Source organism: Nocardioides ultimimeridianus (assembly GCF_054777895.1).
The window spans coordinates 1012-105480 of sequence record NZ_BAAHAB010000026.1; the positions used below are offsets into that span (position 1 = coordinate 1012).

Here is a 104469-nt window from a genome sequence, read left to right on the forward strand (position 1 = left end):
GCGCGCCAGCACCGCCGCCGCCAAGGCGGAGGAGCACGGCGCGGCCCGCGCCGCCGCGGACGAGTCCGCGGCCAACCAGGCCCGCCTCGCCGAGGAGGCCCACGAGGCACGGCGGCTGGCCGAGGTCGCCGCCCGCGAGCAGCTCGACCTGGCCCGCGAAGCGCAGGCGGCCGCCGCTGCCGCGCACCAGTCCGCCGCTGCCCTCGCCGAGGAGCAGAAGGCGACGACGGCAGCGCTGGTCGCTGCCGAGGAGATCGCCACCGAGGCCAACCAGGCCCGTGCCGACGCCGAGCGCCGCGCCGTCGAGGCGCTGGGCCAGCTCGAGCAGTCCGCCGCCGCGCACCAGTCGGCCCTGTCCGCACTGCAGACCGAGCTGCTCGAGGCACAGCAGCAGCTGCTCGAGGCCTCGCGGGGCCGTGTCGAGGCAGAGCAGGCCGCCGCCGCTCAGGCGCAGGCCCGCGCCGAGGCCGAGGCCCGCGCCGCCGAGCTCGTCATCGCCCACCAGCGGGGTCTCGAGGAGGCGCAGGCGCAGGCCGCGGCCCGCGCCGAGGCCGAGGCCCGCGCCGAGCAGAGCGCCGAGGAGGCCGCCGCCGCGAAGGCGGAGGCCGAACGGATCACCAGCGAGCACGCCCGGGCCCGCGCGGACGCCGAGGCGCTCGCGGCGCAGCTCGCGCAGGAGGCCTACGACGCCAAGCAGGCCGCCGAGGCCACCACGGCCGAGCACTCGCAGGCCCGCGCCGAGGCCGAGGCCCGCGCCGAGCAGCTCGCCGCCGAGGCCACCGCAGCCAAGCAGGCCGCGGAGGCCACCACCGCCGAACACGCCCAGGCCCGCGCGGAAGCCGAGGCCCGCGCCGAGCAGCTCGCCGCCGAGGCCACCGCAGCCAAGCAGGCCGCAGAGGCCACCACCGCCGAACACGCCCAGGCCCGCGCCGAGGCCGAGGCCCGCGCCGAGCAGCTCGCCGCCGAGGCAACCGCAGCCAAGCAGGCCGCAGAGGCCACCACCGCCGAACACGCCCAGGCCCGGGCCGAAGCCGAGGCCCGCGCCGAGCAGCTCGCCGCCGAGGCAGAAGCCGCCCGCACCTCCGCCGAGGCCACCACCGCCGAGCACGCCCAAGCCCGCGCCGAGGCCGAGGCCCGCGCCGAGCAACTCGCCGCCGAGGCTGCCGCCGCCAAGGCGGCCGCCGAGCAGGCCGCCACCGACCAGCAGGAGGCCACCCGGATCGCCAACGCGCGCACCGCCGACCTCTCCGACGCCCACCTGCGCAGCCTGGCGGACCTGAAGTCGCAGACCAGCGCCCGCGAGGACGCCGAGGCCCGCGCGGCAGCACTCGCCGAAGAGGCCACCCGGGCCCGCGAGGAGGCCGAGGCCCGCGCCGCTGAGCAGGCCCGCGCCCGCGCCGAGGCGGAGGCCCGTGCCGAGGCACTCGCCGCCGAGGTCGCGCTCGCCCGGGAGGAGCTCGCCAGCCGCACCGCGAGCGCTCCGGCCGTGAGCGAGGAGCCCGAGGTCTCCACCGAGCCCGAGGTAGCCGAGCCCGAGGTAGCAGCGGTCGAGGAGCCGGTCGCCGAAGCGCCGGTCGCCGAAGCGCCGGCCGCCGAGGAGCACGCAGAGGAGCCGCAGGCCGAGGAGCCGCCCGCTGCGGCGCCCACCGACGAGGGTCTTCCGATCGAGGACGTCTTCACCAAGTGGCAGGCGTCGCGGTCCGAGGCTCCGGCCCCGCTCGAGCCCGACGTACCGCCCGCTGCGGTGGAGGAGGGCTCGGTCGTCGACCGCTGGCGCAACCTCGCCGCGCTGCGCAACGACGCCGACGCCGAGCAGGAGATCGAGGACACCGAGCCCGTCGCCGAGGAGGAGGCCGCCGCCCCCACCGCGGCGGAGGCCGACCGGCCGGAGGCGTCCGAGTCGCCCGAGTCGGCGAAGCCCGCCGGCGCGGCGGAGGACCTCTTCGGCCGTTGGCAGGCCGCCCGTACCGCACCGGTCGCGCCGGCGACCGGCGAGGGTTCCGTGATCGACCGCTGGCGCGCGCTCGCCGGAGGCGCGGAGGTCGCGGCGGCAGCCGAGGCCGAGCAGCCCGCGGAGCCCGCCGAGCAGCCGGCCGCCGAGGCCGCGCCCGAGCCTCTCGAGACCGAGGTCGCCGCCACCGAGGTCCCCGAGCAGCTGGCCGCGCCGGAGCCCGAGCCCGAGGCGGAGACCGACCAGGTCGAGGCGGAGGTCGCCGACACCGAGGAAGCCCCCGAGGAGCCGGTCGCCGAGGCGGTGGCGGAGCCCGAGGCGCTGCCCGTCGTCGACCAGGACGCCCCGGAGGTCGCCGACGAGGAGGACGAGGACCTGTCCGCGTCCCTCGCACCCACGACCAGCCTGCTCGAGCGCTGGCGCGCCCGGTCGGCCGCGGCCGCCCAGGAGCTCGAGGACGAGGACCTGGCCGACGAGCCGGTTCAGGACGAGCAGGCCCAGCAGGCCGAGGAGCAGGACGTCGCGCTCCACCCCGCGACCACCGAGCTGCCCGTCGTCGAGGCTCCCGCCGAGCCGGCCGCCGCCGCGCCGGTCGAGACCGAGACCGAGCCCGACGTCGAGCCCGAGCCGGAGCCCGAGCCCGAGCCCGAGCCGGAGCAGGAGCCGGAGCCTGAGACCGACCACGAGGCCGAGCCGGAGTCGGAGCCCGAGCCGGCACCCCGGGTCGCCGCCGCGGTCGTGGCCGGCGGCGCGCGCCAGCCGTTCCACGCCAAGCGGGGCACCTCCAGCCTGGCCCCCGTCGCGATCATCGTGGCCCTCGGCTGTGCCGCGGTCGTCGCGCGGATGGCCTTCACGCACACGCTGCGCACCGACATCCCGCTGGCGGCCACGCTGTCCGCGGTGACCGCGGTACTGCTCGCCTACGCCCTGCGCGCGAACAACTCCTCGCGCAGCGTGGACATCGACGAGGCCGGCATGCTCAAGGTCACCGTCGGCGAGATGAACAGCCGCTTCGACCTCACCAGCCCGAACACCCAGATCGAGCAGGAGGGCTCTCCCGGCGACCGCGGATGGAAGATCAAGGTCCTGCGCAAGAGCATGGCCCCGGTGACCATCGACGCGAAGGTCGTCGACCCGACCACGTTCATGGAGGCGCTGCGCCAATGGCGACCGGACCTGTAGACGCGCAGCCGGACGCGCTGCGCAACGAGTACGACGCTCTCGTACGACGCCACGCCCAGACCCAGGCCGAGCTCGAGCAGGCCCAGGCCGAGCTCGCCGACGCCCGGCTGCGGATCGCCGCCCTCGAGGCGCGTGCCGCCGCGGCCGAGGGCCCGCTGTCCATCTTCGAGGGCGGCTCCGACCCGGGCGGACGGCTGACCGGGGACGGCAGCGACCCGCGCGTGCTGTCCTTCGTGCTCGGCGCCACGGCGGTGGTCTCCGGGATGGTCGCGGTGCTGGCGCTGCTCAACGGCACGCTGATGACCCCGTTCGGCCTGCTGATCGCGGCGCTGACCGCCGTACTGGCGTGGGCGGCCCTGCGCACCAAGGTCGAGCCGATCGAGGTGAGCATCGTGCGCGGGCTGGTGTACGTGAAGAAGGGCGAGACCAGCTACCGCTTCGACGTGCGCAGCGCGTCGACCGAGGTCGAGCAGCACGGCACGCCCGGTGAGCCCGGCTGGGAGCTGCGCTTCGCGCGCAAGGGCATGGACCCGTTCGTGATCGACGCGAGCATGGTCGAGCCGGTCTCGTTCATGGCCGAGCTGCGCCAGTGGCGCTCCACGCTCTGACCCTCAGCTGAGCGCGTCGCGCAGCCGCTGCGCGATGACGGTCACGGCGGCACCGCAGCTCGGCACCACGAGCATGTTGAGGAAGCCGTGGATCTGGTCGGGGAACCGCTGCAGCTCCACCGGGTGGCCGGCGTCGGCCAGCAGCCGCGCGTAGGCCTCGCCCTCGTCGCGCAGCGGGTCGAAGCCCGCCGTGACGACGTACGCCGGCGCGAGCCCGGCCGGGAGCTCGGCCCGCACCAGGCTGATCCGCTCGTCGAGCAGGTCCGCGCGATCCGGCGTGTAGCAGGCGTCGGCGCGGTCCATGAACTCCTGGGTGAGGTAGAAGCCCTCGTTGAAGGTGCGCGCGCTCGCGCCCGGGTGCGGCCCGTCGGCCACCGGGTAGACCAGCAGCTGGAACGCCACCGGCAGCCCGTCGCGTGCGGCCGCGATGGCGATCCACCCGGCGAGGTTGCCCCCCGCCGAGTCACCGCCGACGGCGATCCGCGCGGGGTCGGCGCCGAGCTCGGCGGCGCGGGCGTGCACGTCGCGGAAGGCGGCGTACGCATCGTCGTGGGCCGCGGGGAAGGGGTGCTCGGGCGCCAGTCGGTAGCTCACCGACAGCACCGGTACGCCGGACCGCTCGGCCAACGCGCGGCACGGCGCGTCGTGGGTGTCGACGTCGCCCTCGATGAACCCGCCACCGTGGACGAACACCAGCAGCGGACCCGGCTCCCCGTTCGCCGTGAGGGGCACGGTGGGCCGGTAGTGCCGCGCGGGGCGGCCCGCGATCTCCAGGTCGCGCACGGCCCCGATCGGCTGTCGGCCGCCGGCGATCGCGGAGTCGCGCCGGGTGCCTGCCCGAACCTCCTCGATCGGCGCCTCCTCGCCGCGCCGCCGCAGCACCTTCTGCGCGGCCAGCATCAGCTGCAGATCGGCAGCCAGGGTCTGGCCGTCGATCACGGTGCGGCCACCGCTGACGGCCCGCTGCAGGGGCGCGGGCAGGGAGGTCAGGACCCGCAGCGCGGTCCCCTCGACGGTCGATCGCAGGTTCACGCCGGGCAGCCTACGCAGGCCACCACGCGGATCACCCGCCGTTCACCGTGCAGTGGGAGGATCGACGCATGACGACCGAAGCCCAGTCCGCCGTCGCCGCCCCGGACTCCGACGACCTCGGCAGCCCCGCCGACCAGCCGCTCGACAAGGGCGCGCCGGACCCGGCGGCGTACGTCCCTGACCCGGCGCTGGTGGACTCGATCGCCGCCGTCGGCAACCGCTTCCTGGACCGCGAGCTGTCCTGGCTGCGGTTCAACGAGCGGGTCCTGGAGATGGCCGAGGACGACTCGCTGCCGCTGCTGGAGCGCGCGCGGTTCCTCGCGATCTTCACCAGCAACCTCGACGAGTTCTTCATGGTGCGCGTGGCCGGCCTGAAGCGGCGGATCGCGACCGGCCTGGCCGTCCGCGCGGCGAGCGGCTTCCTGCCGCGCGAGGTGCTGGAGATGATCTGGCGGCGTACCGGCGAGCTGAGCCAGCGGCAGGCCGCGGTGTTCCGCGACCAGATCATCCCCGCGCTCGAGGCCGCCGACATCCAACTGGTGCGCTGGGCCGACCTGGACCGCGACGAGCAGAAGACCTGCAAGAAGCTGTTCAAGGACCGCATCTTCCCGGTGCTGACCCCGCTCGCCGTCGACCCGGCCCACCCCTTCCCCTACATCTCCGGGCTGTCGCTCAACCTCGCGGTCGTGCTGCGCAACCCGAAGACCGGCAAGGAGCTGTTCGCTCGGGTGAAGGTGCCCAGCAACTTCGAGCGGTTCGTCCCCGTGGGCAACTCGCGGTTCGTGCCGCTCGAGGACGTCATCGGCGCCCACCTGCGCCGTCTCTTCCCCGGGATGGAGGTCCTGGAGGCCCACACCTTCCGCGTCACCCGCAACGAGGACCTCGAGGTCGAGGAGGACGACGCGGAGAACCTGCTGGCCGCCCTGGAGAAGGAGCTGCTCCGCCGGCGCTTCGGGCCCCCGGTCCGCCTCGAGGTCGAGGAGTCCATCGCGCCGACGGTGCTCGACCTCCTCGTCTCCGAGCTCGACATCTCCGAGCAGGAGGTCTTCAAGGTCCCCGGCCCGCTGGACCTGCGCGGCCTGCACGGCCTCGCGGACCTGCCCCGCGAGGAGCTGAAGTTCCCCTCGTTCCTGCCCTCCACGAACCCGCTGCTCGCCGACTTCGAGTCCTCGGCACCGGTCGACATCTTCAAGGCGGTACGCCGCCACGACGTACTGCTGCACCACCCCTACGACTCCTTCGCCACCTCGGTGCAGCGCTTCATCGAGCAGGCGGCGGCCGACCCGCACGTGCTGGCGATCAAGCAGACGCTCTACCGCACCTCCGGCGACTCCCCCATCATCGATGCCCTCATCGACGCCGCCGAGGCCGGCAAGGAGGTGCTGGTCCTGGTCGAGATCAAGGCCCGCTTCGACGAGCAGGCCAACATCCGCTGGGCCCGCAAGCTCGAGCAGGCCGGCTGCCACGTCGTCTACGGGCTGGTCGGCCTCAAGACCCACTGCAAGCTCGCCATGGTGGTCCGCAACGAGCCCGACGGCATCCGTCGCTACACCCACATCGGCACGGGCAACTACAACCCCAAGACCTCCCGCATGTACGAGGACCTCGGCCTGCTGACCACCAACGAGGCCATCGGCGAGGACGTCGCCCACCTGTTCAACAACCTGTCCGGGTGGTCGCGCAACGCCCAGTACGAGGAGCTCCTGGTGGCTCCCGACTCGGTGCGCTCGGGCCTGATCGACCAGATCTACAACGAGATCGGCCTGCACCGGGCCGGGCTGCCGGCCGGGATCCGGATCAAGGCCAACTCCGTGGTCGACGAGGAGATCGTCGACGCGCTCTACCTGGCCTCCCGCGAGGGTGTCTCGGTGGAGCTCCTGGTGCGCGGGATCTGCGCGCTCCGGCCCGGCGTCGAGGGCCTGAGCGAGAACATCAGGGTCCGGTCCGTCCTGGGCCGGTTCCTCGAGCACAGCCGCGTGTTCGCGTTCCAGAACGGCGGGGACCCGACCTATTGGCTGGGCTCGGCGGACATGATGCACCGCAACCTGGACCGCCGGGTGGAGGTGCTGGTGCGGGTGCCGGACCAGGAGTGCAAGAACGAGGTCGCGTCCCTGCTGGACCTCGCCTTCGCGCCCACCACGCAGGCCTGGGAGCTCGGGGTGGACGGCCAGTGGACGCTCAACGACGGCACCGTGCACCTGCAGGAGACCCTGATCGGCCAGCAGCGAAAGCGTTTCCGCGCTTAATTGCGCGAGCGCGTCTCCGGCGCCGTCGGCGGTCAATACAGATCCGCTGTCAACTGCGGCGAGGATTCCGCCGACGGCGCCTCCCGCCGCGCTGCCGCGCGTCGCGGGTTGCGCGCCGAGATCGTTCACCCCCTAGCATGTTCGCGTTCGCCTCCCCCTCTACAGGAGTCCACGTGGGATTGCGCCTACGACCGGTCGATACGTCCTTCTTCGACCTGTTCACCCAGTCCGCCCAGCACCTCGTCGTCGGGGCGGGCCTGCTCGCCGAGATGCTGTCCGAGAACGCCGGGACCGCGGACCGCGAGGCCGTCGCCGAGCGCATGCGGGCGGCCGAGCACATGGCCGATGAGACCACGCACTCGATCGTCAAGAAGGTCAACAGCACCTTCGTGACGCCCTTCGACCGCGAGGACCTCTACTCGTTGGGCTCCGGGCTCGACGACGTCATGGACATGATGGACGAGGCCGTCGACCTGATCCTGCTCTACGAGGTCGTCACCTTCCCGGCCGAGCTGTCGGCCCAGGTCGACGTCCTCCAGCGTTGCGCCGAGCTCACCGCGGCCGCGATGCCGCGACTGAAGGGCATGAAGGACCTCGAGGACTACTGGATCGAGGTCAACCGGCTGGAGAACGAGGGCGACCGCAACCACCGGCGTACCCTCGCCAAGCTGTTCAACGGCGACTACAAGACCATCGAGGTCCTCAAGCTCAAGGACATCGTGGAGTCGCTCGAGGCAGCCATCGACGCCTTCGAGCGGGTCGCCAACATCGTCGAGCAGATCGCGGTCAAGGAGGGCTGAGGGCTCCCGCCCCGGCTCACCCAGGCAGGCATTCAGTGACCCTCACCCTCGCGATCGTCATCGCGGTCGTCGTCATCGCGCTCGCGTTCGACTACACCAACGGGTTCCACGACGCGGCGAACGCGATCGCCACGTCGGTCTCCACCCGCGCCCTCACTCCCCGCATCGCGCTGACCCTCGCGGCGGTCATGAACTTCGTCGGCGCGCTGCTCGGCCAGAAGGTCGCGCACACCGTCAGCGACGTGATCGTGCCGCCTAAGGACAACCACGGGCTCATCATCGTGATGGCGGCACTGCTCGGCGCGATCACCTGGAACCTGATCACCTGGTACTTCGGGCTCCCGTCGTCCTCCAGCCACGCGCTGATCGGCGGCCTGGTCGGCGCCGGTGCGGCCGGCGGAGCGACCGTGCACTGGTCGATCATCTGGGACAAGGTCGTCACCCCGATGGTGCTCTCGCCGCTGGTCGGCCTGGTGGGCGCCTTCCTCGTGATGACGGCGATCCTGTGGATCTTCCGCAAGCGCAACCAGCACCGGGTGCACCGCGGGTTCCGCGGGATGCAGACCATCTCGGCCGCGGCGCTGGCCCTGGGGCACGGCCTGCAGGACGCGCAGAAGACGATGGGCGTGATCCTGCTGGTCCTGGTCACCGCCTATCCCGCGCACTACGACCCCAAGCACCTGCCGCTGTGGGTGGTCATCGGCGCCGCGGGCGCGATCTCGCTGGGCACCTACTCCGGCGGCTGGCGGATCATGCGCACCCTGGGCCGCAAGATCATCCACCTCGACCCGGCACGCGGGTTCGCGGCCGAGTCGGTCGGCGCGACGGTGCTCTACACCACGGCGTACGCCTTCCAGGCCCCGATCTCGACCACCCACGTGATCACCTCCGCGGTGATGGGTGCGGGCGCCACCAAGCGCTTCTCGGCCGTGCGGTGGGGCATGGCCAAGACGATCCTGGTCGCCTGGGTGGTCACCCTGCCGGCCGCCGCGGCTGTCGCGTTCGTGGCCTACGGGGTCGTGCACCTGCTCGTCCCGGCCTGATTCCCCGCGAGTTCAGGCCTCGGGTCGACCGAGACCCTTGTTTCGGTCGACCCGAAGCCTGAACTCGCGCTAGACGGTGAGGGAGTAGCCCCGCCCGCGGATCCGGCGTACGTCGGCGGCACCGCCGAGCCGGCCGCGCAGCCGGGTCACGTGCATGGCGATCGTGTTGCCGCTGGCCCTGCCGGTCCCCCACAGGGCGGTGCGCAGCTCGTCGTCGCTGACGACCCCGGGCGCGCGCAGCATCAGCTCGCGCAGCAGCTCGAACTCCTTGAGCGGCAGGTCCGGGATCCGCTCGCCGTCGATGCGGACCGCGTAGGCGCCGGCATCCAGCTCGATCGGCCCGACCGCGAGGCGCGCGCACCCCTCCAACGGCTCCGGTGAGGCGCGCAGGGCCTCCCACAGCTCGGCCGCCGTGTACGCCGTCGGAACGATCGCGCTCGCACCGGCCTGCAGCAGCTCGCCCGCGCGGTCGGGGGCGGCTCGCTCCAGGACGGCGATGACGTACGTCGCACCGTGCCGACGGATCGCGCTGACGAACTCGGCTGCCGGGATGCCCGGGGTGCGCGGGTCGACGACGACGGCGGTGGGATGCACGCGGCCGAACTCCACGAGACCGTCGACGGTCGAGTCGGCCCACACGACGTGGACGCCGTGGCCGGCGAGCGCGTCGGTCAGCGGCTCCTGCGCGGGGAGCGGGTCGATGACGAGCAGCTGGGTGCCCGCCGTCTCCGCCCACCGGTGCAGGTAGGCGCGTGCGGAATCACCGCGCGCCGATCGACGGACACCGCCGGCCGCCGCGGCAGCTGGTGTGTCCATGGGAGTCTCGGGCTTATCCGAAGCGACCCGAGATGTAGGCCTCGGTCGCCTCGTTGTCGGGGTTGGCGAACACCTTCTTGGTCGGGTTGAACTCGACCAGGTGCCCGGGCTCGCCGGTCGCCTTGAGGTTGAAGAACCCGGTGTCGTCCGAGACCCGCGCCGCCTGCTGCATGTTGTGGGTCACGATGACGATCGTGTAGTCGTTCTTCAGCTGGTGGATGAGGTCCTCGACGGCGGCCGTGGAGATCGGGTCCAGCGCCGAGCAGGGCTCGTCCATGAGCAGGATCTCGGGCTGGACGGCGATGGCCCGCGCGATGCAGAGCCGCTGCTGCTGTCCGCCGGACAGGCCCATGCCGGGCTTGCCGAGGCGGTCCTTGACCTCCTGCCAGAGGTTCGCGCCGCGCAGGGAGCGCTCCACGATGGCGTCGGCGTCGTCCTTCTTGATCTTCTTGTTGTTCAGCCGGCTGCCCGCGAGGACGTTGTCGTAGATCGACATCGTCGGGAACGGGTTGGGGCGCTGGAAGACCATGCCGATGGTGCGACGGACGGCGACCGGGTCGACGTCGGCGCCGTACAGGTCCTGGCCGCCGATCGCGATCTTGCCCTCGACCCGCGCGCCGGGGATGACCTCGTGCATCCGGTTGAGCGACCGGAGGAAGGTCGACTTGCCGCATCCGGACGGGCCGATGAACGCGGTGACGGCGCCGGGGCGGATGGACATGTTCACACCCTCGACGGCGAGGAAGTCGCCGTAGTAGATGTTGACGTCGCTGACGTCGATGCCTGTAGCCATGTCAGTTCTCTCCTGCTCAGCGCCCGGTCTTGGGGGCGAAGATCTTGCCGATGATCCGGGCGACGAGGTTGAGCACCATCACGATGATGATGAGCACCAGCGCGGCCGCCCAGTAGCGCGGCTCGCTGAAGTTGGTCGCCAGGCAGTTCTGCCCGGCCTGCCGCTGCGCCAGCGTGCACGCCACGATGTCGGGGCTGTTGTACTGGTTGATGATGTACGTCGGCAGCGTCGACATCGGCTCCGAGGGCGAGAACAGCTTCCACTGCACGCTGGCGGTGTAGCCGACCGCGACCAGCAGCGGCGCCGTCTCACCGATGACACGGGCGACCGCGAGCATCACGCCGGTGACGATGCCACCGATCGAGGTCGGGATGACCACCTTCACGATGGTGCGCCACCGCGGCACGCCCAGCGCCCACGACGCCTCGCGCAGGTCGTTGGGGACCAGGCGCAGCATCTCCTCGGTGGACCGCACGACGGTCGGCGTCATCAGCAGCGCCAGCGCGATGGCGGCGGTGAAGCCCATCTGCACGGTCGGGCCGAAGATGATCCGGAACAGCGTGATCGCGAAGAGGCCCGCGACGATCGAGGGGATGCCCGTCATCACGTCGACGAACAGCGTGGTCGCCCGCGCCAACCGCGTGCCCTTGCCGTACTCGATCAGGTAGACGGCGGCCATCAGCCCCAGCGGTACGGCGATGACGGCGGCGAGCGCGGTGATCAGGCCGGTGCCGATGAGGGCCTGCGCGATCCCGCCCTTGGCGGCATCGGCGGCCGTCAGCACGGAGTGGTTCTTCATCGACGTGGTCAGGAAGGTCCACGTCAGGTGCGATCCGCCCTTGCGGATGACCAGCTCGATGATCCAGATCAGCGGCACGCAGACGACCGCGAACATCGACCAGATCACGCCGGTCACGAGCCGGTCCTTGGCGGCGCGGCCGCCCTCCAGCGCCTGCGACCAGCCGACGACGACGCCGATGCCGACGATGTCGGCCAGGATCACGACCGGCGTCCAGGAGGTGCCCCGGGCGAACACCAGCTTGAAGAGCACGGCGACCACGGCCACGACGGCGAAGACCGTCAGCGGGGCGAACCGCGGCAGCCGGGCCCGGGTCAGGGCGGGGCGGGAGATGTCGAGGGTGGTCATCGGGCGAACTTCCGCTCTCCGCGGGCAATGACCCAGCGCGCGAAGAAGTTCACGGCGAAGGTCAGTGCGAACAGGATCAGGCCGAGTGCGATGAGGGCCGACTTGCCGTTGTCGCTCGCCTCGGCCCAGTGGCCGGCGACGTACGACGCGATGGTCTGCCCCTCGTTGGAGCCGGTCAGGTTGAAGGTCAGGTTCGGGTTGAGCGCCTTGGAGACCATCAGGACGGCCATCGTCTCGCCGAGCGCGCGGCCCAGGCCGAGCATGATGCCCGCGACGATGCCGGACTTGGCGTGCGGCAGCACCGCCAGTCGGATCATCTCCCAGCGGGTGGCGCCGAGCCCGACGGCCGCCTCCTGGACCAGCGGAGGGGTCTGCTTGAAGACCTCGCGCGAGATCGCCACGATGATCGGCAGGATCATCACCGCGAGGACGAGGACGGCGGTGATGCCGACCTGCCCGGTCCCGGCGTACGGGCCCTTGAAGATGGGGATCCAGCTGGCGTGCACGCTCAGCCACTCGATCGTCGGCTTGAGGGCGGCGGCCAGGACGGTGCCACCCCACAGGCCGTAGATGATGGAGGGGACGGCGGCCAGCAGGTCGATCACGTACGCGACGGGCGTCGCGATGCGCGCCGGTGCGTAGTAGGTGATGAACAGCGCGATGGCGATCGCGAACGGCACGGCGATGAGCAGCGCGATCGCGGCGAAGAGCACGGTGCCGAAGACCAGCGGTCCGGCGAGGGCCCAGAAGCTGGACTTGCCGCCGAAGGTCTTCACCGGCTGGTTCAGGGCGGGGTCCGCGCCCACACCGGGGATGCCCTTGACGAGCAGGAACACGAAGACGGCCGCGAGGGCGACCAGGATCGTGATGCCGGCCGCGACGGCCAGACCCTTGAAGATCGCGTCGCCCTTGCCCTGCGAGCCCTGCCGGAGCAGGTTGCTGCCGGCCGGCACGGGCGGAGATTGCGTGGACACCTGGACTCCCCGGAGGTGATGGTCGGGGCGGCCCGCTGTCGAGCGGGCCGCCCCTCGGATCAGATGAGCTGGATCAGCCGATCACTTGATGGTCGCGACGATGGCCTGGGCCTTCTTCGCAACGTTCGTGGGCAGCGGGGCCGAGCCCGCGGCCGTGGCACCGGAGGTCTGGCCGGCGTCCGAGACGACGTAGCCCAGGTAGTCCTTCACCAGCGCCCCGACCTTGGCGTCCTTGTACGTCGGGCACGCGATCAGGTACGACACCAGCAGCAGCGGGTAGTCGTTCGGGTCGGTGGTGGTCCGGTTGACCTTGTAGGTCAGCTGGCCCGCCTTGGCGGCCGGGTCGAGCTTGGAGATCGACAGGTCGTGCGCGGCGCCGTCAGCGGTGGGCATGACGTACTTGCTGCCGACCTTGACCGAGACGATGCCGAACGTGCCGGCCTTCGACGCGTCGACGTAGCCGATGGAGCCGTCGGTGCCGGTGAGGGTCGTGACGACGCCCGAGGTGCCGTCGCCCGACAGGCCCGACGTGGTCGGCCAGGTCTGCGACGCCTCGTCCTTCCAGGCACCCTGGGAGGCCTGCGCGAGGTAGTCGGTGAAGTTGGCGGTGGTGCCGGAGTCGTCCGAGCGGTGGACCGGCTGGATGGTGGTGCTCGGCAGGGTCACGCCGGGGTTCTGGTCGGCGATCGCCTTGTCGTTCCAGGTGGTGATCGAGCCGTTGAAGATGTCGGCGATGGTCTTGCCGTCGAGGTTGAGCGACGAGACGCCGGAGAGGTTGAAGACCACGGCGATCGGGCTGACGTAGTCGGGGACCTCGATCGGGTCGGCGCCGCACTGCTTCTTCGCGGCGGCGTACTCGGTCGGGTCGGACAGGTAGGAGTCCGAGCCGGCGAAGGTGTAGGTGCCCTGCTCGAAGCTGGACCGACCGGTGCCGGAGCCGACCTGGTTGTAGTTGATCGTGACGCCGGAGTTCGCCTTGCCGTAGTCGGAGGCCCACTGGACCTGCGCGCTGCCCTGGGCGGTCGAACCGCCGCCGGTCAGCGACGAGGCGTTGTTGACGGCCGCCGCGGTGGTCGCGTCGGACGAGGTGGACGAGCCGGCGTCGGTGCTGTTCGAGCCACAGGCCGCCAGGGAACCAGCGAGCGCGACGGCCGCGACGCTGGGCACCAGCGTGCGACGGATCTGGGTGAGGTTCAAGACAAGGCCTCTCAGGTGGAGGGGCAGACCGCCCCCCTGCTTTCGGTCTGGACGTTGCGAAGTTAGGGAGGTCCGGTAACGCAACTGTCCGGTGTACCTGAACGGACGGTGAACAATGCACGAGCAGGGGACGCTCGACCGTGGGCCACGTCACCCCGTCGGTGAGCGGTACGCCGTGCGCGGGCGCTCCGCTCGTCAGCGACGAGTCAGACGCCGTGCCGCTCGAAGGCCACGACCTTGCCCTTGCGGGTGTGCAGGACGAGGGCCTCGGCCGGCTCCAACGGTGTGCTCAGGGTCGAGGCGCGGACCCGGCTGCTCAGCCCGAGGGCGTCGTACACCAGGGGGAGGACGGGCCGGTGGGTGCACAGCACCGCACCCTGGTCGTCGGCGAGCAGCTCCTCGACGATCCGGTCGACCCCCTTCGCCGAGGCGTCCTCCTCGCTCAGCCGGCGGCGCAGGTCGAGGTCGAAGCCGGTCGTGGCGACGTACGGCTCGACGGTCTGGACGCAGCGCGTGCTGGGCGAGCTGACCACGTGGGTGGCGTCGTACGCGGCGATGAGCGGGACGAGGCGGTCGGCCTGGACCGCGCCGGTGCGCAGCAGCGGGCGCAGCCGGTCGTCGGCGGCCCAGTGCGACCGGGCGCGTGCCGAGGCGTGCCGGAGCACCACCAGCGCGCGGGTCTTGCGCCGCACGGCCAGCGCCGCGGTGAGGGTCTCGCGGTCGTAGGCGTAGCTGAGCAGGTCCGGGGCGCGGTCGACCGGCACCCACCGGACCTGGTCGATCTCGGCGTTGGGGCGATAGCCGGACACGTCGTCGTCGCCGACCACCCGGCCGGTCCAGTAGTGGACGATCTTGGTGCGACCGCTCACCGGGTACTCCTGGTCGGGCAGCGGCGGCCCCAGCCGCACGTGCAGCCCGGTCTCCTCGGCGACCTCGCGCACCGCCGCGGCGATGCGGTGCTCGCCGCGCTCGAGCTTGCCCTTGGGGAACGACCAGTCGTCGTACTTGGGGCGGTGCACGAGCAGGACCTGACGGCCGGGCCGGAACGCGACGACGCCGGCGGCCACGACCGGGGGGCGCTGCGACGTACCGGCTGCGGGCGGGGTGCTGGCCACGGGGCTAGTCTCACCTATCGCTGTCCCTGCGAACGAGAGGCCTGCCCTGTGGAACGGCCGCGCCCTACCCGTCGGTGGATCGTCGTCGGCGTGGTCGTGGCCCTCGTCGTCGTGGCACTCGGCGTCGTGGGCTGGGTGCGGTCGCGCTCGGGCTCGGAGACCCGGCTGTCGGCGGCGATGGCGCTGGCACCCCGGACGGCGGTCCGGTTCAGCTGGACCGACTGGTCCGCCGTACGGGCCGAGGTGGGGGTCTCGGAGGCCGAGGCGTCCGACCACGTGGGGGCGTTCCTGACCAAGGCGTTCGACCACGACCTCAGCTCGACCTCGGCGCTGGACGACTCGGCCCGCGTGCTGGATGCGCGGTTCGGGGTCTCGCCGGCGAACCTGTCGTGGGAGCTGTACGCGCAGGGCACCGACGGGGCGGTCATCGTGATGGGGCTGCCCGACGACGTCACGCCGGCCGAGCTGCGGGTCACCCTGCGCGGGCTCGGCTACACCGACCCCGGCAGCGACGACGGCGTGTGGACCGCGGGCTCCGGCGGGCTCAACGCGATCGGCGACCTGACGCCCGAGCTTACGAACCTCACCGTCGACTCCGAGCATGACGTGCTGGCCGCGAGCGACTCCGCGGCGTTCCTGCGCGACTGGCGCGGCGGCCAGCGCGGATCGAAGGACGACAGCGCGGTCGCCGGCGTGGCCGCCTCGCTCGGCGCCACCCCCTCCGCCGCGGTGTACGACGGCGACTACGCCTGCCAGGCGCTCGCGATGAACCAGGCCGACCCCACCGACCAGGCCGAGGGCGCCCGACTCATCTCCGAGGCCGGCAAGATCAACCCGCTCGATGCCTTCGCGATGGCCTACGCGCCCGACGGCACCGTCGAGGTGCGGATGGCGTTCGAGAACCCCGACCAGGCCCGCACCAACGCCACCACCCGCGCCACCCTGGCCGTCGGCCCGGCGCCCGGGCAGGGCGGGTCGTTCACCGACCGCTACCGGCTGCTCCGCACGACCGCGGAGAAGAGCCTGGTCTCGATGACCCTGCAGCCGCTGCCCGACACCTACGTGCTGTCGGACCTGGACAGCGGGCCGCTGCTGTTCGCCAGCTGCTGAGCTGGGGCTGGGGGCGGTAGTCCCCGAGGCCGCCCCCGGCTCAGCCCTTCTTGGGGAGCACGCCGAGGATCCGGTCGATCTCGGCCTGGGACAGGCGGGAGTCCGACGCGGTCGCGGCGATGATCAGGCTGGTGGTGAGCTCGACCTCGGCGAGCAGGTCGTCGTCGTTCAGCTCGACCTCGAATTGGTCGTCCAAGTGCCTGCTCCTCCCGAGTCCATCGCGCGCTCCCGTCCCCATCATCGCGCAAAAAGCGGTTTCGGGCCCCGCTGCGACAGCAACGGGGCCCGAAACAGGTTCGGCCGTGATCAGAGGGGCCGGACGTTCTCCGCCTGCGGGCCCTTGGGGCCCTGGGTGACGTCGAACTCGACGCGCTGGGCGTCCTCCAGCGACTTGTAGCCATTGGTCTGGATGGCGGAGTAGTGGACGAACACGTCGTCGCCGCCACCCTCCTGCTCGATGAAGCCGAAGCCCTTCTCGGCGCTGAACCACTTGACGGTGCCCTGAGCCATGCGCTCGCTACTCCTTGTGTCTGGCGAAGTCGCCCGGTCGACGACCCCGCAAGGGACACTATCAATCTGCGACGACACCCAAACCTCGGGATTTGGTAGGCCCTGTGGGACTCGAACCCACAACCCGCGGATTAAAAGTCCGATGCTCTGCCAATTGAGCTAAGGGCCCGCGGCGCCAGTATCGCAGCGCCCGCCGCCGGCCACCGAGCCGGTCAGGACAGGTCCTCCTCGACGGGTTCGGGCAGGGTCCACCGCTCGCCACGGCGCGGATGGATGAAGCCGTAGTAGTACAGGACGCCGACGACCATCGTCACGGCACTGATCGCGACCTGCGAGGGCGTGTCCCGCGTGGTCTGCACGCAGACGTAGGCCATCGCGGCGATCAGCAGCACCGGCGGCAGGGGCCACCAGGGCATCCGGTAGCCACGCGACGGGGTGACGCTGGGGCGGCGCAGCCGGAGCGCGCAGGCCGCGACGACGAGGTAGACGACCGCGACCGACGCGCCGGTGGCGGTGATCAGCCAGTCCAGCGGGATGAAGATCCCCGCCAGCACCGCGAGTACGCCGACCAGGAGAGTCGCGTTGGCCGGCGACTTGAACCGCGGGTGGACCTTGCCGAGCACGTCGTCGACAGGACCGGGCCAGGACCGGTCGCGGGCGGACGCGTAGACCAGGCGCGCGATCTGGATGATGATCGCGATGACGGCGTTCACGATCGCGACCGCGATCCCCACGCTGATCAACGTGTTGAGCACGTGGCCACCGCGAGCGAGCAGGAAGTAGTTCATCGGCGCATCGCTGCCCAGCAGGTCGGTCATGCTCGGCGCACCGATGACGACGGCGGCGAGCGGCACGATCTCCACGAGCGCGGTGACGACCAGGGACATCAGGATGACCCGGCCGATCGTGCGGTTGGCGTCCTTGGTCTCCTCGACGTAGTAGACGGCGGCGCCGTACCCGTTGAAGGCGAAGAGCGCGACGGGCAGCAGCGCGATCACCGCCGAGGCACCGACGCCCTGCAGGCCGTGCTCTCCGAGGGTCTGCGCGGAGAAGAACGAGCCGAGGCCGCGGACCGGGTGGAGCACGCCGAGCAGAGCGAGGGTGAGCACGGCGAGCAGCTCGATGGCGAGGAAGACGCCGGTCACCCAGGCGTTGGTGCGGATGTCGAGGACGGCGACCAGGGTCGTCACCACGATCACGGCGATCCCGACCCAGGTGCCGGACAGGCCCGACCACGCTGCGCCGAGGTACTCCCCGGTCCCGAGGGCGATCACCGCGATGATCAGCACGCCGCTGACCAGGGTGAGCAGGAAGGTGGCGAAGCCGAGCGGCCGGCCGAGCAGCCGGGCGGCCCAGGTGTACTCCCCTCCGGTGACCGGGTACGTCGCCGACAGCTCGGCGTAGCACGCTCCGACCAGGACCGCGGCGACCGCCGCCAGCACCATCGTCAGCACCGAGGCGCCACCGACGCCGAACAGGATCGCCGGCACGATGATGAAGACGCTGGAGGCCGGCGTGACCGACGACAGCGTGATCAGGATGTTCTCGCGCATGGTCAACGCACGCGCCAGCTCCTGCTCGTAGCGGACGCCGCCTCCCGCCCGGACGGGTGGATCGACGACCTGCGCGTCCAGCGGTGTGCCTTGCGGATCGAGCTCAGACATGGGGTCACCTTTCTTTGATGCTGAATCAAAGAACTGTTCTCGTGCGCTTGTCAAGGGCCAGTTATTCGGCTTTGATCTGTTGACGCACCATCAACGAAAGTCATCGAGAGGGAGGTCATGGCTCGCTTCAAGGACCAGGAGCGGCGCCGCGAGGCGCTGCTCACCGCAGCGATGCAGGTGATCCGCGACTCCGGCGCTGCCGGCCTGCGAATCCGCGACGTCGCCGAGCGGGCGGGCGTCTCGACCGGCACCGTGCACTACTACTTCGACGACGTGCAGGGCCTCGTGCAGGAGGTGCACGCCCGCGCCCGCCAGCGCTTCTACGACGGCCGGCTGCAGATGCTCACCCAGGTCGCCGATGCCCGCGACAAGCTGGTTGCCGCGATCCGCCACGGCCTTCCGGTCTCCCGCGACGACGACCTGGTCGCGGCGCTGTACAAGCTCGACGGCCACATGCGCTTCCGCGAGTCGAACGCCGACCTGTTCACCGCGCTGTACGACACGCAGGTCGCGATCTACGTCGGCATCCTCGAGGTCGGCGTCGCCCAGGGCCACTTCCAGCTCGCCGCCGACGCGACCGAGCTCGCCCAGAACCTCGTGGCGCTCGAGGACGCCTACGGCGAGCACATCGTGGTCGGCGTGCGCTCCCTGACCTTCGACCGGGCGGTCGAGCTGCTCTGCGGCTACGCCCGCCTCGCCACCTCCTGCCCGGACATCGTCCCCGACCGAAAGGTGACCAGCCACCATGACGAGTGAGCGCCCCCGCGCCCGCGACCTGCTCGACCTTCCCGGCACGCCCGGTCCGCACAACGCGATCACCGACGTCCCCGGGGTCATGGTCGGTGTCGAGACGCTGATCAGCGGCAACGACGTACGCACCGGCGTGACGGCGATCCTGCCGCGCGGTCGCGACGGGCTGGGCGAGCCGTGCGCCGCGGGGTGGTACTCCCTCAACGGCAACGGCGAGCTCACGGGCACGACCTGGATCGAGGAGTCCGGGGCGCTGACGATGCCCGTCGTCCTCTCCAACACGCACGCCGTCGGCGCCTGCCACACCGGCGTCGTCGAGTGGGTCAACGAGGTCGCCCCGAGCCTCGCTGCCCAGTGGCTGCTGCCGGTGTGCGGCGAGACCTGGGACGGGTACCTCAACGACATCAACGGCGCCCACGTCCGCCCCGAGCACGCCCGGGCCGCCCTCGACGCGGCTACCGGCGGACCGGTGCCCGAGGGCTCCGTCGGCGGGGGCACCGGCATGAACTGCTACGCGTTCAAGGGCGGCACCGGGACCGCGTCCCGCGAGGTCGGGTTCGCCGGTACGACGTACACGGTCGGGGTGCTGGTGCAGGCCAATTTCGGCGACCGGGCGGAGCTGGTCGTCGCGGGGTCGCCGATCGGCCGCGACCTCGCCGCGGACAACCCGATGGAGGACGCCGACTGGTTCGCGCGCGATCTCGGGGCGGCCGCCGGGCCCGGCACGCTGCCCGGTGGTGCCGGATCGGTGATCGTGGTCGTGGCGACCGACGTGCCGCTGCTCCCCCACCAGTGCAAGGCGCTGGCACGCCGCGTGCCGCTGGGCCTGGCCCGGACCGGCACGGCCGGCGGGCACTTCTCCGGCGACATCTTCCTGGCCTTCTCCACCGCGCCGGCGCCCGGCCTGCGCAGCCGGATGTACCCGGCGCCCACCGAGCTCGCGAGCCAGGAGGTGCTGCCCTGGGGCGCCATCGACCCCTTCCACACCGCCGTCGTCGAGGCGGTGGAGGAAGCGGTGCTGAACGCCCTGGTCGTCAACGAGGAGATGGTCGGCCGCGCCGGCCACCGCACGCCCGCGCTGCCGCACGACGTCCTGCGCAAGCTGCCCGCCGCGCGCTGACCCGCTCGGCCGGACCGGCGATACTCAGCAGGCGTTGGCCAGGAACCCGAGCGGCACCAGGTCCGAGGGACGACCGGCCTCGGCGCGGGCCAGGAGACCGCCGATGACCGGACCGATCGGGGCGGAGTACGTCGTGGCACCGCACCCGCCCTGCTCCCGGCCGCCGATCACGCCCACCACGCGGCCCGACTGCAGCCACGGCCCACCGCTGACGCCGTCGGTGAGGCCGGTGCAGTCCATGCTCGGGTAGCCGTCGGTGAGGACGAGGGTGTTGCTGCAGCCGACCGGCCGCCCGCCGATGCCGAGCGGGTAGCCGACGACCCGGACGGTCCGGCCCGGGGCCGGCGTACCGACCGGGTGGGCGCCGACGACGTCCTCGATCCGCCGGCCCGCGCGGGGCGCCACCTCGAGGACCGCGACGTCGTCGGCCGGGTCCTGGTGGGCTCGCCAGGAGGCGGTGACGTAGGCGCGCCGTACGCTCCAGACGCCGTACGGCGCCACGCCGTCATGGAAGCCGGGCGCGAACTCCATGGTCAGGCCGGTGCCGTAGACGCAGTGCGCGGCCGTGATCAGCAAGTCGCGACTGGTGGAGTGCACGACGCTCGCCGAGCAGAAGTGCGGCAGGTGCAGGGGCACCGACAATCCTGCCAGGCTGGGGAAGAACAGCGCCCCGACCGTCGGCTCGGGCGCCACCGGCTGCGCGGCGGGCACCGCGGCGGTGCCGCCGGCGAGCATGGTCAGGACGGCGAGGAGCGATCGCACCCCGCCATGATGGCGCGCTCAGCGCGCGCCGGTCGAGGCTCCCGAGGCCATCGAGGCGCGGCAGGAGGAGCAGACGCCGAGCAGCTCGACGGTGTGGCTGACCTCGGCGAAGTCGTGCTCGGCGGCGACGGCGCGCGCCCAGGCCTCCACCGTCGGCGCCACGATCTCCACGGTCCGCCCGCACACCCTGCACACCAGGTGGTGGTGGTGGTCGGGGCTGCAGCGCCGGTACGTCGTCTCCCCGGCCGCACCGTGCAGGACGTCGACCTCGCCGGCGTCGGCCATCGACTGGAGCGTCCGGTAGACGGTCGCGAGACCGACCTTGTCGCCGGCGTGGCGCAGCAGGTCGTGGATGTCCTGGGCGCTGTGGAAGTCGTCGGCGCGCTCGAGCGCCTCCGCGATGGCGCGACGCTGCCGCGTGACCCGCAGGCCCGCGCCCTGCTCGGCGGTCTCCACCACGGCACCTCCTCGTCCCACCGTTGCCCCCACCGTTCCAGTGGACCGTTCTAGCCTAGGACATCGGTGGTGCTCGGCGACCGCCTAGACTCGGCCGCCAGAAGAAGGGGGAGCTCGCCGTGGGGAGCGATGACGAGTTCGGTCCGGACACGCTGACGATCCGCGCGTGGCTGGACAAGCGGGCGACGTACGCCGCCGACCGCGAGGTCCCGCTGCCGCCCATCAACCTGCCCTCCCCCGCCGCCGCGAGCCCCGTTGTCGACGAGGCCGAGCCTCCGGCGCCACCGGCACCTCGGATGCCGGACACCCGCGAGGTGGGCCGGTCGGTCCTCGACATGCTCGGGCCGATCTCCACCGAGCCCGCTCCTGAACCGGAGGCGGAGGCCGAGCCGGAGCCCGAGGTCGAGCCGGCGCGTGAGGACCCCCGGCTCTCCTGGCCGCCCTCCACCCCGACCCGCCCCGCACCGGCCCCGGTCCCGGTCGCGCCGCAGCCGACGTACACGACCGGACCGGCGGAGGAGGACCTCCCGCCAGCGGTGATCGAGTTCAAGCCGCGCACGCGGGTACGCCGCGCGCTGAGCCTCGTCCTGCTGGCAGCCACGCTCGGCACGATCGCGGCGGCCGTCCTCGCCCTGCGCGAGCACACCACCGGCCTGTACGCCGTGGCCGCCAGCCTCGGCGTGCTCATGCTCGTGGTGTGGGCGGTGCGCGCCAGCACCATCCCGGCCAGGCTGACGATCCGGCGCAACCAGCTCGAGGTGGTCCGCAGCGGGCGCCGTACGACGATCGACCTGGCCAGCCCGTTCACGCCGGTAGCGATCCTGGGCACCCCCGGCCGCCGCGGCTGGCAGGTGCTGATCGAGCAGCTCGAGGCGCCGGTGCTGACCCTGACCGCGAGCGACGTCGATCCGGAGCCGTTCATGCGGGTGCTGCTGCGGATCCGGCCCGACCTGCGGCCCGGGGCCGAGCAGACTCCTGACACAGATGAGAACGTGTTCTAGTCTCGACGCATGAGCAGGTTCCTGGCCGAGGACGCGTCCCCCGAGGAGATCGAGCGTCAGGCGGCCCTCTACGGCCCGCTCACCGCGGCGGTGCGCGACCTCGTCGACGCCTCGCTGCGCACCCAGGTCGACGCGGCGGAGATCGAGGCGGCCCGCGACGAGATCGAGGCGATCACCGCACGGCTGCGCAAGGACCAGATCGACGGCGCCTTCGGGGTGCGCTACGGCCCCGACGGCAAGGGGCGCGCGTGGGGCAACGCCGTGATCGGGCTGCGCAACGCGATCGCGCCGCCGCTCACGATCACCACCGAGGACGGCCTGACGTCCGCGGACTTCCACCTGGGCGCGTCGTACGAGGGACCGCCGGGGCTGGTCCACGGCGGCGTCGTCGCGCTGCTGCTCGACCAGCTCCTGGGCCAGGCGGCCGGTGCCGGCGGCCGGCCCGGGATGACCGGCACCCTGACCATCGTCTACCGGCAGGGCACGCCGCTGGGGGACCTGCGGGCCGAGGCCTGGATCGACCGCACCGAGGGCATCAAGACCTGGGCCAAGGGCAGGATCATCGGCCCCGACGGCGTCACCGCCGAGGCCGAGGGCGTCTTCATCCTGCCGAAGTGGGCGCGCGAGCTGCTCGCCTCGGATCGCCCCGACTACTTCGAGTGACGCCGCAGCGTCAGGCCTTCACACCTCGCAGGTTGTCGTCGGTGAGGTGGACCTCCTCAGCCGCCTGCGCCTCGAGCTCGGCGCGGCGCAGGCGCTCGGCCGCCTCGGCGTCGTACTCCCCCGGCTCGGAGACCAGGTCGGTGGCGCCGCGCTCGAGCCGCTGCAGGGCGACCCGGGCGAAGATCTGCTGCAGCGTGGTCGTGCGCTCGGAGCGCCCGCGGCCCAGGAAGGCCACGAACCACGCCATCACGGCGGTGACGCGGTTCTTGAAGCCGGTGATGTAGAAGAGGTGGACCACCAGCCACATCAGCCAGGCGGTGACGCCGGTCAGGCGCAGCTTGCCGACCATCGCGACCGCGCGGAAGCGGCTGACGATCGCCATCGAGCCCTTGTCGAAGTACTTGAACGGCGCCTGGGCGGGCTTGCCCTTGAGCCGGCCGTCGATCTCCTTGGCGGCGTACTTGGCGCCCTGGATCGCGACCTGCGCGACTCCGGGGAGGTGGTCCAGCGAGATCATGTCGCCGACCACGAACACCTCCGGGTGGCCGGGCAGGGTGAGGTCGGGGTTGACGCCGATCCGGCCCGCGCGGTCCAGCGGGGCACCGGTCTGCTCGGCGAGCGTGCGCGACAGCGAGCTGGCCTGCACGCCGGCGGCCCACACCTTGGTGACCGAGTTGATCCGCTGCTCGGTGCCGTCCTTGTGCTTGAGCACCAGGCCACGCTCGTCGACGTCGGTGACCATCGCGCCGAGCATGACCTCGACGCCGAGCTTCTCCAGCTTCTCCTTGGTCCAGGCGCCGAGCTTGGCACCGAACGGCGGCAGCACCTGCGGCGCCGCGTCGACCAGGATCACCCGCGCCTGGTGGGTGCTGATCGCGCGGAAGTCGCGGGTCAGGGTGCGGTGGGCGAGCTCGGCGATCTGGCCGGCCATCTCCACGCCGGTCGGGCCGGCACCGACGACCACGAAGGTCAGCAGGTGGTCGACGTTCTCACCGCGGGCGGCGCCCAGCTCGGCCATCTCGAAGGCGCCGAAGATCCGTCCGCGCAGCTCGAGGGCGTCGTCGACGGTCTTCATGCCGGGGGCGAACTCGGCGAACTGGTCGTTGCCGAAGTAGGACTGGCCCGCCCCGGCGGCCACGATCAGCGAGTCGTACGACGTGACCAGCTCGCGGCCGAGCACCTGCGAGGTGACCTGCCGGCGCTCCAGGTCGATGGCCGTGACCTCGCCGAGCAGCACCTGGGCGTTGTCCTGGTGCGCGAGCACCTCGCGCGTCGGCGGCGCGATCTCGCCCTCGGACAGGATGCCGGTCGCCACCTGGTACAGCAGCGGCTGGAACAGGTGGTGGGTGGTCTTGGCGATCATCGTGACGTCCACGTCGGCGCGCGAGAGCGCCTTGGTGCCGAAGAGTCCGCCGAAGCCGGAGCCGATCACGACGACCTGGTGCCGCTTCGATCGGGGGGTCATCTCACGGTCCGTCGCCGGTGCGTCGGGCAGTGCCATCTGGTGTCTCCTCCAAGCGTCCGTCAGGGGGTGTCGGACGTCGTTGTGCCGCGTTCAGATTCTCTCAGGCGCCGGTGGCGCGACGCACACCGGCGGCCAGCCTCGCGTCGACGGCCGCCGGACTCAGTACCCGGTCCAGGGCCATCGCAGCACAGCCGACCAGGCCGGCGCGGTCGCCGAAGGTCGACGGCAGCACCTGCAGCTCGCGCGTGGCCAGCGCCGTGGCGCGGGCGTAGAGCGTCTCGCGCACCCCGGCGGCGTACACGTCGAAGGCCGCGGCCATGTCGCCGCCGATCACGACGGCCTGCGGGTTGAGCAGGTTCACCGCGACGGCGAGCACCTCGCCGAGCTGGCGGCCGCTCTCGCGCAGCAGCTGCCGCGCCTCGGCGTCGCCGCGGTTGGCGAGCGCGACCAGCTCGCGCACGTGGTGCACGTCGTCGCGCTCGGCACCGAGGGCGCCGACAAGTGCCCAGCCACCGGCGATGGTCTCCAGGCAGCCGGAGTCCCCGCAGCGGCAGGGGCGCCCGGCCGCGGCATCGACCTTGGTGTGCCCGATCTCCCCGGCGCCGCCGCGCGACCCGGTGACCATCCGCCCGCCGGCGAGGATGCCGAGCCCCAGGCCGGTCGAGGCCTTGACCACCAGCAGGTCGTCGTACGTCGCCGCGTGACCGAGGAGCTCGGAGCGGGCGAGGGTGTCGGCGTCGTTGGCGAGCAGCAGGGGCCCGGCCGCCACCGAGGAGAGGTACGGCGCCAGCGCGACCCCGTCCCAGCCGGACATCACCGCGGTGTCGACGCTCAGCCCGTGCACCGGGTCGACGGTGCCGGGGAGGCTGACGCCGACGCCGAGGACGGGCGGCTTGCCGCGCAGCAGCCCGCGCAGCTGGGTCGCCACGATCGGCATGACCACGTCGGGGCCGGCCCCGATCTCGTGGTCGACCGAGGACGACCCGAGCTCGGTGCCGGCGAGGTCGAAGACGCCGACCTGGGAGCGCGAGCGGCCGATGGCCGCGGCGAGCACCACGCCGGCGGAGGCGTTGAAGACCAGGCTGCCGGGCGGGCGGCCGCCGGTGGAGGCGAGCTCGGCGCCGGGCGCGAGCAGGCCCGCGTCGGTGAGCTGGCCCAGGCGGCTGACCAGTGCGGTGCGGGACATGCCCGTGACGCGGCGCAGGTCGGCGCGGGTGGTCGCGCGGCCGCGGCGTACCAGCTCGAGAAGGTCGCCGGCCGTCGCCGTCTCGCGCGGTGCCGCCACCTCCTCCATACGGAGGAAGATAGAGCAGCGGCCCTTATGTTCACAAAAAAACCTAAGAGGGGTTTTCAGAGAGCACACTTGTGCCCTACGGTTTTCACGTGTCCGAGACCACATCCGACGTGCTCCTGCCGTCCTGCGACTTCGTCGTCGTCGGCGGCACGGGCGACCTGGCACTGCGGAAGCTGTTCCCCGGCCTCTACCACCGCGAGATCGAGGGCCAGCTGCCCGGCGACACCCGGCTGATCGGCGTCTCGCGCAGCCCCATCGACGACGACGGCTACCGCGAGCTGATCCGCGGCGCGCTCACCGAGCACGTCCCGGGCGGCGACGCGGCGGCCCTGGAGCGCCTGCTCGCCCGCGTCCACCACCTCACCCTCGACGCCGCCGAGCCCGACGACTGGCACCTGCTGGCCGGGATGCTCAAGCGCCGCGAGGACCCCGAGGCCGTGCGCGTCTACTACCTCGCCGTCGCACCGCAGGTCATCGACCCGATCTGCCAGCGGCTCGACGAGCTCGGCCTGGTGACCGAGCACTGCCGCGTGGTGGTCGAGAAGCCCATCGGCACCGACCTCGCCTCGTCGCGCCGCATCAACGACGCCGTCGGCCGGGTCTTCGAGGAGCGGCAGATCTACCGGATCGATCACTACCTCGGCAAGGAGAGCGTGCAGAACCTCCTCGTCACGCGCTTCGCCAACACCTTCCTCGAGCCGCTGTGGACCTCGCGCTGGGTCGACCACGTGCAGATCACCGCCTCCGAGACCCTCGGCGTCGAGGGCCGCGCCGACTACTACGACCACTCCGGCGCGCTGCGCGACATGGTCCAGAACCACCTGCTGCAGCTGCTCTGCCTGGTGGCCATGGAGCCGCCGACCTACATCGCCCCGGACTCGGTGCGCGACGAGAAGCTCAAGGTGCTGCAGGCGCTCAAGCCGATGACCGCCGAGGACGTGGACCGGTTCACCGTGCGGGGTCAGTACGCCGCCGGAGCCGTCAGCGGCCGGCCCGCGTCGTCGTACGAGAGCGACCTCGGCCGGCCCAGCGACACCGAGACCTTCGTGGCGCTGCGGGCCGAGGTGCAGAACTGGCGCTGGGCCGGGGTGCCGTTCTACCTCCGCACCGGCAAGCGGCTGGCCTCGCGGCACTCGACCATCGACGTGGTGTTCAAGGAGCCGCCGCACGCGATGTTCCCCGACAGCCCGGCCGCGGGCGCGCCGAACCGGCTCACCATCAACGTCCAGCCCGACGAGGGCATGCGGATCCACCTGACCGCCAAGGTGCCCGGCCCCGGCGGCATCCGGCTGCGCCCGGTGTCGCTGGACCTCAGCTACGCCACGACCTTCCAGGAGCGCTGCCCCGAGCCGTACGAGCGGCTGCTCATGGACGTCATCCGCGGCATCCCGACCCTGTTCATGCGCCGCGACGAGGTCGAGGCCGCGTGGCAGTGGGTCGAGCCCGTGCTGCAGCGCTGGTCGGAGAACGACCAGCGCCCCGCGACCTACCCGGCCGGATCCCACGGCCCCATCGAGGCCGCCGCGCTGCTCGAGCGCGACGGCCGCAACTGGCAGGAGCCCCACTGATGGACATCCTCACCACCCCGATCGCCGCCCCGCCGCACCCGGTCCTCGCAGCCGTCACCGACCGGATCGTCGCCCGCAGCGAGGGCACCCGCTCGGCGTACCTGAAGCGGATCCGGGCGGCCGCCGAGACCGGGCCGGCCCGCGGCCGGCTCGGCTGCGCGAACCTGGCCCACGGCTTCGCGGCCTCCGCCCCCGCCGAGAAGCGCGACCTGCGCGCCAACCGCAAGCCGAACCTCGGCATCGTCACCAGCTACAACGACATGCTGTCGGCGCACCAGCCCTTCGAGTCCTACCCGCCGGTGCTCAAGCAGGCGGTCGTCCGCGCCGGCGGTCTCGCGCAGGTCGCCGGCGGCGTGCCGGCCATGTGCGATGGCATCACCCAGGGCCGCGCCGGCATGGAGCTGTCCCTCTACAGCCGCGACGTCATCGCGATGTCGGCCGCGATCGCGCTCTCCCACGACATGTTCGACGGCGCGCTGATGCTCGGCGTCTGCGACAAGATCGTGCCCGGCCTGCTGATCGGCGCGCTGTCCTTCGGGCACCTGCCCACCGTCTTCGTGCCCGCCGGCCCGATGGCGTCGGGCCTGCCCAACAAGGAGAAGGCCCGGATCCGCCAGCTGTACGCCGAGGGCCGGATCGGCCGCGAGGAGCTGCTCGAGGCCGAGGCGGCGTCGTACCACTCGCGCGGGACGTGCACCTTCTACGGCACCGCCAACTCCAACCAGCTGCTGATGGAGGTGCTCGGCCTGCACCTGCCGGGCGCGTCCTTCGTCAACCCCGAGACCACGCTGCGCGAGGCCCTGACCCGCACCGCCGCCGCCCGCGCGGTCGAGATCACCCAGGGCGACCCGATCGCGATCGGCGAGGTCGTCGACGAGAAGGCCATCGTCAACGCCTGCGTCGCGCTGCTGGCGAGCGGCGGATCGACCAACCACACGATGCACCTGGTCGCGATCGCGCGCGCAGCCGGCATCCAGCTGACCTGGCAGGACCTCTCGGAGCTGTCCGCCGTCGTACCGCTGCTGGCGCGGATCTACCCCAACGGCTCGGCCGACGTGAACCACTTCCACGCCGCCGGCGGGATCGGCTTCCTGATCCGCACCCTGCTCGAGGCGGGCCTGCTGCACGACGACGTCCTGACCATCGCGGGCCGCGGTCTGTCGCGCTACACCCGCGAGCCGGTGCTGGCCGACGTCGGCTACGGCACGGTCGTGTGGCGCGAGGGCACCCACCGCAGCCTCGACCTCGACGTGCTGCGCCCGGCGACCGACCCGTTCGACAACGACGGCGGCCTCAAGGTCCTCACCGGCGACCTCGGCACGGCCGTCATCAAGACCTCGGCCGTCGCCCCGCAGCACCGCGTGGTCCGCGCGCCCGCCGTGGTCTTCGACGACCAGGCCGACTTCCTCTCCGCCTTCGACCGCGGCGAGCTCGATGGCCGCGACCTGGTCGCCGTCGTGCGCTACCAGGGACCGGCCGCCAACGGCATGCCCGAGCTGCACAAGCTCACGCCCGCGCTCGGGGTGCTCCAGGACCGCGGGCACCGGGTCGCGATCGTCACCGACGGCCGGATGTCCGGCGCCTCCGGCAAGGTCCCGGCCGCGATCCACGTGACGCCCGAGGCCGCGGCGGGAGGACCGCTGAGCCGGGTCCGGGACGGCGACGTGATCACGGTCGACGCCTACAGCGGCGTGCTCGCCGTCGAGGCCGACGGCTTCTCGACCCGCTCCCCCAGTGGTCGACCTCAGCTGGACCACGAGTGGGTCGGCACCGGGCGCGAGCTCTTCGGGGCGTTCCGCGCCGCCGTCGGCCCCGCCGACGAGGGAGCCAGCATGTTCGGCCGCGCGTTCGCGGCACTCCAGCACCAGACCGAGGAGGACCTCGTTGTTCCCGCCTGAGTACGTCGCCCGCCCGGTGCCGGTGCCCGCCCCCTCCGTCCTCGACGCGGTCCCGGTCATGCCGGTCGTCGTCATCGACGACCTCACCACCGCGGTGCCGCTGGCCCGCGCGCTGGTCGCCGGCGGCCTGCCCGCCATCGAACTGACCCTGCGCACCCCGGTGGCCCTGGACGCGATGCGTGCCATCGCGGCCGAGGTCCCCGAGATCCTGCTCGGCGCCGGCACCGTCACGACCCCGGCGCAGGCGGCCGCCGCCGCTGCGGCCGGCGCGCGCTTCCTGGTCTCCCCCGGCGCCACGCCCGCGCTGCTCGGCGCGATGGCCGACACCGGCCTGCCGTTCCTCGCCGGCACGTCCACCATCTCCGAGGTGCTCGCGGTGTTGGAGACCGGTGTCACCGAGATGAAGTTCTTCCCGGCGGAGGCCTCCGGCGGAGCGGCGTACCTGAAGGCGGTCGGGGGGCCGCTGCCGCAGGCGCGCTTCTGCCCCACCGGCGGCATCACGCCCGCCTCCGCACCGGCGTACCTCGCGCTGGCGAACGTGGGCTGTGTCGGCGGCAGCTGGATCACGCCCGCCGATGCCCTCGCGACGGGTGACTGGGAGCGGGTCAGCAAGCTCGCCGCCGAGGCGGCTGCGCTGCGATGACACACGCGATCGGCGTCGACTTCGGCGCGACGGGGATCAAGGCCGCGCTGGTCGACTGCGCCAGCGGCGAGCTGCTGTCCGAGCGGCTCCGGGTCGACACCCCCAGCCCGGCCACGCCCGCTGCCGTGCGCGACGCGATCACCGGGCTGGTCGCCCGGTTCGAGCCGACCCCGGTCGGGGTCGCCGTACCCGCGGTCGTGCAGCACGGCGTCGTCCGGACAGCCGCCAACATCCACGACTCCTGGATCGGTACGTCGCTCCCCGCGCTGCTCGACGACGCGCTCGGAGTGCCGACGGCGTACCTCAACGACGCGGATGCCGCCGGCCTGGCCGAGGCCTCCTTCGGCAGTGCCCGCGACCACCGCGGCCTGGTCGTCGTCGTGACGATCGGCACCGGCATCGGCTCGGCGCTGCTGCACGACGGCCGGCTGGTCCCGAACGCCGAGCTCGGCCACCTCGAGCTCGACGGCGTCGAGGCCGAGCTGATCGGCAGCGGGCGCGCCCTGGAGCGCGGCGGCTGCGACTGGGACGCGTGGACGGGTGTGGTCTCCCGCTACCTGCAGCACCTCGAGGCCCTGCTCTGGCCCGACCTGATCGTCGTCGGCGGCGGCGTCGCGAGCACGCCGGAGCACTGGTTCCCCCATCTTCGGGCGCGCACCCCGCTGCGCCTGGCCACCCACGGCAAGAGCGCCGGACTCGTCGGCGCCGCCCATGCCGTCACCACCCTCACCACCCACCCCTCAGGAGTGACCCCATGACCGTTCGCGTCGGCATCAACGGCTTCGGCCGCATCGGCCGCAACTTCTTCCGCGCCGTCCGGGCCTCCGGAGCAGACATCGAGATCGTCGCGGTCAACGACCTCACCGACAACGCGGTCCTCGCCCACCTGCTGCAGTACGACTCAGTCCTGGGCCGCCTCGACGTGCCGGTCCGGGCCACCGAGGACGCGATGCTCGTCGGCGACCAGGAGGTCGTGGCCTTCGCCGAGCGCGACCCGCACGCCCTGAAGTGGGGCGACCTGGGCGTGGACGTGGTCATCGAGTCCACCGGGTTCTTCACCGACGGCGTCCGCGCCCGGGCCCACGTCGACGGGGGCGGCGCGAAGAAGGTGATCATCTCCGCACCGGCCACGAACGAGGACGTCACGGTCGTCATGGGCGTCAACCACACGTCGTACGACGCCGCCCGCCACACCGTCATCTCCAACGCCTCGTGCACCACCAACTGCCTGGCCCCGATGGCGAAGGCGCTCAACGACGGGCTCGGCATCGAGCGTGGCCTGATGACGACCGTGCACGCCTACACCGCGGACCAGAACCTGCAGGACAACATCCACAAGGACCTGCGCCGCGCCCGCGCCGCCGCGCTGAACCTGGTCCCGACCTCGACCGGCGCCGCGAAGGCGATCGGCATCGTCCTGCCCGAGCTCAAGGGCAAGCTGGACGGGTACGCCGTCCGGGTGCCCACCCCGACCGGCTCGCTCACCGACCTGACCTTCCAGGCCTCCCGCGAGACCAGCGTGGAGGAGGTCAACGAGATCGTGCGGGCCGCCGCGGAGTCCTCGATGGCCGGCTACCTGCGGTACTCGACCGCCCCGATCGTGTCCTCCGACATCGTCACCGACCCCGCGTCGTGCATCTTCGACGCGCCGCTGACCAAGGTCGTCGGCGACCAGGTCAAGGTCGTCGGCTGGTACGACAACGAGTGGGGCTACTCCAACCGCCTCGCCGACCTCGTGCGGTACGTCGCGGCCGCCGGCTGACCGGGGCGGAACCTCCTTCTCACTTAATCGTTCAACCAAAGCGGTTTGACTGCCGATTACCTCGGGTAAGGCGTTCTTCGAACGCAGACAGTCAGCAACAGATCGCCGAGAACAATGAACGACTCGGGCTGAGCAGCAGTGAGGTTCCACCACATTGCCTGAACGGCAGGGACTCGACCTCGAGCCGGGCCCGCGGAGCGCCCAGGACGCGCGCCGGTGGGTGGTTCGCACCTGCCACGAGATCGGTCATCCGGAGCTCGCGGAGTGCGCCGAGCTGGCTGTCTCGGAGCTGGTCACGAACGCCGTGCTGCACGGCAAGGAGCCGTTCCAGCTCAAGCTGAGCGGCACCCCCGACCACCCGCGCTTCGAGGTCCACGACGCCTCGACCATCCCGCCGCAGCGGCAGAGCCCGGCCGGCGGCTTCGACATCGACTCCCTCGACCTCGACATCCTCGACGACGAGCAGTTCGCGGCCATCACGACGGTGGGCCGCGGGCTCGACATCGTGGCCCGCTGCTCGGTCGCCTGGGGTGCCCACATGGAGGAGGACGGCAAGGCGGTCTGGTTCGAGCCGGCGGCCGAGTTCAGCGACGACGACGGTGCCGAGCTGCAGCTGACCTACACCGCGGCCCCCGTGGTGGAGGACCACACCCGGGTCGGGCACATCGCGGTCCAGGTGATCGGCGTACCCGTGGACGCGTGGGGGCGCTTCCAGCGCCACTACCGCGACCTCAAGCGCGAGATCCGGCTGCTGGCCCTGGCCCACGACGACGAGTACCCGCTGGCCAAGGTCCTCACCGACCACTTCGACTCCCTCGAGGTGCCGCTGCGCGCGAACATGGGCCGCGAGCAGGTCGACATCGCCGCCGGCGAGGGGCGCACCACGATCGACCTGCGGCTGCGGATGCCGCCGGCGACGGCGCGCGAGATCGGCGGGCTGATCGACCTGCTGGACGCCTCCGACGACTTCAGCCGGGCGTCGCGGCTGCTCACGGCACCCCGCACGCCCGAGCAGCGCTCGTTCCAGATCTGGTTCCTGGGCGAGTTCCGCCGCCAGGCCACCGGCGCCCCGCCGGTGCCGTGGCGCGGCTGACGGTCCCCTCCCGCGTAGGATCGCGGCGATGGCTCACGACCGTGACCGGATCCGCAGCGAGATCCACCAGCTCCCGATCGACCCGGAGCCGACCGCACCGCTGATCCCTCACCCGCTCACGCTGGTACGCCGGGACGCCGACCTGCTGCCCGTCATCGCCGCCGGCGGCGCGCTCGGCAGCCTGGCCCGCTGGGGCATGGCGCAGCTGCTGCCGACCAGCGGCTTCTCCTGGGCGACGTTCCTGACCAACGTGCTCGGCTGCGCGCTGATCGGGGTGCTGATGGCGCTCATGGTCGACCGCTGGGCGACGACCCGCTACCTGCGCCCGTTCCTCGGCGTCGGCATCCTCGGCGGCTTCACGACCTTCTCGACCTCCCAGCTGGACACCCACCGGCTGCTCGCCGACGGCCGCCCCGCACTCGCCCTGCTGTACGTCGCCGCGACGCTGGTGTGCTGCCTGGCAGGAGTGTGGGCGGGCCTGACCGGCACCCGCGAGGTGCTCGACCGATGACCGTCCTCCTGGTGCTCCTCGGCGGCGCGGTCGGGGCCCCCGCCCGCTACCTGACCGACGTCATGATCCAGTCGCGCAACCGGGCGCCGCTGCCGTGGGGCACGCTCGCGGTCAACATCGCCGGCTCGTTCGTTCTCGGCGTCGTCGGCGGCGCCGCCCCGTCGGCATGGGTGGCCACGCTGGTCGGCACCGGCTTCTGCGGTGCACTGACGACGTACTCCACCTTCGGCTTCGAGACCGTCCGGCTGCTCGAGGAGCGCAAGCCCCAGGTGGCGGCGACGTACGTCGTCGTCTCGCTGCTAGTCGGCCTCGCCGCCGTCAGCCTCGGCTGGTGGGTCGGCTCGCTCTGAGGCGCGGGCGCGGCACGCCCGACCCAGACTCGCCCACCCGTGCCGACCCACACCGGCGATGCGTGGAGCGTTCACGAATCCGGGGGGCCCCGGTCGGGACGGGCCTCAGCAGAGACGCGCACCCGACACCGGGTCGAAGGCCAGCGCGGAGCCCGGCGTGACCCAGGCCTCGACGACATCGCCGGGGGCGAGCTTGAGGTTCCCGGAGGCACGGATGGTGACGCGCTTGGCGTCGGGCGAGGCGGTCGGACGGGCGTGCACGAAGCACTCGGCGCCGAGGTCCTCGACGAGGAGCACCTCGAGGGTGATGCCGTTCGCGGCGTCCGCGGTCGGCGCGGCCAACGTCAGGCACTCGGGACGTACGCCGAGGTTGATCTCGGTGAGCCCCGCGGTACGGACGGCCGCGGCCGCGTCGGCGGCCAGGAGCACCGACGTACCGCCGAGGTCGGCGGTGCGGCCGTCGAACGGGCAGACCTGGAGGTTCATCGCCGGCGACCCGACGAAGCCGGCCACGAACGCGTTCACCGGGTGGTCGTAGAGGTTGCGCGGAGTGTCGAACTGCTGGAGGACGCCGTCCTTGAGCACCGCGACCCGGCTTCCCATCGTCATCGCCTCGACCTGGTCATGCGTGACGTAGATGGTCGTGGTGCCGAGCCGCGCCTGCAGCGCCGCGATGTTCGCGCGGGTCTCGACCCGCAGCTTGGCGTCCAGGTTGGAGAGGGGCTCGTCCATCAGGAAGACCGACGGGTGCCGGACGATCGCCCGACCCATCGCCACCCTCTGACGCTGGCCGCCGGAGAGGGCCTTGGGCTTGCGTTCGAGGTACTGCTCGAGGTCCAGCAGCCGGGCGGCCTCGAGCACCTTCTGTGCACGCTCCTGCTTGCCCACCCCGTTGAGCTTGAGCGCGAAGCCCATGTTCTCCGCAACGCTCATGTGGGGGTACAGCGCGTAGTTCTGGAAGACCATCGCGATGTCGCGGTCCTTGGGCGGCAGCTTCGACACGTCGCGGCCCCCGATGGCGATCGCGCCCTCGGTGACCGCCTCGAGCCCCGCGAGCATCCGCAGAGCCGTCGACTTGCCGGACCCCGACGGGCCGACGAGGACGACGAACTCGCCGTCCTCGATGTCCAGGGACAGGTCTTGGACCGAAGGTCGGGCCGCGCCGGGGTAGGTGCAGGTCGCCGACAGGTAGTTGACTTCAGACATCGCAGTTCTCCTTGGTGTGCAGCTGGTCGTGGTGCCGGTGCGAGCCGACGCGTCGGCCGACCAGCGGCTCGCCGACGGTGCGGAGGTGGCCCTCGGGGGCCCACTCGACGGGGATCGGGTCGCACAGGCCGCCGACGAAGTCCCCGTCGGCACCGGTGTGCGGGAAGCCGAGCAGGACGGTGCGACCGTCGCGATCGTCGACCAGGCGGCCCGCGTACAGACGGTCGTCGGTGAGCAACGTGGCGAGGCTGACGTCGACGCCGGCTCGGGGGTCGTCGCACGGAACGCTCCAGATGCCGCCCGTCGTACCGGACGCAGCCCGGTCCTGCCCCAGCTCCGGGTGCAGGCAGGAGAACACGACGACGCCGCGCCCCTCGACCCGGTGGAACTGGAGCACCTCGAGCTGGCCGAACCCGGCGTTGCGGCTCAGCGGCGGCTGGACCGACCAGTGACGCAGGTCGGTCGCGCGGGCATGCCCGACGACACCGCGGTCGTCGGCCGCACCGCCGAGCGAACGCGCCGTGATCAGCATGTGCCAGCCGTCGCCGTCCGGGTCCTGGAACACCCACGGGTCGCGCCATGCCTGGTCCTGCCAGCCCGCGGTCTCGAGCGTCTCGTAGTACGCCGGGTCCGGGTCGATGACGGGGACCTCCTGGTCCTTGTGCCACACGGCGAGATCCGTCGAGACCGCTGCGCCGATGCGCTGGCGCAGCCCGCCGTCGGCGCGGGAGATGCCGGTGTAGAACATCCGCCATCCTCCGCTCGGGTCCCGCACCACGGATCCGGTCCAGGTCGCGAGGTCGTCGAAGGCCGGTCCGTCGCTGGTGACGATGGCGTCGGCGAGAACGGTCCAGGACCGCAGGTCGGTGGACACCGCGTGGCCGATGCTCGCGCGGCGGTGCCGGCGTTCCGGGTCGTGCAGCGCACGCGAGGCGCGCAGGAAGAACACGTGGAACTCGGTGCCGGTGTCGGCGAGCCAGAAGTCCCAGGTCCAGTGGTCGGGAAGGCACAACATGTGGTGATCAGCCCTTCACGCCGGTGCTGGCGATGCTGTTGACGAACGACCTCTGGAACGCCACGAACAGCGCGAGGATGGGGACGGTGATGATCGTCGAGTAGGCCATGATCTGACCCCACGAGACATTGAGCTGGAAGAAGTACTGCAGCCCGATCATCACGGGCCGGAGGTTCTCGGACTGGATGACCATGAGCGGCCAGAGGTAGGAGTTCCACGCGGGGAGGAACGTGAGGATGGCGACGGTCGCGGTCGCCGGCCCCGAGAGCGGCATGATCACGGTCCGGTAGATCCGCAACCAGCTGGCACCGTCGACGCGCGCCGCCTCGTCGAGCTCCTTCGGGATGCTCTGGAAGTACTGGTAGAAGAGGTAGATCGAGAAGGCGTTCGCGACGAACGGCAGGATCTGCACCTGGTAGGTGTCGAGCCACCCGCTGGTGAGCTGCAGGTGGAAGCCGTTGACCTGGAGCCAGGGCAGCTTGTTGACCCACCACACCAGTGGCAGCGCGAAGGTCTCGAACGGCACGATGAGGGTCGCCAGGACGAGCGAGAGGACGACCTTCCTGCCCGGCCACTCCATCCTGGCCAGTGCGAACGCGGCCATCGAGTTGATCAGGATCCCGAGCAGGACCGTGATGCTGGAGATGGCGATCGAGTTGATCAGGAACCGGACGACCGGGACGCGTCCGAAGACACCTCGGTAGTTGTCCAGGTTCAGGTGCCCGATCGGCAGGAACGCGCGCAGGCTCGAGGTGTCCGCGAAGATCTGCTGGTCGGGCTTGAACGACGACACCACCATGAAGACGATCGGCATCGCGAACACGAGCGCGGCGACGACGCGGCACACGTGGCCCAGGGTGCGCCGGCCGCGACGACGGCTGTGAGGGTCGGCGGGAGCGGGAGTCGCCGGCACGGCGGTCTCGGTGAGCTCGGTGGTCATGGTCAGCCCTTCTCTCGGGTCAAGAAGCGCTGCACGAGGGAGACCAGCAGCACCATCACGAAGAAGACCAGCGAGATGGCCGAGGCGTACGCCGTCTGCTGCTGGTCGTAGCCGGTGTGAACGGCCTGGTAGACGACGGTGCTCGTGGAGTCGAGCGGCCCGCCCTTGGTGATCACGCTGACCTGGGTGAAGAGGCCGAACGCGGCGATCGTGATCGTGATCAGGATGAAGGTGCGCGTGTGTCGCAGCCCGGGCCAGGTGACGTAGCGGAACTTCTCCCAGCCCGTGGTCCCGTCGATGTCGGCGGCCTCGTAGAGCTCGGCGGGAATCGTCTGGAGCCCGGAGAGCCAGATGATCATGTGGAACCCGACGGCCTGCCAGATCGACAGCACGATGATGGCGCCGAGCGCCGTGTGCGGGTCGTTGAGCCAGTCGTGGCCGTGGTAGGCGCCGAACGTCACCTTGTCGAGGAGCTGGTTGATCAGGCCGCTGCGCTGATACAGCAGCTCCCACAAGATCGAGACCACGACCATCGAGGTCACGACGGGGAAGAAGTAGATGGTGCGGAAGATGTTGCGCCCGCGCACCTTGGCGTTGACCAGCAGCGCGAGCCCGAGCGCCAGGGCCGCCTGCACCGGGACGACGATCACCGTGAACACCAGCGTGTTGCGCAACGACTTGAGGAACACCGGATCCGAGAACAAGGTGCGGAAGTTCTCCAGCCCGACCCAGTGGGCCGGTCGCGGCGACACCAGCCGCGCGTTCGTGAACGCCAGCGAGAACGCCAGCACGACGGGGATCACGAGGAACAGGATCAGCAGGAACAGCGCGGGGCTGACCAGGCCGGCTGCCGCGATCCGCTCGCCGAGACGACCGCCGAAGCGGACACGTTCCTGGCGGCGGTCACCGGCGGGGAGCAGGGTGGTGGACATGGTGGTTGCCTTCCTCGACGCGCTGGGGGCGGCGAACGCCGCCCCCAGCGGCCGGATCAGCTGTGGATCAGCTGGAGTAGTTGTCGTTCGACTTGATGTTCTGGTCGATCTGCGACGCGGCCTGGTCGAGGATCGACTTCGGGTCGCCGCCGGACAGGACGTCGGCGACGGCCTTCGCGAAGACCGTCGAGATGTAGGGGTAGGCGGGGGTGACCGGCCGGATCTCGGCGTACTTCTTGGCGTACTCGAGGAAGACGTTGAGCTCGCCGCCCTTCTGGTAGCCAGGCACCTTCGCGGCCGCCGAGTACGCCGCCGGGATCGTGCCCGTGGCGTTCGCCATGCTGGCGAAGTACTTGTCCTGTCGCATGAACTTCAAGAACGCCTCGGCAGCAGCGGTGTTGCCGCACGACGACGTCATGGCCCACTGCCAGGAACCGCCACCGATCTTCGGTCCTGCTCCGAAGTCGACCGGCGGGATGATCGCGAGGTCCTTGCCGAGCGCCTTGATGTTCTTCGCGGCGTCCCAGCTCCCATCCCACTCGATGGCGGTCTTGCCGTTGAGGAAGTCGTCGTTGGGGCTCGTCCCCGACGGCGGCATGTAGCCCTGGGTCACGAGCGAGCGGAACCAGGTCGCCCAGTCGATCGCGGCTTGACCGTTGATCGCACCATCGGCGGTCGTGTAGCTGCTGCGGTCGACCAGGTCGCCGCCGAAGCTCTGCAGCTGCGGCGAGTAGGCGTAGGAGTACCACTCACCACCGCCGTTGGACCCGGGGTTGTCCGCCTCGTCGAGCACCGACTTGAACTTGCCGGTCGCCTTCAGCGTGGCGAGCGCCGCCATGAACTCGTCCTTCGTCCACGGATTCGCGATCGAGGGGATCCGGATGCCGTTCTGCTGGAGGACCGACCTGCGCGAGAAGAAGGTCAGCGCGACGTCGTACAGGCCGAAGGAGTAGGTCTTGTCCTGGTAGGTGCCGACCGTGCTCGGCAGCTGACCGGACAGCGGCACGGCCGCGCCGGTCATGTCGATGGGCGCGAGATAGCCGCCCCACACCCAGTTCGGGACGTTCGGGCTGTCCACGTCCAGCACGCACGGCAGCTTCTTCGCAGACGCCGCTGCGACGACCGCGTCGTTGTAGGACGCCTGCGGGAAGGACTGCACCTTCACCTGGTACGTCGACTGGCTCGCGTTGAAGTCGTCGACGATCTTCTGGTCCACGGCCAGCTCGGCGGTGTTGCCGCCGTTGTGCGTCCACAGCGTGATCGTGTTGCCGTCGGCGCCCGAGCCGCCGCTGCTGCCGCACGCCGACAACGAGGCCGTCGCGACGGCGGCGGCTAGACTCATGCCGACGGCACGCGTGATGAGGTGGGATTTCACGGTTCTACTCCTTCGATGCGGACACCGGAATCGGCTTGATTCAGGTGGAGACGGTCGTTGCACCGACCGTCACGTCTCGTTCTCCCCGTCGGGACTCAGCGTGGCTCCGGCGGGGAGACCGAATCTCGACGGACCAGCGGGCAGCCCAGGACCTCGACCCCCGGTGGGCCGTCCGGCTGCTCGATGCGCTCCACCAGCATCTGCACGCCCCGCACGCCCATCTGGAAGTGCGGCAGCGCGACGGTCGTCAGTGCCGGGAACAGCCCGGCGCTGATCAGCTGCTGGTCGTCGTACCCGATGATGGAGAGGTCATCGGGGATGCGGAGCCCGAGCTCGGTGGCGGCCCGGTAGGCGCCCATCGCCATCCGGTCGTTGAAGCAGAACAGGGCCGTGGGCCGCCGCTGTTCCAGCAGCTCCCGGGCAGCGACGTACCCCGGCAGGGTCTCGCTGACAGCGGCGACGACCAGTCGGTCGTCGACCGGAACGCCCAGCTCGTCGTGGGCACGACGGAAGCCGGCGAGCCTGCCCCGAGTCGCGGGGATGTCGTCGACGTTGGTCAGGAAGCCGATCCGGCGGTGACCGGCATCGAGCAGCTCGCGCGCGGCGGCATAGCCGCCCGCCTCCTCGTCGGGGACGACGGACGGGTAGCCGCCGTCGACGCTTGCTGCGTCGACCAGCACCACCGGCAGGTCCGTGATCAGCCGCGGGACCTCGACCTCGCGGTGATACATGGCGGCGTACAGGATGCCGTCGACGTGCCGCTGGAGGAGAGACTCGATCTCCCGGGTCTCGTTGACCCGCTCCACGCCCGTGTCGACGAGGATGAGGGTCAACCCGAGGTTGGACGCCGCTTCGTGCGCGCCGGCGATGATCTGACCCGCGTGCGGGGTCGACGCGATCTCATCGCTGACCAGTCCGAGCGTCCCCGAACGCTGCATCCGAAGGCTGCGAGCCAGGGAGCTGGGCCGGTACTGCAGCTGGTCGGCCGCCCGGCGCACCCGCTCCCGGGTGTCGGTCCCGATCCGTGCGCCGGGGGCGTCGTTGAGGACCAGCGAGACGGTCGACACGGAGACGCCGGCCGCCTCGGCCACGTCCTTGATCCGCACCCTTGCCATCGCTCATCCTTGATCAATCGTTTTTTCATGTGACGACGATCACCGTGCCCGATGAGGTCGGGGCGTGTCAAGAGGTGATCACTCGCCTCTTGGCGAGGCGGGGCACGACTGCTACCGTACCGGCTCAATCGATTTAGCAAGGAGAGCCACGATGACCGCGTCGCCCGAGGAGGTGTTGGTCGTGGGCGAGTCGCTCATCGATGTCGTCAGCTCCTCCGAGGGGGTCCTCACCGGCCACGCCGGAGGCAGCGCAGCGAACGTCGCCATCGCCCTGGCGCGGCTCGGCCTGCCCACGCGGTTCGCCACCAGCTTCGGTCGCGACGAGCACGGCGACCGTCTTGCCGACCACCTCGCCGCCTCCGGAGTAGCGCTCGCCGGCGATCCCCGCGCCGTCGAACGCACCTCGACGGCAGTCGCGACGATCGCACCGGACGGCTCGGCGAGCTACGCCTTCGACATCGACTGGCGCCTCCACGAGGTGGACGTCGACATCACCCCGCGAGCGTTGCACCTGTGCTCGTACAGCGCGTTGACCGGTCCGGGCGCGACCGTGGTGACCGCGACGGCAGGGCGGCTGCACGGCGCCGCGACGATCTCGTACGACATCAACCTGCGCCCTGCGATCACCGGCACCGGCGATGAGGTCGTCGCCGCGGTCGAGCGGCTCGCGTCGCTGTCCACGGTCGTCAAGGCCTCGGACGAGGACCTAGCGCACCTCTACCCCCACCGGTCGGTCGAGCACGGCGCTGCTGCGCTTCTGCGCCTGGGCCCCGCAGCCGTGGTCGTCACCCGCGGCCGCGACGGCGCGTCCGCCTGGACGACGACGGGACGGGTCGACGTAGCGAGCCGACCGACCACCGTCGCGGACACCATCGGCGCGGGCGACACGTTCATGGCCGGCCTCATCGTCGCGCTGGCGGACCTGGATCTGCTCGGTGGCCAGCGGGCCATGCAGCTGCGCGCGCTCGGTGCGGTCGAGTGGGCGTCGGTCCTCGAGTTCGCCTCCTCGGCGGCCGCTGTCACGGTAAGCCGGTCCGGTGCGAACCCGCCGTACCGCCACGAGCTCGGGCCATCACCCTCCTCCTAGACCGAGACCCGTGCAGACGGACCGGCGAGGGATCAGCGCCGCCGGCAGCTGCTCGCCCGGGACAGCGTCACCCCGGCGAGCCGGTCGGCGATGAAGCGCAGGCCGGGACCGGAGAACGCGGCTCCCGTGATGACGTGCTCGGGCGTGTGCAGCCGCAGCAGGTGGGCGTCGACGCCGCGTGCGCACCAGCGGTCGTAGAGCTCGGACTCCTGGGCGAACGGGAAGACCTCGTCGAGGTCGCTGCCGCCGATGAGCACCGGGACCTGCGGCGCGCGGCGCCCGAGGTCGTTCTGGTGGAGCCGGCGCAGCCAGGCGCTGCTGACGAGCGGATCGGGCCGCACGTAGGTGGCGGTGCTGGTCGGCATCAGCAGACCGTCGACGATCGCATCCTCGATGCAGCTGTTGCGCAGCGTGCGCACGGCCGCGACGCCCCGGGGCGTCAGGTAGCGCGCCAGGTGCAGCTCGGGGTAGGCGGCGTCGAACCCGATGGCGGCGTACAGCTGCAGGAACGCGAGCGGGCTGTTCTCCACGTGGTGCATGAGCTGGAGGAAGTCGGTCGCGGTCCCACCGACGGCGCCGGCGACCAGCCGCAGCCCGGGGGCGTAGGTGGGCTGCACCTGGAGCGCCCAGGCCGCCGCGCCCCCGCCCTCGGAGAAGCCGTAGACGGCCGCCGGGGCGCGGCGGCTCAGCCCGGCTGCGGTCAGGTTGTGGGCGGCACGCATCGCGTCGATCAGGTCGTGGCCGAGCGCTCGACCCACGACGTAGGTGTGGTCGCCCGGGGTCCCGAGGCCCTGGTAGTCGGTCGCGGCCACGGCCCAGCCGCGCATCAGCGCCTGCGCCGCGACGACCGACTCGTACTCGGTGCCGACCGCCCACTGGTGCGAGGCCGCGCAGCGGTCGGCCAGCCCCTGGGTGCCGGGCGCGAGGCCGAGCAGGGGGCGCGGCCCCGGTCCTCGCCAGGGCGTCCTCGGCACCATGACCGTCCCGGAGACGCGGACCGCGCTGCCCGTGGCGGTGCGCGACTCGTAGACCATGCGCCAGGCACGCCCCGGGAGCGGGACCCCGGGCAGTGCGTACGCCGTGAACGGCACCGCGCTGACCAGCCGACCCGGCTCCGTGGTCGATGCCAGGGCCGGTGACCCGGGCACGGACGCGAGGCAGCACGTGGCCGCGAGGACCACGGCACTCGTCAGCCGCCCGAGGGAGCGCGTCCTCACGCCGGCCCACCCGGCGTCGTCGCGAGCTGCGTGCGCAGCACCTTCCCGGTGGCGTTGCGCGGCAGCTCGTCGACCACCACGATGTCGCGCGGGACCTCGTAGCGGGTCAGGCGCGCGCGCAGGTAGGTGCGGAGCTCGTCGTCGAGACGGCCGCGATCGGCAGCGCCCGTGACGACGACGAAGGCGCGCAGCCGCTGCCCGAAGTCGTCGTCCGGCACGCCGATGACCGCCGCATCGGCCACGTCGGGGTGGCTGAGCAGCGCGGTCTCGACCGGCTGCGGGAAGACGTTCTCCCCGCCCGAGACGATCATGTCGTCGGCCCGGCCCTCCAGGAAGAGCCGACCCCGGTCGTCGAGCCGGCCCATGTCGCCGCTCGCGAGGTAGCCGTCCCGGATGTCGCGCCGGCCGCCCCCGGTGTAGCCGTCGAAGGTCATCGGGCTGTCGACGTGGATCTGGCCGACCTGCCCGACGGGCAGCGGCCGTCCGCCGTCGTCGAGGATCGCGATGCGGGTCCCGCGGGTGGGCAGTCCCAGCGTCCCCGGCGCCTCGCGGAGGTCGGCGGGGGTGGCCAGGGTGACGATGCCGACCTCGGAGGAGCCGTAGCCGTCGTACACCACCTCGCCGACGCGCTCGGCGAACCGGCCCGCCGTCACCGGACTCAGCGGCGCCGCGCCGGAGAGCGCCACACGCAGGCTCTCCGTCCGCCGCTCCAGGTCGGGCAGGGCGAGCAACCGCTGCAGCATCGCCGGGACGGCGACCATCACGTCCACCCGGTGGCGCTCGACCGCCGCTGCAGCCGCTGCCGCGTCGAAGCGTCGCTGGAGGACCACGGTGTCGCCGAGGGCGAGGCCGAGCATCAGGCAGAGCACGCCCATGCCGTGGAAGGCCGGTGGGCAGACCATCATCGTCTCGCCCGTGCGCAGGTCGAGCCGCTCGATCGCGCTCACCGCGACGCCCATCAGGGCACTGACGTGCGGGGATCGCGGAACGCCCTTGGGCGCTCCGGTGGTGCCGGAGGTCAGCAGGACGAGTCGCCCGGCGCGTCGTACCCGGGGCAGCCGGCCGTCGTACGGCGGCGCCTCGACCGGCCCGTCGTCGCCCCACACCCGGTGCCGCGGCGTCCCGGCATCGGCCGTGGCGAGCCGCTCGTCGAACTCGGCGTCGTGCAGGACGACCCCGGGCCGGTGGCGCGTGAGCGTCGCGGCGAGCTGCTGCGCGGGAAGCTCGGTGTTGACCAGCAGGACGTCGACGCCGAGGTTGCCGGCCGCGAGCAGGCCGAGCACCAGGCCCCGGTGGTTGCGGCACATCACGGCGATCCCGCGATCGGGACCGACGTCGTACGACGAGCGCAGCTGGGCCGCCAGCGCCACCGCCTGCCGGGCCAGCTCGGCGTAGCTGAGGGACCCCGCGTCGTCGATGACCGCCGGCCGGTCCGGCCACCGGGTCGCGGAGAGCGCGACGACGGTGGCCGGCGAGAGCCCGAGACGCCCGACCTCGAGCACGGCGCGGGCCAGCTTGGCCGGCGACAGCGGACCCAGCAGGCCCGCCCGCGCGAGGACCGCGGTGGGCTCGAGCACCCGGCGGCCGGCGTCGGTCACGCTCATCGGACCGATCCGGAGGCCGCGCGCGGATGGGCCGACGGGAGGGGCTCGGCGCCGAGGGCGCTGGCCGTGTCGCTGGAGTGGCGGTGCAGCAGCCGCATCCCCCACGCGACCGGGCCCCGCGCGACGGCCTCCGAGGCCTGGGCGGGGACGACCCACCACGGCGTGATCTCGCGCTCGCGGCCCACGATGGCGCGCGCGACCAGCCCGGCCGCGTCCTCGGCCGTCATGCCGGGGAGCTTGCGCATGCTGGGCGTCGGCGCGCTCATGCGGGTGTAGATCAAGGTCATGTAGATCGAGGAGACGTCGACGCCGTCGGGCTTGATCTCGGGCGCGATCGAGCGCAGCCACGTGTCGAACGCGCCCTTGGTGGACTGGTAGACGCCCCAGCGCGGACCCGGCGGGATGCGCACGCCGATCGTGGAGACGTTGACGACCAGGCCGCTGCCCCGCTCCCGCATGTGCGGCAGCAGAGCCAGCAGCAGCCGCACCGGGCCCAGGTAGTTGATGTTGACCATCCGCGTGAAGTCGTGGAACCGGTCGTACTGCAGGTCCAGCGAGCGCCGCATCGACTTGCCCGCGTTGTTGACCACGATGTCGACGCCGCCGTGGTCGGCGAGGATCCGCTCGACCAGCGTGCCGATCGCGTCGAAGTCGCTGAGGTCGCAGGGCAGTGCGTACGCCGTACCGCCCTCGGCCGCGATCTCCTCGACCAGCTCGTCCAATCGCTCAGCGGTCCGGGCGACCGCCAGCACGGTCGCGCCACTGCGGGCCAGCATCTTCGCCGCGGCCTCGCCGAGTCCGAACGAGGCGCCGGTGACCAGGACGGTCTTCCCGCCCACCGCGCGCCGCAGCGCCGCCTCGTCCGTCGACCGGGATGAGTTCACGACCCGGTCGACCACCCGGTCACGAACCTGCTGCACCTTCGAAGCCATGGACGGCCACCTCTCACGACGATCGGTCGCCGGGGCGGCGCCGATAACGACCCAACTGAGATAATCACGTTATTTGGATGCCGTCAATAGATAGACTCCCCGGCATGGCCCGCCTCACCCGCGCCGAGAGCCAGCGGCACAACCGCGAACGGTTGCTCGGCTGCGCCAGGACGCTCTTCCTGCGCGACGGCTACAACGCGACGTCGCTGGCCGCCATCGCGGACGAGGCCGGCTTCTCGACGGGCGTGATCTACTCGAACTTCGTGGGCAAGTCGGAGCTCGCGCTGCTCGTCCTCCAGGAGATCCAGGGCGAGCAGCTGAGCGTCCTGCGCGACGCGATGCGCTCCGACGAGCCGCTGTCGGCCAAGCTCGATCGCGTCCAAGACTGGGCGGAGAGCGCGTTCACCTCCGGCTGGCCGCGGCTGGAGCTCGAGTTCGCGCTCGAGGCGCGGCCCGATCGGGCGCTGGTGGCGGCCGAGGCGGAGCGGCACGAGGCCGCGACCCTGCTGGCGCGCGGCGCGCTGGAGGAGCTGGTCCCACCCGAGCTCGCGGACCTCGTGTCCCTCGGCGCCGCCGCGGAGGCCCTGGTGAGCCTGGCGATCGGCGTCGCCGTACGCCGCCTCATCGACCCGTCGGTCCGAATCGACGGCCTCATCGACGGTCTGCGCCACGCCCTCCGGGCGTTCGGCCTCCTCGGCGCACCCGCCCCCCGGTAGCCGGGTTGCGCGCCGGCCGGCCGCCGGAAATGCACGACGCCCCCTGCGCAGTGTTCATGCTGCTCAGAGGGCGTGGTGACCTTGCGACCCCGACGGGACTCGAACCCGCGGCCTCCGCCGTGACAGGGCGGCGCGCTAACCAACTGCGCTACGGGGCCAGGTTGTCGCTTCTCCCTCACGGGCGAAGCGTGGGAACTCTAACCCATCCGGGGTGGGCGTTCCCAATCGGGACCGCCCACCCGGATCCGGCCGGTCAGCGCAGCGGAGGGCCCCAGGTGACGTCCTTGCGGAGCTGGGCCTTCAGCAGCTTGCCACCCGCGTTGCGGGGCAGCGGCTCGGTGGCGATGCTGAGGTACTGCGGGATCTTGAAGTCCGCCAGCTGCGTCCTGAGGTGGCCCAGCACCGCGTCGACGTCGACCTCCTCGCCGCCGCCGTACACGATCGCCCCGACCTTCTCGCCCATCACGTCGTCGGGTACGGCGATGACGGCCGCCTCCAGCACCGTCGGCGCGGCCGCCAGCGCCGCCTCCACCTCGAGGCTGGAGATGTTCTCGCCGCCGCGGATGATGATGTCCTTGGTGCGGTCGACGATGTGGATCCGGCCCGCGTCGTCGACCCGGACGATGTCGCCGGTGTGCATCCACCCGCCTGCGAGCGCCTCCGCGGTCGCCTCGGGCCGGTTCCAGTAGCCCTTCATGATGTTGGCTCCGCGCGAGAGCAGCTCGCCGTACCGCGGATCGACGCCGAGCGGGGCGACGGCGAGCTCGACCGACGGCACCGCGTAGCCGACCGAGTCGGCGTGCTCGACGGCGTCCTCGTGCGGCAGCGACGTCATCAGTGATGCCGTCTCGGTCATCCCGTAGCCGTTGGTGACCCGTGCACCCGGGAAGGCCTTCTGCAGGGCCTCGACGAGCGACGGCGCGATCGCGGCGCCGCCGTACCCGACCCAGCGCACGGTGCTGATGTCGGCGTCGGCGAACTCGGGCCTGCGCAGGATCAGCGCGTACACCGCCGGGACGGTCACCATCAGCGTGATCCGCTCTTCGCTGAGCGTCTCGATCAGCCGGACCTGGTCCAGGTTCGGCATGATCACCGCCGTACCGCCCAGGTAGTGCGCCGTCAGCAGCTGGGAGTTGCAGCCGGTGACGTGGAAGAGCGGCACCGAGACGAGGGTGCGGAAGTCGGCGCCCAGCCCGCGGGAGCCCTGCAGCCCGATGACCATGTTCTCGGCATTGGTCAGGAACGCCTCGTGGTTGGTCGGCACCCCCTTGGCGCGGCCCGTGGTGCCCGAGGTGAAGAACATCGCGCACGGATCGAGCAGGCCCAGGCCCTCCTCGACGTACGGCTCGCCGTCCGGCAGGGCCGAGCCCGCGTCGAGGTCGACGGTGACGCCGGCATCCTCGAGGAGCGCGGCGATCTCGGGAGGTGCGGAGCGGATGTTCGGGGCCACGGCGATGCCGCCGGCCATGATCGTGCCGTAGAACGCGAGCACCCAGCTCACGCCCGCGGGGTGGCGGACGGCGACCCGGTCGCCGCGACGTACGCCGGCCGCCCGCAGCCCGCCCGCGACCCGGGCCGCACGGTCCCAGAGCTGCTGATAGGTCAGCCGCTCGCCGTCGAGCTCGACCACCGCCTCGACGTCGGGCGTGGCCTCGACGTGGCGGCGCAGCGAGGCGATCAGCGAATCCGGCAGGCCGTCGAAGTGGGGCACCCCCTGCTCGTCGACGGTGACCCCGTCCCGCGAGAGCGGGTTGTGGTCGCGTGGGACGACGTAGATGTCGGGCGCACTCATCGGTCGGCCACCGTGAGCCACCGGGCCGGGTTCCTGACCAGCAGCGTCTCGATCTGGTCGTCGGTGACGCCGGCCTCGCGCATCGCGGGCAGGACGTCGTCGTGGATGTGGGTGTAGTGCCAGTTGGGCAGCAGCTCGGCCGGCCCCGCCTCCGGGTAGAAGTCGGAGTAGCAGGAGGCGTCGTGCGAGAGCAGCATGCTCTCGGCGTACCCGAGCCGGACCATCTCGACGACGGTCCTGGTGCGGTCGGGCGTGGTGCAGAAGACATCGACGCCGAAGCGGTCCATACCGAGCATGACGCCCTGGTCGGCGAGCCCCCGCAGGTAGTCGATGTCGGTGCTGTCGCCGCTGTGGCCGATGCAGACCTTCGACAGGTCGGCGCCCTCGGACTTCATCACCTCGAGCGCGGGAATGCCCATCTCGCCGTGCGCGTGGGTGTGGATGATGACCGGTACGCCGGTCTCCACGTGTGCCTGCGCGACCGCGTGCATCACCCGCTCCACGCCGTGGACCATGCCGGCCTCGTCGATCGCGCACTTGAGCACGCCGGCCTTCACGCCCGTGCCGGCGATGCCCTCACGGATGTCGTTGACGAACAGCTCGACCATCGGCTCCGGTCGGTCGAACGGCAGGCCCGGACCCTGGAAGTGAAACTGCACCGGCTCGTCGTGGTAGGTGTAGATGCCGGTGCCGACGACGATGTTGATGTCGACCTGCTCGTTGATCCGCTGGATCCGCGGGATGTAGCGGCCCAGGCCGATCACCGTCGGGTCCACGATGGTGCGCACCCCGCGGGTCGTGACGTCCTTGAGCTTGGCGACGGCGTCAGCGACGCGGCGGTCCTCGTCCCACGGGTCGGGGAAGTCCGGGTAGTTCTGCCGGATCTCGGTGCCGATGGTGAAGACGTGCTCGTGAGCCAGCACCTGGCCCAACTCGTCCACGGGCACGGGTCCTCGCACGGTCTCGACGTTGCTCACGTCAGCTCCTCCTGGTCGTCGGTCGGCCTGGTCGATGTGACCGGCGTCATAGCGTACGGCCATCATGGCGCAAAAACCGACCAGGCGGTATCGAAGTGTTCGGCGCCGGCGTCGTGAGGGCGGATGCTCCCGATTGACCATATGAAGAACTCTTCAAGTGGTCTAGCGTGGTGACCGTCTAGCAGCGAGGAGGCCACCGTGGGAGTACCGCTCTACCAGGCGAAGGCGGAGTTCTTCCGCACCCTCGGGCACCCGGCGCGGATCCGGATCCTCGAGCTCCTCGCCGAGCGCGACCATGCCGTCTACGAGCTGCTGGAGCAGATCACCATTGAGCCGAGCAACCTCTCCCAGCAGCTGGGGGTGCTCCGGCGGACCGGGTTGGTGACCTCGCGGCGACGCGAGGGCGAGGTCGTCTACTCGGTCAGCGTCCCCGAGGTGCGGGACCTGCTGATGGCGGCCCGACAGATCCTGGGCGTGATCGCCGCCTCGCGCACCGAGTTCGACAACGAGCTGTCGCCGGTCTCTCGATGACCGAGCTCTCCCGCCTGCTTCCACGCCGGAGCGACTGGACGGGGGTCAAGCCCGGACGGGACCTGACCGCCGGCCTGGTCGTCGCGATGGTCGCACTCCCCCTCGCGCTCGGCTTCGGGGTCGCGTCGGGCGTCGGGGCCAAGGCCGGGCTGGTCACCGCGATCGTCGCCGGCGCGGTCGCGGCCGTGTTCGGAGGAAGCAGGGTCCAGGTCAGCGGCCCGACCGGCGCGATGACCGTCGTACTCATCCCGATCGTGGCCAAGCACGGTGCCGATGGCGTCCTCGTCGTCGGCATGCTCGCCGGCCTGATCCTGATCGCGCTGGCCCACAGCGGCGCGGGGCGGGCGATGAAGTACGTGCCGATCCCCGTGGTCGAGGGCTTCACCGCCGGGATCGCCGCCATCATCGCCCTGCAACAGCTCCCCGCCGTCCTCGGCGTCACCGTGCACGAGGAGAAGGTCCTCGATCTCGCGTACGTCGCGATCCGGACCTGGGTCACCCACTCCCCGATGGCGCACTGGCAGGCGCCGCTGACCGGCCTGGTCACCGCCGGACTGATCCTGCTCGTCGCCCGCGTCCGTCCGGGTCTACCCGTCGCGCTGATCCTGGTCGCACTCGGCACCGTCGCGAACACGGCGTTCGGGCTCGGCCTGTCGACCGTGAGCACCATTCCCGCCGGCCTACCCGTCCCGGCGCTGCCGAGGATCCCGTGGGGGGACCTGCAGACCCTCGTGGCGGCCGCGGTCGCCGTCGCTGCCCTGGCGGCGCTCGAGAGCCTGCTCTCGGCGACCGTCGCCGACGCCATGAGCGTCGGGCGGCGCCACGACCCCGACCGGGAGCTGTTCGGGCAGGGGCTCGCGAACCTGGTCGCTCCGCTGTTCGGCGGCGTACCGGCCACGGCCGCGATCGCCCGTACGGCGGTGAACGTGCGGTCCGGCGCCACCTCACGATTCGCGGCGCTGACCCACGCGCTGATCCTGCTCGGCGTCGTCCTGGTCGCGGCCCGCTGGGTCAGCCATATCCCGCTCGCCGCTCTGGCCGGCGTCCTGATCGCCACGGCGATCCAGATGGTCCGGGTATCCAGCCTCACCGCGATCCTCCGGTCCACCCGCGGCGATGCGGCGACCTTCCTCATCACCGCGGCCGCCACCCTGGCCTTCGACCTGGTCGTCGCGGTCATCGCCGGCCTAGTCGTCGCGGGGTTCTTCGCGCTGCGCCAGACCGCCGCCGGCACCCGTCTGGAGCAGACGCCCCTCGACGACATCGCCCACCGCGACGAGGAGCAGTCGCTGCTGGACGAACACATCGTGGCCTACCGACTCGAAGGGCCGCTGTTCTTCGGCGCCGCCCACGACTTCCTGCTCGAGGTCGCGGACGTGAGCCAGGTCCGGGTGGTCGTCCTGCGGATGGCGCACGTCACGGCGCTCGACGCCACCGGCGCCCACGTCCTGGCCGACACCATCGCGCGTCTCGAGCGCCGCGGCATCACCGTGCTGCTCTCCGGCGTCCAGCCCGCCCACCTGCGTGTCCTCGACGAGCTCGGCGTCCTGCGGAGTCTCGCCCACGAACGGCACCTGTTCCCCACCACCGGAGACGCGATCACCCACGCCCGGGCGCACGCCGCCCGCGTGGAGCACGACCCGAGCCAGGAGGTACGGCGATGACACGAGAGCCGATCGCACCCCCACCGTGGTCGGTGCTGATCGTCGACGACAGCGCGGTCGTGCGCGACCTGCTCAGGTTCCAGATCGAGGACGACCCGCGCTTCGAGCTCGCAGGCTCGGCCGGCGACGGACCGCAGGCGCTGAGCGTCGCCGCCCGCATCCGTCCTCAGACGGCCATCTGCGACATCATGATGCCGGGCATGAGCGGCCTCGAGCTGATCCCGCGCCTGCGCCGGCTGCACCCCGACCTCGTGGTCGTCACCTTCAGCGGCACCGCCATCAGCGCCTTCAGCGCATCCGCCGTCGGGATCGACCGACTCTTCGACAAGGGCCATGACCTCGCCGAGCTGCTGGACGAGCTCGACGAGCTGTGTGCTGAGCGGCTCGGACGACCGCCGACCGCCTGACGGACGACCCGCGCGAGCGTCGTACCCTGCTCCACCCCGTACACGTCGTACGACGGGATTCGAAACGCCAATCCGCCGCGACAGCGACCAGGGTCCAGGAGCCGACTCCGCTCGGGGAACCGCTATGAGATGAATCGGTGGACGGCCTCGTTGGCGTTGTCCTGGAAGGACGGGTTGGTCAGCGCGGGGAGGAAGTCTGCTTGGTCGACCATCGGACCCGTGAGCGTGTTGGCCGCGCTGGCGTAGAACGCCCCGCTCGACAAGGCCGGATCGGTGACGCCGTCGACGAGCCGCTTGGCGCCCACCTCGAGCTTGTGGGACAGGCCGAGGGCGGGCAGGACGTACTTCGCCGCTACCCGCATCGGTAACGGGAGGCCGCTGGCTGCTTGGGTGCCCGTGGTGTTGCCCGGGCTCACGGTGATGAAGCGGCGGTCGGGGTGGCGGCGGGCCAGGTAGCCCATCCACAGAGTGCCGATGTACTTGGCCTGGCCGAACGCCATGTTGAAGTCCGGCTTGCGGCCGGCGAAGTAACTGCCATCGATGACGGACGCGAGCTCGTCAGCTGAGTTCGACACGAACGATGGGCCCTTCATCCGCAGCTTCGGAACGCCCCTGACCGCCTCGCTTCCCACGAACAGGGCGACCTCGCCAAGTCGATCCTCGGCGAGGAGCCCCTCCAGAAGGGAGACGTGGCCGAGGACGTTCGTTGCGAACGTGGTGGTGACCCCGTCAGGGGTCAGATCCAAGGCCTGCGGGCCGATGACACCGGCGTTCATGACGAGCGCGTCGACGGCTCCGTCGAAGCTGGCCAGACCGGCTCGGACCGAGCCGAGATCCGCGACGTCCATGAGGACGATGTCGAAGATGCGCCGGCCCGTCGTGGCCTCGAGCTCCGTCTTCGCCTGTGCCGCACGCGCTTCGTTCCGGCACGCAAGGTAGATGCGCGCCGTCTCGGGCCGCAGGGCCAGTTGCCGGGCCACCTCCTTGCCCAGACCAGCGTTTGCGCCCGTGATCAGAGCCGTCCTCCGCTGCTGCCCGCTCATTCCGAGTCCACCTCAGCCTGGGTGGACGTCGGGAGTCCGTCGATCAGGCTGAAGCGAGCATCCATCGCGAGACCGCGGACGACCATCAGCTCCTGGTACTCCGGAGACTGGTACCACCGGACGACGGACCCGTAGTCGGGAAATCGCATCAGCGCCCCCGAGGTCCGCGAGATCTCGCCGTCCAAGAGTTCCCACGCGTCGTTGGCAAGAGCCTCGGCTCCGTACTTCTCGGCGATCCGGCCGGCCTTGGCGGCGTACTGCTCACGGTAGACATCCGGATCCTTGACGCTGAACTCCACCACCACGTACGCGCTCATGTCGACATTCCTCTGTTTTGGGTTGGGTAACCCACTATTGCCGAATACAAACTGGGTTGTCAAACCCAAAACGACTAGGGTGGGGACATGACCGACGAGGCAGCTGGCCGCCCGAAGCTCACCACCAAGGGGGCGCGCACGCGTGCGCGCATCGTCGAGGAGGCCGCCGGGCTCATCCACGAGCACGGCGTAGCGGCTACCACGCTGGATCACGTCAAGGCGGCGGCAGACGTCAGCGGCTCGCAGCTGTACCACTACTTCCCCGACAAGAACGCCCTCGTGCAGGCCGTGATCGACTACCAGGCCGACGCCATCGTCGAACGCAACAAGCAGGTGCTGGGCACTGCGAACGGCATCGAAGCGTGGCGGGAGATGGTGATGGCTGCAGCGAGGCGCACCCAGGCGATCGGCGGCTGCCAACTGGGCTCGCTGGGGGGCCAACTCGCCGAGAACGACCCCGAGGCTCGAGCCCTCATCGCGGCCGGGTTCGATCGATGGACCGCGGCCATCAGCGATGGACTCAGGCCCCTTGAGGTCGAGGGCAGGCTTCCACCCGACATTGGTCCGGACGACCTCGCCACGACGCTGCTCGCCACCCTCGAAGGAGCGCTGCTGCTCGCCCAAGTACGACGCGACATCCGCCCCTTCGAGACCGCGGTCAACACCGTCCTGGCTCTCATGATCGGTCGATGAACCCGGCCGCAACGTCGGAACCTCGGGGGGACCTGCTTGTCGCAAGGCCGAACAGGGCCTCGCTCGTACCCCCTACCGGATTCGAACCGGCGCTACCGCCGTGAAAGGGCGGGGTCCTGGGCCGCTAGACGAAGGGGGCCTGCCGCGCCGAACGCGGCCCGCACAGCATAGTGGGGCTCGATCTGGACCACCGATTCGGCGGGTCGGAGCGGCTCCGGTAAGGTTTCGCCCTGCTTGGGCAGGTAGCTCAGTTGGTACGAGCGATCGACTGAAACTCGATAGGTCGGCGGTTCGACCCCGCCCCTGCCCACAAGCGACGAAGGGCCGGTCAGTTCTCTGACCGGCCCTTCGTGTGTCTTCGGTACGCCGCCTCAGGCGTCCTCGCGGGTCCACGCGATGGTGAGCTCGTCCTTCTCGCCGAAGCGGACCAGGTGCCGTCCGACGACGTCCTCGAGGGTGTCCAGGTCCGGCCCGGTCACGACGATCTCGAGGCCCTCGGGCGTCGCGACCAGCTCCGCACCGCCCTCGCCGAAGGTGATCGTCCCGCGCTCCTCGTCCTCGGACCAGGTGCTGCCGTGCTTGCGCCCCAGGTGGGACGCGAGCTGCTTGCCGTACCGCGCGGCCCGGTCGGTCGCGGAGAATCCGATGCTTCTCATGTCTACTCCTGCTCAGAGGTGGCGGCGCAGCGACTCCAGGGCCGCCAGCCGGTGCCGCAACGGCGCGATCTCGTGCGGGGTCGCCAAGCGGTCCTGTGCCGCCCGCAGCTCGGCTCGCACCGAGCGGACGACGGCGTCCCACGCGTCCTCGTGCACCGTGGAAGGTACGCCGGGGACGGGTCGCGGGTCGCTGACGTTCATGGCAGGACCAGTCAACCCGATCCGTGCGCGAAACCGGAGCGGTGGCTAGCGACTCACAGCCGATTCCCAGGCCCGACGGCCCGGGACCCGATCAGTCGCGGTAATCGGACCAGCGCTCGGGCAGGTCGTCCTGGACGTCGTCGACGTCCGGGGACTCCTCCCCGTGGAGCTCGCGGGCCAGCGCACCGAGATCGGTGTCGTGGGTCCGGTACTTCAGGTCGCGAGCGACCTTCGTCTGCTTGGCTTTCGCTCGGCCGCGGCCCATAAGGTCCAGCCCCCTCGCACACTTGGCCGGTGCCCTACAGGGCCCCGGACTTCTCATCAGAGTCTCGTGGGACCAACGCTACCTTCTCGGTGGCTGTTCCCGCACGCCAGGGCACGGATTGGACGCCTCGGTGCGGCGAAGGTCACCAGCCGGGGTGCTGACCCACCAGCTCGACGCTGCCCGGACCACCGGCGTCGGCCGTGACCTCGCCGGCCACCCAGGCGTCGATGCCGAGCTCGGCGAGCCGCGCGATCGCCGCGTCGACGGCGTCGGGGGCGGTCAGCGCGACCATCCCCACCCCGCAGTTGAGCGTCGCCTCGAGGTCGGGCTGCGGTACGTCGCCGACCTTGCGGACGACGTCGAAGATCGGCGCGGGCGTCCAGCTGCCGCGGTCCAGGGTGGCCTTGAGGCCCTCGGGCATGACCCGCGCCAGGTTGTTGGCCAGGCCGCCGCCGGTCACGTGGGCCATCGCGTGCGTCTCGGTCTCGCGGGCGATCGCCAGGCACGGCTTGGTGTAGAGCCGGGTCGGGACCAGCAGCTCCTCGCCGAGCGTGTGGCCGAGCTCCTCGACGTACCGGTCGAGCGACCAGCCGGCGTGGGTGAAGAAGACGTGGCGGGCCAGCGAGTAGCCGTTGGAGTGCAGGCCGCTGGCGGCCATCGCGATCGCCACGTCGCCCGCGCGCACGCGGTCGGCGCCCAGCAGCGCGTCGGCCTCGACGACGCCGGTGGTGGCGCCGGCGACGTCGTACTCGTCGGGCGCGAGGAGGCCCGGGTGCTCGGCCGTCTCGCCGCCGACGAGCGCGCAGCCCGCCTCGACGCACGCCTCGGCGATGCCCTTGACGATCGCGGCGATCCGCTCCGGGACGACCTTGCCGGTCGCGATGTAGTCGGTCATGAACAGCGGCTCGGCGCCGCACACGACGAGGTCGTCGACGACCATGCCGACCAGGTCGAAGCCGATCGTGTCGTGCTTGTCCATCCGCCGCGCGATGTCGACCTTGGTGCCGACGCCGTCGGTGGAGGTCGCGAGCAGGGGGCGCTTGTACGCCGTCAGCGCCGACGCGTCGAAGAGGCCGGCGAAGCCGCCCAGCCCGCCCAGCATCTCGGGCCGGCGGGCCTTCTCGACCCACTCCTTCATCAGGTCGACGGCGCGGTCGGCGGCCTCGATGTCGACGCCGGCCTGGGCGTAGGCGTTGTCAGCCACGGGACTCCTCGATCAGGGGTTGTTGAAGACGGGCAGCGCCTCGCCGTGGGTCTGGGACTTCAGGCTGACCTCGAGCAGGTGCTTGCCGAGCAGCGACTCATCGGGCAGCGGGATCGGGTACTCGCCGGTGAAGCACGCGGTGCACAGCGAGTCCTTGGTCTGGTCGGTGGCATCGACCATGCCGTCCAGCGAGATGTAGCCGAGGCTGTCGGCGCCGATGCTGGAGGCGATCTCCTCGGCGTCGAGGCCGTTGGCGATCAGCTCCGCGCGGGTGGCGAAGTCGATGCCGTAGAAGCACGGCCACTTCACCGGCGGGCTGGAGATCCGCACGTGGACCTCGGCCGCCCCCGCCTCGCGGAGCATCCGGATCTGGGCGCGCTGGGTGTTGCCGCGCACGATCGAGTCGTCGACCACCACGACCCGCTTGCCGCGGATGACGTGGTCGAGGGCGTTGAGCTTGAGCCGGATGCCGAGCTGGCGCAGGGTCTGGCTGGGCTGGATGAAGGTGCGGCCGACGTAGGCGTTCTTGACGAAGCCCTGCGCGTAGGGGATGCCGCTCTCCAGCGCGTAGCCGGTTGCGGCGGGGATGCCGGACTCCGGCACCGGGATGACGACGTCGGCCTCGACGGAGAACTCGCGGGCCAGCTGGCGGCCCATCTCGACGCGCGCCTCGTGGACGCTGCGGCCGGCGATGGTGGCGTCCGGACGGGCCAGGTAGACGTACTCGAACACGCAGCCCTTGCGGACCGGCTCGGCGAACTTGTGCGAGCGCAGGCCGGCCTCGTCGATGACGATGAGCTCGCCCGGCTCCACCTCCCGTACGACGCTCGCGCCGACCGTGGCCAGCGCCGCGCTCTCCGACGCGACGACCCAGCCGCGCTCGAGCCGGCCCAGGACCAGCGGGCGGATGCCCTCGGGGTCGCGGGCGGCGTACAGCGTGCCCTCGTTCATGAACACGAAGCAGAACGCGCCCTTGACCTGCGGCAGCAGCTCCATGGCGCGCGACTCGAGCGACTGGTCGGGATGGTGCGCGAGCAGCGCGGTGACCAGGCTGGTGTCGTTGGTGGACGCCTCGAGGTTGAGCGAGTGGATGTCCAGCTCACCGGTGTCGCTGGGCAGGTCCAGGACCATCTGGGCGAGCTCGGAGGTGTTGACCAGGTTGCCGTTGTGGCCCAGCGCGATCGAGCCGTCGGCGGTGGGCCGGAAGGTCGGCTGGGCGTTGTTCCAGGTGCTGGCGCCGGTCGTGGAGTAGCGGCAGTGGCCGACGGCGATGTGGCCCTCGATCGCGTCCAGGGTGTTCTCGTCGAACACCTGGGAGACCAGGCCCATGTCCTTGAACACCAGGATCTGGCGGCCGTTGCTCACCGAGATGCCGGCCGACTCCTGACCTCGGTGCTGCAATGCGTAGAGACCGAAGTAGGTCAGCTTGGCGACGTCCTCACCCGGTGCCCACACTCCGAAGACTCCGCACACACAGTGCAGCCTACCGGCCGGAGGGCTGTGCCCCTTATTCGGCGGAGACGCCGAGATTGCGGAGCATCAGCGCCTCGGCGAGCAGGACCCGCTCCCACTCGGCCAGGTGCAGGCCCTCGTTGGGGCCGTGGGCGCGGGTGTCGGGGTCCTCGACGCCGGTGACGAGCACCGAGGCCTGCGGGAAGGTCTCCAGGAACTCGGCGATGAACGGGATCGAGCCACCCACGCCCATGTCGACGGGCGCGGTGCCGTCCCACGCCTCGGCGAAGGCGCTCCGCGCGGCGTCGTACGCCGGACCGTCGGCCGGGATGGCGATCGGCTCGCCGGTGTCGACGACCGTGGTGGAGAGCTCCGCGCCCCACGGCAGGTGCTTCTCCAGGTGGGCCCGGAGCCGCGCGACGGCGTTCTCGCCGGAGTCGCCGGGCGCGATCCGGACGGTGACCCGGGCCCGGACCATGGGGACCATCGTGTTGGAGGCGCCGGCGACCTTCGGGGCGTCGAATCCGGTGACGGTGATCGCGGGCTGGGTCCACATCCGCTCCACGGTCGAGCCGCGGCCGACCCACTGCAGGCCGGGGACCGCGCCGGACTCCGCGCGGAGCCGCTCCTCGGGGTAGTCCACGTCGGCGGCCGGGCCGCTGACGAGGCCCTCGACGGCCGGCGCACCCGACTCGTCCCACAGCGAGTTGAGCAGGCGGGTCATCGCCATGATCGCGTCGGGCGCGAGACCGCCCCACATGCCGGAGTGGACGGCGTGGGTGAGGGTGCGGACCTCGACGTCGACGCGGATCAGCCCGCGCAGCGAGGTGGTGAGCGCGGGCACGCCGATGTCCCAGTTGCCGGAGTCGGCGATCACGATCACGTCGGCGGCGAGCCGGTCCTGGAACTTCTTCAGCAGCGCGGGCAGGGTCGCGGAGGCGACCTCCTCCTCGCCTTCGATGAACAGCCGCAGCGTGACCGGCAGGTCGTCGCCGAACAGCCGCGCGGCGGCCAGGTGGGTGACGATGCCGGCCTTGTCGTCGGCCGCGCCGCGGCCGTAGAGGCGTACGTCGCCGTGGGCATCCGCGCGCTCGGTCGGCTCCCACGGCGGGGAGTCCCAGTCGGCCGGGTCGTTCTCGGGCTGCACGTCGTGGTGGGCGTAGAGCAGCACCACGGGAGCACCCGCGGGGCCCTTCTTCTCCCCCACGACGGCCGGCGGCGCACCGTCGTACGCCCGCACGATCTCGGCCTCGAAGCCCTCGCCGCGGAACAGCTCCAGCGTCTTCTCCGCGCTGCGCTCGACCTGGTCGAGGCGGTCCGGGTCGGCACTCACGGACTGGATGCGGACGAGGTCCTCGAGGTCGCGGCGGAGGCCGGGGAGGAGCTCGGTCAGGCGGGCGCGCAGGGCAGCGGGGTCGGTGCTCATGGAGCCAACCTATGCGGCGCCAGGGGAAGGTACGCCGAGAGGTCGGTGCGCTCCCCGCTCGCGGTCACGCGCGCGGCGGCCACGGCGTCCGGCCAGGCGAGGTCGCCGGCCGCGAGGGCGATCCAGGTGGCGGCGTCGGTCTCGATCACCGCGGGCGGGGTCCCGCGGGTGTGCCGGACACCCTCGATCACCTGCACGGCGGCGTACGGCGGCACCCGGACCTCCACCGACCGGCCGGGCGCGCGCTCCTCGAGGACGGCGAGGAAGTGCTTGGTGAGCAGCCGCAGGTCGGCCCGGTCCTCAGCACCGGAGCGCCAGCGCTCCAGGGCGGCGGCGACCGCGGCGGGGTCGGCAGGGCGGAGTCGGGCAGGCATCGGACCGATGGTGCCACGCGGCGGGGACGGGCGACGCGGGCCCGTCCGACACAATGTCCCCATGGGGTCACCGATGCGCCTTCGCCGAGCAGCCGTCCTGGCCGCCCTCGCCTGCCTGCTCCCCGCCCTCGCCGCGTGCGGTGCGAGCGGCACGCAGGTCAAGGCCGGCGACGTCGTACCGGCGCGGGAGGCGAAGCAGTTCGTGCACGGCAAGCTGTCGACGCTCGCCACGCCGATCGGGACCCTGCACATCCGCACCGGGGCCGAGGTCACCCAGCTCTCGTCCTCCGACACCCACGAGCTGACCGCGCAGACCGCACCCGACGGGCTGGCCTACCTGCCCGTCATGTGGAGCTACGACCAGCGCACGACCCGCGTCTACTCCCGGTACGTCGCCTCGAACGCGCTCCCGATCGTCGACGTGCGCGTCGGCGACGCCTCCTACCGGCTCCCCTCACCCGACCCCGCGCAGGGCGCCGAGTCGTTCTACGTGCTGGTCGCCGCCGGCTCCGACCACCCGCAGCTCGCCCTGGACTTCGACGGCGTCACGCAGACTGTCGACCTGACCACCGGCCGGCGGCACGTGGGCCGCGCCCAGGGCCTCTACCGGCTGTCGTACCGGACCAAGAAGGCTACGGACTGCCCCAGCGCGCCGACGTGGGTCGAGAACGCCAACTCCAACAGCACCTGCACCATCAGCGGCCCCCTGGTGCTCCCGTACGCCGGCGGCGCCTGGGCGAAGCCGGGCCACGAGTGGCTGGTCGTGACCGTGAAGACCCGGCTGGCCACCTACGTCCAGGCCGGCGAGACGGCCGCGTCGGGCGGGATCTACTACCCGCAGGCGGTCAAGGGCACGTTCCACCTCGGCGGCCACACCCCGGTCACGACGATCGGGGCGAGCGACGACAGCGACGAGTGCCCGGTGCCGCGCACCGGCGCGTGCAACACCAACACCGCGCTCGTCTTCGACAGCAGCAACCACGGCTCCACGCTGACCGTCGCCCTGCGCTACCGGCTCAAGCTCGGCAGCGGCTGGGGCGGCTACGACGGCAGGCCGTTCGAGTCCGAGGTCGGGACCCTGGAGATCCCGCTGCGGGGCTGATCCCGGCCGGGGTCAGCGGCCCAGGGCCGCCGGCAGGGTGGCGGTCCAGGCCCCGCGCAGCTCCTCGAGCGGCACGCTGAACTGGCCGGCGACCTCGAGCGCGTCGCCACCGGTGCGGCCGATCACGACGGCCGGCACGGCGTGGTGCGAGGCGCTCGCCATCAGCGCGTCCACCGCGTCGGCGGGCACCGTGACGACGGCACGGGCCGTCGACTCGGCGAACAGGCCCAGGAACGCGTCACCCTCGAGCTCGACCCGGGCGCCGACGCCGCCGACCATGGCCGCCTCGGCGAGGGCCTGGGCGAGACCGCCGTCGGACAGGTCGTGCGCGCTGGTGATGGTGCCGACCAGGTCGCGCAGCAGCGCGGCGAGGTTCTGCTCGGCGGGCAGGTTGACCGCCGGCGGCCGGCCGCCGAGGTGGCCGTGGACGACGTGGGCCCACTCCGAGCCGGACAGCTCCTCGTGGGTGCTGCCGAGCTGGACGATCACCTCGTCCGCGGCCCGGAACACCGACGGGGTACGGCGACGTACGTCGTCGATCACGCCGAGCACCGCCACGACCGGGGTCGGCAGGATCGCCGTCTCGCCGGTCTGGTTGTAGAGGCTGACGTTGCCGCCGGTGACCGGGACGCCGAGCTCGAGGCAGGCGTCCTTGAGGCCACGGCAGGCCTCGGCGAACTGCCACATGACGTCCGGGTCCTCCGGCGAGCCGAAGTTGAGGCAGTCGGACACGGCGAGCGGGGTCGCGCCGCCCGTCGCCACGTTGCGGTAGGCCTCGGAGAGGGCGAGCTGCGCGCCGGCGTACGGGTCCAGCTTGGCGAAGCGGCCGTTGCAGTCGGTGGCGATGGAGACGCCGAGGTGGGTCTCCTCGTCGATGCGGACCATGCCGGAGTCCGACGGCTGGGCCAGGACCGTGTTGCCCTGGACGTAGCGGTCGTACTGGTCGGTGATCCAGGACTTGTCGCACAGGTTCGGACTGGCCACCAGCTGCAGGAGCGTGGCGCGCAGCTCGTCACCGGTCGACGGGCGCGGGAGCGTCTCGGCACCGTCGTCCTGGAGCGCGTCCTGCCAGTCGGGGCGTGCGAAGGGGCGCTGGTAGACGGGGCCGTCGTGCGCCACCGTGGCGGGAGGTACGTCGACGACGGTCTCGCCGTGCCAGGTGATCTCCAGCCGCCCGGTGTCGGTGACCTCACCGATCGCGACGGCCTCGACGTCCCACTTCTCGCAGATCTCCATGAACCGGTCGAGGTGGGCGGGCTCGACGACCGCCATCATCCGCTCCTGGCTCTCGCTCATCAGGATCTCCTCCGGCGAGAGCGTGGAGTCGCGCAGCGGGACGCGGTCGAGCTCGCAGCGCATGCCGCCGTCGCCGGCGGAGGCGAGCTCGGTGGTGGCGCAGGAGAGGCCGGCACCGCCGAGGTCCTGGATGCCGTTGACGACCTTCGCGGCGAAGAGCTCGAGCGTGCACTCGATGAGCAGCTTCTCCATGAAGGGATCGCCGACCTGCACGCTCGGGCGCTTGGCCGGACCGTCGGCGTCGAAGGTCTCGGAGGCGAGCACGGAGACGCCGCCGATGCCGTCGCCGCCGGTGCGGGCGCCGTACAGGACGACGAGGTTGCCCTTGCCGGTGGCGTTGGCGAGGTGGAGGTCCTCGTGGCGCATGACGCCGATGCAGCCCGCGTTGACGAGCGGGTTGCCGAGGTAGGTCGCATCGAAGACGGCCTCGCCGCCGATGTTGGGCAGGCCGAGGCAGTTGCCGTAGCCGCCGACGCCGGCCACGATCCCGGGCAGCACGCGGTGGGTGTCGTCCTCGTCGAGCGGGCCGAAGCGCAGCGGGTCGACGACGGCGACCGGACGCGCGCCCATCGCGATGATGTCGCGGACGATGCCACCCACGCCGGTGGCCGCACCCTGGTAGGGCTCGACGTAGGACGGGTGGTTGTGGCTCTCCACCTTGAAGCTGACCGCGTAGCCCTGACCGATGTCGATGACGCCGGCGTTCTCGCCGATGCCGGCGAGCATCGGGCCGCGGACCGTCTCCTGGGGAATCTCGGAGAACTGCTTGAGGTGGACCTTGGAGCTCTTGTAGGAGCAGTGCTCGGACCACATCACCGAGTACATCGCCAGCTCCGAGCTGGTCGGACGGCGCCCGAGGATCTCCTTGATCCGGGCGTACTCGTCGGCCTTGAGCCCCAGCTCCGCCCAGGGCTGCTCCCGGTCGGGGTCACCGGCCGCGACGGCCACGGTGTCGAGGGTGGGTCGGATGGTGTCTACGGACGTCTCGGCCACCCCCGGATCCTATCGGTGACCGGGGGTGGCGCCTGCAACGGCGTGGGTGCTGGTCAGGTGCCGAGCGCGCCGTTGGTGATCTGGCCGATCACATCGCTGTTGAGGTGGTCGAGCAGCGTGTTGCCGTAGTCGACGACCGTGCCGATCGGGTCGAGGCGGTAGCCGCCGTCCACCTTGTCCATCACCACGGTGATGTCGTGGAAGCCGAGCAGGCCGAAGGCGGGTACGTCGCTCATGCAGCCGCGACTGCTGTCGGAGTAGCCCTGCGGGTCGACCGAGCTGCCCGCGAAGCAGCCGCCACCGTCGATGGTGGCCTCGAACGTGCCCGTCTCGCCGTTCTCGTCGGTCGCCGAGCCCTTGATGCTGGCGTGCTGGATGGCGGCGCGCACCTTGCCGTCGCCGATGTCCTCGGTCTGGACCTGGACGTCGGAGACCGTGACGTTCGCGCTGGAGGAGTGCCGGTTCAGCGCGTCCTGCATCCACGCGGTGTAGGGCAGCATCGGCTTGACCAGCGCGGGGTCGAAGTTGGCGAGCAGCGTCGACACGTCGCGGGAGTTGATCGCGTCGGCCAGCTTGCTGAAGGTCCCCTCGGGCGTGCTGGACACGATCGAGGTGGGCGGGTTGTCGGCGGCCTTCCAGTCCAGCGATGCGGCGGGGTCGCCGGATCCGGCGTACACCTGCGAGTAGCCCTGGTAGAGGCCGGTGCCGATCAGGGTGACGTACCAGCGGCCGTCGACCTTCTCGGTGATGACCGTCGGGTCGACGTCGGCCTGGTCGGCCAGCTCGGTGAGGCTGCCGGTGCGGGTCTCGGCCGGGAGGTAGGCACCCAGCGAGGCCAGCCGCGACGCGAGCTTGGAGGGGTCCCAGCTCGCGGTGTAGCTGCCGCCGGTGACGGTGACCCGGGCGAAGCCGCCGTCGAAGTCGTCGGTCTTCACCTGGACGTCGCTCACCTTGACGCTGACCGCGTCGGTGAGGCCGTTGCCGTTGCTGACGTTCTCCGCGCGCAGCTTGGTGCGCAGCTTCTGCGCCAGGTCGGTGATCCCGTTCACCTCGGCCGGGGCGACGACGTCGAGCAGCGCCACCGGGTCCTGCGACGCGATCGCGGAGACCGCCTTGGTGACGGCGTCCTCCGGGGAGGACGCGCCGCCCGAGGAGCGCAGCACCGACCACACGACCAGGCCGCCCGCGACAAGCGCGAGCACGATCGAGGCGGCCACGCCGAGCAGCACGAGCCGGCGACGGTTCGCCGGGGCGCTCGGGGCGCCGGAGGGCGCGGCGTACGCCGGTGCGCCGTACGCCGGTGCGCCGTAGGGGGCGGCCGGCGGCGCCATGGGCGGCGGCATCGTGGGCGGCGTCTGCATCGTCGGCGGGGCCGGCGGGGCCGGTGGCGGCGGAGGGGTCGCTGCGGCGGCGTACGGCGTACCGCACGTCCGGCAGAACCGATCGGCCGCGTCGCCCTGCTGCGCGCCGCAATTACTGCACTGGACCATGAGCTCTCTCCCCGATGTCAGCGCGTCCCCCGACGCGAACGATGCACACCCTAGCCACGTCGACGACCTCGCCGACCGCGCCACACACGATCCCGACCAGCGACAGCCACGCAGCGGGACCCAGCCGGTCGGGCCAGGCCGACAGCCGGTCCAGCAGCAGGCAGATGGCGACCGTCGCGACCACCCCGACGACCATCCGCGGCACCCGCACCCACCAGGACGGCCACCAGGCCAGGGCCAGGACCAGGGCCCCGCACAGCGCGGGGATCATCGTCAGCCATGCGGCCGAGGCGGGCACCGACGGGACGGCGCCGTCCCGGATCAGGCCGGCCGCGTCGAGCAGCGACGAGTGCGACAGCAGGCCGTGGGAGGTCCACGGCACCGTGATCGCGACCAGCCACAGCACGGCCGCCCCAGCACGCAGCAGTGCTGTGGCGGCCGATGCCGGGTGGATCCTCATCCGGTCACTGCTGGCCCGGGTAGCTCTGCCCCGGGTAGCTCTGGCCGGGGTAGGTCGGAGCCGGCGGCTGGTGCCCGGCCGCGTTGAGCTGCGCCATCGAGATCACCGCGCCGTAGGTGCGGCGGACGGCGGTCGGGACGGTCAGGGCGCCGAGGACGAGCAGCGGGGCGAACAGCGCCACGAACATCTCCGGCATCGCCATCGGGGTGAGCGACGACGTGGCGAGGGCGAAGTGGTCGGCGGTCGAGGTGACGATCGCGAGCACGAAGCCGAGGAAGAACCAGCCGCCCGCGAGCGCCACGGGGAGGACCTTCTGCTGCGCGAAGCGCTGCGCGAACAGCCCGGTCAGGCCCGCGACCACCGTCACGACGGCGAGCAGGACCATGCAGGCGATCCAGGTGCCGTTGACGTGGCTCTCGCCCTTGTTGGCCTTGGTGATCGCGTACACGACCGTGTTGTGCACCAGCAGCAGCGCGCCCACCCCGGCGGCGAAGAAGCCGGCGGTCGACGCGACCCGCACCCACCAGGCGGCGCGCTGCTCGAGGGTCTGGTCGGCGGCCTGCCAGCGACCGGCCAGCAGGGCGACGGCGGCACCGACGAGCAGGACGCCCGCACCGACCCCGGCCAGCCCGATGTAGCCGAAGATGATGACGTCCCCGCCGGGCCAGCTGAGCTTCTCGCCCCCGAGCGAGACGAACGTCGGCACCTCGGAGCCGTTGAAGGCGCTGGCGAGCGAGTCCTTGAAGAAGGCCGCGAACTCGTACGCCGCGACAGCGGCGGCCGCGACGGGCGCCCACACCGACCCGCCGCGGATCGACGCGGCGGCGGGCACCAGCAGCGGCACCACGGTGACGACCGCGAGCAACGCGGTCAGGGCCTTGCCCCAGCCCTCGACGCTCCCGAAGTAGCTCGAGTCGTCGGCGGTGAAGATGCGGATGATGTTCACGACGACGGTGATGACGATCGCGGCGGCGGCGACGGCGTACAGGACTCTCTCGGCGGTGCGGACCCCGCGGTACAGGCCGGGGAGGTCGTCGAAGGTGCGGGGCACCAGGACCAGCAGCGCGGCGACCAGCAGCATCACCGCGCCGGCGCCGATGCCGCCCTTCTCGTCGTCGGTGACGTGGATGCACTCGAAGAGGACCACGCAGAAGATCGACACGGCGGCGGGCACCACGGTCGCCAGCTTGATCAGCAGCGACACCTGACGGGTCAGCCCAGGCACGGCCCGGCTCGCACCGAGGTAGGGAACACCGAGCCCGAAGATCGCGATGACCAGGGACAGGATCGCCCACCAGCGGTCGTGGACGTCGTTCCAGCCGCTGTCGGACGAGCTGGCGAAGTCCCACGGGAGGGCCAGCGAGGTCAGCAGCAGCACCAGGGCCAACACGTCCAGCACCACGTCGCGCAGCGTGACGCCGGCGAACGGGTTGCCGGCCGGGCTCGCCGCCGGCGGGGCGATCGGCGGGGCCGGGAAGCCGGCGGGGGCGCCGTAGGGGGCCGGTGCCGGCGGGGCCGGGGGCACCGGCGGGGCCGGCGGCTGGGGCGCGGCGGGCGGGGCGACGTACGTCGGGGCAGCCGGAGGCGGCGTCGGAGCAGCGGGCGTCGGAGCAGCGGGCGTCGGCGCGGGAGCGCCGCAGGTGCCGCAGAAGGGGCCCTGCACCGGGGCTCCGCACTGTCCACAGAATGTCTGAGTCACGAGGGGACTCTAACCATCCGCGACCCTCGTGAACCTCAAGTCCCGAGGGCACCAGCCGAATCTCCTGCCACAGGGCGCCGGGAGCGCCGGATTTCTCGGTGGATGCGAACTACATCGATGTAGTTATCCGCGCCCGCTGTTACTGATGTGAAAGTTGTGGTTATCGTGGCTGGCCGCTTCCCCGACGTACTGGAGCCTTCCATGCTCGCCCGACGCTCACCGGTCCTCCGTGCGAGCCTGACGACCCTGACCGCACTGCTCGTCCTCGCCGCCCTGCTCGCGAGCCCGCTGGCGACTCGGCGCGGCGAGCCGACGCCGCTGCGGCTGAGCGCCACCACGGGCAACCCCGTGACGCCCGGCGACTTCCGCGGCTACGGCTTCGACCAGTGCTCGGCGCCGGCGCAGGCGGCCATGAGCGCCTGGATGCAGAGCTCGCCGTTCCTCGCGGTCGGCATCTACATCTCCGGCAACTCACGGGCCTGCCGCAGCCAGCCGAACCTGACCACCGGCTGGGTGCGCACCCAGCTCGCGGCCGGGTGGAAGCTGCTGCCGATCACGCTCGGCCCGCAGGCCTCGTGCAACCCGCGCTACCCGCGCTACTCCGCGGCGGTCGACCCGACCATCTCGCCCAACCCCGGCGCCGAGGGCCTCTACGGCCCGGCGCGCACCCAGGGCCGCGCCGAGGCGGCGAAGACCGCCGACGCCGCCTCCGCGCTGGGCATCGCCGCCGGCAGCACGCTGTGGTACGACCTCGAGTCCTTCGACACCAGCAAGACGGCATGCCGCGAGTCGGCGCTGTCCTTCCTCAGCGCCTACACCGACGCGCTGCACCGGCACGGCTACGTCTCCGGCGTCTACTCCAGCGCCGGGTCGGGCATCGCGATGCTCGACCAGGTGCGGGCGAACCGGCCGACGGCGTACACGCTGCCGGACGCGATCTGGATCGCGCGGTGGGACGAGCAGGCGAACACCTCGACGACGTACATCTCGAACACGGGGTGGAACCCGCACCGCCGCGTGAAGCAGTACCAGGGCGGGCACGACGAGACCTGGGGCGGCGTGCGGATCAACATCGACCGCGACTACCTCGACCTCGGGCGGGGCGCCTACGCGCCGGTGCAGCGGCCCTGTGGCGGCATCAGCCTGGACCTGACCAGCTGGCCGACCCTGGACCCGGCCAGCGCGACGGCGAAGTACCCCGCGCAGGTCAAGGTGCTGCAGTGCATGCTGCGGGCGCGGAAGTACTACACCGGCAGCGTCGACGGTCGCTACACGCCCGCCACCATCACCGCGCTGCACCACTGGAAGGCCGACCACGGCTTCGGCACCAGCGACCACGGCCGGCTGACTCGGCGGGTGTGGGTCGCGTTCCTGGCCGCCGGGACGACACCGACGCTCAAGGTCGGCTCCGCCGGTCTCGACGTACGGCGCCTGCAGCGGACCCTCGACGCGGCGTACCCGCTGCGGCAGCTGCCGATCACCGGCATCTACGGATCCGGCACCCAGGCGGTCGTGAAGACCTACCAGTCCGACCGGGGGCTCAAGCCGACCGGCATCCTCACGGCGGCGGCCTGGGTGCTGCTGATCAAGGGGCAGGCGTGAGAACGCCGTCGGCCAGGACCTCGAGCAGGGGCCGGACCGCGGCGGTGGAGAGCTCGGACTGATCGGCGATCGTCGCCACGCCGCCGACGAGCCGGGAGAGCTGGATCTCGTCGACGTCGGGGCGCAGCGCGCCGGCCGCCGCGAGGTGCTCGAGGACCCGGCGGTTGGAGTTCACCAGCGCCTGGCACTTGGTGCGGATCGGTGAGTCCTCGTTGCCGATCGCAGAGGTGAGCTTCGCGGGGCCGCCCTTGTGGGCGGAGATGAGCTCGACGTAGGTCTCGAACCAGTTGAGCAGCAGGTCGCGCGGCGCGCCCTCGTGGGCGATCGCCTTGTCGGTGGCGTCGTCGACCCTGTCGACCCACGCCCGCATCATCGCGTCGATGAGCGCGTCGCGGCTCGGGAAGTGCCGGTAGAGCGTGCCGGGACCGACGCCGGCGCGCTTGGCGATCTCGTCGAGCGGGGCGTCGTACCCCTTCTCCTTGAAGACCTCGCGCGCGGCCTCGACGATCCGGTCGTAGTTGCGCTGGGCGTCGGCGCGCATCGTCGTACCTCTTCTCCTGCGAAAGCCACTTGCAAAACGGAGACAGTCTCCGTATCGTTCCTACTGAACCGGAGATTACCTCCACTTCTTCGGATCCGGTTAACCGGAGTGACTCTCCACCAACTGTACGACGGCCCACCCGGCCAGAAAAGAGACGGCTACCCGCATGTCTGCCACCCTCAGCGCCTCCTCCCGGCGCTCGCCAGCGGCCACCGCCGCGGCCCCTGACACCACACCCACCGAGACCGGCGGCGGTCTCGGCCTGGGCATCTTCCTCGTCCTCCTCGCCCAGCTGATGCTGGTGCTCGACGCGACCGTCGTGAACGTCGCCCTCCCCCACATCTCCACCGACCTCGACTTCAGCCCGGCCGGGCTGTCGTGGGTGCTCAGCGGCTACACGCTCGCCTTCGGCGGGCTGCTCCTGCTCGGCGGACGGCTCGGCGACGTCTTCGGGCGCCGGCGGCTGTTCCGCATCGGCCTGGCGACCTTCACCATCGCCTCGGCCCTCGGCGGCCTCGCCCCCACCGCGGCCGTCCTGGTCGTGGCCCGCGGGCTGCAGGGCGTCGGCGCGGCGCTCGCGGCGCCGTCGGTGCTCGCCCTGCTCACCACCAGCGCACCCAACGAGTCCGCGCGCAACCGCGCGCTGGCCGCGTTCACGGCCGTCTCCTCGGGTGGCGGCGCCCTCGGGCTGATCCTCGGCGGGCTGCTCACCGATGCCGTGTCGTGGCGCTGGACGCTGTTCATCAACGTGCCGATCGGCATCGTGGTGCTCAGCCTCGTCGGCCGCTACGTCGGCGAGACCGACCGCCGGCACGGCCGGTTCGACATCGTCGGCGCGATCGCGTCCACCGGTGCGGCCGTGTCGGTGGTCTGGGCGCTCATCGGGGCACCCGAGCACGGCTGGGGCTCGGCCCGCACCGTCGGAGGCCTGGTCCTGGGCGCGGTGCTGTTCGTCGTGCTCGCCGTCACCGAGACCCGCGTCGCCCACCCGCTGCTGCGGCCCGGGCTGCTGCGCAACCGGCGGCGGGTGGCGGCCCTGCTCGCCATGGCCGGCATGTACGGCGCCATGCTCTCGATGTTCTTCGTGATGGTGCAGTTCCTCGAGGACGGCCTCGGCTACAGCCCGCTGCGCACCGGCCTGGCGTTCCTGCCGATGCCGCTGTCGATCTTCGTGCTCTCGCGGGTCACCCCCCGCCTGGTGGCCCGGTTCGGGCAGGTGCCGTGGATCGTCTTCGGCACGCTCGGCATCACCATCGCCTTCACCCGGCTGGCGTTCCTGCCGGACGGCTCGGGCTACTGGGGCGGCGCGTTCCCGTCGATCATGCTGCTCGGCCTCTCGGCCGGCATCACCTTCATGCCGATCACCTCGCTGGTCCTGCTGGGCGTCGAGCCCGAGCACGCCGGCGCGGCCTCAGGCCTGCTGCAGACCATGCAGCAGCTCGGTGGGTCGGTCGGCCTGGCGGTCATCGCGTCGACGTACGCCGCGCACCAGGTGGCGACCAACTTCCTGATCGGCGCCCGCTACGGTTTCGGCGCGGCCGCGATCATCGGGGGGCTGGCGTTCCTGGCCGCGCTCACGTTGCTGGCACGGCGGCCGGTGGTCGCCGTCGCCTGAACGAGCCGTCGCACCTGACGAACGAGTTGGTTCTCCGCGGAGAACCCAACGCGTTCGTCAGGTGCGATGCTGCTTGTCAGGCGAACGCGCGCTCGACCAGCGAGGTGAAGAAGCCCAGGCCGTCGGTGCCGGAGCCGGTGAGCTCCTCGACCGCGTGCTCGGGGTGCGGCATCAGGCCGACCACGTTGCCACGGTCGTTGGTGATGCCGGCGATGTCGTTGAGCGAGCCGTTCGGGTTCATCTCGAGGTAGCGCGCGACGACGCGCCCCTCGCCCTCGAGCCGGGCGAGCGTGTCGGCGTCGGCGACGAAGCCGCCCTCGCCGTTCTTGAGCACGATGCGGATCTCCTGGTCCTGGGCGTACGCCGAGGTCCAGGCCGTCCGGTTGTTCTCCACCCGCAGCAGCTGGTCGCGGCAGACGAACTTGCGGTGGTCGTTGCGGATCAGCGCACCCGGCAGCAGGTGCGACTCGCAGAGGATCTGGAAGCCGTTGCAGATGCCGAGCACCGGCATGCCCTGCTCGGCCGCCGCGATCACCTCGGTCATGACCGGCGCGAACCGGGAGATGGCGCCGCAGCGGAGGTAGTCGCCGTACGAGAAGCCACCGGGGAGGATGACCGCGTCGACGCCCTTGAGGTCGTGGTCGCCGTGCCACAGCGCGACCGCCTCGTTGCCGCCGATGCGGACCGCCCGCTGCGCGTCGACGTCGTCGAGCGTGCCCGGGAAGGTGACGACGCCGATCCTCACTGCTCGACGCTCACGGTGTAGTTCTCGATCACCGTGTTGGCCAGGAAGGTCTCGGCGAGCTTGTCGACCTCGGCGAGCACCGCGTCGGTGACCTCCGCGACCTCGAGCTCGAACCGCTTGCCCTGGCGGACATCGGTGACGCCGTCGAATCCGAGCCGAGGGAGGGCGCCGAGGACGGCCTTCCCCTGCGGGTCCAGGATCTCCGGCTTGGGCATGACGCTCACAACGACTCGGGCCACGGCGTACATCCTAGGAAAGCGATAGCGTGCGGCCACCATCGAGGCCCACATGGAGGACCCAATGAGCAGCAGCGACGAGTTCCGCGCCGAGGTCGAGGTCGCCGCAACCCCGGCGAAGGTGTGGTCGGTCCTGACCGACACGAAGGCACTCGCCGCGGCGAGCCCCGAGGTGATGGGCATGACTCCGCTGCGGCGCGGCGGGTTCCGCAAGGGCCAGCAGTACATCGGCTGGAACCGCCGCAAGGCCATCATCTGGCCCACCCGCAACGTCGTCGTCGAGTACGAGCCGGAGCGGCTCCTGGCCTGGGACACCAAGACGAGCGGCTCGCGGTGGATCTACGAGCTCTCGCCGAGCGGGACCGGCACCCGGCTGGTCCAGCGGCGCCCCGTCGCCAAGCCGGCTGCGGCGTGGGTGCGGCTGTTCGGGCAGCTCTTCCTGGGCGGCTGGGAGGACCACGCCGATGAGCTCGAGGCGGGCATGCTGACCTCGCTGCAGCGACTCAAGGCGATCATCGAGGCCTGATCGCCCGCCCCGGGGGCAGACTGGAGGCATGAGCAACCCACGCGTCCAGTCCGCCCTGGCCACGGCCCGCTTCAAGCTGGAGTTCCCGCAGTCGCTGGCGACGTACGACGACTACGCGGCGGCCCAGCGCACCGTCGACTTCCTGTCCGACGAGGGGTTCCCGGTCGAGAACTGCATGATCGTCGGCACCGACCTCAAGCAGCTGGAGCGGATCACCGGCCGGCTCACCACCGGCCGGGTCGCCGCCGCGGGCGCGCTCTCGGGGCTGTGGTTCGGGCTGTTCGTCGGGGTCCTGTTCTCGTTCTTCGGCACCGGCAGCGCGATCGCCGCGGTGGTGACCACGATGATCTTCGGCCTGCTCTTCGGCCTGATCTGGTCGCTCGTGGGCTACGCGGCGACCCGGGGCCAGCGGGACTTCTCCTCGGTCACCCAGGTCGTCGCGACCCGGTACGAGGTGCTGGTCGAGCACAAGGTGGCGGCCTCGGCGCGGGAGCTGCTGGCGAAGCTGCCCGGGGCCCTGCCGAACCCCTTCGCCTGACCTGCCGAGGCGTCACCTCTGCACCACCCAGGCGTCAGATGTGCACCCTCGAAGTGTCACATCTGCCCATCTCGCGGGTGCGGAGGTGACGCTTCGCGGGTGCGGAGGTGACGCTTCGCGGGTGCAGAGGTGACGCTTCGCGGGTGCAGAGGTGACGCTTCGCGCTAGACGAGCTCGCGCTTGAGGATCTTCCCGGTGGCGGTCATCGGGAGGGAGTCGACGATGGCGACCATCCGGGGGTACTTGTACGCCGCCATCTGCTCCTTGCCCCAGGCAACCAGCTCCTCCTCGGTGATCGACTGGCCCTCGTTGAGGATCACGAACGCCTTGACCTCCTCGCCGTGGCTGTCGTGGGGGACGCCGACGACGGCGGCCAGCGACACGGCCGGGTGGGTCATCAGGACCTCCTCGACCTCGCGCGGGTAGACGTTGTAGCCGCCGCGGATGATGAGGTCCTTAGACCGGTCGACGATGTAGTAGAAGCCGTCCTCGTCGCGCCGCGCCAGGTCGCCGGTGCGGAACCAGCCGTCCTTCATGACCTCGGCGGTGGCCTCGGGGCGGTTCAGGTAGCCCTTCATCACCAGGTGCCCGCGCACGGCGAGCTCGCCGACCTGGTCGGCGCCCTCGACGGTGTTCCAGTCGGAGTCGACGAGCTTCACCTCCACACCCCAGATCGGTACGCCGATCGAGCCCGGCCGCGGCTCCTGGTCGGGGTCGGAGAACGTGGCGACCGGCGACGTCTCGGACAGGCCGTACCCCTCCAGGATCTGTACGCCGAGGCGCTCCTGGGTCTTCTTGATGATCTCGACCGGCAGCGCGGCGCCGCCGGAGACCCCGCGCCGCAGGTTCTTCGCGATGCGCTCCACATCGACCCCGTCACCGAGCGCGTTGAGGATGCCCCACCACATCGTCGGGACGCCGGCGAAGAAGGTGATCGTCTCCTTCTCCATCAGCGCGACGACCTGCTCGGCGTCGAAGCGCGGCACCAGGTGCAAGGTGGCGGCCATCGAGAACCCGGCGTTCATCTGCACCGACGCGCCGAAGGTGTGGAACAGCGGGAGCGCCACGATGTGGGCGTCCTGGGCCGGCGCGGAGCCGAACAGCCGGTTGCAGGTCAACGCGTTCAGCACGAGGTTGGAGTGGGTGAGCTCGGCGCCCTTGGGCTGTCCCGTCGTACCGCTGGTGTAGAGGATGACGGCCGTGTCGGTCTCCGTGGTCGCGACCGACTCGAAGGTCGCGGGCTGCCCGCCGAGGGCCTGGGCGAAGGTGGTCGCGCCCTCGATCGAGGACCCGGCGAACGGGTCGGCGGTGATCAGGAAGAACTCGGTGCAGTCCTCGACCTGGTTGAAGCCCGTCCAGCCCTCCTGGCCGATCGGCAGCTCCGGCGAGCCCTCGAAGCAGAAGAACGCCTTGGCACCGGAGTCGGTGAGGTAGTAGGCGACCTCGCGCCCCTTGTTCAGCACGTTCATCGGCACGATGACCGCGCCGGCCTTGAGCGCGCCGTAGTAGACGATCGGGAAGTAGGGCAGGTTCGGGCAGCTCAGCGCCACCTTGTCGCCCGGCTGGATGCCGCGGGAGACCAGCAGGTTCGCGACCTGGTTGGCGGCCGCGTCGACCTGGGCGTAGGTGAGCCGGAAGTCGCCGAGGACCAGGGCTTCACGGGCGGGGTAACGGCGGGCGCTGTCCTCGAGGAAGACCGACAGGTTGTACATGGCCGCAAACCTAGCGCCGCGCCCGGACGGTCGCACCGTGCGCCAGACCAAATCCGGCGAGCGCAGCGTTGTGTCCGGCCACAAGCGGGACCGTCAGTGCGGGAGCGGTGTGCCGCCCTCCAGGTGCACGCCGTACGTCGCTGCGTGCGTGCTGATCTGGGCGGTGATCAGGTCGGTCAGGACCTCACGCACCTCGGTGTCGGAGAGATGCTGGGGCTGGTGCTGGGCCCAGTCGGCGACGACCGCCCGCACCTGCCCGATGACGCCGGCGAAGAGCAGCCGGAGCCGGGCGAGCTGGTGGTCGTCCAGCGCGACGCCGAACCCGAGCGCGATGCCCTCGTTGAGCCGGGCCAGCCACTCGGCATACTCGGCGATCGCGAGGGACAGCTCGCTGGGTCCGCCGTCGCCGACCTCGCGCTCGACCAGCACGTGCAGCGCGGGGTTGTCGCGCACCCAGACGACGGTCTCGCCGACGAGCGCCGACACCAGGTCGGCCAGGGTGGCCGCGCCGTCGACGGGCCCGAGGATCCGCGCGAAGGCGGTCTCCAGCACGTCGGCCTGGACCGCGCGGAGCAGGCCGTCGCGTCCGCCGAAGTGGCGCTGTACGACGGTCCGCACCAGGCCGGCCCGCTCGGCGACGTCCTGCAGCGTCAGCTCCGCGCCCGGGGGCGCCTCCGCGACCACCGCGACCGCGGCGTCGAGGATGTGCCGGCGCCGCTCGCCGCGGTGCTGCTCCCAGCGCGCGTGCCGACCGTCTCGCCCCTCCACGCCGGGAATCCTGCCTCAGGGATCCGTCAGCCGCGCATCGCCGGCGGCACCACACGGAGCGTGTTGCGCCAGGACCGCTTGCCGCCCAGCCGCGCGAGCGCCTTCCCGGACTTCGCCGCGGTCCGCGCCGTGACGAACCACGGCGGCTTCGGTGCCAGGCTCGCCTCGCCGGCGAGGAAGGAGCGCGGGAACTCACGGAACGGTCCGGTGGCCACGGTCCGCTCGGTGTCGGCGAGCAGGTGGGTGTTGTGCACGACGCCGATGCCCGAGCCGACCGCGTCGAGGGTGTGTCCCGGGTACGCGCCCCAGGCCGCACCGCCGAGCAGGAAGACGATGCCGCTCCACACGTTGATGCCGAGGGCGCCGTACCTCAGGGAGGCCACGACCTCGTCGAACCGCTCGCCCATCGCGCGCCGGTCGCGCGGGTGCACGATGATCGAGGCGCCCAGCGTCCCGTCGAGGGTGTCGTTGGCGAAGGCGGCGGCGTTCGCGAAGAACTCCGCGCCGGCGCCCGGAAGCTCGGTGATCCCGAGTACGGCGGCGAAGTACTCGCCGTCGTACAGCTCGGTGGGTGCGCCGTCGGTCATCGGGACCAGCAGCGCGCTGCCGACCCGCTCCGCGGCGGGGTAGGTCTGCTGCGCGTGGTCGATCCGGTCGGCTCCGCCCGGGTACCACGGCGGACGCGCCTGGATGCTCGTGAGCACGGCACGGATCTCGGCGAGGAAGGCGTCCTTCTGTGCCCAGTCCCGGCTGATCAGCAGGGCCTGGCCGCCGATGCAGTTGTGGCCGGCGTTGTGCAGACGCTGGGTGACGACGTGCTCGGCCTGGAAGCGCAGGTCCCGCTTCGACCAGCGGCCGGGGACCACGATGATCGGCGAGACGCCGCCGAGCTCGGAGGTCATTTCCTTGCCGAGCTTGGGCGTGCCGGCCCGCTTGTTCGCCTCGCCCTCGGCGCCGGGGCCCCACACGATCGCGTCGTGGGTGCGCGCCGATCCGGTGATGTGGACGTGGACGATGTTCGGGTGGTCGGCGAGGTAGCCGCCGATCTCCGCGCCACCGTTGACGATGCGGACCAGGTCGCGCTCGACGAGCGGCGCGAGGGCGCGGTCGTAGGACGGCTTGAGGTGAGCGAAGGTCGGGTTCAGCTTGAGGATGCTCGCACGGTTGTAGGCCACCAGCTCGTAGACCACGTCGAGCGGGCCGATCGAGGAGATGTTGCCCGCGCCGAGCACCAGGCCGACGCCGCCGGCCTGGTCCACCCTGCCGGCGTCCAGGCCGGCGTCGCGGCGGGCAGCCGCCTCGGTGATCCCGAGCTTCAGCCAGACGTCGGCGGTGTAGCCGCTGAACAGCACGAGGTCCTTGGCATCACCGGGGAGCACGCGCACGGCGACCCGTCCGCCCGGCGCGGTCCCGAGCTTGACGCCCTCGAGCGCCGAGGCACCGCTGTCGAGCCTCTCCAGGGTCGCGGCGTACTCGGCGAGCATCGAGGCGGACGCGGCCGGACCGGACATCCACTCCTCGCCCTCGTAGGAGCCGGAGGGCACCCGCTTCGCGGCGGTGGCCGTGCCGGTCCACACCCCCGCCTCCGCGGCGATGGCGCGCTGGGTCTCGCGCAGCACCGCAGCGCGCCGGCGGGGAGTCAGGGTCGCCCACCGCGTCGCCCCCTCGGCGAGCGCGGTGATCGCGGCGTCGAGATCGGCGGTGGTCGGGGTCGCGATGTCGCTGGTCGTGCTCATCAGTGTCCTCCGTGATCGGCGTTCTGCAGGACGCCGCCGTCCTCGCCCGCGGTCGCGAAGGCGAGCAGGTCGTCGTGGTGGTCGTGCTCGTACGGCGCCGGCGCGGCTCCCTCGGCGCGGGCGGCCAACTGGCGCTCGAGGATCGCGCGCGGCTTGTCGGGGTAGCCGAACGCGGCGCGGGCCTCGTCCTCGTCGTACACGTGCGGGTTCTCGGGGGTGATGCCGAGGAAGTACGGCGTCACGATCGGGTAGGTGCGCGGCGTCAGCACCTTGAGCAGCGGCAGCATGATCCGGTTCGACTTCGAGATCGCGAGCAGGACCGGCTTGAGCGCGGCGATGGTCGCCATGTCGACGGCGGCGCTCTGCGGTACGCCGCCCATCTCCCGCATCCACTTGGGCATCGTGGCCACGACGGCGCGCGAGGTCAGCGCGTTGAGCGCCTTGCGGATCGGCGCCGGGACCTCGTCCGGCAGCGAGGAGAGCTGCATGTTGACCAGGAAGTCGAACATGTCGAGCATCCCGTCGGAGGCGATCATGTTCGTGCGGAAGGCGTCGAAGTACGCCGCCACGTCCTCGCGGGTGCGCGGCATCGTGTCGGTGTCGATCGTCTGGAACCTCGCCGCCGTCACGCACTCCTCCCAGTACGTCGCCTCGTCCTCCGCGCTGAGCCGGCCCGGGCCGAACATCTCGTAGGTGATGAGGATCGAGTGCCACGCCGTGAGGTGGATCCACAGCTGCGAGTCGGGGTTGTTCGCGGCGAACTCGCGGCCGGTCACCGGGTCGACGCCGGTGGCGCGCTGGTGGATCTTCATCAGGATGTCGGAGGACTTGAGGACCGACTCGGCGTCGCCGAACAGGATCGTGGCGAAGTACTGCATGGTCCGGTCGAAGCGCAGCGGGGTGCGCTGCTTGACCTGGCCCGACTGGATGACCGCGGCGGCGAGATCGGGGTCGAGGTGCTCGATCGTCACAGCGCGCGAGAAGCCGAGCAGCATCGAGGTCGGGTAGGACCACACCCGGCGCGCGACCGAGTCCGGGGCGAAGAACCCATGGTCGCGCATCGGCGCGACCGCGTCGCGCTGCTCGACCGACCCTCCGGCGTACGGCTGGTGGGACTGGGCCATGGGACTACCTCCTGAAGTTATCGGTGCGTTACGCACCGATAACAAAGGTAACCGCTTCACGGTGTAGCGGTAAAGGTCCGTCCGTGTGATCAGCCGCGCATGGCGGCAGGCACCACCTTGAGGGTGTTCAGCCAGGTCCGGTCCCCACCGAGGACGGCGAGCGCGCGACCCACCTGCGGCGCCGTACGGGCCGTCACGAACCACGGGGGGCGCGGGGCGAGGCTCATCTCGCCGCCCGCGACCGAGCGCGGGAACGGGCGGAACGGCCCGCGGACCACGGTCTTCTCGGTGTCCGCGAGCAGCAGCGCGTTGTGCACGATGCCGATGCCCGACCCGACCGCGTCGAGGGTGTTCCCGGGGTAGGCGCCCCAGATCGCGGTCGGCAGCAGGAAGGCCAGCGCGCTCCAGCAGTTGACGCCGACGGCGCCGTAGCGCATCTGCGCGAGCAGCTCCTCGAAGCGCGGACCCATCGCCTTGATGTCCTTGGGCGCGATGATCATCGAGGCGCCGAGGGTGCCGTCGAGCCGGTCGTTGGCGAACGCCACCGCGTTGGCGAGGAACTCCTCGCCGAGACCGGGCAGCTCGGTGATGCCGAGCACGCCGGCGAAGTACTCGCCGTCGTACAGCTCGGACGGGGAGTCGTCCTTCATCGGCACCAGGAGGGCGCTGCCGACCTGCTCGGCGGCCGGGTAGGTCTGCTGCGCGTGGGCGATGCGGTCGGTGGCGCCCGGGTACCACGGCGGGCGGGGCGCGATCTCGGTCAGGACACCACGGATCTCGGCGAGGAAGGCGTCCTTCTGCGGCCAGTCCCGGCCGATCAGCAGCGCCTGACCGCCGATGCAGTTGTGCCCGCCGTTGTGCAGCCGCTGGGTGACGACGTGCTCGGCCTGGAAGCGCAGGTCCTTCTTCGACCACTCGCCCGGCACGACGATGATCGGCGAGACCCCGCCGAGCTCGGAGCTGATCTCCTTGTGCAGCTTCGGGGTCCCGGCGGCCCGGTTGGCCGCGGCCTCCTCGCCGACGCCCCAGACGATGGCGTCGTGGGTGCGGCCGGACCCGGTGATGTGCACGTGGGAGATGCCCGGGTGGTCGGTCAGGTAGCCGCCGACCTCGGCGGCACCGTTGACGATCCGCACCAGGTCCGCCTCGATCAGCGGCGCCAGTGCCCGCTCGTACGCCGGCAGCAGGTCCGCGAAGGTCGGGTTGAGCTTGAGGATGCTGGCGCGGTTGTAGGCCACCAGCTCGTACGCGACGTCGAGCGGGCCGATCGCGGAGATGTTGCCGGCGCCGAGGACCAGGCCCACCCCGCCGTTCTCGCCGAGGTTGCGGGCGCCGAGGCCGGCCCGGTCGCGGGCCTGCTGCTCGGTGGTGCCGGGCCGGAGCCACAGGTCGCCGGTGAAGCCGCTGAAGAGGACCTTGTCCTTCGCGTCGCCCGGGAGCGCGCGGACCGCGATCCGGCCGCCGGGGGCGGGCACGATCTTCACGCCGTCGAGCGGTGATCCGCCGGCCGCCAGCTTGTCGAAGGCGGCGGCGTACGCCGCGAAGACCGGCGCGGTCGAGCTCGGACCGGCCGACCACTCCTCGCCCTCGTAGGCGCCGGGCGCGTTCTTGGCCGCCATGCCGGCGGCGGTCCACTCGGCGGCCGCGGCGGCGACCGAGCGCTGCGTGGCGCGCATCAGCTCGGCGCGCTGCGCGTGCGACATCGCCGCCCACGCCTGGGCTCCCCGGGCGAGCTCGGTGATGGCGGTGTCGAGCGGCCGGGTGAGGTCAGGGGTGAGCTGCGTCGTGGTCATCGGGGTGCTCCTCGGTGGGTCGGTGATGCCTGTGCCCAGCGTGCCGCGTCGACCGACGTCCTGCATAGGTGTCCGGATCAGATCGCGCGGCCCGCGTTGTGGGGACGCACAACGACGGGCGCGCAGTCCTCAGAAGGTGGTGCCGGTGAGCCGCTCGAAGGCCTCGAGGTAGCGGCTGCGGGTGCGCTCGACGACCTCGGCGGGCAGCGGCGGCGGGGCCTCGCCCGACGTCTTGTCCCAACCGCTCTCCGCGGACAGCGCCCAGTTGCGCACGATCTGCTTGTCGTACGACGGCTGCGCGCGACCGGGCCGGTAGTCGTCGGCCGGCCAGTAGCGGCTCGAGTCGGGGGTCAGGACCTCGTCGGCGAGGATGATCGGGCCGGCGGCACCGGCACGCCCGAACTCGAACTTGGTGTCGGCCAGGATGATCCCCCGCTCCCGGGCGATCTCCTCGGCGCGGCCGTAGACGGCCAGCGTCAGGTCGCGCAGGGCGGCGGCGTCCTCGGCGCCGATGGTGGCGGCGACGGCGTCGTACGAGACGTTCTCGTCGTGGTCGCCGAGGTCGGCCTTGGTGGCCGGGGTGAAGATCGGCTCGGGGAGGCGGCTGCCGTCGACGAGGCCGGCCGGCAGCGCGATCCCGCACACCTCGCCGGTGCTGTCGTAGTCGATCAGCCCCGACCCGGTGAGGTAGCCGCGCGCCACGCACTCCACCGGGAACATGTCGAGCCGCTCGCAGATCACCGCGCGGCCCGCGACCTCGGCCGGGACGTCGGTGGACACCACGTGGTTGGGCACCAGGTCCGCGAGCTGCTCGAACCACCACAGCGACATCCGGGTGAGGATCTCGCCCTTGTCCGGGATGGTCGTCCCGAGCACGTAGTCGAAGATCGACAGCCGGTCGCTGGCCACCATGAGCAGCTTGCCGACGTGCTCCCCCTCGGTGATCTCGTAGAGATCACGCACCTTCCCGGAGTGCAGGTGCCGGGCGCCGGGCAGGACGGGTGCGGGCGGGATGTTCGCGAGCGTCACTCCCCCAGCCTAGTGATCACGACGGGGTCGGCTCCGGTGACCGCAGCGCCTGGGACGGGAAGTCCGGCAGGCTCGGGTCCGGTACGCCGGGCGCCGTCATCTCGCTCGGCTTCCGGGCCCCCAGCGCGGCGATGATCTGCTCGGCCTCCGCCTTGTCGTCGGCGTAGCCCATCACGGCGAACGGGTAGTCGGCGTACTTCGCGATGAACAGGTGCGAGGGGTGGATCAGGCCGACCTCGTCCATCACGAGAGGGCCGGCGGTCTCGCCGCCGATCGAGAAGGTCCCGGTGCCGAAGCGCTGCACCAAGGCGGACAGGTGGCTCTCGCCGGGGGTCGCCGACCCACCGTCGGACCCGAGGGCGTAGACCCACACCCGCGGAGCGGCGGCACTGGCGTCGAGGCCGAGCATGCCCAGGTCGCAGCGGTACGCCGCCGGCCGGTCCGCCGTGGGCACGCCGCCGCTCGGGCCGCCGGGCGCCGGCGTACCGAACGGCATCGGGGGGTCGTCGCTCTCGGCGGCCAGCGCGTCGACGCACCGGTCCAGGTGGCCGGCGAGCCGCGGGAACACCCAGGGGAGCGCCGCGCGGCCGGTGGGCGCCGGGCAGGTCGCGCCGGTCGAGCCGTCCCAGCAGACCGCGCCGCCGCCGGCGGCCGGGTCGGATCCGCGGGTCGGGGACCCGCCGCGGCTGACGAGCGCGATCCCGCCGACCACCGCGGCGACGGCGGCCGCGGCGGCGAGAGGGGCGATCCAGCGCGCGTGGGCACGCCGGGACTCGGTCTGTGGCTGGGCCATGATCTCCTCCAGGAGCTCGGCCCGCCCCTCGGCGAGGGGTAGCCGGGCCGCCCGGTCGTCGTCGTAACTCATGACGGTCCCTCCTCGCCGATGGTGCGGGGGTTTCTGGAGTAGTCATGTCCGGCCGTGCCGGGATCGTTGCCGAGCAGGTCGCGCAATCGCGCCTTCGCCCGCGAGAGCCGCGGCCGGACGATCGCGGCGGAGATCCCGAGCACGTCGGCGATCTCGCGCGGCTCCAGCCCCTCCCACAGGTGCAGCTGGAGGACCTCCTCGTCGCGGCCGCTGAGCCGCGACATCGCCACCTCCACGTCGGTACGACGGGCGACCGACTCGGCCACGTCGGGGCTGAGACCGGCGAGCTGGTCGCGCAGCCGCCGTCCCAGCGCCGCGCGGCGGCCGTCCCCGCGGCGGTGGTTGGCCAGGACGCGGCGGGCGACGCCGTACAGCCACGGCCGGGTGCCGTCGGCGGGCACGTGGCCGAGCCGGCGCCACGCCACCAGGAACGTCTCCGCGACGACGTCGGCGGCGTCCTCCGGCCGTTCGGTACGACGCAGCGCGAACCCGAGCACGGCGTCGAAGTGATCGGCGTACAGCTGCCGGAAGCGCGCGTCCGGCCCGGCGTCGACGGCCTCGTCGATGCCCCTGCCGACGTCCTGGTCGATGTCCCGGCCCACCCTCATGCCCCGGTCATGTCCGGCATGGATCGGATCGTTGCACAGCGATCCCTGGCGCTTCTTTCATAAGTAAGTACACTGCCCTACATGACTTTGCGGGATCCTCGGCCTGACTTCCTGCTCATCGGCGCCCCGAAGGCCGGCACCAGCGCCCTCCACCTCGCCCTCGCGGCCCATCCCGACGTCTTCGTCACGACGCCGAAGGAGCCGAAGTACTGGATCTGCGACGGCGCCCCGCCGCCGCACTGGGGCGGGCCCGGCGACCGCCACTCGCAGCGCGAGTGGGTCTGGCACCCGGAGGCGTACGCCGACCTGTTCCGCCCCGCCCCGCCGGACAGCGTGCGCGGCGAGTCGACCCCGTTCTACCTGTGGCACCGCGGCGCGCAGCGCCGGATCGCCGACGCGCTCCCCGACGTCAAGATGATCGCGGTCATCCGCGACCCGATCGACCGCGCCTACAGCAACTGGATGCACCTGTGGTCCGACGGCCTCGAGACCGAGCCCGACTTCGAGACCGCGTTCGCCCTGCAGGACGAGCGGATCGCCCGTGGCTACGCGCCGTTCTGGCGCTACCGCGACCTCGGCCTGTACGGCGAGCAGCTCCGCGACCTGGTCAAGCTGGTCGACCCGACGCGACTGCTGGTGGTGCGCTACCGCGACATCGTCGACCACCCCGTCGAGACCGTCGACCGGGCCGCCCGGTTCCTCGGCATCCGCGAGGGACAGGTCGACGCGATCCCGCGCGACAACTCCCGGCCCTTCGTCGCCCCGGGATGGCGGCCGCGGGTGTACGGGCCGGCGGTCCGAGCGGGCGCGTGGGCGGGACAGTTCGCGTCGCCCGAGGTCTGGCGCAGGCTCAGCGAGCCGGTCGTGGCCCGGCTGCAGACCGGCGAGGCCACCCGGCCCTGCCTCACGGCGGCTCAGCGCGAGCGCCTCATCCCCGCGTTCGCCGACGACGTCGCGCTGCTCTCCGACCTCACCGGCGAGGACTTCTCCGACTGGCTCTCGACCCACGACCGCGGGTCGTTCGCCGAACGGGCGGCCCGGCTCAGCGCGCCCCGGTGACGAGGGTGACCAGGTCGTGCGCCCCGTCGGCGCGAGCGGCCTCCACGTAGTAGCGGATCCGCCCGTCCGGCAGCGGTACGGCGCTCGCGTAGCGCCACGCGCCGTCGCTGTACGGCGAGGCGATCGGCGGGCCGGCGACGGCGACGTACCTCTCGCCGTCCCAGGTGGCGACGCCCGTGGTCTCGAACCAGTTGGCGGCCGCGTCCGGACGGCCGTCGTACAGGACGGTGCGGGGGCGTCCCTCGACGTCGGGGAGCACCGTGGTCACCCGGGCGCCACGCGCGTCCCACTCGCCGGCACGGCCGGCGAGGACCTCGCCGTGGTCGCTCCACGACAGCCCGTCGGCGCTGCGCAGCAGCCGGGTGGTCATCCGGTCCTCGTGACCCGGCTCGGTGAGCGGGTGGCAGCAGATCAGCATCTCCCAGCCGTCGGGCCCGGAGGTGACGACGGGGTCCTTGACGGCCACCGTGTCGTCGCCGGGCAGGACGACGCGACGCTCGCCGCCGGGGAGGAGATCGGGGCTGGCGGCCGTGAGGCTGTCGACCCACCAGTGCTTCGAGCCCGGGGTGGCGCAGGACAGGTAGAGCCGCCACCCGACACCGGGGACCGGCACCAGCACGGGCCGCTCGAACGACTCGCAGCCGAACGCCTCCCGGTGGATCTCGGCGACCGGGGTGAACCGCTCGCCGTCCTCGGACCGCGCCACGACGACGGTCACCCCGCGGCCCTCGGCGAGCGGTCGGCGGACCCGGTAGGTCAGCCAGAACACGCCGTCGGCGAGGACCGCGCTGGCCGCACCCGCCCAGTTCCCGGCCCCGGCACCGGGCGCGGGGACGACGACCCGCGCGTCGTCGTACGTCGGAACGGGCAGCGCTTCGATGGTCATGAGCCGAGCATACTCGACTGTGTTACTAGACATTGGTCGCGCTAATGCCGGGGTGGCTGCTCGGTGCCCCGAGCACGAATGGCATGGTGTGGCCATGTCGGAGAGTGCAGAAGACGTCTGGGCCCGCATCGTGGGGGCCGCACGCAAGGCCGTGGCCGGTGAATGCCCCGAGTGCGCGAACGTGGTCCCGGAGCGGATCATCTGGCAGGACGAGTACTGGATCCTGTCCCGCACCGACGGCCCCACGGACATGGCCGCCGCCCTGCTGCTGCAGACCCGCGAGCACACCCGCGTCGGCCAGCTCGACGACGACCTCGCCTCGCAGTTCGGCCGGATCTCGAACCGGCTGGTGCGGATCATCGAGAACCTGCCGCAGGCGTCGTACGTCGACGTGAGCCGGTACGGCGCCCACCGCGGCCACTTCCACGTGTGGTTCTTCGCGCCGCACGCCGAGGGCGACACCGGCACCGTCGACCTGCACACCGTCGCCACGAAGCTGGCGAACTGGGGCGGGGACGCACTCGCATGAGCACCAACGTCGTCAAGATCAACGCCATCCACGTCCCCGAGGGCGCCGGGCCCGAGCTGGAGAAGCGGTTCGCCGCGCGGGCCGGCGCCGTCGAGGGCTCGCCGGGCTTCCTGGGCTTCCAGCTGCTGCGGCCCACCGCCGGCGACGACCGCTACTTCGTGGTGACCCAGTGGGACTCCGAGGAGTCCTTCGCCGCGTGGCGCGACGGCCAGGGCCGCGCCGCCGACGCCGCGAAGCCGGGCGAGGCGCCGCAGCGACCGGTCTCCTCCGGCGCGGACCTGCTCGAGTTCGAGGTCGTGCTGGACGTCAAGCCGGCCTGAGGTCGCGACAGCCGGCCGGGGCTCAGTGCCGCTTGATCGCGTCGAGGCTCCTCAGCCCGCGGACCCGGCAGCCGGGGCCGACCACCACGACGACCTGCCTGCCGCGCTTGTCGACGCGGAGGTAGAGACGCTCGCCCTTCACCTTCTTGCCGAGCACCCCGCTCTGCAGCCGCTGCAGCGCGTCGCGGACCTGGCCGTGCCGGCTGAGGAAGTGACGGCAGGACTGTCCGTCGCGTCCGTTGCCGGGAGTGGCCGTGCCGGTAGCGCTCGGGGTGCTCGTCGCGGTGCTCGCCGGAGAGGTCGTCGCGGAGGCCGCGGCCACGGGGGTGCTGTCGCCGTCGCCGTTGGTGCTGGCCAGCAGCCAGCCCCCGCCGATGATGGCGACGGCGGCGGCGATGCCGATCGCGAGCAGCACGCGCGTGCGGGCCGCGGTGGGGGTGGGGCCGGGTGTGGACACGATGTCCTCCAGGAGGTCGGCGTGCTCCGGGTGTAGGCCGAGGGTGTCGATCAGGTCCCGCGGGTACGGGTCGAGGCCCGCCAGCGGGTCACGAGGATCGATCATCGGCGCTCACCGTTCACGAGCGGGTACAGGTCACCCTGCACATGTCCGGGTACCACCGCGGCGTCACCGGTCCAGTGCCGCTGGAACCGCTCCCGGGCCCGCGCCAGCCGCATCCGCGCGGTGCCCGGCGCGATCCCGATGACCTCGGCCGCCTCGGTCGGCGTCAGCCCGTCCCAGCCCACCAGCATCAGCAGCTCGCGGTCGTCGGGCCCCAGCCGCAGGAGGGTACGCCGCACCCGGTCCCACTCGGCGATGCCGATCGCCGGGTCGGGCACGAGGTCACGCGCCAGCACACCGCGCAGCCGCGCGGCGAGCCGATCACGGCGTCGCCCGGACCGGTGCAGATTGCTGAGCACGTGCCGGGCGATGCCGAACAGCCACGGCCGCGCATCGCCGGGCGGCGCCTCGTCGTACCGCCGCCAGGCGACGAGGAACACCTCGCTGACGACGTCCGCCGCATCCGCCGGCTGGTCGACCCGGCGCAGCGCGTAGCCGAGCACGGCGGCGAAGCTGCCGTCGTAGAGCGCACGGAACCGCCGCTCGGCATCGGCGGAGTCGGTCATGTCCTTCCATGTCCGGCTCCGGCCCATGCGTCACATCATGCGTCAGAGGATCGAGCCCGGCACGTACGCCGCCGCAGCGGGGTTCGCCTCGACGAGCGCGGCCACCCGGCGGCAGACCTCCTGGGTCTGCGCGACGGCCGCACCCGTGAAGGTGATCGGCTCGGCGACAAGCGTGGCGAGCTGCTCGGGCGTCAGGCCCAGTCGCTGGTCGGCGGCGAGCTTGGCGAAGACGTCGTTCTCGGCCTGTCCCTTGCGCATCGCGAGCGCGGTGCCGACGGCGGCCTCCTTGATCGCCTCGTGCGCCTCCTCGCGCCCCACCCCGTTGCGCACGGCCGCCATCAGCACCTTGGTGGTGGCGAGGAACGGCAGGTAGCGGTCGAGCTCGCGCTGGATGACCGCCGGGAAGGCGCCGAACTCGTCGAGCACGGTGAGGAAGGTCTGGAACAGGCCGTCGACGGCGAAGAACGCGTCCGGCAGCGCCACGCGGCGTACGACGGAGCAGGAGACGTCGCCCTCGTTCCACTGGTCGCCGGCGAGCTCGCCCACCATCGAGAGGTAGCCGCGGGTGATGACGGCCAGGCCGTTGACCCGCTCGCAGGAGCGGGTGTTCATCTTGTGCGGCATCGCGGAGGAGCCGACCTGGCCCTCCTTGAACCCCTCGGTGACGATCTCGTTGCCGGCCATCAGCCGGATCGTGGTCGCCAGGTTGGAGGGCGCCGCGGTGAGCTGGACGAGGGACGACAGCACGTCGAAGTCGAGGCTGCGCGGGTAGACCTGGCCGACGCTGGTCAGCACCCGGTCGAAGCCGAGGTGCGCGGCCACGGCCTGCTCCAGCGTGGCGAGCTTGGAGGCGTCGCCGTCGAGCAGGTCGAGCATGTCCTGGGCGGTGCCCATCGGGCCCTTGATGCCGCGCAGCGGGTAGCGGCGCAGCAGGTCGTCGATGCGCTCGATGGCGATGAGCAGCTCGTCGGCGACGGTCGCGAACCGCTTGCCGAGCGTGGTGGCCTGCGCGGCGACGTTGTGGCTGCGGCCGGCCATCACCGTGGTCTCGTGCTCGCCGGCCAGGCGCGCGAGCCGCGCGGCGGCGGCGATGGCGCGCTCGCGCATCAGCTCCAGGGACTGCTTGACCTGGAGCTGCTCGACGTTCTCGGTGAGGTCGCGGCTGGTCATGCCCTTGTGGATGTGCTCGTGACCGGCGAGCGCGGAGAACTCCTCGATCCGCGCCTTCACGTCGTGGCGGGTGATCCGCTCGCGGGCCGCGATGGAGCCGAGGTCGACGTCCTCGACGACCTTCTCGTACGCCTCGACGACCCCGTCGGGCACGTCGATCCCCAGGTCCCGCTGGGTCTTGAGCACCGCGATCCAGAGCTGCCGCTCGAGCACGATCTTGTGCTCGGGACTCCAGATCTGGGCCAGGTCGGCGGCGGCGTAGCGGGTGGCCAAGACATTGGGAACGGTCACGATGTCCCATCCTCCCACGTCGTAGGTTGAGGCCTGAATCCGAAGATCCACCGAGCATCCACCGGGAGGCGGCGTGACGATCCCTCGCTCGGGCGAGCTGGTCGGGCGCTACCGCATCGACCGCGTCGTCGGCGAGGGCGGCATGGGCGTCGTGTACGCCGCCACCGACACCCGGCTGGGCCGGACGGTCGCCCTCAAGGTGATCACCGGCGCGCACGCGCGCGACCCGGAGTTCCGGCGCCGCTTCCAGATCGAGGCGTCGGTGCTGGCGCAGATCGACTCCCCGCACGTGATCGCGATCAGCGACCACGACGAGATCGACGGCCTGCCCTTCATCGTCACCCAGTACGTCGACGGCACCGACCTCGGCCGGATCCTGCGCGAGTCGGGCCCGTTGCCCCCGCGGGTGGCGCTGCGGATCGCCGCGCAGGTCGCGCGCGGGCTGGCGGCGGCCCACCGACGCGGGGTGATCCACCGTGACATCAAGCCCACCAACGTGCTGGTCCGGGACCTCGCGACGCCGGACATGCACGCCTACCTGATCGACTTCGGGATCGCCCACGACACCGCCTCCGAGGCGGTCACCCGGCTCGGCGGCATCACCGGGACGTGGGCCTACCTGGCACCCGAGCGCACCCGCAGCGGCCCCCAGACACCGGCGTCGGACCTCTACTCGCTGGGCTGCGTGCTGTGGCAGATGCTGACCGGATCGCCGCCGTACGCCGGCAACGAGATCGAGGTCGCGCTCGCGCACGGCGAGGCGCCGGTGCCGCAGCTGCCCGCCACGGTGCCCGGCGCTGCCGACCTCAACCCGCTGCTGGCGCGCCTGCTCGCCAAGGACCCGGCCGACCGCCCCGCGGACGCCACGTCAGCCCGGCTCGAGCTCGATCGGCTGGCCGTCGCGGTGCCGGACGACACGAGGGTCCGGGCCGACCCGCCCACGACGCACCGGCCGACGGCGACCGTGCCGGAGACGCGGCGGCTGGGTCGCGTGCGGCGGCGTACCGTCCTCGCGGCGGGAGCCGTCCTCGTCCTGGCCGCCGGAGGACTGTGGGGAACCCGGTCCCTGGGCGGAGGTACGCCGGGCCCACGCGCCGCCGTCAAGGGCGATCTGGACGCCGACGGCCTGGGCGACGCGCTCGTACTGCAGCGGCGCGCGGACGTCGCGAAGCCGTACGCGACGCTGCTGTTCCGCTCGACCGGCACCGCCTTCGCCGAGCCGGCCGTGTCGCCGTTCGGCATCGGGACGCCCGCGGTCGGCGACCCCGACGGGGACGGCCGCGACGAGGTGGTCTGGGTGGCGGGCGGCGACAGCTCGCTGACCGTGCGGGTCGACGGCTGGCAGCCCTGGACCTGGACACCGGCGAGCCCCGCGGAGGCCGAGCTGTTCGCCGACGGCGTGCCGGCGGTGCGGTTCGCCGACGTCACCGGCGACGGACGCGACGACCTCGTGCTGCGCCAGGTGACCGCGGACCACCGGCTGGTCGTCGAGGTGGCGGCCGCGCGGTCGAACGGGTTCGCCGACCCCCAGCAGTGGTACGCCGGCCCCGTGGACCCCGACGGTCCGGTCGGCGCCGACGCCGTGTCGCTGTGGCCCGGCGACACCAACGGCGACGGCCGCACCGACCTGCTCGCGTCCTGGCCCACCGCGGACGGAGGGCTCATGGTGCAGTCGCTCGTCTCCACCGGCACCGCGCTGACGCCCGGCCGTGGCGCACCGGTCACGGTGCCCCACGCCACCACCCTCGCGGGCAGCGTCGGCGACATCGACGGCGACGGCCACGCCGAGCTGGTGCTCGCCTCGGCGCGACGCGGCGGGGTGTGGGTGGTCCGCCCGGGCGGTCCCGGCCAGGCGGTGTGGACGGCGTCGGCGTCCCGCTCGCTCCCGGCGTACGGCCGGCCGACGCTGTCGGACGTGGACGGCGACGGGTCCGCCGACCTGGTGTGGGTCAACGCGGCCAGCCCGCGGCACCCCCTGCAGGTGCGGCTGTGGGTGATGCGCAGCCACGACGGCACCTTCGACGACCCGGCGCTGTGGGGCACCTGGGGCTGCGGCGACGAGTGCCACGACCGGTTCCGGTTCGTCGGGAACTGACCGGTCAGTCGTCGGCGGCGATCTCGACCTTCGCCCGGCGCAGCGGCAGCACGGCCGTCAGCCCGCGGAACACCGCGCCGAGGCCGGGGACCTTCGCGAAGACCCCCTGCGGGCCGCGGACCATGCGGCCCGTACCGACGTCGTACGCCGCTCCGTGCCACGGGCAGACCAGGCACCCGTCACGGTTGATCGCGCCCTTGTCCAGCGGGCCGCCGAGGTGCCGGCAGACCCGGTCGACCGCGAAGTGCTCCTTGCCGGTGTTGCCCACCGCCCACCGCCCGACGCGTGTGACCGTTCGGGGCGCCAGCGCCTGGGGGATCCGTACCACTGCCATCGACGTGCTCCTTCTCTCGACGAGCCCTGACGCGCGGTGACGACGTCGGTCGACCCTACTGCCAGCTGAGCTGCCACCACGCGACGTCGATCCACCGGTCGAGCTTGCGGCCGACCTCGCGCATCACCCCGAGCCGCTCGTAGCCGCAGGCGCGGTGCAGTCCCTCGCTGGCGTCGTTCGGCAGGGCGATGCCGGCGAGCACCGTGTGCACACCGGCCTCCCGCACGCGGGCGAGCAGCTCGTCGTACAGCCGGCGCCCGAGACCCCTGCCGGCCGCTTCGTGACCGAGGTAGACGGTGGTCTCGCGGGTGTGCGTGTACGCGCCGCGCTCGCGGTACGGCCCGGAGTAGGCGAAGCCCACGACGGTGCCGTCCACCTCGGCCACCAGGAAGTGGTCGCCGGGATGGTCCGAGGCGAGCTTGGCCTCCCACCGGCCGCGGGGTGGCGGCTCGGTGTCGAAGGTGGCGTAGCCGCCGGCCACCTCGCGGGCGTAGATCGCCGCCACCGCGTCGAGGTCGGCGTCGGTGGCCGCGCGGATCAGCTCAGCCACCGGACACCACCGGTCGGACGAGCACCAGCTCGCCGTGGTCGGTCGTTCCGCGGATGTCGGTGAAGCCGAGCTTGGCGGCGACCCGGAGGCTGGAGCGGTTGTCCGGCGCGATGCTGGCCCGGACGCGGACGCCCAGGCCGTCGGTCAGTGCCAGCAGCGCACCCAGCGCCTCGGGCACGATGCCGCGACCCCGGCCCGTCGGCACCAGGCCGTAGCCGACCTCGACCTCCGACTGCCCGTCGGGCGCGGGCTGCGGTGGGCCGAAGAAGCCGATCGAGCCGACCACCCAGTCGCGCACCACGATCGAGCGCGGGCCCCACGGGTCGCCCTCGTGCCACAGGCCGGCGGCGCCGCGGTCGTCCTCGCGCGGGAAGTCGGGGTGCCACTGCGGCATCCGCTCCCCCGCACGGATCGCGGTGACCGTCGCGAGGTCCCAGAGCGGGAGCTCGGTGCCGGGGGTGCTGATCGTGTCGGGCAGGGTCATCAGGACTCCTTGACCGCCGCGCCCTCCATGACGCCGAGCGGCTCGGCGGCGATGTCCTCACGGCGCTGGAGGCCGTCGAAGGAGATCAGGTCCGCGGCCGCGTAGGCGCGGGTGCGGGCGTCCTCGACGTCGTAGCCCAGCGCGCGGACGGCCAGCACCCGGCCGCCGGCGGTGACCAGGTGGCGGTGCCCGGGGTCGTTCTCCTCGGGGGCGGCGACGATGGCGGTGCCGGCGTGGATCACGTCGACGTCGTTAACGCCGCCGGCGTTCCCGACGCCGCGGATCACGTCGCCCTTCGACGACGACTCCGGATAGCCCGCCGAGGCGAGCACCACCGTCACCGAGGCGCCGTCGCGGAAGCGCGGGGCCGTGATGGTGTGCAGGCGCCCCTCGGCGGCCGCGTGCAGCAGTCCGCCGAGGCCGGACTCGAGCATCGCGAGCACGGGCTGGATGTCCGGGTCGCCGAAGCGGCAGTTGAACTCGATGACCCGCGGGCCGTCGTCGGTCAGCGCGAGGCCGACGTACAGGCAGCCGATGAAGGGGGCGCCGCGGCGGGCCATCTCGTCCAGCGTGGGCTGGACGACCTGGGCCATCACGACCTCGGCGAGGTCGGCGGGCGCCCACGGCAGCGGGCTGTAGGAGCCCATGCCGCCGGTGTTCGGACCGCGGCCGCCGTCGAAGATCCGCTTGAAGTCCTGGGCCGGCTGGAGGGGGTACGCCGTACCGCCGTCACAGACCGCGAAGAGCGACACCTCGGGGCCGTCGAGGAACTCCTCGATGACGACGCGTCCGCAGGCCGCGGCGTGGGCCAGCGCCTCGTCGCGGTCGTTGGTGACGATCACGCCCTTGCCCGCGGCCAGGGCGTCGTCCTTGACCACGTAGGGCGCTCCGAAGGCGTCCAGCGCGGCGGCGTACTCCTCCGGCGTGGAGCAGGTCCGCGACCCGGCCGTCGGTACGCCGGCGGCGGCCATGACCTCCTTGGAGAACGCCTTGGACCCCTCCAGCTGCGCCGCGTCCCGGCCGGGACCGAACACGGCGATGCCGGCCTCGCGGACGGCGTCGGCGACGCCGGCGACCAGCGGCGCCTCCGGGCCGATCACCACCAGGTCGGCGCGCACCTCGCGGGCGAGCGCGGCGACGGCGGCGCCGTCCATCGGGTCGACCTCGTGCAGCTGCGCGATCGCGCCGATGCCCGGGTTGCCCGGGGCAGCGTGCACCTCGCTGACCTCCGGGTCGCGGGAGAGAGCCAGGGCGAGCGCGTGCTCGCGGCCGCCGGTGCCGATGACGAGGGTCCTCACGGACGCCGAGCCTAGTGCGGGACGGGCGCGGCGAGGGTCACGGGAGGGTCAGAGGTCCGGGGTGCGCGGCCGGCGCGGGAGCTCGATCATGAACGTGGCCCGCCGGCTGTCGTTGGGGCGCAGGTAGCGCGCCCGGCCGCCGTGGCTGCTGGCGATCTCGCGCACCAGGTGCAACCCGAGGCCGCTGCCGGCGTTCGGCCCGGCGTGGGCGAACCGCTCGAACAGCCGGCGCACCAGCCGCGAGTCGACGCCCGACCCGGCGTCGCTCACACAGATCCGTACGCCGATCCGGGTGGCCTCGCCCGTCATGGCGATCGGCGCCCGGCCGTGGCGGATGGCGTTCTCCAGCAGGTTGTCCAGGGCCTGGCCGAGGCGCGAGGGGTCCGCCATGAACTCCACGTCCTGGTCGACGTCGACGGAGATGTGGACGCCCGGGTGCGCCGTGTGGACGCGGTCGGCCGCCGACAGCAGCGCCCCCCGCAGCCAGACCGCCTCGGGCTGGAGGGCGAGCGCGTCGTGGTGCACGTCGGAGGCCGTGCCGAGGTCGGTCACCAGCCGCTGGAGCCGCACCGCGCTGCTCGCCAGGGCGTCGAGCATCTGCAGCCGGCGCGGATCGTCGAGCGCGCCGCTGTACTCGCGCAGCAGACCGACCGTGCCGGCGATCACCGCGGCCGGCGTGCGCAGCTCGTGGGCGGTCACGGCCAGCAGGTGCGCCTGCTGCTCGACCGCACGGCGGCGCTCCTCCTCGTGGTCGCGCTGGAGGGTCTGGTCGCGGGTGACCTTGGTGAAGCCGATGTGGCGGCCCGCGTCGTCGTACAGCGCGGTGATGACGACGCTGGCCCAGAACCTGCTGCCGTCGCTGCGGACCCGCCAGCCCTCCTCGGCGTACGTGCCGTTGGCGAGGGCGAGGGCGAGGTTGTGCTCGGGGTGGCCCTCAGCGCGGTCCTCGGGCGGGTAGAAGATCCGGAAGTGGCGGCCGATGATCTGGCGCGCGGAGTAGCCCTTGATGTTCTCGGCGCCGTCGTTCCAGGTCGCGACGTTGCCGTCGGCGTCGAGCATGTAGATCGCGTAGTCCTTCACGGCCGTGACCAGCAGCCGGAACATCTCCTCGCTGCGCCGCAGCGCCACCTCGGTGGTGATGTCCTGCACCTGCGCGAAGACGTAGAGCGGGGCGCCGCGCGAGTCGAGCACCGGCACCATCGAGACGCGGATCGTGCGCGGGTCCTTCTCCTCCAGCGTGAGGGTGTGCTCGAAGGTGACCAGCTCGGTCTTGCCGTCGGCGACCTCGCGCAGCGCATCGTCGAACTCCACGCCGCGGCCCTCGGTGAGCACCCCGTAGTCGAGCCCGACCAGCTGGCGCGGCTCGCAGCGCATCAGGGTGGTGAGCGCGTTGTTCGCCCGCACGATGCTGCCGTTGAGGGTCAGCGTCGCCATGCCGATCGCGGCCTGGCTGAACACCTCGCGGTAGCGCTCCAGGTGCTCGTCCAGCGCCGCCTGGGCGCGGACCGCGTCCACGTCCTCCCCCTGCACCAGCGACAGGCCGCGCTTGCGCGGCGGGCCGTCCTCGAACCGGTCGGCGACGTGGCGCCACAGCCGCTCGGGCAGCTGGTCGATCGGCAGGGACTTCTCGATGAAGTCGACCGCGCCCAGCGCCCGCGCGCGCTCGGCCAGCCCCGCCTCGCCGAAGCCGGTGAACATCACGACCCGGGTCGCCGGCGAGACGGCCAGGATGAGCGGCAGCGCCTCCAGTCCGTCCATCTCCGGCATCGAGGTGTCGAGCAGCACCAGATCCGGCTGCAGACCGTCGGCCAGCGTCCACGCCTCGCCGCCGTCCTCGGCCTCGTCGACGACCTCGAACAGCCCGGAGATCTCGAGGCGCGACCGCACCAGGGCGCGCAGCTCCGCTGAGTCGTCGACGATCAGGACGGTCGGTTGTGCCGTCATCTCACTCCCTCTGGTCAAGGAGCCGGTTCCCCGCACCGTCTCACAACATTCGTCGTGATCCGCGCAGGGTGCACTCAGCGCAGCGGGTGGCGCACCACGGCCTGCTCGCGCTCGGGGCCGACACCGACCACGGAGATGCGTGCGTTGGACAGCTCCTCGACCCGCTCGACGTACGCCTGAGCGTTCTTCGGGAGGTCCTCGAAGGAGCGCGCTCCGGAGATGTCCTCGGTCCAGCCGGGCAGCACCTCGTAGATCGGCGTCGCGTGGTGGAAGTCGCTCTGGTTGACCGGCATCTCGTCGTGGCGGACGCCGTCGACGTCGTACGCCACCGCGATGGGGAGCTCCGGCAGGCCGGTGAGCGTGTCCAGCTTGGTCAGCACGAAGTCGGTCACGCCGTTGACGCGCGCGGCGTAGCGCGTGATGACGGTGTCCATCCAGCCGCAGCGGCGGGGGCGGCCCGTGGTGGTGCCGTACTCCCAGCCGGCCTTGCGCAGGAACTCGCCGTTGTCGTCGAACAGCTCGGTGGGGAACGGGCCCTCGCCGACGCGGGTCGTGTATGCCTTGGCGATCGCGATGACCTGGTCGATGCGGGTCGGCGGGACGCCCGAGCCGGTGCACGCTCCCGCGCTGATCGCGCTGCTCGAGGTGACGAAGGGATAGGTGCCGTGGTCGACGTCGAGCAGCGTGGCCTGGCCGGCCTCGAACAGCACGACCTCGTCGCGGTCGAGGGCCTGGCCGAGCAGCAGCCCCGTGTCGCAGACGTACGGCGCCAACCGCTCCGCGTGGGCGCGCAGCTCCTCGACGGTCTGCTCCACCGAGGGCGCGCGGCGGTTGTAGATCTTGGTGAGGATCTGGCCCTTGAGCTCCAGGGCGCCCTCGACCTTCTGGGTCAGGATCTTCTCGTCGAAGAGGTCCTGGACGCGGATGCCGATGCGGTTCATCTTGTCCGCGTACGTCGGCCCGATCCCGCGCCCCGTCGTACCGATCCGGCGCGAGCCGAGGAAGCGCTCGGTGACCTTGTCGATGGTGCGGTTGTAGTCGGCGATGACGTGCGCGTTGGCGCTCAGCTTGAGGCGGCTGGTGTCGACGCCGCGGGCCTCCAGACCGTCGATCTCCTGGAACAGCACGTCGATGTCGACGACGACGCCGTTGCCGATGACGGGCGTGCAGCCGGGCGTGAGGATGCCGGACGGCAGCAGGTGCAGCGCGAACTTCTGGTCGCCGATGACGACGGTGTGGCCGGCGTTGTTGCCGCCGTTGAACTTGACCACGTAGTCGACCCGGCTGCCGAGGTGGTCGGTGGCCTTGCCCTTGCCCTCGTCGCCCCACTGGGCGCCGACGATCACGATTGCTGGCATGTTGCTCCTTCGGTGAGGACGGAGTCCCTCCGGCTCACCGGCCGGCTGCTCAACGCCTGTAGCGCGTTTCGTTGCGCCGCCGAGGTTACCAAAATCGGGGGGTGCGACTAGATTCATCACAACTAGAACCCGTTCTACTTTGGGAGTTGCGATGGGCGCCAGCAGGGAAGCCATCCTCGAGACGATCCACGCCTACGTCGACCGCGTCGCCAACGGCACCGCCGCCGAGGTCGTCGCGCTGTACGCCGAGGGCGCCACCGTCGAGGACCCCGTCGGCTCCGAGGTGCGCACGACCCGGGAGTCCCTGCTGGAGTTCTACGGCGCCCTCGAGGGCATGGAGCAGGTCGGCCGGATGGTCACCGCGCGCGTGGCCGGCAACGAGGCCGCGTTCTGCTTCGAACTGGCCAGCAGGGTCGGCGACCAGACCTACACCCTGGCCCCGATCGACGTGATGACCTTCGACGACTCCGCGAGGATCACCTCCATGAAGGCCTACTGGTCCGGCGAGGACATGGTCGTCTCCTGAGGCCCTAGAGTCGGCCGCGTGAGCAGCCGCGGACGTGCCTGGCACGGACTGACCCTCGCGGCCGCCACGGCGGCGCTGCTGCTGCAGCTCGCGCTCGTGATCCGCGGCCACGCCGTCCTCGCCGACACCGAGCCGCCCGCGCTCGGCACCCGGCTGGTCCGGTTCGTCAGCTACTTCACGATCCTGTCCAACGGGCTGGTCGCGCTGACCTGCTTCCAGCTCCTCGCGGGGTGGTTCCACGGCCGTGTGTTCCGGGTGCTCCGGCTGAACGCGATCACCGGCATCGCCGTGACCGGCCTCGTGCACTGGTTCCTGCTGCGCCCGCTGCTCGACCTGCACGGCCTCGACGCGCTCGCCGACACCCTGCTGCACATCGTGGTGCCGGTGATGGCCGTGGGCGGGTGGCTGGTGGTCGGGCCCCGCGGGCTCGTGCACCACAGCGACCTCGCGCCGAGCGCGATCTACCCCGGCCTCTACCTGGCGTGGTCCCTCGTGCACGGCGCCATCACGCACTGGTACCCCTACCCGTTCGTCGACGTCACGACCCACGGGTACGTGACGGTCCTGTTCAACGCGATCGCCGTCGTCGCGCTGCTGATCGGGCTCTCGTACGGCGCCGTCGCGCTGGACGAGCAGCTACGCCGCTGAGGCCTCGCGCTCGGCGGCCAGGAAGCGCTCGACCCGGCGGTCGGGCACCAGCCACATGAGCGCCACGACCACGGCCGGGACCAGGCCGACCCAGGGGCTCCACAGCGCCAGCAGGATGCCGGTCACGTAGAGGACGGGCGACAGCTTGCCCTTCAGGTCGGTGCCGAGCGCGGTCCGCGCACGGTCGCCCGACGGCGTACGGAAGATGGCGAGCTGCAGCAGGTAGTAGGCGACGGCGGCGCCCAGCAGGTTCGCGATGTAGACGATCGTCGGCACCTCCGCGACCTTGCTCTCGTCCAGCCAGCCGTTGGTGAACGGCACGATGCTGAGCCAGAACAGCAGATGCAGGTTCGCCCAGAGCACGGTGCCGTCGACATGGCGCACCAGCTGGAAGAGGTGGTGGTGGTTGCTCCAGTAGATGCCGACGTAGATGAAGCTGAGCACGTAGGTCAGCAGCCCCAGCCCGCTGGTGTGCAGCAGGTCGTGGAGCTCCTCGCCGCCCGGCGGCTTGAGCTCCAGCACCATCACCGTGATCACGATGGCGAGGACGCCGTCGCTGAACGCTTCGAGTCGTCCGGTGTTCATGCCCGCGAGGATAGGCGGCCCGGCGGTCAGTCGGCGGAGGCACCCGCCCGGGCGTTGTGCTCCTCGACGATCTGCCGGGCGATGTCGGCCAGCCGCCGGTTGAGCGTCGTCGAGGCCTGGCGCAGCACCGCGAACGCCTCCTCGTCGCCGAGGGAGTGCGTCGCCATCAGCAGACCCACGGCCTTGCCGATCTCCCGGTTGCTGGCCAGGCCGTCGCGCAGCGTCCGCGCCTCCGCCTTCTGGCCCGCGGCGGTGATCGCGACCGAGGCGAACGCGGCCAGTATGGCGCCGGCGTCGGCCCCACTCTCGGTGAGCGCGCCCGGGGTGTCGGAGAACAGGTTGAGCGCACCGATCTTGCGGCCGCCCATCAGGATCCGGTAGCCGACCATCCCCCGGACCGGCGTCTCGCGCAGCACCCGGGCGGCCAGCCTCGGCCACGTCGGGTGCTGGGTGATGTTCGGGTCGCACTCGAACCGGTCGGACAGGATCGCGTCCACACACGGCCCCTCGCCGCACTCCCACTCCAGCCGATCGATCCGCGCCGCGATGTCGTCGGTCGTGGCCTGGAGCTCGGGCCGCTGACCCGCGCTGACGGTGACGATGCACGCGTGGTCGCAGCCCGGGACGAGGTCGACCGCCGTACGGCACAGCTGCTCGTAGACCTCGGCATAGCTGTCGGAGCGGTAGAGCACCTGCGCGAGGGAGGCGAAGGCCTCGGCCGCCTCGTCGAACGGCAGGGATGCGGGCATGACGGGGTCCTCTCTGTGCTGGACCACGGAGTGCGCTCCCGAGCGGCGTCCGGGCCGCCCGATCCTAATCGCAAATCCCTCGGCGGGTCTCGCGGAACGGGAGGGTCGTGGCGCTTCCCGGGGCAAGTCGTGACATGATCGAAGTGGCTCAAGCAGCAAGGGCCGATGGAGGTCGCGATCCCGCGCTCCGCCACCTCGGTGGCCGGGTGAATCCGCGCGGCCCACGCAGGACAGGTGCGATGAACCGCACAGCATTCTCCGCACGCCCCATGATGCGGATCTCGGAGCCCGGCGACATCGGTCGCCTTCTGCGGTACGCCGGACGGCTCGGCCACCAGGCCTCCCTGGGCGCCGCGCGGCTGCGCGACCTCGCGGACGTCGTCCGCAGCCTCGCGATCAGCCTGGTGCTGGACTCGCACGGCGGATGGGTCAGCGTCCGCGAGCTCGGCGGCGCGTGCGGCCCCGGCCTGGAGGTGCTGGCGTTCGACCGGCCCACCGGCGACCCCGCCGACGACGCGCCCTGGCGCGAGCCCGGGTCCTGGCCGCACCTGCACTCCCAGCTCGACGATCTCGGTGAGCTCGGGGGCGCGGTGCGCGTCGCGCCGACGCCCGGCGGCGGCACCGCGGTGTGGACCCGCATCCACGACCGGGCGGACGTCCCTCCCCCGGCCGTCGCGGGTCCGGCCGTGAGCCTGGACGTCACCGGCCTGCTCCAGGCACCCGCGGGCGAGATGTACGCCGGCTGGAGCGCCGCCCGGCACCGCGACCGCCTCCGCATCCTGATGTGCGAGGCGCCCCCGGACGCCTCGGCCGCCACGCTGGCGCTGCTCCGCACGGCGCTGGGGCCGGAGCCCAAGGAGCTCTGGGCGGCCCACCGCCACCTGCTGGCCGAGTTCGCCCGCCCCCTCGGCGAGGGGGCGGCGACGCTGGTCGAGGTGGACCTCGCGGAGCGCACCGCCCGGACCCTCGCCTCCCGGGGCATCGCGACGAGACTGGTCGCCGACGGGACGCCGGTGGGCGCCGGGGAGGCGACGGGCGAGGGTGCCGTGCACTGGGAGCGCTCGCTGTCGCTGCTGGCCCACACCGCGGGCATTCGGTGCCCCGAGGACTATCTCCCGACGGCCCCGGCGGCGCTGAGCTGCGCGACCCTGATGCGCGAGCACCGCGAGCCGACGCCCGCCGCCTGCGTCGTGGCGGCGCACTTCGAGGTCAACTAGGGAGCGTCCTCGGCTCGATCCCAGACCGCGTCGGAGGACGCTCGCACGCGATGGCTCTCCGCTCTGCGCCTTCCACCCGCTCAGTCATCTTCGTGCACTGCATGAAGCTGAATGGCCGATGGTGAATGCGAACCACCTTGCCGCGGACATCATCCGTTCGCTCGGCCGCATCGGGTGGTCGACCTGTCCCAGGTGGGATTGATTGACGTCCGCAGTCAGCGGGGAGGGATGCGTCATGTACGGCAGAATCGTCATGATCGTGTTTGCGTGCGTTGTGGTGTTCGCGTCCACGCATTCGTGGGTCGCTGCACTCGGGGCGGGGCTCTTGTCACTCCTGCTGATGATCGCGTTCTCGGCGATCGAGAGGTTCTTCCGCGGTACGCGCTCAGAGACCTGAGCCCGCGGCGCTCAGCTGCGCCACGTTGATGCCCGAGCACCGGGAGCCGACGCCCACCGCCTGTGTCGTGGCGGCACACATCGAGGTCAACTAACGCGAGCGCAACCGGTGCGCGATCTCCGCGGCGACCGCCCGGGCCAGGTCCTCGGCGGTGTCCCCCTCGTACTCCGGTACGACGCCGTCCAGCCGGCCGCCCGCGAGCAGGTCGAGCGCGCCGACGCCCTGCGCCTCCGCCATCGCCGCGGCGTGGGCGGTGTCGCCGTGCACGATCACGCTGGCGCCCTCGGGAGGCAGCGGCGAGAGCCAGCCGCGCTCCGCGGACAGGACGGTTCGGGCGGGCAGCAGGGCGAGGGCTCCGCCGCCACAGCCCTGGCCGAGGATGACCGACACCGTCGGCGTACGCATCGAGACCAGGGTGGCGATGCAGCGGGCGATCTCCCCTGCGATCGCGCCCTCCTCCGCCTGCCGGCTGAGCTCGGCGCCCGGGGTGTCGACGACCGTGACCAGCGGCAGGCCGAGCTCCTCGGCGAGCTTCATCCCGCGGCGCGCCTCGCGCAGTGCCGCGGCGCCGAGCGGGTGGGCCTCGGACTGCCGCGCCCGGTCCTGCCCGACCAGCACGCAGGGCTGCCCGTCCAGCCGGGTCAGGGCGATGAGGACCGAGTCGTCGCGCTCACCCTCGTCGGTGCCGCGCAGCCGCAGGGTGCCCGCGCCGGCGTACCGCAGCAGCTCGCGGACGCCCGCCCGCTCGCCCCGGGTGGCCTCGACGTCGTCCCAGACCGGGTGGTCGCGGCGGGTGCCGGACGGGACGGGCTCGCGGCGGGCCAGCGCCGGCGGCTCCGCCGGATCGACGAGTACGCCGAGCGCCCGATCGACCAGGTCGGGCAGCTCCTCGACGGGCACGACGGCGTCGATCACCCCCTTGGCGGCGAGGTTCTCGGCGACCTGCACGCCCTCGGGGAACGGCCGGCCGTTGAGCGCCTCGAACACCTTCGGGCCCAGGAAGCCCACCAGCGCCTCGGGCTCGGCGACCGTGACGTGCCCGAGCGAGCCCCACGAGGCGTAGACGCCGCCGGTGGTGGGGTGGCGCAGGTGCACCAGGTAGGGCAGGCCGGCGGCCCGGTGCTCCACGAGTGCGCGCGAGATCTCGACCATCTGCAGGAACGCCGGCGTGCCCTCCTGCATGCGGGTGCCGCCGGAGCTGGTGCTGGCCAGGACCGGCAGCCCCTCGGCGGTGGCACGGCGTACCGCCGCGGTGATCCGGGCCGCCGCCGCGACACCGATCGAGCCGGCGAGGAAGCGGAACTCGTTGACCACCAGCGCGACCGGGCGTCCGTGCACCAGCGCGCGCCCGGTGAGCACCGACTCGTCGACTCCGGACCTCTCCGCCGCGGCCCGCAGCTCGGCCCGGTAGCCCTCCGCGTGCCCGGAGATGTCGATCGGCTCGTCCCAGGAGTCGTAGCTGCCCTCGTCGACGACCAGCTCGATCAGCTCACGGGCGGTCCAGCGCTTCCCCATGGCACCGAACTCTAGGCTGATCGGCATGTCCGGCAGAGCGATGCTCGTGATCACCAACTCCGACGCGGGTTCTGCGGACGCCGACGCCTGCGAGGCCGCCGTCGAGATCCTGCGGCGGCACGCGACGGTCGAGGTGGCGGCGACCTCGTCGCCCGAGGACCTGGCCGACGTGCTCTCCCGGCGCGACGGGCGCGAGGTCGTCGTGATCGGCGGCGACGGCAGCATCCACGCCGTCGTCCAGGCCCTGTACGACGCCGGCGACCTGGCCGACTGCGTGCTCGCGCTCGTCCCGCTCGGGACCGGCAACGACTTCGCGCGGACCCTCGGGCTGCCGCTGGACGCGACCGAGGCCGCGCAGGCTGTGGTGGACGGGCATCCGCGCCCGACCGACCTGATCGTCGACGAGCGCGACCGGGTCACCGTCAACAACGTCCACCTCGGGGTGAGCGCCGAGGCCGGGAAGCACGGTGCGCGCTGGAAGAAGCGGCTCGGCCGGCTCGGCTACCCGATCGGCGCCGCCCAGGCCGCACTCGCCCCGCCGCACCTGCGGCTCGACGTCGAGGTCGACGGCCGCACCGTGATCTCCCGCGGCTCGCAGGTCCTGATGGTCGCGGTCGGCAACGGCGCCTCCGTGGGCGGCGGCACCGAGATCACCCCCGACGCCGACCCCCACGACGGCCTGGCCGACGTGCTCGTCGCCACGCCGGTCTCGGTGCCCGCGCGGCTGCGCTACGCGCTGCTGCTGCTGGTCCGGCAGCACGGCCGGCAGGCCGACACCGAGATCCTGCGGGGGCGGGACGTCCGGGTCAGCGGCACCCCGTTCGAGTGCAACAGCGACGGCGAGATCGACGGACCGGTGACGTCGAGGTCGTGGCGGGTCGTGCCGGGCGCCTACTCGATACTCGTTCCGTAGAAGCAGCGCCCTAGGCTTGGTCGTCGTGGCACGAGGACAGCAGAACCAGGAACCGACCGACTGGGTGAGCCGGACCGCCGACCTGGCGCTGCGGCACGCCGAGCAGGTCAACGGCGGCACCCTGCCCGAGCTGGTGACCTGCGCGTCCGGGATCAGCCCGTCGGGCCCGATCCACCTGGGCAACCTGCGCGAGTTCCTGACCGTGCACTTCGTCGCCGAGGAGATCCGCCGCCGCGGCATCAACGTGCGCCACCTGCACAGCTGGGACGACTACGACCGTTTCCGCAAGGTCCCGGCCGGCGTCGACCCGAGCTGGAGCGAGCACATCGGCAGGCCGCTGTCCGCCGTACCGGACCCGACCGGGGAGTTCCCGAGCTGGGCCGAGCGCTACAAGGCACCGCTGCGGTCCGCGCTCGCCGAGCTCGGCTGCGAGATGGTCGAGGTGTCGCAGACCGAGATGTACCGCGCGGGCACCTATCGCTCCCAGATCCTCACCGCCATCGAGAAGCGCGCCGAGATCGACGAGGTGATGGGCCGCTACCGCACCAAGAAGGTCGCCCCCGCCGAGGGCGAGGAGACCGAGTCCACCGCGGAGGAGGAGGTCACCGGCGCCGACCTGCTGGCCCGCTTCCCCTACAAGCCGTACTGCCGCGGCTGCGGTCGCGACACGGTCACCATCACGGCGTACGACGACGCGACGACCGACCTGTCCTACACCTGCGACGTCTGCGGCGAGTCGCACGTGACGAACGTGGCGACCCAGGACGAGGGCAAGCTGGTCTGGAAGGTCGACTGGCCGATGCGCTGGACCTTCGAGGGCGTGCACTTCGAGCCCGGCGGCGTCGACCACGCCTCCCCCGGCTCCAGCTACACCGTCGGCAAGGAGATCGTGGGTCCGGTCTTCGGCGGCTCCGCGCCGTCGTTCGTGGGCTACTCCTTCGTCGGCGTCGCCGGCATGCCGAAGATGTCCTCGTCCAAGGGCGGCGTCCCGACCGCGGCCGAGGCGCTGCGGATCCTCGAGGCCCCGATCCTGCGCTGGCTCTACGTGCGCCGGCAGCCCAAGCAGGCGTTCAACGTCGACTTCGGCCAGGAGGTCCTGCGCCTGTACGACGAGTGGGACGCGCTCACCAAGAAGGCCGCCATCCCCGAGAAGCGTGACGCCGCCGTGCTCGCCTGGGAGCGGGCCTCCGAGACGGCTGCCGCGGGCCGGCTGCCGGTGCCGGCCGTCGTCGTACCGTTCCGGATGCTGTCGTCGGTCGCCGACGTGACCGCGGGCAACCGCGAGGTCATCGCGCGCACGGTGGGCGCCACGGAGGCCGACCTCGAGCCGCGGCTCACCAAGGCCGCCACCTGGATCACCGAGTACGTCGACCCCGAGGACCGCACCACGGTCCGCGAGACTCCCGACACGGCCCGGCTGGCCGAGCTCACCGAGGAGGAGACGCACTGGCTGGAGCTGCTCGACACGCACCTGCCCGAGGACTTCTCCGACCCCGACGCGCTCACGGCGGTGATCTACGGCGTCCCGAAGCTGGCCCTGGGCATGCGCCTCGAGGACGCCCCCACCGACGAGGTGAAGGCCGGGCAGAAGGCGTTCTTCCAGCTGCTCTACAACCTGCTGGTCGACGCCGACCGCGGGCCGCGGCTGCCCACGCTCTTCGCCGCCCTGGGGCGCGAGAAGGTGCAGTCGCTGATCCCCGGCTGATCGACTCGGCACGCAGGAGTTGCCGCGGGTCCCTCCGGGGCGAGATCGGCAGAAGCTCAGTCCTCGAACTTCACGATGGCGCTGATCGGCGTGTCGGCCGGCAGGCCCCTGACGCCCTGCCGCAACTGGCCGCAGAAGGACCAGTAGACGTCGATGTCGCTCACCTCGAGGTTGTCGACCACGTCTCTTCCGCCCAGGAACAGAGGGACCTTGTAGCCGGCGCACTGGCTCCGACCGAGCGGCATGGTCGCGCTGTTCGCGGCCTTCCACTCGTCGAAGAAGGTGACGGCCAGGGCGGCATCGGCGTACTCGATCAGCTCTTCGTCATGCAGCCCTATGAAGTCGGTCGGGATCTCCAACGCCTCCCCTGTGCCCGGCTCGAGCAGCAGGACCTGGGGCACGCCGCCCGCCACGCGCGCCACGTCCACGGCGAACTGCCGCCCCAGCCAGTCGTAGGCGAACGGACAGGTGCGTTGAGCTAACTCAGGGAACGCTTCGGCCACCAGAACCGATGACTGCGGACCAGTCTGCACGTCGTGGACCCGATAGAGACCACCGCTGAACGTCACGCCGGCGAACTCAGCGGCGAACTCCGAGTACCCGGCGACGCCGAGGAGCCGCTCGTCGCGCCACATCCGGTCGTCGTCACCGACGCCCGAACGGTCCGGGAACGCATCCCTGAAACGCTCAAACACTGCCGGCCCCTTTCGATGCTGTCCAGGCTCTGATGAAGTTGACGAAGTCCCGATCATCCCAGCCGTCTCCCCGATCCTCGCTGAGTTCACGGAGGCGTTGTTCGAGCTCATCAAGGTGCCCGCACTGCGCCAGGAGCGCGGCCCGGGCGATCTCGGGCCTGACAGAGATCCGGCGACCCACGTGCGGCAATGTCCGGGCATAGGCGAGCAGGCCATCGGGATCCAGCATGTCCATGAGCTCTGGCAGCTTCGCCACAAGCGAATCAACCAACAGATCTGCAGCGGCCTGATCCGCAAGATCGAAGGACCAGAGGTCCGCCAGGGGCGGCTGCTTCCCCGGGACCAGAAGTCGGTCCGCCCACAGCGTCTCTCGAGTTGTGTCGCCACCGCGCCCTACAAAGTCGGCCCACACCTTCGGCTGCACGCCCATTCCGACGAAGAACTCGGCGTCGTGCCGCGCCAGCTTGAACTGCGCAACCTCGACCACCGCCAGATCGCCGGGAGCGGTCTCGAGCCAGAAACTCCGCCCCCTTCTCTCGAACCCGAACTCCTTCAGGACAGGCGCTATCCGGTCGCGGACCACCTGGTCGAGCGGCTTCACTTGCGATCCCATCCGGTCCGACGGTGTACGGAAGACTCACCCGGCTCGTTGAGGCGAGTCGATCTCCGTCCATATGACCCTCCATCAGGCCGGCGCACTGGTCAAGCGTTCAGCTCGGTCGGCCTGCTTGGCGGTCAGACAGACCGGGTTCCGCATTCACGAACGCTGAAACGCGGGCCGCGGCTGCCCACCCTCTTCACCGCCTTGGGCGCGAGAAGGTGCAGTCGCTGATCCCCGGCTGACCCGACTCGCTCTCCGCGCGCTCAACACGACAGAGCCCCGTGGGGTGGTGGGCTTTGAGGTGATCCTCGGTGCCCTACTCGCCGCTCTCG

At 71.8% G+C, this 104469-nt stretch carries 102 protein-coding genes and 4 tRNA genes; 39 read left to right on the forward strand and 67 right to left on the reverse strand.

Annotation, left to right across the window (positions count from 1 at the left end; translation table 11 throughout):
• Together ACYU8V_RS21645 and ACYU8V_RS21650 are read left to right on the forward strand one after the other, a co-directional pair.
• A partial coding sequence (locus tag ACYU8V_RS21645; protein WP_460850311.1) for a hypothetical protein occupies window positions 1-3133 on the forward strand: 3133 nt, incomplete at its 5' end.
• Complete coding sequence (locus ACYU8V_RS21650; RefSeq protein WP_460850312.1) at window positions 3115-3741, forward strand: coiled-coil domain-containing protein; 627 nt, start codon at window positions 3115-3117, stop codon at window positions 3739-3741. The genes ACYU8V_RS21645 and ACYU8V_RS21650, both read left to right, overlap by 19 nt.
• A gap of 3 nt (window positions 3742-3744) precedes the next feature.
• On the opposite strand, the gene ACYU8V_RS21655 is transcribed toward ACYU8V_RS21650, so the two are convergent.
• Complete coding sequence (locus ACYU8V_RS21655) at window positions 3745-4773, reverse strand: alpha/beta hydrolase (RefSeq protein ID WP_460850313.1); 1029 nt, start codon at window positions 4771-4773, stop codon at window positions 3745-3747.
• Between the two features lie 68 nt (window positions 4774-4841).
• On the opposite strand from ACYU8V_RS21655, the gene ACYU8V_RS21660 reads away from it, so the two are divergent.
• The 3 genes from ACYU8V_RS21660 to ACYU8V_RS21670 all read left to right on the forward strand — a co-directional run bounded on the left by ACYU8V_RS21660 (window position 4842) and on the right by ACYU8V_RS21670 (window position 8862).
• Entirely contained in the window at window positions 4842-7019 is a 2178-nt protein-coding gene (locus ACYU8V_RS21660; protein WP_460850314.1) for an RNA degradosome polyphosphate kinase, read from the forward strand.
• Window positions 7020-7192: 173 nt separating this feature from the next.
• The gene (locus ACYU8V_RS21665; protein ID WP_460850315.1) at window positions 7193-7819 is read left to right on the forward strand and encodes a DUF47 domain-containing protein; all 627 of its coding nucleotides are present in this window, start codon (window positions 7193-7195) and stop codon (window positions 7817-7819) included.
• Between the two features lie 35 nt (window positions 7820-7854).
• The gene (locus ACYU8V_RS21670) at window positions 7855-8862 is read left to right on the forward strand and encodes an inorganic phosphate transporter (RefSeq protein WP_460850316.1); all 1008 of its coding nucleotides are present in this window, start codon (window positions 7855-7857) and stop codon (window positions 8860-8862) included.
• A gap of 69 nt (window positions 8863-8931) precedes the next feature.
• Here the strand turns inward: ACYU8V_RS21670 and ACYU8V_RS21675 are convergent, their stop codons facing one another.
• The 6 genes from ACYU8V_RS21675 to ACYU8V_RS21700 all read right to left on the reverse strand — a co-directional run bounded on the left by ACYU8V_RS21675 (window position 8932) and on the right by ACYU8V_RS21700 (window position 14904).
• Window positions 8932-9678 carry a response regulator transcription factor gene (locus ACYU8V_RS21675; RefSeq protein WP_460850317.1) on the reverse strand — a complete coding sequence of 249 codons (747 nt, stop codon included), beginning with the start codon at window positions 9676-9678 and terminating at the stop codon, window positions 8932-8934.
• A gap of 13 nt (window positions 9679-9691) precedes the next feature.
• A complete protein-coding gene (gene pstB, locus ACYU8V_RS21680; RefSeq protein ID WP_460850318.1) occupies window positions 9692-10471 on the reverse strand; it encodes a phosphate ABC transporter ATP-binding protein PstB in 780 nt (259 codons plus the stop codon).
• Between the two features lie 16 nt (window positions 10472-10487).
• A complete protein-coding gene (gene pstA / locus ACYU8V_RS21685; RefSeq protein WP_460850319.1) occupies window positions 10488-11618 on the reverse strand; it encodes a phosphate ABC transporter permease PstA in 1131 nt (376 codons plus the stop codon).
• A complete protein-coding gene (gene pstC, locus ACYU8V_RS21690; RefSeq protein WP_460850320.1) occupies window positions 11615-12592 on the reverse strand; it encodes a phosphate ABC transporter permease subunit PstC in 978 nt (325 codons plus the stop codon). The genes pstA and pstC overlap by 4 nt, the downstream gene beginning before the upstream one ends.
• 81 nt (window positions 12593-12673) lie before the next feature.
• Entirely contained in the window at window positions 12674-13789 is a 1116-nt protein-coding gene (pstS, locus tag ACYU8V_RS21695; protein ID WP_460850321.1) for a phosphate ABC transporter substrate-binding protein PstS, read from the reverse strand.
• Between the two features lie 206 nt (window positions 13790-13995).
• Complete coding sequence (locus ACYU8V_RS21700; RefSeq protein ID WP_460850322.1) at window positions 13996-14904, reverse strand: NUDIX hydrolase; 909 nt, start codon at window positions 14902-14904, stop codon at window positions 13996-13998.
• A 90-nt stretch (window positions 14905-14994) separates the two neighbouring features.
• On the opposite strand from ACYU8V_RS21700, the gene ACYU8V_RS21705 reads away from it, so the two are divergent.
• Entirely contained in the window at window positions 14995-16014 is a 1020-nt protein-coding gene (locus ACYU8V_RS21705; RefSeq protein ID WP_460850323.1) for a hypothetical protein, read from the forward strand.
• Window positions 16015-16054: 40 nt separating this feature from the next.
• On the opposite strand, the gene ACYU8V_RS21710 is transcribed toward ACYU8V_RS21705, so the two are convergent.
• From ACYU8V_RS21710 to ACYU8V_RS21725, 4 genes are all read right to left on the reverse strand, one after another.
• Window positions 16055-16210, reverse strand: a complete 156-nt coding sequence (locus ACYU8V_RS21710) for a hypothetical protein (RefSeq protein WP_460850324.1) — start codon at window positions 16208-16210, stop codon at window positions 16055-16057.
• A gap of 110 nt (window positions 16211-16320) precedes the next feature.
• The gene (locus ACYU8V_RS21715; protein ID WP_460787487.1) at window positions 16321-16524 is read right to left on the reverse strand and encodes a cold-shock protein; all 204 of its coding nucleotides are present in this window, start codon (window positions 16522-16524) and stop codon (window positions 16321-16323) included.
• 93 nt (window positions 16525-16617) lie between these two features.
• A tRNA-Lys gene (locus tag ACYU8V_RS21720) sits at window positions 16618-16693 on the reverse strand.
• Window positions 16694-16736: 43 nt separating this feature from the next.
• Window positions 16737-18188: an APC family permease gene (locus ACYU8V_RS21725; RefSeq protein WP_460850325.1), complete on the reverse strand. Its 1452-nt coding sequence runs from the start codon at window positions 18186-18188 to the stop codon at window positions 16737-16739.
• Window positions 18189-18305: 117 nt separating this feature from the next.
• Here ACYU8V_RS21725 and ACYU8V_RS21730 point away from each other — a divergent pair, with 117 nt between their 5' ends.
• Together ACYU8V_RS21730 and ACYU8V_RS21735 are read left to right on the forward strand one after the other, a co-directional pair.
• Window positions 18306-18944, forward strand: coding sequence for a TetR/AcrR family transcriptional regulator (locus ACYU8V_RS21730; RefSeq protein WP_460850326.1), 639 nt, complete (start codon window positions 18306-18308; stop codon window positions 18942-18944).
• Window positions 18934-20058, forward strand: a complete 1125-nt coding sequence (locus ACYU8V_RS21735) for a DmpA family aminopeptidase (protein ID WP_460850327.1) — start codon at window positions 18934-18936, stop codon at window positions 20056-20058. Before ACYU8V_RS21730 ends, ACYU8V_RS21735 begins: the two co-directional genes overlap by 11 nt.
• Window positions 20059-20082: 24 nt before the next feature.
• On the opposite strand, the gene ACYU8V_RS21740 is transcribed toward ACYU8V_RS21735, so the two are convergent.
• Window positions 20083-20820: a trypsin-like serine peptidase gene (locus ACYU8V_RS21740; protein ID WP_460850328.1), complete on the reverse strand. Its 738-nt coding sequence runs from the start codon at window positions 20818-20820 to the stop codon at window positions 20083-20085.
• An 18-nt stretch (window positions 20821-20838) separates the two neighbouring features.
• Window positions 20839-21279: a Fur family transcriptional regulator gene (locus ACYU8V_RS21745; protein ID WP_460850329.1), complete on the reverse strand. Its 441-nt coding sequence runs from the start codon at window positions 21277-21279 to the stop codon at window positions 20839-20841.
• Between the two features lie 116 nt (window positions 21280-21395).
• Between ACYU8V_RS21745 and ACYU8V_RS21750 the strand changes: the two genes are divergently transcribed.
• Together ACYU8V_RS21750 and ACYU8V_RS21755 are read left to right on the forward strand one after the other, a co-directional pair.
• On the forward strand, window positions 21396-22277 hold the full coding sequence (locus ACYU8V_RS21750; protein WP_460850330.1) for a hypothetical protein: 882 nt from the start codon (window positions 21396-21398) through the stop codon (window positions 22275-22277).
• A gap of 9 nt (window positions 22278-22286) precedes the next feature.
• Window positions 22287-22940: a PaaI family thioesterase gene (locus tag ACYU8V_RS21755; RefSeq protein ID WP_460850331.1), complete on the forward strand. Its 654-nt coding sequence runs from the start codon at window positions 22287-22289 to the stop codon at window positions 22938-22940.
• 10 nt (window positions 22941-22950) lie between these two features.
• Here ACYU8V_RS21755 and ACYU8V_RS21760 read toward each other — a convergent pair whose 3' ends face one another.
• Both ACYU8V_RS21760 and ACYU8V_RS21765 read right to left on the reverse strand, forming a co-directional pair.
• A complete protein-coding gene (locus ACYU8V_RS21760) occupies window positions 22951-24441 on the reverse strand; it encodes an NAD(P)/FAD-dependent oxidoreductase (RefSeq protein ID WP_460850332.1) in 1491 nt (496 codons plus the stop codon).
• Window positions 24442-24505: 64 nt separating this feature from the next.
• A complete protein-coding gene (locus tag ACYU8V_RS21765; protein WP_460850333.1) occupies window positions 24506-25699 on the reverse strand; it encodes an ROK family protein in 1194 nt (397 codons plus the stop codon).
• A gap of 89 nt (window positions 25700-25788) precedes the next feature.
• On the opposite strand from ACYU8V_RS21765, the gene zwf reads away from it, so the two are divergent.
• The 8 genes from zwf (at window position 25789) to crcB (ending at window position 33524) form a co-directional block, all read left to right on the forward strand.
• Window positions 25789-27267, forward strand: a complete 1479-nt coding sequence (zwf, locus tag ACYU8V_RS21770; RefSeq protein ID WP_460850334.1) for a glucose-6-phosphate dehydrogenase — start codon at window positions 25789-25791, stop codon at window positions 27265-27267.
• Window positions 27267-29165, forward strand: a complete 1899-nt coding sequence (gene edd, locus ACYU8V_RS21775; protein ID WP_460850335.1) for a phosphogluconate dehydratase — start codon at window positions 27267-27269, stop codon at window positions 29163-29165. The genes zwf and edd overlap by 1 nt, the downstream gene beginning before the upstream one ends.
• Window positions 29152-29808, forward strand: coding sequence for a bifunctional 4-hydroxy-2-oxoglutarate aldolase/2-dehydro-3-deoxy-phosphogluconate aldolase (eda, locus tag ACYU8V_RS21780; protein WP_460850336.1), 657 nt, complete (start codon window positions 29152-29154; stop codon window positions 29806-29808). Before edd ends, eda begins: the two co-directional genes overlap by 14 nt.
• Window positions 29805-30566 carry a polyphosphate--glucose phosphotransferase gene (ppgK, locus tag ACYU8V_RS21785; RefSeq protein ID WP_460850337.1) on the forward strand — a complete coding sequence of 254 codons (762 nt, stop codon included), beginning with the start codon at window positions 29805-29807 and terminating at the stop codon, window positions 30564-30566. Before eda ends, ppgK begins: the two co-directional genes overlap by 4 nt.
• Entirely contained in the window at window positions 30563-31570 is a 1008-nt protein-coding gene (gap, locus tag ACYU8V_RS21790) for a type I glyceraldehyde-3-phosphate dehydrogenase (RefSeq protein WP_460850338.1), read from the forward strand. The genes ppgK and gap overlap by 4 nt, the downstream gene beginning before the upstream one ends.
• A 154-nt stretch (window positions 31571-31724) precedes the next feature.
• On the forward strand, window positions 31725-32663 hold the full coding sequence (locus ACYU8V_RS21795) for an ATP-binding protein (protein ID WP_460850339.1): 939 nt from the start codon (window positions 31725-31727) through the stop codon (window positions 32661-32663).
• Between the two features lie 28 nt (window positions 32664-32691).
• On the forward strand, window positions 32692-33174 hold the full coding sequence (locus ACYU8V_RS21800; protein ID WP_460850340.1) for a fluoride efflux transporter FluC: 483 nt from the start codon (window positions 32692-32694) through the stop codon (window positions 33172-33174).
• Complete coding sequence (gene crcB, locus ACYU8V_RS21805) at window positions 33171-33524, forward strand: fluoride efflux transporter CrcB (RefSeq protein ID WP_460850341.1); 354 nt, start codon at window positions 33171-33173, stop codon at window positions 33522-33524. The genes ACYU8V_RS21800 and crcB overlap by 4 nt, the downstream gene beginning before the upstream one ends.
• Window positions 33525-33629: 105 nt before the next feature.
• Here the strand turns inward: crcB and ACYU8V_RS21810 are convergent, their stop codons facing one another.
• The 6 genes from ACYU8V_RS21810 to ACYU8V_RS21835 form a co-directional block, all read right to left on the reverse strand.
• Window positions 33630-34730, reverse strand: coding sequence for an ABC transporter ATP-binding protein (locus tag ACYU8V_RS21810; protein WP_460850342.1), 1101 nt, complete (start codon window positions 34728-34730; stop codon window positions 33630-33632).
• On the reverse strand, window positions 34723-35745 hold the full coding sequence (locus ACYU8V_RS21815) for a hypothetical protein (RefSeq protein WP_460850343.1): 1023 nt from the start codon (window positions 35743-35745) through the stop codon (window positions 34723-34725). Before ACYU8V_RS21815 ends, ACYU8V_RS21810 begins: the two co-directional genes overlap by 8 nt.
• A gap of 7 nt (window positions 35746-35752) precedes the next feature.
• Window positions 35753-36685 (reverse strand): carbohydrate ABC transporter permease, encoded by a 933-nt coding sequence (locus tag ACYU8V_RS21820; RefSeq protein ID WP_460850344.1) that lies wholly within the window; start codon window positions 36683-36685, stop codon window positions 35753-35755.
• Window positions 36686-36687: 2 nt separating this feature from the next.
• The gene (locus ACYU8V_RS21825) at window positions 36688-37617 is read right to left on the reverse strand and encodes a carbohydrate ABC transporter permease (RefSeq protein ID WP_460850345.1); all 930 of its coding nucleotides are present in this window, start codon (window positions 37615-37617) and stop codon (window positions 36688-36690) included.
• A 67-nt stretch (window positions 37618-37684) separates the two neighbouring features.
• Entirely contained in the window at window positions 37685-38992 is a 1308-nt protein-coding gene (locus ACYU8V_RS21830) for an extracellular solute-binding protein (protein ID WP_460850346.1), read from the reverse strand.
• A 95-nt stretch (window positions 38993-39087) separates the two neighbouring features.
• A complete protein-coding gene (locus tag ACYU8V_RS21835) occupies window positions 39088-40107 on the reverse strand; it encodes a LacI family DNA-binding transcriptional regulator (protein ID WP_460850347.1) in 1020 nt (339 codons plus the stop codon).
• 151 nt (window positions 40108-40258) lie between these two features.
• Between ACYU8V_RS21835 and ACYU8V_RS21840 the strand changes: the two genes are divergently transcribed.
• The gene (locus tag ACYU8V_RS21840; RefSeq protein WP_460850348.1) at window positions 40259-41194 is read left to right on the forward strand and encodes a carbohydrate kinase family protein; all 936 of its coding nucleotides are present in this window, start codon (window positions 40259-40261) and stop codon (window positions 41192-41194) included.
• A gap of 32 nt (window positions 41195-41226) precedes the next feature.
• Here ACYU8V_RS21840 and ACYU8V_RS21845 read toward each other — a convergent pair whose 3' ends face one another.
• From ACYU8V_RS21845 to ACYU8V_RS21855, 3 genes are read right to left on the reverse strand one after another with little or no spacing between them, the layout of a single operon-like run.
• Window positions 41227-42411, reverse strand: coding sequence for a lipase family protein (locus ACYU8V_RS21845; RefSeq protein WP_460850349.1), 1185 nt, complete (start codon window positions 42409-42411; stop codon window positions 41227-41229).
• Window positions 42408-44015: an AMP-binding protein gene (locus ACYU8V_RS21850; RefSeq protein WP_460850350.1), complete on the reverse strand. Its 1608-nt coding sequence runs from the start codon at window positions 44013-44015 to the stop codon at window positions 42408-42410. The genes ACYU8V_RS21845 and ACYU8V_RS21850 overlap by 4 nt, the downstream gene beginning before the upstream one ends.
• Window positions 44012-44947, reverse strand: a complete 936-nt coding sequence (locus ACYU8V_RS21855; protein WP_460850351.1) for an SDR family NAD(P)-dependent oxidoreductase — start codon at window positions 44945-44947, stop codon at window positions 44012-44014. Before ACYU8V_RS21855 ends, ACYU8V_RS21850 begins: the two co-directional genes overlap by 4 nt.
• A gap of 104 nt (window positions 44948-45051) precedes the next feature.
• Between ACYU8V_RS21855 and ACYU8V_RS21860 the strand changes: the two genes are divergently transcribed.
• Window positions 45052-45663 (forward strand): TetR/AcrR family transcriptional regulator, encoded by a 612-nt coding sequence (locus ACYU8V_RS21860; RefSeq protein ID WP_460850352.1) that lies wholly within the window; start codon window positions 45052-45054, stop codon window positions 45661-45663.
• 84 nt (window positions 45664-45747) lie between these two features.
• Here ACYU8V_RS21860 and ACYU8V_RS21865 read toward each other — a convergent pair.
• The 3 genes from ACYU8V_RS21865 to ACYU8V_RS21875 all read right to left on the reverse strand — a co-directional run bounded on the left by ACYU8V_RS21865 (window position 45748) and on the right by ACYU8V_RS21875 (window position 48432).
• Window positions 45748-45821: transfer RNA gene (locus ACYU8V_RS21865), tRNA-Asp, on the reverse strand.
• Between the two features lie 95 nt (window positions 45822-45916).
• Window positions 45917-47455, reverse strand: a complete 1539-nt coding sequence (locus ACYU8V_RS21870; protein WP_460850353.1) for a class I adenylate-forming enzyme family protein — start codon at window positions 47453-47455, stop codon at window positions 45917-45919.
• Window positions 47452-48432 carry a phosphotriesterase family protein gene (locus ACYU8V_RS21875; RefSeq protein ID WP_460850354.1) on the reverse strand — a complete coding sequence of 327 codons (981 nt, stop codon included), beginning with the start codon at window positions 48430-48432 and terminating at the stop codon, window positions 47452-47454. Before ACYU8V_RS21875 ends, ACYU8V_RS21870 begins: the two co-directional genes overlap by 4 nt.
• Window positions 48433-48630: 198 nt before the next feature.
• On the opposite strand from ACYU8V_RS21875, the gene ACYU8V_RS21880 reads away from it, so the two are divergent.
• Genes ACYU8V_RS21880 through ACYU8V_RS21890 form a run of 3 tightly spaced genes read left to right on the forward strand, consistent with a single transcriptional unit; the run spans window position 48631 to window position 51034 of the window.
• On the forward strand, window positions 48631-48963 hold the full coding sequence (locus tag ACYU8V_RS21880) for an ArsR/SmtB family transcription factor (protein ID WP_460850355.1): 333 nt from the start codon (window positions 48631-48633) through the stop codon (window positions 48961-48963).
• Complete coding sequence (locus ACYU8V_RS21885) at window positions 48960-50627, forward strand: SulP family inorganic anion transporter (RefSeq protein WP_460850356.1); 1668 nt, start codon at window positions 48960-48962, stop codon at window positions 50625-50627. Before ACYU8V_RS21880 ends, ACYU8V_RS21885 begins: the two co-directional genes overlap by 4 nt.
• Window positions 50624-51034 (forward strand): response regulator transcription factor, encoded by a 411-nt coding sequence (locus ACYU8V_RS21890; protein WP_460850357.1) that lies wholly within the window; start codon window positions 50624-50626, stop codon window positions 51032-51034. Before ACYU8V_RS21885 ends, ACYU8V_RS21890 begins: the two co-directional genes overlap by 4 nt.
• A 122-nt stretch (window positions 51035-51156) precedes the next feature.
• Here ACYU8V_RS21890 and ACYU8V_RS21895 read toward each other — a convergent pair whose 3' ends face one another.
• Window positions 51157-52077 (reverse strand): SDR family NAD(P)-dependent oxidoreductase, encoded by a 921-nt coding sequence (locus ACYU8V_RS21895; protein ID WP_460850358.1) that lies wholly within the window; start codon window positions 52075-52077, stop codon window positions 51157-51159.
• Entirely contained in the window at window positions 52074-52394 is a 321-nt protein-coding gene (locus tag ACYU8V_RS21900) for a DUF1330 domain-containing protein (RefSeq protein ID WP_460850359.1), read from the reverse strand. The genes ACYU8V_RS21895 and ACYU8V_RS21900 overlap by 4 nt, the downstream gene beginning before the upstream one ends.
• Window positions 52395-52481: 87 nt before the next feature.
• Here ACYU8V_RS21900 and ACYU8V_RS21905 point away from each other — a divergent pair, with 87 nt between their 5' ends.
• A complete protein-coding gene (locus ACYU8V_RS21905) occupies window positions 52482-53087 on the forward strand; it encodes a TetR/AcrR family transcriptional regulator (RefSeq protein ID WP_460850360.1) in 606 nt (201 codons plus the stop codon).
• Window positions 53088-53153: 66 nt separating this feature from the next.
• Here ACYU8V_RS21905 and ACYU8V_RS21910 read toward each other — a convergent pair.
• Window positions 53154-53226, reverse strand: a tRNA-Glu gene (locus ACYU8V_RS21910).
• 97 nt (window positions 53227-53323) lie between these two features.
• Here ACYU8V_RS21910 and ACYU8V_RS21915 point away from each other — a divergent pair.
• Window positions 53324-53397, forward strand: a tRNA-Phe gene (locus ACYU8V_RS21915).
• Between the two features lie 61 nt (window positions 53398-53458).
• On the opposite strand, the gene ACYU8V_RS21920 is transcribed toward ACYU8V_RS21915, so the two are convergent.
• The 7 genes from ACYU8V_RS21920 to ACYU8V_RS21950 form a co-directional block, all read right to left on the reverse strand.
• Entirely contained in the window at window positions 53459-53743 is a 285-nt protein-coding gene (locus tag ACYU8V_RS21920; protein ID WP_460850361.1) for a DUF2218 domain-containing protein, read from the reverse strand.
• Window positions 53744-53755: 12 nt separating this feature from the next.
• A complete protein-coding gene (locus tag ACYU8V_RS21925) occupies window positions 53756-53944 on the reverse strand; it encodes a hypothetical protein (RefSeq protein ID WP_460850362.1) in 189 nt (62 codons plus the stop codon).
• Between the two features lie 91 nt (window positions 53945-54035).
• On the reverse strand, window positions 54036-54209 hold the full coding sequence (locus tag ACYU8V_RS21930; RefSeq protein ID WP_460850363.1) for a DUF3073 domain-containing protein: 174 nt from the start codon (window positions 54207-54209) through the stop codon (window positions 54036-54038).
• A gap of 142 nt (window positions 54210-54351) precedes the next feature.
• Window positions 54352-55413, reverse strand: coding sequence for a phosphoribosylformylglycinamidine cyclo-ligase (gene purM / locus ACYU8V_RS21935; RefSeq protein ID WP_460850364.1), 1062 nt, complete (start codon window positions 55411-55413; stop codon window positions 54352-54354).
• Between the two features lie 12 nt (window positions 55414-55425).
• Window positions 55426-56886 (reverse strand): amidophosphoribosyltransferase, encoded by a 1461-nt coding sequence (purF, locus tag ACYU8V_RS21940; protein ID WP_460850365.1) that lies wholly within the window; start codon window positions 56884-56886, stop codon window positions 55426-55428.
• A gap of 34 nt (window positions 56887-56920) precedes the next feature.
• Window positions 56921-58291 carry a M20/M25/M40 family metallo-hydrolase gene (locus ACYU8V_RS21945; protein WP_460850366.1) on the reverse strand — a complete coding sequence of 457 codons (1371 nt, stop codon included), beginning with the start codon at window positions 58289-58291 and terminating at the stop codon, window positions 56921-56923.
• Window positions 58288-58665: a sterol carrier family protein gene (locus ACYU8V_RS21950; RefSeq protein ID WP_460850367.1), complete on the reverse strand. Its 378-nt coding sequence runs from the start codon at window positions 58663-58665 to the stop codon at window positions 58288-58290. Before ACYU8V_RS21950 ends, ACYU8V_RS21945 begins: the two co-directional genes overlap by 4 nt.
• Window positions 58666-58726: 61 nt before the next feature.
• On the opposite strand from ACYU8V_RS21950, the gene ACYU8V_RS21955 reads away from it, so the two are divergent.
• Window positions 58727-59767, forward strand: a complete 1041-nt coding sequence (locus ACYU8V_RS21955; protein WP_460850368.1) for a hypothetical protein — start codon at window positions 58727-58729, stop codon at window positions 59765-59767.
• A 12-nt stretch (window positions 59768-59779) separates the two neighbouring features.
• Here the strand turns inward: ACYU8V_RS21955 and purL are convergent, their stop codons facing one another.
• The 4 genes from purL to ACYU8V_RS21975 are packed head-to-tail and all read right to left on the reverse strand — an operon-like array spanning window position 59780 to window position 65705.
• Entirely contained in the window at window positions 59780-62056 is a 2277-nt protein-coding gene (gene purL / locus ACYU8V_RS21960) for a phosphoribosylformylglycinamidine synthase subunit PurL (RefSeq protein WP_460850369.1), read from the reverse strand.
• Between the two features lie 53 nt (window positions 62057-62109).
• Complete coding sequence (locus ACYU8V_RS21965; RefSeq protein ID WP_460850370.1) at window positions 62110-63546, reverse strand: hypothetical protein; 1437 nt, start codon at window positions 63544-63546, stop codon at window positions 62110-62112.
• The gene (locus ACYU8V_RS21970) at window positions 63530-64006 is read right to left on the reverse strand and encodes a hypothetical protein (protein WP_460850371.1); all 477 of its coding nucleotides are present in this window, start codon (window positions 64004-64006) and stop codon (window positions 63530-63532) included. Before ACYU8V_RS21970 ends, ACYU8V_RS21965 begins: the two co-directional genes overlap by 17 nt.
• Window positions 64007-64010: 4 nt before the next feature.
• A complete protein-coding gene (locus ACYU8V_RS21975; RefSeq protein WP_460850372.1) occupies window positions 64011-65705 on the reverse strand; it encodes a DUF7937 domain-containing protein in 1695 nt (564 codons plus the stop codon).
• A 201-nt stretch (window positions 65706-65906) separates the two neighbouring features.
• On the opposite strand from ACYU8V_RS21975, the gene ACYU8V_RS21980 reads away from it, so the two are divergent.
• Window positions 65907-67307, forward strand: coding sequence for a glycoside hydrolase domain-containing protein (locus ACYU8V_RS21980; protein WP_460850373.1), 1401 nt, complete (start codon window positions 65907-65909; stop codon window positions 67305-67307).
• On the opposite strand, the gene ACYU8V_RS21985 is transcribed toward ACYU8V_RS21980, so the two are convergent.
• Window positions 67291-67848: a TetR/AcrR family transcriptional regulator gene (locus ACYU8V_RS21985; RefSeq protein ID WP_460850374.1), complete on the reverse strand. Its 558-nt coding sequence runs from the start codon at window positions 67846-67848 to the stop codon at window positions 67291-67293. The two genes, ACYU8V_RS21980 and ACYU8V_RS21985, sit on opposite strands and share 17 nt — an antisense overlap.
• 166 nt (window positions 67849-68014) lie before the next feature.
• On the opposite strand from ACYU8V_RS21985, the gene ACYU8V_RS21990 reads away from it, so the two are divergent.
• Entirely contained in the window at window positions 68015-69463 is a 1449-nt protein-coding gene (locus tag ACYU8V_RS21990) for an MFS transporter (RefSeq protein ID WP_460850375.1), read from the forward strand.
• 76 nt (window positions 69464-69539) lie between these two features.
• Here ACYU8V_RS21990 and purQ read toward each other — a convergent pair whose 3' ends face one another.
• On the reverse strand, window positions 69540-70208 hold the full coding sequence (gene purQ, locus ACYU8V_RS21995) for a phosphoribosylformylglycinamidine synthase subunit PurQ (protein ID WP_460850376.1): 669 nt from the start codon (window positions 70206-70208) through the stop codon (window positions 69540-69542).
• The gene (purS, locus tag ACYU8V_RS22000; protein WP_460850377.1) at window positions 70205-70447 is read right to left on the reverse strand and encodes a phosphoribosylformylglycinamidine synthase subunit PurS; all 243 of its coding nucleotides are present in this window, start codon (window positions 70445-70447) and stop codon (window positions 70205-70207) included. The genes purQ and purS overlap by 4 nt, the downstream gene beginning before the upstream one ends.
• Before the next feature lie 61 nt (window positions 70448-70508).
• On the opposite strand from purS, the gene ACYU8V_RS22005 reads away from it, so the two are divergent.
• Together ACYU8V_RS22005 and ACYU8V_RS22010 are read left to right on the forward strand one after the other, a co-directional pair.
• Window positions 70509-70970 carry an SRPBCC family protein gene (locus ACYU8V_RS22005; RefSeq protein WP_460850378.1) on the forward strand — a complete coding sequence of 154 codons (462 nt, stop codon included), beginning with the start codon at window positions 70509-70511 and terminating at the stop codon, window positions 70968-70970.
• Between the two features lie 28 nt (window positions 70971-70998).
• A complete protein-coding gene (locus ACYU8V_RS22010) occupies window positions 70999-71508 on the forward strand; it encodes a YflT domain-containing protein (RefSeq protein ID WP_460850379.1) in 510 nt (169 codons plus the stop codon).
• A 164-nt stretch (window positions 71509-71672) separates the two neighbouring features.
• Here the strand turns inward: ACYU8V_RS22010 and ACYU8V_RS22015 are convergent, their stop codons facing one another.
• The 8 genes from ACYU8V_RS22015 to ACYU8V_RS22050 all read right to left on the reverse strand — a co-directional run bounded on the left by ACYU8V_RS22015 (window position 71673) and on the right by ACYU8V_RS22050 (window position 81143).
• A complete protein-coding gene (locus ACYU8V_RS22015) occupies window positions 71673-73220 on the reverse strand; it encodes a long-chain-fatty-acid--CoA ligase (RefSeq protein ID WP_460850380.1) in 1548 nt (515 codons plus the stop codon).
• 93 nt (window positions 73221-73313) lie between these two features.
• Window positions 73314-73988 carry a TetR/AcrR family transcriptional regulator gene (locus ACYU8V_RS22020; protein WP_460850381.1) on the reverse strand — a complete coding sequence of 225 codons (675 nt, stop codon included), beginning with the start codon at window positions 73986-73988 and terminating at the stop codon, window positions 73314-73316.
• Window positions 73989-74014: 26 nt separating this feature from the next.
• Window positions 74015-75724, reverse strand: coding sequence for an aldehyde dehydrogenase family protein (locus ACYU8V_RS22025; protein ID WP_460850382.1), 1710 nt, complete (start codon window positions 75722-75724; stop codon window positions 74015-74017).
• Complete coding sequence (locus tag ACYU8V_RS22030; protein WP_460850383.1) at window positions 75724-76848, reverse strand: oxygenase MpaB family protein; 1125 nt, start codon at window positions 76846-76848, stop codon at window positions 75724-75726. Before ACYU8V_RS22030 ends, ACYU8V_RS22025 begins: the two co-directional genes overlap by 1 nt.
• 89 nt (window positions 76849-76937) lie before the next feature.
• The gene (locus ACYU8V_RS22035) at window positions 76938-78641 is read right to left on the reverse strand and encodes an aldehyde dehydrogenase family protein (RefSeq protein ID WP_460850384.1); all 1704 of its coding nucleotides are present in this window, start codon (window positions 78639-78641) and stop codon (window positions 76938-76940) included.
• 129 nt (window positions 78642-78770) lie between these two features.
• Complete coding sequence (locus tag ACYU8V_RS22040) at window positions 78771-79670, reverse strand: phosphoribosylaminoimidazolesuccinocarboxamide synthase (RefSeq protein ID WP_460850385.1); 900 nt, start codon at window positions 79668-79670, stop codon at window positions 78771-78773.
• 16 nt (window positions 79671-79686) lie between these two features.
• Window positions 79687-80535 (reverse strand): hypothetical protein, encoded by an 849-nt coding sequence (locus ACYU8V_RS22045; protein ID WP_460850386.1) that lies wholly within the window; start codon window positions 80533-80535, stop codon window positions 79687-79689.
• On the reverse strand, window positions 80532-81143 hold the full coding sequence (locus ACYU8V_RS22050; protein WP_460850387.1) for an RNA polymerase sigma factor: 612 nt from the start codon (window positions 81141-81143) through the stop codon (window positions 80532-80534). Before ACYU8V_RS22050 ends, ACYU8V_RS22045 begins: the two co-directional genes overlap by 4 nt.
• A gap of 81 nt (window positions 81144-81224) precedes the next feature.
• Here ACYU8V_RS22050 and ACYU8V_RS22055 point away from each other — a divergent pair, with 81 nt between their 5' ends.
• On the forward strand, window positions 81225-82202 hold the full coding sequence (locus ACYU8V_RS22055; RefSeq protein WP_460850388.1) for a sulfotransferase family protein: 978 nt from the start codon (window positions 81225-81227) through the stop codon (window positions 82200-82202).
• Here the strand turns inward: ACYU8V_RS22055 and ACYU8V_RS22060 are convergent.
• Entirely contained in the window at window positions 82186-83088 is a 903-nt protein-coding gene (locus tag ACYU8V_RS22060; RefSeq protein WP_460850389.1) for a hypothetical protein, read from the reverse strand. The genes ACYU8V_RS22055 and ACYU8V_RS22060 overlap by 17 nt on opposite strands.
• A gap of 94 nt (window positions 83089-83182) precedes the next feature.
• Here ACYU8V_RS22060 and ACYU8V_RS22065 point away from each other — a divergent pair, with 94 nt between their 5' ends.
• A complete protein-coding gene (locus ACYU8V_RS22065; protein WP_460850390.1) occupies window positions 83183-83617 on the forward strand; it encodes a hypothetical protein in 435 nt (144 codons plus the stop codon).
• The gene (locus ACYU8V_RS22070; RefSeq protein WP_460850391.1) at window positions 83614-83937 is read left to right on the forward strand and encodes an antibiotic biosynthesis monooxygenase family protein; all 324 of its coding nucleotides are present in this window, start codon (window positions 83614-83616) and stop codon (window positions 83935-83937) included. Before ACYU8V_RS22065 ends, ACYU8V_RS22070 begins: the two co-directional genes overlap by 4 nt.
• A gap of 22 nt (window positions 83938-83959) precedes the next feature.
• Here the strand turns inward: ACYU8V_RS22070 and ACYU8V_RS22075 are convergent, their stop codons facing one another.
• From ACYU8V_RS22075 to purB, 3 genes are read right to left on the reverse strand one after another with little or no spacing between them, the layout of a single operon-like run.
• Window positions 83960-84499 carry a hypothetical protein gene (locus ACYU8V_RS22075; RefSeq protein WP_460850392.1) on the reverse strand — a complete coding sequence of 180 codons (540 nt, stop codon included), beginning with the start codon at window positions 84497-84499 and terminating at the stop codon, window positions 83960-83962.
• On the reverse strand, window positions 84496-85062 hold the full coding sequence (locus tag ACYU8V_RS22080; RefSeq protein WP_460850393.1) for an RNA polymerase sigma factor: 567 nt from the start codon (window positions 85060-85062) through the stop codon (window positions 84496-84498). The genes ACYU8V_RS22075 and ACYU8V_RS22080 overlap by 4 nt, the downstream gene beginning before the upstream one ends.
• Before the next feature lie 42 nt (window positions 85063-85104).
• Window positions 85105-86523, reverse strand: a complete 1419-nt coding sequence (purB, locus tag ACYU8V_RS22085) for an adenylosuccinate lyase (protein ID WP_460850394.1) — start codon at window positions 86521-86523, stop codon at window positions 85105-85107.
• Between the two features lie 73 nt (window positions 86524-86596).
• Here purB and ACYU8V_RS22090 point away from each other — a divergent pair, with 73 nt between their 5' ends.
• On the forward strand, window positions 86597-88618 hold the full coding sequence (locus ACYU8V_RS22090; RefSeq protein WP_460850395.1) for a protein kinase domain-containing protein: 2022 nt from the start codon (window positions 86597-86599) through the stop codon (window positions 88616-88618).
• A 4-nt stretch (window positions 88619-88622) separates the two neighbouring features.
• On the opposite strand, the gene ACYU8V_RS22095 is transcribed toward ACYU8V_RS22090, so the two are convergent.
• The 6 genes from ACYU8V_RS22095 to ACYU8V_RS22120 all read right to left on the reverse strand — a co-directional run bounded on the left by ACYU8V_RS22095 (window position 88623) and on the right by ACYU8V_RS22120 (window position 94586).
• Window positions 88623-88952 (reverse strand): Rieske (2Fe-2S) protein, encoded by a 330-nt coding sequence (locus tag ACYU8V_RS22095; RefSeq protein ID WP_460850396.1) that lies wholly within the window; start codon window positions 88950-88952, stop codon window positions 88623-88625.
• A gap of 55 nt (window positions 88953-89007) precedes the next feature.
• Entirely contained in the window at window positions 89008-89502 is a 495-nt protein-coding gene (locus tag ACYU8V_RS22100) for a GNAT family N-acetyltransferase (protein ID WP_460850397.1), read from the reverse strand.
• A complete protein-coding gene (locus ACYU8V_RS22105) occupies window positions 89495-89986 on the reverse strand; it encodes a GNAT family N-acetyltransferase (RefSeq protein ID WP_460850398.1) in 492 nt (163 codons plus the stop codon). Before ACYU8V_RS22105 ends, ACYU8V_RS22100 begins: the two co-directional genes overlap by 8 nt.
• Entirely contained in the window at window positions 89986-91284 is a 1299-nt protein-coding gene (gene purD, locus ACYU8V_RS22110) for a phosphoribosylamine--glycine ligase (protein WP_460850399.1), read from the reverse strand. Before purD ends, ACYU8V_RS22105 begins: the two co-directional genes overlap by 1 nt.
• Window positions 91285-91332: 48 nt before the next feature.
• Entirely contained in the window at window positions 91333-93228 is a 1896-nt protein-coding gene (locus ACYU8V_RS22115; RefSeq protein WP_460850400.1) for a PAS domain S-box protein, read from the reverse strand.
• A gap of 74 nt (window positions 93229-93302) precedes the next feature.
• A complete protein-coding gene (locus ACYU8V_RS22120; RefSeq protein ID WP_460850401.1) occupies window positions 93303-94586 on the reverse strand; it encodes an adenylosuccinate synthase in 1284 nt (427 codons plus the stop codon).
• A gap of 151 nt (window positions 94587-94737) precedes the next feature.
• Between ACYU8V_RS22120 and ACYU8V_RS22125 the strand changes: the two genes are divergently transcribed.
• Complete coding sequence (locus tag ACYU8V_RS22125; protein ID WP_460850402.1) at window positions 94738-95112, forward strand: nuclear transport factor 2 family protein; 375 nt, start codon at window positions 94738-94740, stop codon at window positions 95110-95112.
• Window positions 95113-95130: 18 nt separating this feature from the next.
• Window positions 95131-95760: a Pr6Pr family membrane protein gene (locus tag ACYU8V_RS22130; protein WP_460850403.1), complete on the forward strand. Its 630-nt coding sequence runs from the start codon at window positions 95131-95133 to the stop codon at window positions 95758-95760.
• Here the strand turns inward: ACYU8V_RS22130 and ACYU8V_RS22135 are convergent.
• Both ACYU8V_RS22135 and ACYU8V_RS22140 read right to left on the reverse strand, forming a co-directional pair.
• Window positions 95749-96345 carry a TMEM175 family protein gene (locus tag ACYU8V_RS22135; protein ID WP_460850404.1) on the reverse strand — a complete coding sequence of 199 codons (597 nt, stop codon included), beginning with the start codon at window positions 96343-96345 and terminating at the stop codon, window positions 95749-95751. The genes ACYU8V_RS22130 and ACYU8V_RS22135 overlap by 12 nt on opposite strands.
• Window positions 96346-96371: 26 nt before the next feature.
• A complete protein-coding gene (locus ACYU8V_RS22140) occupies window positions 96372-97094 on the reverse strand; it encodes a GAF and ANTAR domain-containing protein (protein ID WP_460850405.1) in 723 nt (240 codons plus the stop codon).
• A 239-nt stretch (window positions 97095-97333) separates the two neighbouring features.
• On the opposite strand from ACYU8V_RS22140, the gene ACYU8V_RS22145 reads away from it, so the two are divergent.
• Window positions 97334-98311 carry a hypothetical protein gene (locus ACYU8V_RS22145; protein ID WP_460850406.1) on the forward strand — a complete coding sequence of 326 codons (978 nt, stop codon included), beginning with the start codon at window positions 97334-97336 and terminating at the stop codon, window positions 98309-98311.
• 487 nt (window positions 98312-98798) lie between these two features.
• Here the strand turns inward: ACYU8V_RS22145 and ACYU8V_RS22150 are convergent, their stop codons facing one another.
• Window positions 98799-100223 (reverse strand): carboxyl transferase domain-containing protein, encoded by a 1425-nt coding sequence (locus ACYU8V_RS22150; protein ID WP_460850407.1) that lies wholly within the window; start codon window positions 100221-100223, stop codon window positions 98799-98801.
• Between the two features lie 25 nt (window positions 100224-100248).
• On the opposite strand from ACYU8V_RS22150, the gene ACYU8V_RS22155 reads away from it, so the two are divergent.
• Window positions 100249-101136 carry a diacylglycerol/lipid kinase family protein gene (locus ACYU8V_RS22155; protein WP_460850408.1) on the forward strand — a complete coding sequence of 296 codons (888 nt, stop codon included), beginning with the start codon at window positions 100249-100251 and terminating at the stop codon, window positions 101134-101136.
• A 25-nt stretch (window positions 101137-101161) separates the two neighbouring features.
• The gene (lysS, locus tag ACYU8V_RS22160; protein WP_460850409.1) at window positions 101162-102841 is read left to right on the forward strand and encodes a lysine--tRNA ligase; all 1680 of its coding nucleotides are present in this window, start codon (window positions 101162-101164) and stop codon (window positions 102839-102841) included.
• A 56-nt stretch (window positions 102842-102897) separates the two neighbouring features.
• Here lysS and ACYU8V_RS22165 read toward each other — a convergent pair whose 3' ends face one another.
• Window positions 102898-103476, reverse strand: coding sequence for a T6SS immunity protein Tdi1 domain-containing protein (locus ACYU8V_RS22165; RefSeq protein ID WP_460850410.1), 579 nt, complete (start codon window positions 103474-103476; stop codon window positions 102898-102900).
• A gap of 52 nt (window positions 103477-103528) precedes the next feature.
• Window positions 103529-104137 carry a hypothetical protein gene (locus ACYU8V_RS22170; RefSeq protein WP_460850411.1) on the reverse strand — a complete coding sequence of 203 codons (609 nt, stop codon included), beginning with the start codon at window positions 104135-104137 and terminating at the stop codon, window positions 103529-103531.
• Between the last annotated feature and the right edge of the window lie 332 nt (window positions 104138-104469).

Coding starts and splice junctions, on each gene's coding strand:
- ACYU8V_RS21890 (WP_460850357.1), top strand. CDS start 50,624: ATGACACGAGAGCCGATCGCACCCCCACCGTGGTCGGTGCTGATCGTC.
- ACYU8V_RS21820 (WP_460850344.1), bottom strand. CDS start 36,685: ATGACCACCGAGCTCACCGAGACCGCCGTGCCGGCGACTCCCGCTCCC.
- ACYU8V_RS22155 (WP_460850408.1), top strand. CDS start 100,249: ATGTCCGGCAGAGCGATGCTCGTGATCACCAACTCCGACGCGGGTTCT.
- ACYU8V_RS21725 (WP_460850325.1), bottom strand. CDS start 18,188: ATGTCTGAGCTCGATCCGCAAGGCACACCGCTGGACGCGCAGGTCGTC.
- ACYU8V_RS21965 (WP_460850370.1), bottom strand. CDS start 63,546: ATGGTCCAGTGCAGTAATTGCGGCGCGCAGCAGGGCGACGCGGCCGAT.
- ACYU8V_RS22145 (WP_460850406.1), top strand. CDS start 97,334: ATGAACCGCACAGCATTCTCCGCACGCCCCATGATGCGGATCTCGGAG.
- ACYU8V_RS21835 (WP_460850347.1), bottom strand. CDS start 40,107: ATGGCAAGGGTGCGGATCAAGGACGTGGCCGAGGCGGCCGGCGTCTCC.
- ACYU8V_RS22075 (WP_460850392.1), bottom strand. CDS start 84,499: ATGATCGATCCTCGTGACCCGCTGGCGGGCCTCGACCCGTACCCGCGG.
- ACYU8V_RS22070 (WP_460850391.1), top strand. CDS start 83,614: ATGAGCACCAACGTCGTCAAGATCAACGCCATCCACGTCCCCGAGGGC.
- ACYU8V_RS21760 (WP_460850332.1), bottom strand. CDS start 24,441: ATGGCACTGCCCGACGCACCGGCGACGGACCGTGAGATGACCCCCCGA.
- ACYU8V_RS22125 (WP_460850402.1), top strand. CDS start 94,738: ATGGGCGCCAGCAGGGAAGCCATCCTCGAGACGATCCACGCCTACGTC.
- ACYU8V_RS21955 (WP_460850368.1), top strand. CDS start 58,727: ATGGGGTCACCGATGCGCCTTCGCCGAGCAGCCGTCCTGGCCGCCCTC.
- ACYU8V_RS22080 (WP_460850393.1), bottom strand. CDS start 85,062: ATGACCGACTCCGCCGATGCCGAGCGGCGGTTCCGTGCGCTCTACGAC.
- ACYU8V_RS22165 (WP_460850410.1), bottom strand. CDS start 103,476: ATGTGGCGCGACGAGCGGCTCCTCGGCGTCGCCGGGTACTCGGAGTTC.
- ACYU8V_RS21930 (WP_460850363.1), bottom strand. CDS start 54,209: ATGGGCCGCGGCCGAGCGAAAGCCAAGCAGACGAAGGTCGCTCGCGAC.
- ACYU8V_RS22015 (WP_460850380.1), bottom strand. CDS start 73,220: ATGTACAACCTGTCGGTCTTCCTCGAGGACAGCGCCCGCCGTTACCCC.
- ACYU8V_RS21895 (WP_460850358.1), bottom strand. CDS start 52,077: ATGAGCGGGCAGCAGCGGAGGACGGCTCTGATCACGGGCGCAAACGCT.
- ACYU8V_RS22050 (WP_460850387.1), bottom strand. CDS start 81,143: ATGAGGGTGGGCCGGGACATCGACCAGGACGTCGGCAGGGGCATCGAC.
- ACYU8V_RS22065 (WP_460850390.1), top strand. CDS start 83,183: ATGTCGGAGAGTGCAGAAGACGTCTGGGCCCGCATCGTGGGGGCCGCA.
- ACYU8V_RS22010 (WP_460850379.1), top strand. CDS start 70,999: ATGAGCAACCCACGCGTCCAGTCCGCCCTGGCCACGGCCCGCTTCAAG.
- pstA (WP_460850319.1), bottom strand. CDS start 11,618: ATGACCACCCTCGACATCTCCCGCCCCGCCCTGACCCGGGCCCGGCTG.
- ACYU8V_RS22035 (WP_460850384.1), bottom strand. CDS start 78,641: ATGACCACGACGCAGCTCACCCCTGACCTCACCCGGCCGCTCGACACC.
- ACYU8V_RS22025 (WP_460850382.1), bottom strand. CDS start 75,724: ATGAGCACGACCAGCGACATCGCGACCCCGACCACCGCCGATCTCGAC.
- ACYU8V_RS22045 (WP_460850386.1), bottom strand. CDS start 80,535: ATGAGTTACGACGACGACCGGGCGGCCCGGCTACCCCTCGCCGAGGGG.
- ACYU8V_RS22005 (WP_460850378.1), top strand. CDS start 70,509: ATGAGCAGCAGCGACGAGTTCCGCGCCGAGGTCGAGGTCGCCGCAACC.
- ACYU8V_RS21755 (WP_460850331.1), top strand. CDS start 22,287: ATGAGCAGGTTCCTGGCCGAGGACGCGTCCCCCGAGGAGATCGAGCGT.
- ACYU8V_RS21990 (WP_460850375.1), top strand. CDS start 68,015: ATGTCTGCCACCCTCAGCGCCTCCTCCCGGCGCTCGCCAGCGGCCACC.
- ACYU8V_RS21860 (WP_460850352.1), top strand. CDS start 45,052: ATGGCCCGCCTCACCCGCGCCGAGAGCCAGCGGCACAACCGCGAACGG.
- ACYU8V_RS22095 (WP_460850396.1), bottom strand. CDS start 88,952: ATGGCAGTGGTACGGATCCCCCAGGCGCTGGCGCCCCGAACGGTCACA.
- ACYU8V_RS21715 (WP_460787487.1), bottom strand. CDS start 16,524: ATGGCTCAGGGCACCGTCAAGTGGTTCAGCGCCGAGAAGGGCTTCGGC.
- ACYU8V_RS21950 (WP_460850367.1), bottom strand. CDS start 58,665: ATGCCTGCCCGACTCCGCCCTGCCGACCCCGCCGCGGTCGCCGCCGCC.
- ACYU8V_RS21660 (WP_460850314.1), top strand. CDS start 4,842: ATGACGACCGAAGCCCAGTCCGCCGTCGCCGCCCCGGACTCCGACGAC.
- ACYU8V_RS22030 (WP_460850383.1), bottom strand. CDS start 76,848: ATGGCCCAGTCCCACCAGCCGTACGCCGGAGGGTCGGTCGAGCAGCGC.
- ACYU8V_RS21815 (WP_460850343.1), bottom strand. CDS start 35,745: ATGTTGTGCCTTCCCGACCACTGGACCTGGGACTTCTGGCTCGCCGAC.
- ACYU8V_RS22060 (WP_460850389.1), bottom strand. CDS start 83,088: ATGACCATCGAAGCGCTGCCCGTTCCGACGTACGACGACGCGCGGGTC.
- ACYU8V_RS21920 (WP_460850361.1), bottom strand. CDS start 53,743: ATGAGAAGCATCGGATTCTCCGCGACCGACCGGGCCGCGCGGTACGGC.
- crcB (WP_460850341.1), top strand. CDS start 33,171: ATGACCGTCCTCCTGGTGCTCCTCGGCGGCGCGGTCGGGGCCCCCGCC.
- ACYU8V_RS21885 (WP_460850356.1), top strand. CDS start 48,960: ATGACCGAGCTCTCCCGCCTGCTTCCACGCCGGAGCGACTGGACGGGG.
- ACYU8V_RS21675 (WP_460850317.1), bottom strand. CDS start 9,678: ATGGACACACCAGCTGCCGCGGCGGCCGGCGGTGTCCGTCGATCGGCG.
- ACYU8V_RS21765 (WP_460850333.1), bottom strand. CDS start 25,699: ATGGAGGAGGTGGCGGCACCGCGCGAGACGGCGACGGCCGGCGACCTT.
- ACYU8V_RS22150 (WP_460850407.1), bottom strand. CDS start 100,223: ATGGGGAAGCGCTGGACCGCCCGTGAGCTGATCGAGCTGGTCGTCGAC.
- ACYU8V_RS21980 (WP_460850373.1), top strand. CDS start 65,907: ATGCTCGCCCGACGCTCACCGGTCCTCCGTGCGAGCCTGACGACCCTG.
- ACYU8V_RS22140 (WP_460850405.1), bottom strand. CDS start 97,094: ATGCCCGCATCCCTGCCGTTCGACGAGGCGGCCGAGGCCTTCGCCTCC.
- ACYU8V_RS21985 (WP_460850374.1), bottom strand. CDS start 67,848: ATGCGCGCCGACGCCCAGCGCAACTACGACCGGATCGTCGAGGCCGCG.
- ACYU8V_RS22055 (WP_460850388.1), top strand. CDS start 81,225: ATGACTTTGCGGGATCCTCGGCCTGACTTCCTGCTCATCGGCGCCCCG.
- ACYU8V_RS21870 (WP_460850353.1), bottom strand. CDS start 47,455: ATGAGTGCGCCCGACATCTACGTCGTCCCACGCGACCACAACCCGCTC.
- ACYU8V_RS21900 (WP_460850359.1), bottom strand. CDS start 52,394: ATGAGCGCGTACGTGGTGGTGGAGTTCAGCGTCAAGGATCCGGATGTC.
- ACYU8V_RS21735 (WP_460850327.1), top strand. CDS start 18,934: ATGACGAGTGAGCGCCCCCGCGCCCGCGACCTGCTCGACCTTCCCGGC.
- ACYU8V_RS21810 (WP_460850342.1), bottom strand. CDS start 34,730: ATGTCTGAAGTCAACTACCTGTCGGCGACCTGCACCTACCCCGGCGCG.
- ACYU8V_RS21855 (WP_460850351.1), bottom strand. CDS start 44,947: ATGGCTTCGAAGGTGCAGCAGGTTCGTGACCGGGTGGTCGACCGGGTC.
- ACYU8V_RS22115 (WP_460850400.1), bottom strand. CDS start 93,228: ATGACGGCACAACCGACCGTCCTGATCGTCGACGACTCAGCGGAGCTG.
- ACYU8V_RS21825 (WP_460850345.1), bottom strand. CDS start 37,617: ATGTCCACCACCCTGCTCCCCGCCGGTGACCGCCGCCAGGAACGTGTC.
- edd (WP_460850335.1), top strand. CDS start 27,267: ATGGACATCCTCACCACCCCGATCGCCGCCCCGCCGCACCCGGTCCTC.
- ACYU8V_RS21850 (WP_460850350.1), bottom strand. CDS start 44,015: ATGAGCGTGACCGACGCCGGCCGCCGGGTGCTCGAGCCCACCGCGGTC.
- ppgK (WP_460850337.1), top strand. CDS start 29,805: ATGACACACGCGATCGGCGTCGACTTCGGCGCGACGGGGATCAAGGCC.
- ACYU8V_RS22120 (WP_460850401.1), bottom strand. CDS start 94,586: ATGCCAGCAATCGTGATCGTCGGCGCCCAGTGGGGCGACGAGGGCAAG.
- pstB (WP_460850318.1), bottom strand. CDS start 10,471: ATGGCTACAGGCATCGACGTCAGCGACGTCAACATCTACTACGGCGAC.
- ACYU8V_RS21945 (WP_460850366.1), bottom strand. CDS start 58,291: ATGAGCACCGACCCCGCTGCCCTGCGCGCCCGCCTGACCGAGCTCCTC.
- ACYU8V_RS21970 (WP_460850371.1), bottom strand. CDS start 64,006: ATGAGGATCCACCCGGCATCGGCCGCCACAGCACTGCTGCGTGCTGGG.
- ACYU8V_RS21800 (WP_460850340.1), top strand. CDS start 32,692: ATGGCTCACGACCGTGACCGGATCCGCAGCGAGATCCACCAGCTCCCG.
- ACYU8V_RS22105 (WP_460850398.1), bottom strand. CDS start 89,986: ATGACCCTGCCCGACACGATCAGCACCCCCGGCACCGAGCTCCCGCTC.
- gap (WP_460850338.1), top strand. CDS start 30,563: ATGACCGTTCGCGTCGGCATCAACGGCTTCGGCCGCATCGGCCGCAAC.
- ACYU8V_RS21650 (WP_460850312.1), top strand. CDS start 3,115: ATGGCGACCGGACCTGTAGACGCGCAGCCGGACGCGCTGCGCAACGAG.
- ACYU8V_RS21730 (WP_460850326.1), top strand. CDS start 18,306: ATGGCTCGCTTCAAGGACCAGGAGCGGCGCCGCGAGGCGCTGCTCACC.
- ACYU8V_RS21840 (WP_460850348.1), top strand. CDS start 40,259: ATGACCGCGTCGCCCGAGGAGGTGTTGGTCGTGGGCGAGTCGCTCATC.
- ACYU8V_RS21905 (WP_460850360.1), top strand. CDS start 52,482: ATGACCGACGAGGCAGCTGGCCGCCCGAAGCTCACCACCAAGGGGGCG.
- ACYU8V_RS21925 (WP_460850362.1), bottom strand. CDS start 53,944: ATGAACGTCAGCGACCCGCGACCCGTCCCCGGCGTACCTTCCACGGTG.
- ACYU8V_RS22135 (WP_460850404.1), bottom strand. CDS start 96,345: ATGAACACCGGACGACTCGAAGCGTTCAGCGACGGCGTCCTCGCCATC.